The following is a 113,135-nucleotide window of genomic DNA, read 5'->3' on the forward strand; positions in this document are numbered from 1 at the left end:
GACCGGCCGCTGCGCCCGTCGTTCGTGAAGGGCCTGCGCAACGAGATCCAGATCGTCGCGACGGTCATGGCCCTGCACCCCGAGCACCTGTACGACGTGATCGCGATCAACGCCGCGAGCATGTCCACGCAGCTCGCCGGGCTGCCGTTCTCCGGCCCGATCGGCGGCGTGCGCGTCGCGCTGATCGACGGCCAGTGGGTGGCGTTCCCGACCCACACCGAGCTGGAGCGCGCCACGTTCGACATGGTCGTCGCCGGGCGCGTCCTGGCCGACGGCGACGTGGCGATCATGATGGTCGAGGCCGAGTCGACCCGCGACACGCTCAAGCTGGTCGCCGAGGGCGCGGTCGCCCCGACCGAGGAGGCCGTGGCCCAGGGCCTGGAGGCCGCCAAGCCGTTCATCAAGGTGCTCTGCGAGGCCCAGTCGAAGCTGGCCGAGGTCGCCGCGAAGCCGACCGCCGAGTATCCGATCTTCCTCGACTACCAGGACGACGCCCTGGAGGCCGTGACCGCCGCCGTCAAGAGCGAGCTCGCCTCGGCGCTGACGATCGCGGGCAAGCAGGAGCGCGAGCTGGAGATCGAGCGCGTCAAGATGCTGGCGGCGGAGAAGTTGCTGCCCGACTTCGAGGGCCGCGAGAAGGAGATCGGCGCCGCGTTCCGGGCGCTCACCAAGAAGCTGATGCGCGAGCGCGTCATCGGCGAGGGCGTCCGCATCGACGGCCGTGGCCCGAAGGACATCCGGCAGCTCAACGCCGAGGTCCACGTGGTGCCGCGGGTGCACGGGTCGGCCCTGTTCGAGCGGGGTGAGACGCAGATCCTCGGCATCACGACGCTGAACATGCTGCGCATGGAGCAGATGATCGACACGCTCAATCCCGAGCGGACCAAGCGCTACATGCACAACTACAACTTCCCGCCGTACTCCACGGGCGAGACGGGCCGCGTCGGCTCGCCGAAGCGCCGCGAGATCGGCCACGGCGCGCTGGCCGAGCGGGCGCTGATCCCCGTGCTGCCGACGCGCGAGGAGTTCCCGTACGCCATCCGCCAGGTGTCGGAGGCGCTCGGGTCGAACGGCTCGACCTCCATGGGGTCGGTCTGCGCCTCCACGATGGCCCTGCTCGACGCGGGCGTCCCTCTCAAGGAGATGGTCGCCGGCATCGCGATGGGCCTCATCGGCGAGGGTGACACCTACGTCACGCTGACCGACATCCTCGGCGCCGAGGACGCCATGGGCGACATGGACTTCAAGGTCGCCGGTACCAAGGACCTGATCACCGCGCTCCAGCTCGACACCAAGCTGGACGGCATCCCGGCCCACGTGCTGGCCGCGGCGCTGAAGCAGGCGAGGGGCGCCCGGCTGGCGATCCTCGACGTGATGCAGGAGGCCATCGACGCCCCGGCGGAGATGAACCCGACCGCGCCGCGCATCATCACGATCAAGGTCCCGGTCGACAAGATCGGCGAGGTCATCGGCCCCAAGGGCAAGATGATCAACCAGATCCAGGACGACACGGGCGCCGAGATCACCATCGAGGACGACGGCACGATCTACATCGGCGCCACCGACGGCCCGTCCGCCGAGGCCGCCCGTACGCTGATCAACGGCATCGCGAACCCGCACATGCCGGAGGTCGGCGAGCGCTACCTGGGCACGGTCGTCAAGATCGCCGCCTTCGGCGCGTTCGTCTCGCTGCTGCCGGGCAAGGACGGCCTGCTGCACGTCTCGCAGATCCGCAAGCTGCACGGCGGCCGCCGGATCGAGAACGTCGAGGACGTCATGAACGTCGGCGAGAAGATCCAGGTGGAGATCGCCGAGATCGACTCGCGTGGCAAGCTCTCGCTGGTCCCGGTCGAGGTGGTCGAGAAGGAGGCCGCCGAGAAGGCCGCCGAGGGCGAGAACGGCGAGGCCGCGCCCGCTCCGGCGGAGGCCGCCGCCGCGCCGGCTGAGGAGGAGGCGCCGCGAACGCCGCGTCGCAGCCGCAGCCGCACCCGTGGCGGACGGGACGAGCGCAACTCGTGACGACCGAGACACTGTTCCCGGGCAAGGACGGCGCGGGGGTCATCCGCCGCACCGTCCTCCCCGGCGGCCTTCGGGTCGTGACCGAGACGATGCCGACCGTGCGCAGCGTGGCGGTCGGCCTGTGGGTGGGCATCGGGTCGCGCGACGAGGCCCCCGAGCACATGGGGGCCACCCACTTCCTGGAGCACCTGCTCTTCAAGGGCACGCCCACGCGCGACGCGATGGAGATCTCGGCGTCCATCGAGGGCATCGGCGGTGAGATCAACGCGTTCACCGCCAAGGAGTACACCTGCTACTACGCCCGGGTGCTCGACGAGGACCTGCCGCTGGCGATCGACGTGCTCGCCGACGTGGTGACCTCCTCGCTGATCACCGAGGAGGACGTGGAGTCGGAGCGCGGCGTGATCCTGGAGGAGATCGCCATGCACGACGACGACCCCTCCGACGTGGTACACGAGCAGTTCTCCGCCGAGCTGTACGGCGACACGCCGATCGGCCGCCCGATCCTCGGCAACGAGGAGTCGATCAACGCGCTCACTCGTGACCGCATCCGCGAGTACTACCAGCGGTTCTACGTCCCGCCCCGCACGGTCGTGTCGGTGGCGGGCAACATCGACCACGAGCGGGTGGTCGCGCTGGTCGCGGCGGCGTACGAGCGGGCGGGCGCGCTGGGCGGCTCCGCCGCGCCCGCGCCCCCGCGCATCGGCGGCCCCGGCGTGGACGTCAGGACCGGCGTCCGGGTGCTCGACCGGCCCACCGAGCAGGCCAACCTGGTCCTCGGCATGACCGCGTTCGACCGCAACGACGACCGGCGCTTCGCCCTCGGCGTCCTGAACGCCGCGCTCGGCGGCGGCATGTCGTCGCGCCTGTTCCAGGAGATCCGGGAGAAGCGCGGCCTGGCCTACAGCGCCTACAGCTACACCTCGCAGTATGCCGACACCGGCCAGTTCGGCATCTACGTGGGCTGCCTGCCCTCGAAGGTGGACGACGTGCTGAAGATCTGCCGTGACGAGGTGGCCAGGGTCGTGGCCGAGGGGATCACCGCCGAGGAGATCGCCCGCGGCAAGGGCCAGATGCGCGGCGGGCTGGTGCTCGGCCTGGAGGACACCGGCTCGCGCATGTCCAGGATCGGCAAGAGCGAGCTCGTGTACGAGCGGCTCATGACGGTCGACGAGGTGCTCGGGCGGATCGAGGCGGTCACCCCCGAGGAGATCGCCGCGGTGGCCGAGGACATCCTCAACCGGCCGCTGACGCTCGCGGTGATCGGTCCCTACACCGACAAGGACTTCGGCTCCGCCATCGTCTGACCGTGCCGTTGGAGGCCGCGCCGGTGCTCTTCCGCGCCGGCGCGGCCTCGTCGTTCATCCCCTACGGCTCTCGCCCGAGGCGGCGCCTCCCGCCGCCCGGGACTCGGGCGCGTCGGCCCGCTCCTCGCCGTCCCGCCTCCCACCGTCACGTATAGCCTTGGGCGCGTGATTAAGGTCGGTGTTCTGGGCGCCCGCGGGCGCGTGGGTGTGGAAGTGTGCAAGGCCGTCACAGCGGCCGATGACCTGGAGCTCGTGGCGGAGGTCGACCAGGGCGACCCGCTCGACGCGCTGACCGGCGCCGAGGTGGTGGTGGACTTCACCCACCCCGACGTCGTCATGGGCAACCTCGAGTGGTGTGTCTCCCACGGCATCCACACGGTCGTGGGCACGACCGGTTTCGACGCCGGACGGCTGGAGACCGTGCGGGGCTGGCTGGCCGCCAACCCCGGCACGAACTCGCTCATCGCCCCCAACTTCGGCATCGCGGCCGTGCTGATGATGCACTTCGCCGCGCAGGCGGCCAAGCACTTCGAGTCGGTCGAGATCGTCGAACTCCACCACCCGCACAAGGCCGACGCCCCCTCAGGCACCGCCCGCCGTACGGCGGAACTGGTGGCGCGGGCGCGGCGCGAGGCGGGTCTCGGCCCCTCTCCCGACGCGACCACCACCGCGCTCGACGGCGCCAGGGGCGCGGACGTGGACGGCGTCCACGTGCACGCCGTACGGCTCGCCGGGCTGATCGCCCACCAGGAGGTCATCCTGGGCGGTGAGGGGGAGACCCTCACGATCCGGCACGACACGATGAACCGGGCGTCGTTCACGCCGGGCGTCCTGCTGGGCGTACGCCGCGTGCAGGGGCTCGACGGCCTCACCGTGGGCCTGGAGCGCCTTCTCGACCTGCAGTAGTCGCGCCCCGCCGCCCGGCCTGTCGTCGCGCCGGTGTGACTGCCGTGTCAGGCGGAACACGCGGTGCCGGACAGGCGCGGGCGGCCCCTTGCCCCCCGGGCGGCCGGCTCAGGACCTGCTCAGGGTGATGAACGGGCCGCCGCCCTCGGGTGGGTAGTAGCGGTCCACCTCTGTGAAGCCGTGGGACTCGGCGAAGCGCAGGCCGTCGGTGTTGGACGCCAGCACCACGGTCTCGAACACGCTCGCGCCCAGTGCGCGCGCGTGAGCCAGAGACCGCGCGTACATCTCCTCGCCGTACCCCCGCCGGCGGTGAGCGGGAAGCACGCGCACGATCACGGTCGCGACGGGCGAGCCGTCCCTGGGCGGACGCACAGTCGAGCAGCCGATCAGCTCACCGTCGGCGTAGGCCACCTCCAGATGGTTGCGCCCGGCGCGCTCACGTACCTCGTCCAGGGCCAGCGGGTCATCGGGGATGATCACATTGTGGGCGCGCCGCCAGTCCTCGATGGTGGCGTCGGTCACCGGTGCGATCCGCAGGCGTGGCATGGGAGACATGCAAACGGTACCGGCGTCGTGCGGCAAACGATTTTCGCACCGCGGGGCCGGCGGTGATGTGATCTCCGTATCGGACCGCGCGGGGAGCTCGCCACCGGTGAGCCGGCGGTGAGGGAGCGGTGAGCGGTCGTCGCCAGTGTTTACTCGACGCCGGATCCACCGGGGACCGGCCGCAGAGAGGGAACACGACGATGGGCGAGCTGAGCGGCAAGACGGCGCTGGTGACGGGCGGATCGCGGGGGATCGGGCGTGCGGTCGCGTCGCGGCTGGCCGATGAGGGGGCTCTGGTCTGCATCCACTACGGCGGTGACGAGGACGCGGCCAAGGAGACCGTGGCGCGGATCCGGGACGCGGGCGGCCGGGCGTTCGCCGTGCGGGCCCGGTTCGGCGAGGACGGCGCGGTGGACAGGCTGTTCGAGGGGCTGACCGCCGGGCTGACGGACCACGGCGCGCACGGCCTGGACATCCTGGTCAACAACGCGGGCATCGCTTCCACCAGCCCTATCGCGCAGGTCACCGAGGAAGAGCTCGGCAGGCTCCTGGCGATCAATGTGAGCACGCCGTTCTTTGTGGTTCAGCGGGCGCTGCCGCTGCTGAACGACGGCGGCCGGATCATCAACATGGGCTCGACGGCCAGCAGGTTCGCGGTCACCACACAGATCGGTTACACCATCAGCAAGGCGGCGCTGGAGTCGATGGCCCCCTCGCTGGCCAACGAGCTCGGCAGGCGCGGCATCACCGTGAACACGGTCGCGCCCGGCGCGGTCCGGACCGACATGACCGCCGGCTACACCTCGATTCCCGAGGTGGTGGCGGGGCTGGAGGCGATGGTCGCGCTGGGGCGGCTCGGCGAGCCGGAGGACGTCGCGGACGTGGTCGGGTTCCTGGCGGGTCCACGCGGCCGGTGGGTGACCGGGCAGACCGTCGACGTGTCGGGCGGGACCTACCTGGGACCCATCGTGCCCGCGTGAGCTCTGCTGTGATCGTTTCTGCGATCCCCGTTGGACCGCCGGGGGGATAATCGCGGGCATGCGGTTCGGAATCCTCGGCGATACCCGGGTGTGGCGCGACGACGGAACCGAGGTCCCCCTGGGCGGACCGGCGCGGCGCGCGCTGCTGGCGCTGCTGCTGATCCGCCCCGGTCGGGTCGTGCCGTCCGACCGGCTGATCGAGGAGATCGATCCCGGCGGCCTGCTGTCGGCGCACGCGCTGCAGTCGCAGGTGTCCCGGCTGCGCACCGCGCTGGGGCCGGCGGCCGCGATCGAGCGGAGCGGCGCGGGATACCGCATCGTGGTCACGGACGACGACGTGGACGCCTGCCGGTTCGAGCGGCTGGCCGGGGAGGGCCGGACGGCGTTGCGCGACGGCGAGGCGGAACGAGCGGTGACGCTGCTGCGCGAGGCGCTGGACCTGTGGCGCGGACCCGCGCTGGCCGAGCTCACCGAGAGCGAGACGGCACAGGCCGCCGCGACGCGGCTGGAGGAGCTGCGGCTGGCGGCCCTGGAAGACCGGATCGAGGGCGAGCTGCGGCTCGGCGAGCATCGTGCCGCCGTCGCGGAGCTGCGCGAGCTGGTCGGCCGCCACCCGCTCAGGGAACGGCTGGCCGGGTTGCTGATGCGCGCGCTGGCCGCCGAGGGCCGGCAGGCCGAGGCGCTGGTCGTGTTCGAGGAGACCAGGCGCCACCTGGCGGAGGAGCTGGGCGCCGACCCTTCGGCCGAGCTGGTCGCGCTGCACCGGGAGCTGCTGAGCGTCGATCCTTCGCCGTCGCCGGCCGCGCCGCCCGCCCAGCTGACCTCCTTCGTCGGCCGCGACGAGGAGGTGGCCGAGGTCGCCGGCCTGCTTCGGGTGGCCCGGCTGGTCACGTTGCTCGGCCCCGGCGGCGTCGGCAAGACCCGGCTGTCGGTCGAGGTGGCCGGGGCGGAGGCCGACGAGGTGTGCTTCGTGGAGCTGGCCGCGCTGGGCGGCGGAGCGGGGCCGGCGCGGGCGGTGCTCGGCGCACTCGGCCTGCGCGAGCGCGGGCTGCAGGTGGGGGACGGCCCGCAGACGCCGCTCGACCGCCTGATCGCGGCGCTGTCCCACCGGGTGCTCCTGCTCGTGCTGGACAACTGCGAGCACGTGGTCGAGGAAGCGGCCGCGCTGGCGGCACGGCTGCTGGCGGCCTGTCCGCGGCTGCGGGTCCTGGCCACCAGCCGCGAACCGCTGGGTGTCATCGGCGAACACCTCCACCAGGTGCGTCCGCTCGACGGCGACGCCGCGGTGCGGCTGTTCACCGATCGGGCCCGCGCCGTGCGGCGCGGTTTCGCCGCCGACCCTCAGCGCGTACGGCGGATCTGCGCGGCCCTGGACGACCTGCCGCTGGCCGTCGAACTCGCCGCGGCCCGGCTGCGCGCGCTGGACCTCGACGAACTCGAGGGACGGCTGAACGACCGGCTCACGATCACGGCCCGGGGCAGCCGTCCGGCCGACGGCCGGCACCGGACGCTGCGTTCGGTGGTGGCGTGGAGCTGGGACATGCTCACAGAGCCCGAGCAACGAGCCGCACGGCGGTTCACCGTCTTCGCCGCGGGCGCGACGGCGGAGTCGGCGCGGCAGGTGTGCGGCACGGACGCCGAGACGCTGGAATCGCTGGTCGACAAGTCGCTCCTGGAGGTCTCCCGCGGCCGTTACCGGATGCTGGAGACGATCCGCGCCTACGGCGCCGAACGGCTCGGCGAAGCGGGCGACCGCGAACTCGCGCTGCGCGCCCACGCCCGGCACGTCCTGGAGCTGATGCGGGCCGCCGATCCCCATCTGCGGCGAGCCGGGCAACTGGAATGGCTGCCGATCCTCGTCGCGGAGCACGAGAACCTGCTGGCGGCGGTGCGCTGGGCGGTCGAGGCTCCGGACGTCGCGACGGCCCTGGAACTGCTCGCCTCGGCCTCGACCTACCTGTGGATCCGTGGCGTGTCCGCCGCGGTCGCGCCGTACGCGATCGGGCTGCTCGGCACGCTCGGTGACACGCCCCCGGACGGCCTCGGCGAGGAGTACGCGACGTGCGTGCTGCTGGCCGCGTCCGACCGCGAGACCTGGCGACGCCACCGCGTGACGGCGGAGAAGGCACTGGCCGCCGCCTGGCCAGGCGGCCGGGCGGGCCGCTACCCGGCGGCCCTGCTGCTGTGGATGCTCCGGAACGCCGGCGAAAGCGACGCGCAGGGCGCGTTCACGCTCCTGACGGCCCAGCACGACAGCCCCGAGCCGTGGGCGCGAGCGGTCGCCCGATACGTGTCGGGCTTCGGCGCCCTGGGGGAGAGGGACGTCGCGGCGGCGGTGCGGGACTTCGGCACGGCCGCCGAGGAGTTCCGCGTCCTCGGCGACCGATGGGGCACGGCACTGGCTCTGGACATGCTGGCCGGGCTGGCGGGCGGGCGCGGCGACCACGCGCGGGCGATCGCGCTGACCGACGAGGCCCTCACCCTGACCGGCCGGCTCGGCGCCCAGGAGGACGCCGCCGACCTGCTGGTCAACCGGGCCGACTACCTCGCCGGCGACGACGCGGAGGCGGCCCGCGCCGACTATGCGAAAGCCGCCGATCTGGCCCGCCGCGCCGGCAGCACCACCTGCCTGGGAGCGGCCCTGCGCGGGCTCGGTGACATCGCCCTGCGGAAGGGCGACCTGGACGAGGCGGAACGGCTGTACGCCGAGGCGGCGGAACGGCTCGACCCACACTGGATCAGAAGCCTCGGCAACCGGGTGCGCACGCTCGCCGGGCTGGGCCGCGTCGCCGAAGCGCGCGGCGACAACGCCACGGCCCGGGCGCGCTACCGGGAGGCGGCCGAGGCCGCGGCGGCAGGCGGCTCGACCCCCGACGCGCTGCGCCTGCTGGGGCTTCCCGAGGCACTCGTGGAGGCGGTGAGCCGGTGGTGAGCCTCCGGTGAGCCCTCATCGGCAGGCTCTCCGTCATGGACAACGCAACGAGCAACGCCACGAACAACGCCATGGACAACGGCACGCGCAACCGGACCGTGCTGATCTCCGGTGCCTCCGTCGCCGGCCCCGTCCTCGCCTACTGGCTGCACCGCCACGGCTTCACCCCCACCATCGTGGAGCGCGCCCCCGCGCTGCGCGACGGCGGCTACGCCGTCGACTTCCGGGGTGAGGCGCACCTGTCGATCCTGCGCCGGATGGGCATCCTGGGCGATATCGAACGCGCCCGCACCGGCATGGGCTCCATGTCGTACGTCAACAGCGCCGGCAAGCCGCTGGCCAGGATGCCCGCCGACCTGTTCGCCGGAGACGTCGAGATCCTCCGCGGCGACCTGGCCCGCATCCTCTACGACGCCACCAAGGAGCACACCGAGTATGTCTTCGGCGACTCGATCACCTCGCTCACCGAGGACGTCCACGGGGTGACCGTCACCTTCGAACGTGGCGCGCCGCGCCGGTTCGACCTGGTCGTCGGCGCCGACGGCCTGCATTCCGTCACCCGCCGCCTGGCCTTCGGACCCGAGGAGGACTACGTCAGGCACCTGGGCCTCTACTGTGCGATCTTCACCACCGCCAACCATCTCGGCCTCGACCACACCGGCCACGCCTACCGCACCGCCAACAGGCTGGTGGCGATGTACAGCGCGCGTCACAACACCGAGGCCAAGGCGGTCTTCTACTTCGGCTCGCCGATCCTCGACCTGGACCGCCGCGACGTGGCCCGGCAGCAGGCCGTCCTCGCCGAGCACTTCGCCGGCAACGGCTGGCAGAGCGATCGGCTGCTGCGGGAGATGCGCGTCGCGCCGGACTTCTACTTCGACTCGGTCGGCCAGGTCCGCATGGACTCCTGGACCCGGGGCCGGGTGGCCCTGGTCGGCGACGCCGCCTACTGCCCGTCCTCCCTGTCCGGCATGGGCACCGGCCTCGCCCTGGTCGGCGCGTACGTCCTGGCGGGCGAACTGGCCGCGGCGCGCGGCGACCACCGCGTCGCGTTCGCCGCCTACGAGCGGGAGATGCGCGAGTACGCGGAGGGCTGCCAGAAGATGGGCGACGGCGTGGCCAAGCTCATGGTCCCCGGCAGCCGTTTCCTGGCCTCGGTCCTCAACCGCTACTACAAGGTCATGCCCTACCTGCCGGGAAAGAACATGGCCACCAAGATCGCCAGGAAGACCGCCGAGAACATCACCCTCCGCGACTACGCCACAGTCAGCGCGGCTCGACGGTGACGTCCGCCTCGGCGAACATGCCGAGCAGATAGTTCAGGGCGGCAGCCGACGAGGGTCACCGGCTGCTCCACCGGGTATGGGCGGTCGTGGAAGGCCCCGATCGTGCCGCGGCAGATGCCCAGCGGTTCGGCTTTCCGGCCGTGGAGAAGGAAGCCCTGCGCGCCCGGCGGGCGCGCGGGCGGCCAGTGCATCTCCGGCAGGATCCGCAGGCGCCTCCGCAACTCGACGTCCACGAGGCCGTGCCCCTCGGAAGAGGGACGGTGGCCGAGCACCTCCACGTCGGATTCCCCGATCCGGGCGCCGGTTAGAACAGGGCCAGGCCGAGGGTGAAAAGGGCGCCGAAGACGAGTTGCAGGCGGCCGGTCTGCTGGAGCGTCGCGATGAGCGCGGGACCGGTGGCCCCCGAGCGGACCGTCCTGACGGGGGCCACCACGAGGGGGATCGCCAGCACGGTCAGCGCGGCGAAGGGCCGCACCGGCACCAGGGCGAGCGCGAACACGAAGGGCAGCACCAGGGTCGCCGAGTAGGCCAGGCGTGTCCGGCTGTCACCCAGCACCACGGCCAGCGTGCGCTTGCCGGAGGGGCCGTCGGTCACGATGTCGCGCAGGTTGTTGACCATGAGGAGCGCGCAGGCGAGCAGCCCCACGGGCACGGCCGCGGCCAGCGAGAGCCAGGTCAGCCGCTCCACCTGGACGTACGTCGTCCCGGCGACGGCCACGATGCCGAAGAACACGAAGACCGAGATCTCCCCGAGCGCGCGGTAGCCGTACGGGCGGGAGCCTCCGGTGTAGAACCAGGCCGCCAGGATGGAGGCGAGGCCGACGAGCAGCAGCCACCACGCGCGGGTGGCGACCACCAGGACGAGCCCGGCGACCGCGGCGGCGAGGAAGCAGCCGAGGGCGGCGGCGAGCACCTGCTTCGGGGCCGCGACGCCCGAGCCGACGAGCCGCAGGGGCCCCACGCGGTCCTTGTCGGTGCCCTTCACGCCGTCGCTGTAGTCGTTGGCGTAGTTGACCCCGACCTGCAGCGCCAGCGCGACGAACAGTGCGAGCAGGGCTCGCCACCATACGGCGCCGTCCTCCGCGACGGCGGCTCCGGTGCCGACGGCGACCGGGACGACGGCGGCGGGCAGCGTACGGGGGCGTGCGCCCGCTAACCATTGAGCTGGGGTGGCCACGTGACTCCCTTTTCCTACCTGTGCGTAGCCGGTGAAGGCGTACCTAGTTTGGCCAATCCCCCGTCATGTCGTGACAGCGGGGTTGGCGGAGGCGACGCCGCCGGGGGCGGAAGCCGTACGAACGGGCGGAAAGGGAGGTCACTCAGCTGATGTCGGTGGTGAGGCGGATCATCCTGATCGGGCGGCCCATGTCGAGGACGCGCTCGGCCTCGTCCTCGCCCCAGCCGGCCGACTCGAGGAAGCCGATCATCGGGTGGTTGTCGGCGAAGACCCAGGTGACGACCGTGTTGTAGCCGTCCTCGCGCAGGTGGTCGACGGTGGCGTTGAGCAGCCTGCTGCCGTGTCCGCGCCTGATGTGGTTGGGATCGACGAGCAACGTCATCAACTCGGCCGTCGTGGCCGGGTGGAGGTCGGGGTCCTCGGCGGGTCCGTGCGACGCCAGCCCCACGACCCGGTCGGAGGCACGCTGCGCCGCGGTCGCCAGGATGCCGCCGGGGCCGAGCGCGGTGAACGCGTCGGTGTCGGGCACCACCCGCTCGACGGCGACGAGCAGACGGTGACGGGGCGTGGGCGGCGAGAGGATCGCCTCCTCCCACTGGCGGCGCCACATCTTCTCCGCCGCCGGCCCCGTCATCTGCTCCAACGGGATCGGTGGCAGGAAGTCGCGATAAACCGCCTTCCACGCCCGGATCTGGGTGCTGGTCACCGCGTCGACGTCCTCGAGGCGGGCAGCTCTAACACCCATTCGGCGGGCTCCTTTCTTAGCCTGTAACACCGTACTGGTCAGGAGGGCCTCGGCGTACCTTCCGCCTGGCGTCGTGCCCGATATGCCCGGGTTTTTGTGCGGTTTCCGCAGACGCGCATGGAGCACCAGGAGCGAGACCGGTTTTTCGAGGAGTCGATGAACGCCCATTGACAGGTGCTCTCGGCGCAGACCTTCAGCCGTGGCCAGGTGCCGTCGGCGTGGGCGGCCGGGATCAGCGCCGCGAGCCGCGTGAGCCCGCCCGCCACTCCGGACCTCACGGGCTCGAGCGCCGGCGTCCCCGCCGAGAGCGTCACGCGAACCGGCAGTGCCGCCAGCGCCGCGTCCAGCCCCTCCGGAACCTCGTACGGACCCCCGTCGTGGTTGCCGCGCAACGCGGCCCGCAGTCCTTCGCGCAGCTGGGTCGCCACCGCGAGGTCCTCGTCGGCGGCGCGGTCGTCGTCGCCGATCAGCTCGCGTTCGCGCAGCCAGACGGACAGCTCGGCCGGCGAGGCCAGCTCGTCGGCGTCTCCCTCGACGTCGTAGGTGTTAACGAAGTCGCGGAGCAGCTCCGCCGGGCCCGTCATGATCGATCACCCCTCGTGACCACTGTACGACAGTCGGAGGTCGTGAAATACCAACACCACCGCAAGCGTTTCACTGGTGTCGGCTATTCCGAGGAGGATGTCATGCGTGTCAGCTACCTGGCCTATCTGGCATTGCGAAACAAGGAGCGCCGCGAGCGCCTGTCGGAGGAGCGGCGGCGGGAGGACGCGCCGATGACCCGGGGATCTAGAGCCCGAGCCGCCGAACCGCGGTCCGCCAGTTCTTGGCGATAGCCTGCTGTGCCTTGGCGAGCGGCACCTCGCCGTGGCACACGGCCCTCCACAGGGTGAGCTCGACCGCGTCCTTGTCGGCCGGCGTCTTGCCCTTGCCCGCCAGAACCGGCTGAGGCCACAGGTTCTTCGCGCTCTTGGGCGACCCGCCGAGGGACAGCGGGATGAGGTGGTCCTCCTTGTAGTGCGAGGGCTTCCTGTCCCCGTAGCCGTACTGGGCGATCTGCGTGACGCGCAGCGCGTTGGCGTAGCTCGCCGGAGGCGCGACCCTCCTGCTGTAGCCGGGGGTGCAGATCGTGGACTTGATCGTCTCCTGGGTGACGGCGGGGTTACGCGTCCCCGGCTGGCACTTCGGGTCCGGCAGCGGCAGGTACTTCTGGGAGCACTTCGCCCCCGCCGGCTTCGCGGTCGGCGTGGGCTTAGGGGTCGGCTTGGCCGTCGGCTTCGGGGTCGGCTTCGGTGTCGCGCCGCCGGAGGAGCCGGCCGGCTTCCAACGCCAGTAGGCGCCGTCCTGCACGCATCGGTAGGAGTCGCCGTCCTGCGAGGTTCCGTTCCTGCCGTGCGCCGCCGCCGGGCAGAAGGCGCCGGGCGTGACGCATTCCCAGTGGTCCCCGACCTGGCGGTAGCAGCCCGCCGAGGCGGAGGAAGTCCCGGTGGGGGCGGCCTCGGCGGCGAACGGGACGACGAGCAGGCCGGCTGACGCGAGCACGGCGCATAACGCGATCAACAGAGAGCGGGCGCGCACGGTGTCTCCTCTGTGAGGGGGTTGAAGGGCGACAGAGAAGAGACGACTCAGGCGGGGCGAAGGTTCACCAGTGGGACTGATGTGACCCAAGGGACAGCGCCGGAGCGAGGCGGCGGATGCCCTCTTCCAGCTCCGGCAGGCCGGTCGCGGCCGTGTGGGTCAGCCGCAGCCGTGGTCCCGGGGGCTCGGCGGGGTAGTAGATGCGCCCCGGGCTCACCAGCACGCCCCGTGCCTGCGCCGCCTCGACCACCTCCGCCTCGTCGGTGCCGGGCGGCAGCCGCACCCAGACGTGCAGGCCACCGGGAGGCGCCAGGTGCACCTCGGCGGCGGGCGCGTGGCGGGCGAGGCCCGCCAGCAGCGTGGCCTGCCGTACGCCGATCTCCTGCCGGACGGCGCCGAGGTGACGCCGCCAGGCGGTGGAGCCCACGAACTCCACCGCCGTCTCCTGCAGGGGCCGGGCGACGAAGAACGACTCCACCACCTGACAGGCCCGCAGCCGGTGCGCGGCCGGGCCCCGCGCCGTCAGGCCCGCCACCCGCAGACTGGGCGAGGTGATCTTGCTCAGCGACAGGATGTGGACCACCGTGCCGTGGGCGTCCATGGTCACCATGGGCGGCGGGACCGGGCCTGTGGCCAGATATCGCGCGTAGTCGTCCTCGATCACGAACGCCCCCGCCGCCCGGGCCACGGCGAGCACCTGCTCCCTGCGCTCGCGGGTCAGCGTCGCCCCCGTGGGGTTGTGCAGCGTCGGCTGGCAGTAGAACACCCGCGCCCCCGTCATCGCGAACGCCTCCGCCAGGAGGTCGGGCCGCACGCCGTCCTTGTCGAGCGGCACCGCGCTCGCGCGCAGCCCGGCCGCCTTGGCCGCCGCGAGCGCGCCCGGGTAGGTGGGGGTCTCGACGAGGATCGGCGAGCCGGGGGCCGCCAGCGCGCGGAACGAGAGAGTGAGCGCCGACTGCCCGCCGCTCACCACGAGCACGTCGTTCTGCGTCACCGCGCCTCCGGCCTCCGTGGCGAACCACCGGCGCAGCTCCGGCAGGCCGTTCAGCGGAGGCATGCTCCACGCCTCCGGCCGGCGTACGGCTCGCGCGGCCGCCGCGGCCAGTGCCTTGACCGGGCGCAGGTCGGGGTTGAGATAGCCGCCCGTGAGCGGCACGACGCCGTCGGGGGGCTGGGCCAGCAGGCTCGCCGTCGCCGAGTCGTCCACCACCCGGTCGCCCAGGGCCACGGTCTGCCACGACAGGTCGGGCGCCTCCGCGACCGGCCGCCGGGCCGGGGCCACGAACACGCCCGCGCCGGGACGGGTGACGACCCGGCCCTCCGCCGCGAGCTGCGCGATCGCCCGCGAGACCGTCACCGGGCCCACGCCGTGGCGGCGCATGATCTCCCTGCTGGACGGCAGCCGTTCGCCCGGCCGTGACCGCTCCGTCTCCTCCCGGAGTATCGCGGCGAGACGGACGATACTGCTATCGTCATTCATGAAAGCCGACGATAGCGCTATTGACGTCCTTCCGATAGCGGACGCCCCCGCCGCGAACGCCCCTCGCCGCCTGGCCTGGCGGGGCAGCCTCCTGGCGGGCGCGGGCGTCCTGTCGTTCTCGGGGTCGTTTCCCGCGACCGTGTTCGCGATGCGGGGGTTCGACCCGTACCTCGTCGCGATCGGGCGCGCCGCGCTCGCGGCGCTCGCCGCGGTGATCTGCCTGAAGGCCGCCGGGGCGCCACTCCTGCCGCCCCGCGCCCACCTGCGGTCGTACGCGATGATCGCGCTGGGCGTGGTCCTCGGCTTCCCGCTGTTCAGCGGCCTGGCCCTGGACGGCGGCGCGAGCACGGCCCACTCGGCCGTCGTCATCGGCCTGCTCCCTGCCGCCACCGCCGCGTTCGCCGTGCTGCGGGCGGGGGAGCGGCCGAGACCCCTGTTCTGGGCGGCCTGCGCGGCGGGCGCGCTGTCGATCACCGTGTTCACGCTGACCCGGGGGACCGGCCGCTTCGCCGGGGCCGACGTGCTGCTCGTGCTCGCCCTGCTGTCGGCCGCCGTCGGCTACACCGAGGGCGGGCGCCTCGCGCGGGAGACCCCCGGCTGGCGCGTCATCTCGTACGCCCTGGTGCTCGCGGCCCCGCTCACCGTGCCCGTGACGGCGGTGCTGGCGATCACCACGCCCATGGAGCCGTCGGCCGAGTCGCTGGCCGGGTTCGCGTACGTCGGGCTGGTGTCGATGTTCCTCGGGTTCATCCCGTGGTACGCCGGGCTCGCGATGGGCGGGATCGCCCGTGCCGGGCAGATCCAGCTCGCCCAGCCACTTATCACGCTGGTGTGGGCCTGGCTGCTGCTGCACGAGGAGATCAGTGTCGCGACGATCGCGGCGGCGCTGGCCGTGCTCGTGTGCGTGGCGGTCACACAAGCCAGCCGCGGGCGGCGCGGTGTGGGCACTTGATTGGTGTGACGGCACGGCGCAGGATGAGGCTGACGGTGTTACAAGGTGAGGCGGGTCACACGCACGCGGGATGGTGAGGCGATGTCGGACGTCGTGGTTCCTGAGGGTGGTTTCTGGCCGGCGCCCGAGATCCCGCAGCCCAACATCTACCCGATGGAATGGCGGGTGGAGACCGAGAAGCTCGCGGCGATCTACGAGAAGTCCAAGCGGATGGTCTGGAACCCCGCCGACCTGCCGTGGAACCTGCTCGACCCCGGGGAGTTCACGGCCGAGCAGCGGCTGGGGATCATGTACTGGTTCTCCGTGCTGGCCAACTTCGACGCCTCGGGCCCGGCCGTCTTCGCCCGCGCCACCATCCAGGCGTTCGAGAAGCACGAGGAGGATCCCGTACGCAAGTGCTTCTTCTCGATCACCCGTGACGAGATGAACCACGAGGAGTGCTGCCAGCGCACGATCGCCCGGCTGTGGCCCGGCGGCCCGCTCGACTGGCAGCCCTCCACCGACCTGGAGCGGGCGGCCCACAACAACATCGGCTGGCTCTACCACAACGGCGGGCGCTACTGGAACGGCTACAACGCGGCCGTGGGCAAGTACTCCCTCGCCGTGCTGTTCACGAGCTTCATGATGGGGGAGATGGCGGCCTCGACCCTGTTCAGGGGGATGGCCTCCGGCACCGAGCACCCCCTGTTCTCGGACATGTTCCACAAGATCGGCCGGGACGAGTCGCGGCACCTCCAGATCTGCATGACGATCCTGGAGAACGAGTGGCCCGGGCTCACCGACGACGTACGCGGCCTGATCACCCGGCAGCTGCGCGCCGGGTTCGTGTTCCTGTCGATGATCCTGTGGGAGCCGCCCGAGGGCTTCTGGGAGCTCCCGCCGTACTTCCTGCACAACCACCGCGTGCTGATGGACCACGCGCGGGAGGGCGGCCTCGGCGTGCTGTCGTACGAGGAGCAGGCCGACAACTGGCGGCTGGCGATGGCCCGCGTACGCGCGATCGTCGAGCGGTGGGGGATCGAGTTCCCCGCGATTCCGGAACTCGACATCGACGGTGTGGACGTCGACGTCATCGACCCGGAGGACATCATCCCGGTGTTCTGAAGCCTGATGTCGCGGCGCGCAGGGCCGCGATCAGGGCGACGACGGCGGGGTGACCGCCGGCGCCCCGGCGGAAGGCGACGCGGGTGCGGCGGCGCATCGACAGCGCGGTCAGCGTGACGCCTTCGGGCGGGTCGGCGGCTCCCAGCTCCGGCACGAGCGCCACGCCCTGCCCGACGGCGACCATGGCCAGGACCGTGGCGAAGTCGTCGATGTGGTGGCGTACGCGAGGGGAGAAACCGGCCGCCTGGCAGGCGCGCACGGTCATCGCGTGGCAGAGCGTGCCGGGAGTGGAGGCGATCCACGGCGCGTCCCGGCAGGTGAGGAGCGTGGCCGCGTCCCCCTCTCCGCCGGCGGGGCGGATGGTGGCCAGGTACATGGGTTCGTCGAGGAGGGAGACGCCGTCCAGGGCGAGGTCGGGCTCGGCCGGGACGAAGTCGTACTCGTGGACCAGGGCCACGTCGAGCTCCCCGGCGCGCAGGCGCGGCGCGACCTCGGCCGGGTCGACCTCGTCCACCATCGGATCCAGGCCCGGGTGGCTGCGGGCGAGCGCCGCCAGGGCCGAGGGGAGGATGGCGCGGGTCGCCGTGGGAAAGGCGCCGATCCGCACGGTCCCGGCCAGGTTGGTTCCGGACAGGTCGGTCCTGGCCGCGGCGAGTTCCGCCGCCGCCTGCTCCAGCCGTTCGAGCACGGCCTCCGCGTGCCGCACCAGCGCCACTCCGGCGGGGGTGAGCACGACCCGGCGTCCGGTGCGCTCGAGCAGGGCGACCCCCGCTTCGCGTTCCAGCGCGGCGAGCTGCTGGGAGACGGCCGAGGGGGTGAACGTCAGCGCCTCGGCCACCGCCGCGATCGTGCCCCGGTAGGCGAGTTCACGGAGCAGGCGGAGCCTGCGGACGTCAAGCATCGGCGCAAGAGGGTCTGCGGACATCCAGCATCAGTTCAGCTTAACGGTTTCGACAGAAAGGCGAACTGGACCTACACGGTTGCTCGTAGGAAGGATCGCGGTATGACTCTTTCCGGCATCCATGTCCCGCTGATCACCCCGTTCGCCGAGGACGGCGAGATCGCGTTCGAAGCGCTCGAAGCGCTGGCGTACGGCGTGCTCGACGAGGGCGCGTCCGGGCTCGTCGCGCTCGGCACCACCGCGGAGGTCACCACGCTCGCCGAGGAGGAACGGCGCGCGGTGATCGAGATCTGCGGCCGGGTCTGCCGCGAACGCGGTGCCACGCTCACCGTCGGCGCGGGGTCGGCCGACACGCGGAGCACGGCCGAGGCGCTGCGCGCACTCAAGGGGGAGGCGGACGCGGCGCTGGTGACGGTCCCGGCGTTCGTCCGCCCGTCCGAGGCCGGCGTGCTCGCCCACTTCACCGCGCTGGCCGAGCAGACCCCTGTGCCGCTGGTCGTCTACAACATCCCGTATCGAACCGGGCAGTCGGTGGGCGCGGCCACGCTGCGCCGGCTGGGCGAGCTGCCGATGGTGGCCGGAGTCAAGCACGCGGTCGGCGGCGTCGACCTCGACACGGTCGCCCTGCTCGCCGACCCGCCGGAGGGTTTCGCGGTGCTCGCCGGGGACGACCCGTTCCTGTCCGCGCTGCTCGCCCTGGGCGCCTCCGGCGGCATCCTCGCCTCCGCCCACCTGCGCACCGGCGAATTCGTGAAGCTCTTCGAGGCGTGGCGGGCCGGAGAGGCCGAGCACGCCCGCGCCCTCGGTCACCGGCTGTCGCTCATGTCGGCGGCCATGTTCGCCGAGCCCAACCCGACCGTCCTGAAGGGAGTCCTGCACGCGCAGGGCCGGATTCCCACCGCCGCCGTACGGCTTCCGCTCGTCCCGGCGGGCCGGGCGTCGATCGAGGCGGCCCTGCGGACGCTGTGACCTCTGGAGACGGCTCGCAAGGACTCTTGGAGATAATCCGCAAACGGACGAATTGATAGCCTGGACGTATGACCGCCATGGCGCCCTCGCGTAACGAGCCCGACCTGTCCTTCCTGCTCGATCACACCAGTCACGTGCTGCGAACGCAGATGGCGGCGGCCCTCGCCGAGATCGGCCTGACGGCGCGCATGCACTGCGTGCTCGTCCACGCCCTGGAGGAGGAGCGTACGCAGATCCAGCTCGCCGAGCTCGGCGACATGGACAAGACCACGATGGTGGTCACTCTCGACGCTCTGGAGAAGGCCGGCCTCGCCGAGCGCCGCCCGTCCAGCATCGACCGGCGCGCCCGGATCGTCGCGGTCACGGAGAAGGGCGCGCAGGTGGCGAAGCGCAGCCAGGAGATCGTCGACGGGGTCCACCGGGCCGCCCTCGGGTCGCTGCCGGAGGAGGAGGCGGAGGTGCTCGTGCGCGCGCTCAACCGGCTGGTCACGGGGCATCTGGCCACCTCTGTGGAGGCGCCGCAGCCGGTCCGGCGGGCGCGTCACCGCGGATGATGAGTCCGTAAGGGATCGTCTACAACAAAACTATCTGCTACGGTTTTTCCTGTTCCTCATGAACAGGAGGCGACCCCATGTCGCGTATATCCCGATCCCGCTGGCTCGTGCTGGGCGTGCTGTCCGCAACGATGCTGATGACGGTGCTCGACGGCAGCATCGTGACCGTCGCGATGCCCGCCATCCAGCGGGATCTCGGCTTCGCGCCCGCCGAGCTGAGCTGGACCGTGAACGCCTACCTCATCGCGTACGGCGGACTCCTCCTGCTGGCGGGCCGGCTGGGCGACCTGATCGGCCGCCGGGCCGTGTTCCTGGCGGGCAACGTCGTCTTCGCCGCCGCGTCCCTGCTGGCCGGCGCGGCCACCGGGCCGGGGATGCTGATCGGCGCCCGGTTCCTCCAGGGCGTCGGTAGCGCCATGGCCTCGGCGGTCGTGCTCGGCATCCTGGTGACGACCTTCACGGACGCGGGGGAGCGGGCGAAGGCCATCGGCGTCTTCAGCTTCACCGGCGCCGCCGGGGCGTCGCTGGGCGCGGTGCTGGGCGGAGTCCTCACCGACGCGCTGGGCTGGAACTACATCTTCCTCATCAACGTGCCGATCGGCGTGGTCACGATCGCGCTGGCGGTCCGGGCGCTGCCCGCCGACCGGGGGCTCGGGTTGTCGGCGGGCGCGGACGGCTTGGGCGCCCTGCTGGTCACGGCCGGTCTCATGCTGGGCATCTACGCCGTGGTCCAGATCGAGCGCTACGGCCTGCGCTCCCTGTGGTTCGGCGCGGTGTCGCTCGTGCTGCTGGCCGCGTTCCTCGTCCGCCAGGCGACCGCCCGCACCCCGCTCATGCCGCTGCGGATCCTCCGCTCGCGCGCCGTCGCCGGGGCCAACCTGGTGCAGGTCCTGACGCTGGGCGCGATGTTCGCCTTCCAGATCATGGTGGCGCTGTTCATGCAGCGGGTGCTCCGGTATGGCGCGCTCGACACCGGCCTGGCCATGCTCCCGGCGGCGCTGGCCATCGCGGGGGTGTCGCTGTTCGTGTCCCCGCGGCTGAGCACCCGCTTCGGCGCCCGTGCCGTGCTGCTGGGCGGTCTGGTGCTCCTGATCGGCGCGATGGCCTGGCTCACCCGCGTCCCTGTCGACGCCCGCTACGTGACCGACCTGCTCCCCGTGATGGTGCTCATCATGGGCGGGGGCCTGGTGCTTCCGGCGCTGACCACGCTCGGCATGTCCGGCGCCCGTTCCGACGACGCCGGCCTGGTCTCGGGGTTCTTCAACACGACCCAGCAGGTCGGGATGGCCGTCGGCGTCGCGCTGCTGTCCACGCTGGCCGCCTCCCGTACGGAGGGGCTGCTGGCGGGCGGGGCGAGCGAGGCGGTCGCGCTGACCGGCGGCTACCGGCTGGCCTTCACGGTCTCCCTCGTCCTGCTGGTCAGCGCCCTCGTGGCCGCGTACGTCGTCCTGCGACGGCCCCGGGCGGGCGTGGAGCAGGCGGCGGAGCTCCAGCCCGAGCGAGTCTGAGAGCCGCCGCGCCCCAGGGCCCTGTGACTCCAACGAAACGGCCCCCGGCTGTCACCGGCCGGGGGCCGTGCGGCGTCCTCTCCCGTGCGACCAGTGTTCACGGAGGCAGTCGATGCGCGTCCCCTCGCAGGTCATGTGCACCCCTCTGGTGCGGGTGACCCGCGAGGGGACGCCTCCGCGCTGTCTCGCCCGGCCGGTGAGTGACGGTGACCGCGCCCCCGCGCGACCGGCTTCCGTACGGCGGCGCGTGCGTCGCCGGTCCGTCCCCCGACTACGGAGCCGTAGTGGATTCCCAGACCTTTCTCGTCCTCGCCGGAGCGTTCTTCGTCATCTGGCTCGTCTCCGACTACGTACGCAACTACCTGTCCAAATGCCCCAAGTGCAAAGGGAGCGGCACGCTCAAGGCCACCTGGTGGTCCGGGCGATACCGGCCCTGCCCGCGCTGCGGCCGCAAGGGAGAGGTCCCGCACGCCTTCGGTCCCAAGAGCTGAGCCGTAAGTCGAAGGCGCGGGAAAGACCGCTTTCCTGATGATCTATTGTCAGGCTGCTCCTGACGGGACTAGTCTTGCGTCGAGCGTCAGGAAAGGCCTGACAGGACATCCCCTTGGAGGCGACATGCCGGCTCCTTCACTGGCGGAACAGGACATCCGCTGCTCGTTCTGCTCGAAGTCCAAGACCGAGGTGGCCAAGGTGATCGCCGGCCCCGGCGTCTACATCTGCAACCAGTGTGTCGGGCTCTGCGCCGAGATCCTGGCGGCGGAGTCCGTCGGGACTCCGGAGATCTCCTACACCGAGAGCATGACCGTCGAGCAGATCCTGGAGCTCCTTCCGCGCGTCGCCAAGGTGGGCGCGCAGGTCGAGGACAGCCTGCAGGTCTGGGTGCAGCGGGCGCGCGACCGGGGCGCCACCTGGGCCAGGATCGGCGCCGCGCTCGGCATGACCCGGCAGTCCGCCTGGGAGAGGTTCTCCGGCGAGGAGTGACGCTCGCTCAGGCGGATTGCCTTTTTCCCGGACGGGCCCGACGAGCACCGGGCGGCTGAAGTGTCGGTGGCGCGAACTAGGGTTCGGCCATGACCACGGACGAGACTCCCTTCTCCGCGATCGGCCGCATGGTGGTGCTCGTCGACGATCCCGACGAGGCGCTCGCCTTCTACCGCGACGTCCTCGGCTTCGCCGTCCTGCACGACTACGTGGCGGGCGGCTATCGCTTCCTGCACATCGGGCTGCCCGGCCAGGAGGGGGTGGGCCTGTGGCTGATGCCGATCACCTCCGAGGAGCAGCGCGAGCTCATCGGCCGGCAGACCGGAGGGCAGCCGCTGCTCGTCCTCTACACCGCCGACCTCGACGTGGTCGCCAAGCGGCTACGCGAGCACGGCGTACGGGTCTGGGACGAGCGCGAGGACCCCGGCAGCCGCTCCCTGCACGTCGCCGACCTGTACGGCAACGTCATCGTCGTGGCCCAGCTGCTGGGCACCTGAGGCCGTATGACGGCCGGCCCACATCAGGAGCCCGGCGGCGGTTCGAGGCGGATGCCTAGCTGGGAGTAGAGCTCCAGCTGGTCGTAGTAGTCCCGATCCGTAATGATCTTCCCATTCTCGACCGCGCAGGCGCAACTGCCCCGGACCGTTATACGACGGCCCGTTGGGGCTGCCACTCGGCCGTCCGGCAGCAGGAGCGGGCCCATATGGGTGCCGGTCATCGTGTACTCGGTGAAGGCGGGGTCCTCGCAGGGGGCCTTGTACCAGGCGGTGAAGCAGATGTCGGGGAATGCCTTGCAGAGGTCCTCGTAGGTCCAGGCGATCTGCCGGCGGCCCTCCGCGATGCCCGTGGGGCTGACGTACACGGCGTCGGGCGCGTAGCAGTCCAGCACGTCGTAGAGGTCGTGACGGTTGATCGCGGTGAAGAGTCTGTCTTTGAGTTCTCGAGCGCTCGGCATCGTCCTGGACACCTCCTTGGCGCTCCGGCAGCCGGCGGCGCCGCAGAGACCTGGTTCAAATCTAACAAGCGCTTCGTCGCCGGGTGTTCGGCCGGGCTGATGCTCGCTCTGATGGCGTAATGTGCAATATCTGTGGCGTTGACGCCATCGAGCCCTGCTCGGAAGCATTGAGGGCATGCAGCGACGCGTGGTCATCGTGATCTTCGATGGCTTCCAGATGTTCGACCTCGCCGGACCGGCCGACGTCTTCACCGCGGCGAACCTGCTCGTGCCTGAGCCCGGCTACCGCGTCGAGGTGACGGCCGTGGGCGCCGGGGCCGTATCGGCCCAGAACGGGATCGCGACCCTCGCGGAGACGGCGCTGGGCGAGGTCGCGGGACCGATCGACACGCTGCTGGTCGTGGGCGGGCTGTCGGTGCCGGAACACCTGCGCGATCGGGAGCTGATCGCGGGCGTCGCCCGGCTGGCGGCCGGGGCCCGGCGCGTCGCCTCCGTCTGCAACGGGAGCTTCCTCCTCGCGGAGGCCGGGTTGCTGGGCGGCAGGCGCGCGACCACCCACTGGCTGGTCGCGGGAGAGATGGCCGACCGCTACCCGGACGTCGAGGTGGACGCCGATCCCATCTACATCCGCGACGGGAACGTCTGGACCTCGGCCGGGGTCAGCTCGGGAGTGGATCTCGCCCTGGCGCTCGTGGCCGACGACCACGGCCACACGCTCGCCAGGAACGTCGCCCGCGGACTCGTGGTGTACCTGCATCGTCCGGGCGGGCAGAGCCAGTTCAGCGCCCCCATGCGGGCCGCCGTCCCACGCGCCGAGCCGCTGCGCGAGATCCAGGCGTTCATCGACGCCAACCCGGCCGAGGACCTGAGCGTGCCCGCGCTCGCCCGGCGGGCCGGGATGAGCGAGCGGCACTTCTCCCGCGTCTTCACCGAGCAGACCGGAGTCTCACCCGGCAGGTACGTCGAACGCAGCAGGGCCGACGCCGCCCGGCGGCTGCTGGAGACCACCGGCCACCCCCTGGACAGGGTGGCCAGGGAGTCGGGACTCGGCGTCCCCGAGACCCTCTACCGGGTCTTCCGCCGGCACTGGCGCGTCTCACCCGGCGACTACCGCCGCCGGTTCCGATCGAAGGAAGGCAGCAGATCATGAACATCGCCGTCCCCCTCTATCCCCGGTTCACCGCGCTCGACGCGGTCGGGCCGTACACGGTGCTGGCCTTCGCGCCGGGCTGCACGGTCACGTTCGTCGCGGCCGAGCCAGGTCCGGTGGTCGACGACCGGGGGAGCCTGAGCCTCGCGGCCACCGCGTCGTACGGCGACCTGCCCGCGCCGGATGTCGTCGTCGTGCCGGGAGGACCCGGGACGATCGAGGCGCTGTCCGACGCGGAGCTGCTGGGCTGGATCGCGCGGGCCCACGAGCGCACCCGGTGGACCACCTCGGTGTGCAGCGGCTCGTTCCTGCTGGGCGCGGCGGGGCTGCTGAAGGGCCGCAGGGCGACGACCCACTGGGGATGGCTCGACCAGCTCGCCGGATTCGGCGCCGAGCCGGTCAGCGAGCGCGTGGTGATCGACGGCAAGGTCGTGACGGCGGCGGGCGTGTCCTCCGGCATCGACATGGCCCTGACCCTGCTGGCCGAGATGCGCGACGAGGAGACGGCGCAGGCCGTGCAGCTCGCGATCGAGTACGACCCGCGGCCGCCCTTCGACGCCGGCAGCCCGAAGACCGCCCCGGCGGGCCTGAGCGGCAAGGCGATGGCCCTTATCTGATCGGAGACCGGAGGCACCCGGAGATCGTGGCGGGCGCCCGGGGATCCCTATGCGCGACGATCTTTCGGGCGGCGTCGACGCGACCAGCCATGAGGCCGGGTCAGGGGCAGCTCGGGGCTGAGTTCGGGGTGATCCCTGAGGGCGGGCATGCCGGAGAGCTGCGATCTTGTTCCGCATGACATTTGAACCTTCTTCCACCTATCGTCCGATTGCCCCGGGCTCGCGGCGACGCAGGAGAACGCGGGCGGTGCTGTCGTTCGCGGCCGCTGCCGCCGTGGTCATCGGCGGGGTCGCGCCCGCGTCGGCCACGCCTGCCGCGCACCCGGCTGCCACAATCACGCGTGCCGACTCCTCATTGCCCAAGCTGAACCCCCAGGCGCTTCAGCAGGCGATCTCCAGCGCACCCAACCGGGTGACGGGCGTACTCGCACGGGTCAGCGGACCCGCCGGGAAGTGGACGGGGACCTACGGAGTCGCCGACATCACCACGCAGCAGCCGGTTCCGCTCGACGGCCGCTTCCGTCTCGGCAGCGTCACCAAGGCCTTCATCGCCACCGTGATGTTGCAACTGGCCGCCGAACACCGCGTCGACCTCGACAAGCCCGTGCAGCACTACCTTCCGGGCGTAATGCCCGCCAACTATCCGCCGATCCCCGTTCGCACCTTGCTGAACTTCACCAGCAGCCTGCCCGAGCTGACAGCCGACGACATGCCGTCCACGCCCGACGCCATCGTCCAGCACCGTTTCGATGACCACCCGCTGTCCGAGCTGGTCGCCAAGGCCGTCCGTCATGAGCGGCCCTTCACTGAGCCGGGCAGCATGCAGGTCTACGGAGCCACCGGCTACTACGTCGCAGGAATGCTCGTCGAGAAGCTCACCGGACACAGCTACGAGCAGGAGATCACCCGGCGCATCCTGCGCCCGCTGCACCTGCGGCACACCACCGCTCCCGAGACCGACACCACCATCCCCGGCCCCCACGCTCATGGCTACCTCGCCGTCCCCCAACCCGACGGGAAGAGCAAGCTGGTCGACGTGACCGAGCAGAACCCCGGCGCGGGCGGCATGATCTCGACCACTGCCGACCTCGACCGCTTCCTGACCGCCTTGTTCAAGGGGCGGCTCCTGGCGCCGGCCCAGATGAAGGAACTGCTCGCCGTCCCCGGCGTACCGTACCTGGGCGGATCCAACCAGGACCCGGGTCATGGCAAGGCTTACTACAGTGCGGGCTTGATGCGCGTCACGATTCCCGGCAGCGACGGCCGCCCGGGCGTGACCGTATGGGGCAAGACCGGCAGCACCTACGGCTACACCGACGGCATGTTCACCACCTCCGACCTTCGCCGCCGTCTGGCGTACTGCTTCAACCCCGTCACAGGCGGAGGCAACGACATGGCCCTGGTCAACCAGATCATCACCGCCGCCTTCACAGCGTGAGCGGGTGAGGTTCCCCTCGTACTCAGTCTCAGCAAGCTCGACGGCGACATCCTGATCCTCGGCGCCGGGGGCAAGCTGGGGCCGAGCCTGGTGCGGCCGGCGCTCAACGCCACCAGGGCGGCGGGGGGCGAGCGGCGAATCATCGCTGTCTCCCGCTTCCCGGAGCCGGGGCTCGCCGAGGCGCTCGCCGGGGAGGGCGCGACGGTGGTGCCCGCCGATCTCCGTCCGGCGGGCCGCTGCTCGGCAAACCCACCGAGTTCGAGCGCCGTGACGGGCGCTTCTGACCCGGATGCCATCGCAACCGCCCAAGGGGGACTCTCACGTGCTCAGCGCGGCTTCAGAGGTACGGACATCCGTACGCGACCTGTTCAGGCGCGCCTGATGGCGATGCGGATCAGGTTACGGCCCCGGATCGAGTACAGCGCGTTGTGGGAGGGGTCGAGGGCCAGCTTGGGTTCGCCGCCGAACCAGTCTCCCGCCAGGCCCTCGGCGAGCGCGCTGGCCCGCCAGCGGACCAGGTCGATCGCGTAGACGGTGTCCAGATCGGCCGTGTACGCCGTGCGGCCGACGAGTACGAGGTCGCCGCCCCGGGCGCTCACCTGGAGAGTACGGGTCACGGCCTTACGAACCAGGTCGTACTCGAACAGCAGCCCGCTGCGGGTGATGCCGTACAGGGCCTGGGGTGTGCTGTCGAGCCCGGTGACGCCGGACGCGCCGGGCACCGGCTCGGTCTGCCAGAGCAGTCTGCGGGAGGTCAGGTCGAAGGCGGCCAGCCGGGCCGTGGTCGTGACCGGAGGAAGCCCGAGGCCCTCCTGCGTCTGGGTGCCCAGGTACGCGATCCCGCGCCGGGTCGTCACCGCGTACACCGTCTGCCGTTCGACGATCGGCCGGTAGGTGACGTGGGTGCCGTCCGTGACGGAATAGAGGGTCAGCGCGCCGTTCTCGTGGCCGGGCTCGGGCTGCGTCGGCATGACGATCAGCTTGGTCTTCTCGTCGTAGGCGAGATCGCGCGGCCGGTCCTGCTGGTTTCCGGCGCGCAGCAGCAGGGTCGCCTCCGGATCGCCGGCCCGATGCGCGTAGAGCGCGGCCTGCGTGTAGACGCCCAGATAAGTGAGGTCCCGCACGGTGACCAGTGTCTTCGGCTCGCCGGGGATGCCGAGCCGGGTGACGGCGCCGGTCGCGAGGTCGTGGATGTCGGCGCCGCCCTTGCCGCCGACGTAGACCCGGCGGCCGTCGCTGTGCACCGACATGGGTTGCTCGGGTGCGGCGCGCAGGCCGCGCTGGACCAGGCTGCGGTACTCGATGTCCCCGGACTCCGGGTCGTACACGAAGACGGCGCTGTCCTGGACCCCGTAGATCTTGCCCTTGTGCGCGAGGATGCGATACGTGGCGGCCTCGAAGTAAGGCACGCCGAGTACGTCGAGGACGCCGGTGTCCAGGCGGTAGCGGTAGAACGTGCCGGTGGGCCGGCCCGCGAAGTAGACGGAGCCGTCGTGGATCAGCACGGCGACCGTGTACTTCTCGCCGGGGGCGGTGGCCTTGACGACGTGGTGGTCGGCCGGGTCGTCCTTGCGGAGCACGAGCAGTTCGGCGAGCGAGTTCAGCCCGCCCGCGACGTGCGTGTCCGAGATCGACATGCTCGCCACCCAGTCGCGGGAGGCGACCTCGGCCGGGAGCAGGTCGCGGCTCTCGCCGGTGGCCCGGTCGATCGCGACGAGGTGCGCGTGCGTGCCGGTCCCGCAGTAGACGTACCTGTCGTCGGCCTCGATGCTGCGCACGTAGGCCTCGCCGGGGACGGGCTGCCCGAGATCGCGGCTGGTCCCGGTCGCCGGGTCGTACTCCCAGACCCGGCCCGGCTCCGAGCAGCCCATGTAGATCTTGCCGTCGGGGGCGGCGGCCATGGTCCAGATGTAGTGGTCGGGGTACTCGCCGACCTTGGTCACCTGGCCGGTGAGCGTGTCGATCCGGTAGAGGTCCGATCGCACGTGGGTGGCGACGTAGACATCGGTGCCGGAGGCGCACATGGCCCAGATGCCGATCCCCGTGGGAATCTCGTAGTGCGCGACTATCTCGTCGGAGACCAGGTCGTACGCGCCGACCACGTTCGGCGACAGTCCACGGGAGCCGACGTACAGGACGTCGCCCACGATGACGCCGTTGCCGAGCGGGCTGGCCACGCTGGCGGGCCCGAGGTCGGTGATGTCCCCCGTGGCGGCACGCGCGGCCGTGGCGGAGGCGAGCGGAGAGACGGCGACGGCCGCCGACGTGGCGGCGGCGACCTGGAGGAACCTGCGGCGGGGGAGCATACGCGGGGAGTCCCTTCGGATACGGGCCTGACCGCAAAACCGATCAGTCCATTGACCGAGCATGCGTGAAAGGTTACGGTCTGGGCCATTATCGAGCAAGAGTGAGCATTTGGAGGTGTTGCCATGCTGCGCGCCCGTGCGGTCCTGCTGGCTCTCCTGACGGCCTTACTTCCGATGGCGGCCCAGCCCGCCTCCGCCGCCGCGGCCGCCTGCGCCGCCCCCGCGTACGAGACCTACGGCCCCGCCTCGCTGACCGGCGCGATCGTCGGTGCGGCCGTGCACGACGGCAAGGCGTACGTCGTGACGCGCGGCCTGAAGCCGCCCGTGGTCGCGGAGATCGACCTGGCCACCCGGAAGGTGGTGCGCACCGCCACCCTGCCGGACGGTCCCGCGGCGGGCGAGCCGGAGGGAGCGTGGGCGACCGTCGTCTCCGGCGGCAAGGTCTACATCGGCACCTATCCGGTCCCGGACCTGTACAGCTTCGACCCGGCCACCGGTGAGGTGGCGCACCTGCGCTCGTTCGGCGCCAACGGCGGCTTCGTCTGGAGCCTCGCCGCCGCCCCGGACGGGACGCTCTACCTCGGCACCTACCCCAACGGCCGGGTCTGGGAGTACGTCCCGTCGACGGGCGCCGTGCGCAACTTCGGCGTCCTCGCCACGGGAGAGCGGTACGTGCGCGCGGTCGCGGCGGACGACACCACCGTCTACGCCGGGCTGCTCGACAAGGGCAAGCTCATGACGATCGACCGGGCCACCGGTGCGATCAGGGAGCTGGCCCAAGGGCCCACCGGCATCGGCGCCATCGCCCTCGGCGGCGACCGCGTGTACGCGGCGAGCGGCGGCGTCCTGATCGACGCGCGCAAGGACGGCACGGACACCCGGATGATCGACATCGGCGTGAGCAGCTTCGACGCGCTCACCGTCGCGCCGGACGGCGCCGTCTACGCCACCTCCCGCCCCGACGGGGCCGTCTACGTGTACCGGAACGGCGCGGTCACCAAGATCGCCGAGCCGCCGTCGCCCGGCGACGAGACCCGGCGGCTGGTGCTCGACGGACAGACGCTGATCGGCTTCTCCGGCAGCGGCGGCATGTGGTGGCTGGACCTGTCCACGGCCAAGTCCCAGTTCACCGACCTGATCGAGGCGGGCCTGCCCGCCGGCGCGGAACGGCCGCAGAGCATGCTGCTCGTGCCGAACCGGGCGCTCTACGTCGGCGGCCACTTCTGGATGGACGTCCGCGACCTGCGCACCGGCGAGAAGCGGCGCTTCCGGGTGCCCGGTGAGCCGAAGGACCTGGTCCGGCGCGGCAACAAGATCTACGCCGCGATGTACCCCAGCGGCCAGATCATCTCGATCGACATGCGCGACGACTCGATTCACAGCCTCGGCTTCCTCGGGCACGGGCAGCAGCGGCCGTGGGACCTCGAATACGACGAGGGGACGGACACGCTCCTCGTCGCCTCGGCCCCGCTGGGCGCCGCACTGGAGGGCGCGCTCTCGGTGGTGGACCCCGACACCGGGCGGATCGACGTCTACCCGGACGTCATCCACGACGAGAGCCTGATGAGCCTCAGCGTGGACTCCCGGGCGGGCATCGTGTACCTGGGCGGTGACGTGCTCGGCGGCGGAGGCACGCCCCCGACCCGGACGTCGGCCGCGATCGCGGCGTTCGACCTGCGCAGCCGTACGGTGCTGTGGGAGGTGGAACCGCTCGCGGGCAACCGCACGCTCCAGGACATCAAGGTCCACGACGGGCTGCTGTACGCGCTGTACAAGCGCAACTCGGGCACCTGGATCGCGCTCGACCTCGCCGACCGCACGATCAGGCACCAGGGCACGCTGTCCGGATACGGGGAGCTGACCGTCCACCGGGGGCGGGTCTTCGCGCAGACCTTCTTCGGCGGGGGGAACGCCTACGAACTCGGGAGCACGGCCACGCTCCTGGCCACCGGGCTGGGCGACGACTGGTACACCAACCCGCAGCTCCACTTCGCCCCCGGCTCCTGGGACGCCTGGACGCTCATCGGGCGGAACGTGGCGAAGGTGACGCTCGACCCGCGCTGCCCGCCCGTGACGGTCGGTGGCACCTCCGCCTAGCTTCCGGCCGCCACCGGAATCGATGATCGACGCCCGCCGGCTCGCTGGGGCGGTCGGGCGTCGATCGCGCCCCGAGCGGCACCGGTTCGACCCAATGGGAAGATCGACGAATGGAGGTGCGGCCGTGCCGCGCTCGCGTCCGACCGGGATCGCCACGACAGCACTGCTGATCCTGGCCTTCCTCACCGTATCCCCGGCATCCCCGGCCCGCGCCGCCGACCTGATCATCGCGAACGGGGGCTTCGACGACGGCCTCACCGGCTGGAGCGGGTCGCACAGCCCCGGCGGGGTGACCGCGGTGACCTGGCAGGGCCGCACCAGCGCACAGATCGCCGACACCGACGCCACCAAGGCGTACGGGCGGGAGAGCATGCCGTCCCTCCCGGCCGCGGCGGGCACCCGTTACGCGGTGTTCGCCAAGGTCTGGGCGGAGAGCGGCTCCGCCGACCTCTACCTGCGCTTCCGGGACGACACGGGAGCCCTGCTGTCCAGCGCGTACACCCACGTCACCGCCACGGGACAGTGGACGGACGTGCGGGCCGCCGCGACCGCCCCTGCCGGGGCCACCCGGGTCTCCGCGCTCATCTACTCCGGCGTCGCCAACGTCGGCACGGCGTACTGGGACGACATCCGCGTCAGCGCGGCGGTCACCAACCTCGGCGTGCAGTTGGAGAGCGACGTCCCCAACGGGACCGCGTTCGACGCGGCCGGCGGCACCGTCTACGCCGTCTACACGGGCACCGAGGCGCGCAACCCGCGCCTCGCGGTGATCGACGTGGCAGGCGAGACGGTGACCCGGAAGATCGAGCTTCCGGACAGTGCGGCCAGCCCCACGGTCGGCGGCTGGGCGGCGACGGTCGCCACGGACGGCTCGGTCTACCTCGGCACCTATCCGAACTCCAAGCTCTACCGGTACGTCCCCGGCCAGACGACGGTGAGCGACCTCGGCCGGGCCGAGGGCGGATACTCCTTCATCTGGGACATCGAACCGGGCTCGGGCGGCGAGATCTACGGCGGCACCTACAACGACGCCCGGTACTTCAGGTACCAGAACGGGGCCTTCACCACGATGGGCGCCGTTCCGATCCGGCCGGGAAAGGAGAACGTCCGCAGCATCGCCCACGACCCGGTCGCCAACGCCACCTACCTCGGCCTCGGGACCAACGCCGGACTCGTCAGGTACGACAACGCCACCGGCCGCACCGACGACCTGCTGCCCGCCGCGTACGCGAACGAGTCCATGGTGGGCGACCTCACCTGGACCGGGGACCGGCTGTTCGCCTGGCTGAACCGCACGCTGCTCGTGCTTCACGTGGTGCGCAACGCCGACGGCTCCTACCGGGGCGACGTCGACGCGGTGATCGGTGACGCCGAGCTGCACGTCTCCCCGGCGCGCGACGGCAAGGTCTGGTTCGTCAAGGACGAGGTCCTGCAGTCGTACGACATCGCCGGCAGAACCGTCAGCGCGACGAGCGCCCGCCCGGGCATGGACGTCACCGGCTACGGCTGGGCGGGGAACACCCTGGTCGCGCTCGGCGGCGCCCCGACGGGCACCAAGGTCTTCAAGTACACCCCGGCGACAGGGCAGTGGACGAGCCGCGGGGTGAGCTCCGTCCCGATCCTGCCCGCGGCCATCAACGCGCTCGGCACCGGCCCGGACGGGAAGATCTACACCGGCGGCTACCTGACCGGCGGCACCGGCGTGTACGACCCGCTCCACGGCGACGCCGACGACAACACTCCCGACACGCCCACCTTGACCGGCCTGCACCAGACCGACAGCCTGCTGGCCGCCGGCAGCAAGCTGTACATCGGCGTCTACCCCTCCGCGAAGCTCTACGAGTACGACCCCACCCGTGCCTGGAACCCCGGGACGAATCCGGTGCTGCGTTACACGGGCGGCGCGGCGGGCGACATCGCCGACGACTGCGGCGCCGGTCAGGGCCCGCCGCCGCAGGACCGGCCGTACGCGCTGGCCGCCGCCCCCGACGGCACGGTCTACATGGGATCGGTCCCCAAATACGGCAAGCGCAGCGGCGCGCTGAGCATCTGGAAGGCGGGCACCCAGGGCCGCACCCTCTGCGTGGTACCCGGCCAGGCCGTCGTCTCGCTGGCCTACCAAGGCGGCAAGGTCTACGGCGGCACGTCGGCCCGGGGCGCCCTCGGCGTGAACCCGGTGTTCCCGCCCGGCGCGCAGTCGACGCTGTTCGCCTACGACCCCGCGACCGGCGGCGTGACCACGTATCCGCTCCCGGCGGCCGTCACGAACCGGCTGGCGATCACCGACGTCACCGCCGTGGACGGCGACATCTGGGGCTTCGCCGAGGGCTGGCTCTTCGTGTTCGACCCCGGCACCGGGAGGTACACGACGGCGACCCAGCTCTTCCCCGGCATCGACTACAAAGCGGACCCCACGCACGCGTGGCGGGACGCCAACCTGACGACCGTGCCGTGGGACACCGGCCACGTCTACGGCTCGATCGGCGACCAGATCTTCAGGATCGACAAGTCGACGAAGGCGCTGACCGTCCTCCACACCGAGAAGGGCATGGACGGCCTCGCCGCCGACGCCGACGGCAACCTCTACTACAAGATCGGCGAGACACTCCGCCGTTACGTCCCGTGAAAGCCCGCTGCTCGTCGCCCTGGCCGGTCTGGCCACCAGCCATCCGTACGCCGACGCCCGCAGCCTCGGGCGCCACGACGTGGGCCTGTGGGCCACGGGCTACAACGGCAGGACACTCCCGGTGAGGGCGGCGGGACGCTGGTGACCATGGGCCTGCACGGGGTGGAACTGCTCGTCGCGCTGCTCGGCCCGGACGTCCGGCTCGTGGGCGCCGCCGGGTCGATCCGCGCGTACGAGGGGCTGAGATCGGAGGACACGGGCGTGCTCGCGATGCGCTGGGCGAACGGTATCCCGGGAACGGTCGAGGTCCTCGGCGCGTCGGAGGGGGAGTCGTACGAGGTCGTGCTCCACCGGCGCGACGCGGACGGCCTCCAGAGGTCATGCGTCCCGCAGACGGGCTTCGGGCAGGCGCCGGCGCCGCCTGATGACGCTCTCGACCACGGCGAGGTTGACGACCCAGCCCAGCGTCTGGCCGATCGGGATCATCGAGGTCGCGAGTTCTCCCATCGACCCCGCTCCGCGGAAGGGGAGCTGGAGCAGCAGGAGCAGGGGAACGAGGATGCGCGCGGTCACCGCGAGGAACGTCAACGCGTAGTTGCGCATCATCCAGTTCCGGTGACTGTCGAAGTCGCGCCGGCGGGCGGCCCGGTACGCGAGGCCGCCGGTGATCAGCCACAGGACGGCCGCGGTCGTGAGACCGACCTGCGTCATGAGGCGGCCCGACCACAGCGCTACCGGGATCGTGGCCACCGCGGACGGCAGAACCCCGGCGAGGAGGTAGACCCGGCCGAGCGTCCGGTGGATCCACCTGCGCGCCCGCACCGTGGGCATGAACTGCAGGGAGCCGAGCACGAGCGCGACCGCGGCGGTCCCGATGTGACCGACCAGAACGTAGTAGTGCAGGCCGTCGCGCACGTCGAGGCGGCTGTCGTCGACGTCGAGACCCAGGTACGGATAGACCAGCACCGAAGTCGCGATGACCGCGACGATGAAGACCACCCATGCCGTTCGCCTGTGCATAGCCCGGAGCCTCGCAGGCACAGGCTGCTCCGGCATCCGCCCCCGGATGGCCGTGCGCATACGCAAATCGGCGTACAGACCCCCTTGCCTGAGCGTCCCGCCGGCCTTCGACGGCGGCAGCCGGCCGTACTACGCGGAAGGGCCTGCCATGCCTGACCCTCCGGACGGCGCGGGCAGGTCGAGGTGCTCGCGCAACGTCGTCCCGGTGTACTCGGTACGGTAGGCGCCCCTGTCCTGCAACTCCGGAACCAGCTTGTTCACGATGTCCTCCAGGGAGGAGGGGAGCAGGTGCGGGCCGATGTTGAACCCGTCCACCGCGCGCGTGCGCACATACCGCACCCATTCGTCGGCGACTTGCGACGCGGTGCCGACGAAGGCACGATCGCGCGGCGTGACCCGGCGCACGAGCTGCAGGATCGACAGGTTCTCCGCCGCGGCCTGCTCCCGCCACCGCGCGACGGTGGCGAGCTTGCCGGTGCGCCGCTCGATGGAGAGCGTGCCGCGAGAGGGGTCCAGCTCGGCCTCGCTCGGCTCGATGTCGGGCAGCGGGCCGTGCGGGTCGTAGTCCGACAGGTCGGTGTCCCAGTACTGCTCCAGGAACGCGATCGCCCGGGGTGGCGAGAGCTGCTCCGCGTGCACCCACTCGGCGCGCTCCCTGGCCTCCTCTGGAGTATCGCCGAGGATCACCGAGGCGCCGGGCAGGATGCGCAGCGAGTCCGGCGAGCGGCCGTGACGGGCCAGCCGGACACGCAGATCGGCGGCGTAGGCGACGGCCTTGTCGTAGTCGGTGTTGGCCGAGAACACCACGTCGGCGTGGCGGGCCGCCAGTTCACGGCCGCCGTCGGAGTCGCCCGCCTGGAACAGCACCGGCCGCCCCTGGGGGCTGGCCGGAACGGTGGCGCGGGCGCGCAGCCGTACCAGGTCGGTGTCGCGTTCCACCTCGCGGATCGTTCCGGGCCGTGCCCAGGACCTCTCCTCTCCTGATTCGGCGATCGCGTCCGGCGCCCAGGACGCCCACAGCTCCTTGGCCGCCTCCACGAACTGCGTGGCCCGCTCGTAGCGCCGCTCATGGGGGAGCCAGCCGCCGTGACGGAAGTTCGCGCCGGTCCAGGCGTTGTCGGTGGTGACGATGTTCCAGCCGGCCCGCCCGCCGGAAAGGAGGTCCAGGCTCGCCAGGCGGCGGGCCAGGTCCGCGGGGAAGTTGTAGGTGGTGTTCTGCGTGGCGACCAGGCCGATCCGCTCGGTCACCGCGGCGAGGGCGGAGAGCTGGGTGATCGCGTCGGGGCGGCCGGCGACGTCCAGATCGTGCACGCGTCCGCGGTTCTCCCGTACGCGCAGCCCTTCGCCGAGGAAGAAGGCGTCGAAGAGCCCGCGCTCCAGGAGCTGCGCGACGTGGACGAAGGTCTCGATCGCGGTGTGGGACGCGGCGTGCGGGTCCGTCCAGATGAGCTGTGGGCCGACCCCGGGATAGAACACGCCGAGGTGCACCTGGGCGTGCGGGTCGTAGGGGGCGCCGGTCGGGCTGGAGGAGGTCATGGCGTCGTCCCTTCAGGCGGTCGCGCTCGCGACGGCGGCGAAGCGGTTGGCGGGATGGGGCAGGCCCAGCGTCGTGCGGAGCGTGGCCCCGGGCACGGGTGGTGTGTGCAGGCCCGCCGCGGCGAGCGCGGGCAGCACTTCCCCGGCGAGCACCGGCAGGTCGGCGGCGAGGACGGCGGGGTGCAGGCGAACCCCGTCGACGGCCGGGGGGAGCGAACGCAGCAGCTCCACGAGCCCGCCGGCCGGTCCGGCGTAACGCAGACGTCCCGAGTCCGGCCACGGCGTCGCCGCGTCCAGGGCGCCGAGCCGCCGCACCGCCGGCTCGGCGGTGTCGAGCACGACCTCGATCTCGGCGAACGCGAGCGCCGCGCCCGCGTCCCTGGCCTGCTGCGCCCGGCGGGCGAGCGCGTCGGCGTCGGTCTCGCTCACGAGCACCACGTCGGTCGAGGCGTCGAGATCCAGGGCGGCCGGGGCGAGCACGACGACCTGGCCCTGCGGCGGGCGCGGCGTGATGAGAGGCCCCGAGATGGTGAAGTTCGTCCCGACGTAGTTGACGTGATGGACGCGGTCGGAGTCGAGGTAGCGGCCGGTGGCCACATCCTTGATCACCGCGTGGTCCTCCCAGGAGTCCCACAGCAGGCGCGCCACCTCGACGACGTCGGCCGCCTCACGCCGCGCGTCCTCTCCCGTGAGCGCCTGTGCCCCGATGGTGGCGAGAGCGTCGTCGCCATCGGCCGCGCCGACCACCCAGGCCGCCCGGCCCCGGCTGGCGTGATCCAGGCTCGCCAGCTGCGTGGCCAGGTGGAACGGCTCCGTCGTGGTCGTGTGCAACGTGGGGGCGAGCCCGATCCCGCTGGTCAGGAGGGCGGCGAAAGCGGCCCGGGCGCCCGCCTCCAGCCGCCCGGCGTCGTCCGGCGCAGGGCCGGCCGGGAGCGGGGAGTCGGCGAAGGTGGCGAGCGCGAAGCCCGCCGCCTCCGCCTCGGTGACAACCCGCCGCAGCCCGGCGGCCGTCAGCGCGTTCGCGGGCGGGTGGCCGCTGCGGCGCCAGGCGGCCGGATGGGCGCCGTCTCCGTCCAGATCGATGGCGAGCAACAGGCGACGGTCGGTCATGGTCGGCTCATCCTCTTCTCTCCGTGCGGTGTTCCTCCGCGGCCCTTCCGTCCGGCGATTATCCGGTTAGTTGGTAGGAATACTCTGGAAGCCGGATCTGTTCCCGCACGCGCGATCTTCTTCTGAAGATCCGATTCACTCGACTGCCGGGGGAGCGTCACCGCCTGACCCTGTCGCGGGCCGCCAGCCGAGTTCGGGCCCCAGCCTCGTGGCGATGTCGGTGAGGATCTGCACGTAGTCCTCGTGGTCGAAGGTGAACGGCAGCGCGAACGCGACCTCGTCGATCTCCCGGAAAGCTGCGTGCGCGTATAGTTGCTCGGCGATTTCGGCGGAGCTGCCGACGAGGTCGGGCGCGAACATCATGCGGGCCGGTCCCTGCGGTGCGGCGGTGCGGGGCGCGCGCTTGTCGGCGTACTCCTTGTACTTGACCCGCTGCTCCGGCGTGGCCGTGTCCGTGGGGATGACGACCAGACCCTGGGAGACGCGGGCCCTCTGGCCGTCGGGGTGGTGGGCGCGGAACTCCCGTACGTGGGAGAGCTGGATCTCGGGGAAGTTCTCCGACTCCTCCGCCTTGACGACGCTGCTGGTCAGGAAGTTCATGCCGTGTTCGCCCGCCCACCGGGCCGAGCGGAGGCTGCCGCCGCCGTACCACATGCGGGCGCCCAGGCCGGGGGAGTGAGGCTGGATCCGCTCGGAGAAGACCTCGAACCCCTCGGCGCCGCTGAAGCCGGTGACCGGCTCGCCGCGTACGAAGGACAGCAGCCGGCGCACCCGCTCGTAACCGAAGTCCTCCAGGTCGGCGGTGCCGGGGTGGAGCGCGTCCTTGATCTGGTCGTAATGAAGCGGCGGCCCGACGCTGACGCCCGGGTTGAGCCGGCCCCCGGACAGGACGTCCACCGTGGCCAGGTCCTCGGCGAGCCGCAGCGGGTTCTCCCAGCCGAGGGGAATGACCGCCGTCCCCAGTTCGATGCGGGTGGTGCGCTGGGAGGCCGCTGCGAGGACGGCGACGGGGGAGGAGATGCCGTACTGCAGATGGCGGTGCCGCACCCATGCGCTGTCGAAGCCGAGCCGCTCGCCCAGCTCGATGATCCGCAGCGTCGACTCGTGTCCCGGGCGCGGGTCGTCCCCGTCGAACAGCCCGATGGTCAGAAACCCCAACCTGCGCAGTCGTTGTGTGGGCAGTGGCACGGTAGTTCCTCCTCTTTACCCAAAGCCAACCAGGAATGAGGGGAAATAATTGCCGGGGCTCGGCGGCTCCGCAACACCAGTCCGCCGATCCCGGGCAGTACCGCGTCCGCGTCCGCGGCCTTCTTCTGCTGGCCGCGGTGGTCCGGCCGCCGTCACAGTAGGAGGTCGGCCAACTCCTCCAGCAACTCGGTCGCCCGCCGGGCCTGAGCGGGGTCGGCGATGGTGTGGCCGATCACCTGGTCGATGTCGCGGGCCGCACGGCGGGTGATCGCCTGGAGTGCTTCGTCGGCGATGAGGACCCGGGTGCGCCGGCCGTCGTTCGGATCGGTCGTGACTCTCACCAGCCCGCGCGCTTTGAGACGCGACACCGAGGCGGACACGTGACTTTGTACGAACCCTGTCCGCTGGTGGATCTCGCTGATCGAGCCGGCGGGGTGCTTGATCACATCTTCCAGGACGGCGGCCTCTCCCGGGGTGAGTGCCAGGTCGCCGACCTCGCCGGTGACCCCCGAGGACAGTTCGATGAGGCGCTTGCCCAGCCGATGCAGTCGTCCGCCGTCCATACGCCGCAGGTTACATCGTCACCGAAGTATCGCTAACGATGTATCTTTGGCGATAGATATGGGGAACGAGGAGGCGGGAATGCGGCCACAAAATGCGTTGAAGGGCGTGGCGAAGACGGCTCTGGGAATGGCCATGGTGAGGGCCCATGAGAGTCTCAGGGACGACCGCCTGTTCAGCGACCCGTATGCCCAGAGATTCCTGGACGCCGCCCCGGGGGCGTTCCCCGAGCAACCCGCCTCGGCAGAAGACCTCGCCGCGCTGGGGCCCCTGGCCTCCCTGGGGGCGGTGTTCGCCTTCCACGGCGTGCTGCGCACGCGGTTCTTCGATGACTACCTGATCGCCGCGACGGCCGCCGGTTGCCCGCAGGTGGTCCTGCTCGCCGCGGGGCTCGACACCCGTGCCTTCCGGCTGCCATGGCCGGGCGGAGTGAGAGTTTTCGAGCTCGACCTCCCCGAGGTGCTCGCGTTCAAGGAGGCGGTGCTGGACAGAGCGGACGCGCTGCCCGCGTGTGAGCGCAAGGCTGTTCCGGCCGACCTGCGCGCACGCTGGGCGGGTGAGCTGGTCGCGGCCGGGTTCGACCATGCCGTACCGACCGCGTGGCTCGCCGAAGGACTGCTGCTCTACCTGACCGCCGACGAGGCCACGCGCCTGCTGACCGAGGTCGGCGAACTCTCCAGGCCGGGCAGTCGACTCGCCTTCGAGCACGGCGGAATCGCCGATCCCGCGCTCCTCGCCCAGGCTCGCGGCATGCCGGCGATGGACGAGTACGCCTCCCTGTGGAGGGAAGGACCGGGTGAAGACGCCCCCGGCTGGCTCAGCCGGCACGGCTGGCAGTCGCAGGTCCACGATCGCGCCGAAGTCGCCGCCTCGTACGGCCGTCCCGTCCCCGGGCCGTCGAGCGGTGGGTTCCTCACCGCCATCCGCGCAGGTCGCTGACCGTTCCCGAGACTCGGCCGCTGCGCCTGGTGCCCGCCGCACTCACGGTGCCACTGTGCTGGTAGATCGTCAGTTCTGCGGCCAGGCGTCGGGTGCCGTCACATAGGTGCCGCGATGGGGGACGGTGTAGACCCAGCCTTCCTCTCGAAGTACAGCCATGGCTCGTCGCACAGTTTCGCGGGCCACGCCATAGTGCTGCACCAGGCTCGTCTCGCTCGGTACTGAACGGCGGGGTGCCAAATCCCCTTGTCTTATTCGCTCTGCGATTTCCTGGGCGATCTGCCGGTAAAAAGGGATCGAGCCAGCTGCTGTGGCTTTTGTGCCGGAGTCGCCGACGAACGTTCCCTGGCCGTGGACCGTGTAGACGAGACCTTCATCCCGAAGTAGCCGCAGGGCTCGGCGCGCGGTGGTTCGCGCCACGCCGAACTCGTGCTGAATGGCCGCCTCGCTGGGGACCGGCGAGCCGGGTGAAAGGTCTCCAATCCGCCGGCGCAGGATCTCGGTGACCTGAAGGTAGAGATGCGTGTCGCCGTCGTGGTCCAGCACGAGCTCACGGTAGACATCTCGGCGGTTCCGCGATCGCCTCGGCGAGCGTGCTGTGGATAAGTCAGCTCTCCGGCCAGTCCTCTGGCGGGGACACATAGGTTCCGCGATGCGGGACGGTGAACACCCATCCCTGCTTGCGAAGGAAATCCACGGCGTTGCGAGCGGTGGCCTTGGCGACGCCGTACTGCTTCATCGGTGCCTTTTCCGGCGGGATGCGCCGATTGGGTACGAGGTCGCCGCTGCGGATCTGCTTCAGTATCTCGGCCGCTATGCGCTGGTAGACCGGCGTCCGTTCGGCTGACCGTGGAGTGCCCGGCTGTCCGACGAAGGTTCCTTCGCCTTGAACGGTGTAGACGAGCCCCTGCTCGCGAAGCTCTCGGGTGACGCGTCGTGCCGTGAGGCGAGCGATGCCGTATTCGGCTTCCAGTTCCGTCTCGCTCGGAACGGCGTCACCCGGCTCCAACTCGCCGTGATCGATCTGCTCACGGATGATCTCGGCGATCTGCTTGTAGATCGGCACCGGACCCTCGCGATCAATCATGAGGGAATGATAGACGAAACCGGACGTCTATCTACAAAGCAGACAACCTCTGCCGCAATGTATAGGAGCAGTAGACCGCTATAGCTAATATGGTCTACAGGTCGTCAAGCTGACCGTCGGACGCGATCCGGCGCCAGGCGGTGTCGGTGACGATCACGTGGTCGAGGAAGCGGAGGCCGACGGTGTCGGCGGCCTCGTGGAGGCGGGCCGTGACCTCGACGTCGGCGGGGCTGGGGTCGAGCGATCCGCTCGGGTGGTTGTGGGCGAGGCCGAAGGCGGCCCCGCCGGAGAGGAGGACGGTCGTGACGATGTCGCGGACGGGCGCGGGGGTGTGGTCGCTGCCGCCCTCGGTGACCACGGTCCGGCGCAGCACGGCGCCGCGGCCGTCGCAGACGACCACGACCAGCCGCTCGCGCGGCTGTCCGTGCAGCAGGGGAGCGGCAGCCGAAGCGATGTCGGCCGAGCAGGTGATCCGGCTTCGCTCCGGCTCCGCCTGGGCCCGCCGTACGAGGTGGAACGCGGCCGCCACGCGGGCGGCCTTGGCGGGGCCCACGCCGGGGACGGCGAGCAGTCGATGGGCCTCGGAGCGGGCCAGCTCACCGAGGTCGCCGCAGTGGGCGATGAGCTGGGAGGCGAGTTCGACGGCGCTCACGCCCCTGCTGCCCGAGCCGAGCAGCAGGGCGAGCAACTCCCTGTCGGCGAGCGCGGCGGCTCCCGACGCCAGCAGCCGCTCACGCGGCTGGTCGGCCAGGGGCATGTCCTTGACGCGCATCGGCACCTCCGGATGGGGGATCCGGATCGGTTGTACCAGTGGGCACCGACAGTCAGAGGGGGCTGGGAATGCCGTAGACCAGGCGGAATCTGTCGCCGGGCACCACGGCGTCGCTGGTCTCCACCGGACGCTCCCCGGCCCAGTACGTGCGCTCGATCTGGAGCACCTGGACGCCGGCGGGCAGCTCGAGCAGGTCGCTCTCGGTCGGCTGAGGGACACGGATGAGCACGGTCTCGCTGATCTCGGTGAGCGGCAGGCCGCTCGCCGCGAGCCGGAAGGCCGCGCTCCTGCGTTCGTACGTGCCCTCCTCGGGCGCCTGGCTCTGGCCTGGCTCGACCGGTTCGTACGAGGTGAGCAACTGCACCGGGCGGCCGTCCCCGCGGAAGACGTAGCGGGTTCTGATCACCGGGCTGCACTCGCCGACGCGCAACCGGTGGGCGATGTCGGGAGGGGCGTCGGCGAGCTCGCTGCGCCAGCTCCAGCTGGGTTGTCGCCCGCCCGCCTGCATGTCGTTGGCGAAGGCGGCGTGCGGTTCGGGGAGGCGGCTGCGGTGGAGCGGGAGCAGGACCGGTTTCTCCCGCACCCGGTGCCCGGAGCCCACGCGGCCGATGATGAGACCCTCCTGGGCGAGCACGCGCAGCGCGTGGCGGGCGGCCGTCTCACCGACGCTGTACTTCCGGGTGATCTGGTGCCGCGAGGGGATCGGTGCGCCCGGGGGGAGCGTGCCGTCGACGATCTGGCGGCGAATGTCCTCGACTACGCGCAGGTAGACCGGATCAGAGTTTGCCATCAATCCATCCCTGAGGGGGTGACGGGTCCTCCAAATCTTGGCGTATTCGCCGGGCGACCGAGAGTGACGGAGATGGCCTGTGACTCCAACTTTGCCTGGTGAAAGGGCTGCTAATGGGTGATTGTGCCGCTAAGCGGCCAGGTGCTGATATTCCCCTCCCGCCGCCCTATCACGGCATCCATGCCAGCCCTCCCAGGGACGGGCACAAGCGGATCAACTGGATGAAGCCCACCAATCGCAGCGATCGCGTACGGGTGCGCCGCCACACGTGTGAGTGCAAGGCGACGATCTACGAGCTGTGCGCGGCGGGCGGACTGTTGTTCATCCGGCGGACGACACGGGGCAAGAAGGTGGAGATCCGTGAGACCGAGCGGCTCGTCGCCACCCGGATGGAGGAGCTGTGGGTGAGGCTCCTCTCGGGTGAGGTCCACTGATCCGCCGGGTGTTCCCCGCCGAGGCCCTGCGTCGGCCCCCGAAGGCACCCCCAGGGGTGCAGAAGCCACTGTTCGCGTCCTTCGGGAAAAATTTCGCCAGCGGTGTGTAACGTCCGCGTAAGGAGCGGCGATTCCCGGTTAGAGGTCGCTGATGTGTGTACCCCCGAGCACATATCGGCGGCCTCTTCCGCTGTCGGCGGCGCCCGCGGGGCGCTACTGGACATAACGGGGTGGCGAGGTCCATCACTCCTGCGGATCCGGGTACCGTTCGGTCTATGGCATCGCCTACTGGAACCTCCGACGCCCCCTTCGGCCGCACGCTGACCGCGATGGTCACACCGTTCACCTCAGACGGCGCCGTCGACTACGAGGGCGTCCAGCGGCTCGCGGCCTATCTGGTGGACGAGCAGCGCAACGACGGCCTGGTGGTCGGCGGCACCACGGGGGAGTCCCCCACCACCTCCGACGAGGAGAAGGACCGCATCCTCCGTGCGGTCGTCGAGGCCGTGGGCGACCGGGCCACCGTCGTGGCCGGCGCCGGGACGAACGACACGCGGCACAGCGTCGAGCTGGCCGAGGCCGCGGAGCGCGCGGGTGCGCACGGTCTCCTGGTGGTGACGCCGTACTACAACAAGCCGCCGCAGGAGGGCCTGCTCCGGCACTTCACGGCCGTCGCGGACGCGACCGGCCTTCCGGTGATGCTGTACGACATCCCCGGCCGCGCCGGGGTGCCCATCACGATCGAGACCCTGTTCCGGCTGGCCGAGCACCCGCGCATCGCCGCCGTCAAGGACGCCAAGGGCGACCTGTTCGCGGGCTCGCAGGTGATGGCCTCGACCGACCTCGTCTTCTACTCCGGCGACGACCTGCTGAACCTCCCGTGGCTCTCGGTCGGCGCGGCGGGGTACGTGAGCGTGGTGGGTCACGTGGTGGGCGCCGAGCTGGCCTCGATGGCCGACTCCTACCGGTCCGGTGACGTCGAGAACGCACTGGCCGTCCACCGTCGGCTCCTTCCGGTGGTCTCGGCGATCATGACACGCACCCAGGGGGCGATCATGGTCAAGGCGGCGCTGAAGCTGGTGGGCCAGGACGCCGGGTACGTCCGGCCGCCGCTCGTGGACGCCACGGAGGAGCAGATCACAGCGCTTCGGGAGGACCTCATCACGGGGGGCCTCAAGCTTGTGGATTAGATCAACAGATGGAGCCGAATGAGCGACTTGACCAGAAGAAGTGAAAACGGGGAACCGCGCGTGAGCGCGTACGGCGCGGGGCGCGGGGCGGAGGGCGCGGAATGAGTCATCCGCATCCCGAACTCGGGCCGCCTCCGCCGCTGCCGGAAAACGGCCTGCGCATCGTCGCGCTGGGCGGTCTCGGCGAGATCGGCCGCAACATGGCGGTCTTCGAGTACGACGGCCGTCTGCTCGTGGTGGACTGCGGCGTGCTGTTCCCCGAGCCCGACCAGCCGGGCGTGGATCTCATCCTGCCCGACTTCGACTACATACGGGGGCGGCTCGACGACATCGAGGCGCTCGTGCTCACGCACGCCCACGAGGACCACATCGGCGCGGTGCCGTACCTTCTGCGGGAGCGGCGCGACATCCCGATCGTCGGCTCGCGGCTGACGCTCGGGCTCATCGAGAGCAAGCTGAGCGAGCACCGGATACAGCCGGTCAAGGTCGAGGTGATCGAGGGCGAGCGGCGCTCGTTCGGGCCGTTCGAGTGCGAGTTCGTCTCGGTCAACCACTCGATCCCCGACGCGCTGGCCGTGGCGATCCGCACCCCGGCGGGCCTCGTCCTGCACACCGGCGACTTCAAGATGGACCAGCTTCCGCTGGACGGGCGGCTGACCGACCTCGGGGCGTTCGCCCGGCTCGGGGGCGAGGGCGTCGACCTGCTGATGTCCGACTCCACCAACTCGGAGGTGCCGGGCTTCGTCACCAGCGAGCGGGAGATCGCGCCGGTCATCGACGACGTGTTCCGCAGCGCGTCCAAGCGGATCATCGTGGCGAGCTTCGCCTCGCACATCCACCGCGTCCAGCAGATCATGGACGCGGCCGAGAAGCACGGCCGCAAGGTCGCGCTCATCGGCAGGTCGATGGTCCGCAACATGGGCGTGGCGCGCGAACTCGGCTACCTGAAGGTGCCCGGGGGCCTGCTCGTGGACTCCCGGGAGATCGAGGAGTGGCCGCCGGAGGACGTGGTGCTGATCTGCACCGGCTCCCAGGGCGAGCCGATGGCGGCGCTGTCGCGCATGGCCAACCGCGACCACCCGATCAGGATCGCCGAGGGCGACACCGTCCTGCTCGCCTCGTCGCTCGTGCCGGGCAACGAGACGGCGGTCAGCAAGGTCATCAACGGCCTCAACCGCTGGGGCGCGCGGGTGGTCCACAAGGGCAACGCGCGGGTGCACGTCTCCGGACACGCCGCCGCGGGCGAGCTGCTGTACGTGCTCAACCTCACCAAGCCGTCCAACTTCATGCCGGTGCACGGGGAGTGGCGGCACCTGCGGGCGCACGCCCGGCTGGCCGAGCTGACCGGCGTGCCCACGGAGAACATCGTGATCGCCGAGGACGGCGTGGTCGTGGACCTCGTCGACGGCCAGGCGAGGATCACCGGCGCGGTCCCGTGCGGGTACGTCTTCGTGGACGGCACCTCGGTGGGCGACATCACCGACGTGGCGCTCAAGGACCGGCGCATCCTGGGCGACGAGGGGTTCATCTCCATCGTCGTCGTCGTGGACTCCACCACCGGGAAGCTCACCGGCGGGCCGGAGATCACCGCGCGCGGCTCGGGCATCGACCCCGACGCGTTCGACGCGGTCGTCCCGCAGATCGAGGCCGCGCTGCAGGAGGTCGCCGCGTCCGGCGTGGCCGACGAGATGCAGATCCGCCGGACCATCCGGCGTACGGTGGGCCGCTGGGTGAGCGACACCTACCGCCGCCGCCCGATGATCATCCCGGTGGTCGTCGAGGTCTAGCCGGTAATCCCGTTGAACTCGGAGACGGGCGTGGCGTAGCGTCCCGCCCGTGTCCGAGGTGAGGATCATCTATCGCAAGTACGGCGGATCGCTCCATTGGCACCACCACGCGCGGGTGCTGGGCGAGGACGAGCACGGCGTCTGGGTCGGCTGTCCCTCCGGGATGATCGCCCAGCGGGGGCACGAGCCCTCGACGGTCTTCGAGTTCGCGTCCGTCATCCTGTTTCCCCGTGACGCGTGGTGGACGGCGGCGTTCAACGCGCCGCCGCACAAGGCGGAGATCTACTGCGACATCACGACGGTCCCCGTGCGCGGCGACGCCCGGATCACGATGGTCGACCTCGATCTCGACGTGCTCCGGATGCGCGACGGGCGGCTGATCCTGGACGACGAGGACGAGTTCGCCGAGCACCGGGTGCGGTACGCCTACCCGGAGGAGATCGTCCGCCAGGCGGAGCGGTCGGCCGCCTGGCTGATGGAGGCCGTGGGCGGCCGGACCGGTCCCTTCGGCGGCGCCCACGACCGCTGGCTGTCCCAAGTCACTTGACCGGGACCGGCTCGTCCACGGTCTCCGGGATCACCTTGGGCACGCCGCGCAGCGCGAACGGCACGGCGACCGCGAGCACGAGCAGGATGGCCGCGCCGGTCAGCACGGTGACGTGGATGCCCTCGACGAACGCCTGGCGGGCGGCCCGGGTGACGGCCCCCGCGGCGTCACCCGGGAGCGTGGCGGCGGCCTTCAGCGCGCCCGCGAGCGTGTCGCGGGCCTCGGCCGCCGCGCCGCCGGGCAGGCCGGGCGGAAGCACCAGGCCGTCGCGGTAGGCGCTGGTCAGCACGGTGCCGAGCACGGCGATGCCGAGCGCGCCGCCCATCTCGTGCGCGGTCTCCGAGATCGCGCTCGCCGCGCCGGCCCGCTCCTTGGGCACCGAGGCGAGCAGCGTGTCGCCGGTCACCGCGAACGTGAAGCCCATGCCGACGCCCTGGATGAGCATGGCGACCAGCATGTAGAGGTAGGGCGTCCCGGTATCGATCCGGCTGAACAGGATGAACCCGATCGCGGTCAGCACCAGCCCGAGGCTGACGACCGGTCCACGGCCCATGCGGTGCACGAGCACTCCGGACAACGCGCCCCCGAGGCCCCCGGCGAGGCCGCCCGGCATGCCGGCGAGCCCGGCGATCAGCGGCGACCAGCCCATGACGAGCTGGAAGTACTGCGCGAAGACCACCGACATGGCGAGCATCGCGAAGACCGCGACCAGTTCGGCGCCGACCGTGGCCGCGAACGCGCGCCGCCGGAACAGCGCGATGTCGATCAGCGGCTCGGCCAGCCGGGTCTGCCTGCGGACGAACACGACCAGCGCGGCGACCGCGATCACCGCCGCGACGATCACGGAGACCTGCGCGACACCGCCGGTCGTGGCCTCCTTCATCGCGTAGATCAGGCCCAGCACGCCCACGGCGGACAGCGGGACGCTGACGAGGTCGAGCCGTCCGGGACGGGGGTTGCGCGACTCGGGCAGCACGACGAACCCGGCGGCCAGGACGGCCACGACGACGGGCACGTTGATCAGGAAGACCGAGCCCCACCAGAAGTGGCCGAGCAGCAGGCCGCCGACGATCGGCCCGAGGGCGAAGCCGACCGCACCCACGCTGCTCCAGACGCCGACCGCGGTGGTCCGCTCCTTCGGGTCGGGGAACACGTTGCGGATCAGCGACAGCGTCGAGGGCATGATCGTCGCGCCGGCCACGCCGAGCAGCGCGCGGGCGGCGATCAGCAGCGGCGCGTTCGGCGCGTACGCCGTCAGCGCCGAGGTCGCGCCGAAGGCGGCCAATCCGACGAGCAGCAGCCGCCTGCGCCCGATCCGGTCACCGAGGTTGCCCATGGTGACGAGCAGCGCGGCCAGGGCGAAGCCGTAGATGTCGGCGATCCACAGCAGCTGGGTGGCCGACGGCGCGAGGTCCTCGCCGAGCTTCGGCAGGGCGAGGTGCAGCACGGTGAGGTCGACGGACAGCAGGAGCATGGCCAGGCAGGCGATGACCAGCGTGCCCCACTTGCGGGAGGTGTCGTTCATGGCCGTCAGCGTGCGCGCGGACGCTGACGGCTCACCCACCGAGCGCTGACAGGTGCCCTTCGACGATGGTCAGCGCCGCCGCATCCGTGTCCGCGGTGACCGCCATCCGCTCGCGCGCGTACGCCCTGCCCTGGCCGTACGCCCGGTCGAACGCGTCGCCGCCGAGGGCGGCCCGGGAACGCGCCTCGACCCGGGCGACGTCCGGGTCGCCCGCGGCCGGAGCCCCGCGCAGGGCGGCGCCCACGCCCAGCAGCCACGCGGACCGGCCGGGCTCCCCCTCCAGCAGTGCGACGCCTGCGACTCCCTCCGCGACCGCGGCGGTCATTCCGAAGCTGCGGCGGGTGCCGGGCATGGTGGTGAGGGCGCGGCGGTGCCACGCCAGCGCCTCGCCGGCCGACTCGGAGTTCTGCGCGGCCCAGCCGAGCGCGAGGTAGACGCGCGAGCGCGTCTCCTCGACGTTGAACCACGCGGTCGTGCACTCCGCCAGGGCCGCCTCGTACCGGCGCCGGGCCCCGGCCATGTCGCCGTCCAGCCTGGCGAGCTCGCCGAGCCCGAGAAGCGCCGCGGCGAGCACCTCAGGGGCGCCCGTGCGGCGGGACAGCGCGGCGGCGCGGTCGTAGTCGTCCTTCGCGGCGTCCACGCGTCCGGAGCGCATCCGTGCCCAGGCGCGCCGGCAGAGGGTCTCCGCGACGTCCGACGTCGCGCCGAGCCGCTCGGCCAGCTCGAGCGCCTCGTTGACCAGCGCCTCGACCTGTTCGTGGTCTCCCCGCCGGTCGGCGACGTCCGCCACCGCGGACAGGATGATCACCAGGACCCACAGGTCGCCGATGGAACGGGCCTCTCGGAGCGCTTCGGCGAGCTCCTGTTCCGCCTCCGCGAGCCGGCCGTCGAACATCTTCAGGTACGAGAGGCTGAAGCGGCTGAGCGTCCGCGTCCACGGGTCGTGGTTGAGCGCGTCGAACAGGCCCGCCATGTCGTGGAACTCCTCCCGCGGGGGCGGGCCGTTGATCAAGGCGTGCAGGACGAGGAGGAACGGCTGCCGGGGCGGCATGGGCAGGGTGTAGGTCCGCCGGACGGCCTCGGCCACGCGGGTGTCCAGGCCGGGGCCGCTCATTCCGCCCCAGCCCACGAGGCAGGCGCAGACGATGTACTCCTCTTCCAGCCCCTCGGGCGGCGCGGAGCCGATCCTGCCGAGCAGTTCGGCGGCCGGCCGGGCCGCCTCCCCACGCAGGCCGCGCAGGATCCAGTAGCCGGCCGTGGCGGACATCAGCCGCAGCCCGCCCTCCGCGTCACCCGCGCGGGCGGCCCGGCGCAGCGCGGCGGTGAGGTTCTCGTGCTCGCCGTCGAGCCGCCGCAGCCACTCGATCTGGCGGGGGCCGCGCAGGTGGGGGTCGGCCGCGGCGGCCAGGTCCAGGAAGTACGCGAGGTGGGCCTTGCGCATGGACTCGCCCTCGCCCGCCTCGACCAGCCGTTCGGCGCAGAACGCCCGGATCGTCTCCAGCATCCGGTAGCGGTCGTCCACCACCTCGACGAGGGACTTGTCCACCAGCGAGGCGAGCACGCCGTCGGTGTCGGGCACGCCGCACACCCGCTCGGCCGCCTCCAGCGTCGCGCCGCCCGCGAACACCGTCAGGCGCCGGGCGAGCGCGCGTTCCGGCTCGTCGAGCAGGTCCCAGCTCCACTCGACGACCGCGCGCAGCGTCCGGTGGCGCGGCTGCGCCGTACGGCTGCCTCGCGACAGCAACGCGAAGCGCGGCGCGTCGCCCTCCGACTCGGAATCGCCGGTCCCGAGACGGGCGGCGATCTGGGCCAGGGGCAGCGAGCGCAGCCGCGCCGCGGCCAGCTCGACGGCCAGCGGCAGCCCGTCCAGCGCCCGGCAGATCCGCAGCACGTGCGCGACGTCGCCGGGCGCGAAGGCGAGGCCGGGCCGCACGGCGGCCGCCCGCTCGGCGAACAGCCGTACGGCCGGGTAGGCGAGCGCGTCCTCGACGGTGAGCTCGGCCGTGGGCTCGCCAGAGGGTGGCGGAACCCGCAGCGGGGGAATCGGGCACAGGCGCTCGCCGGTGATGCCGAGCGCCTCCCTGCCGGTGGCAAGCACGCGCAGGGTGGGGCACGCCGCGAGCAGCCGGTCGGCGAGCCAGGCCGCCTCCTCCACGACGTGCTCGCAGTTGTCGAGCACGAGCAGCACCGGCCGCAGAGTGAGTGCCGCCACCAGGCGGGCGACGGGATCGGCGGTGCCCTGCCGGGTCCCGGGAGTGGGGATGACCACGGCCGTCTCGCGCAGCCCGAGCGCGCCGAGTACGGCCTGCGGCACGTCGGCGCCGTCGGTGAGCGGGGCCAGTTCCACGAAGCAGACCTCGCCGGGCCACCGGGTGGCCGCCTCGAGCGCCAGCCGGGTCTTCCCGGTGCCGCCCGGACCGGTCAGCGTCACCAGCCGCGCCTCGGTGAGCAGCGCCTCGATGCGCTCCAGCTCGGCGGCGCGGCCCACGAGAGAGGTGAGCGGCACCGGCCTCCCGCCGGGCACGGCGGAGGCGGGGGTGAGGGCCGGATCGGAGCGCAGCACCGCGAGGTGGATCGCGGACAGCTCGGCCGACGGGTCGGCGCCCAGCTCGTCGGCGAGGATCCGCCGGGCGTCGTCGTAGGCGGCCAGCGCCTCCGCCGGGCGGCCCGCGGCGTACAGCGCGCGCATGAGCTGCCCGCGCGAGCGCTCCCGCAGCGGGTGGGCGGCGACCCGTTCCTGCAGTTCGGGGAGCAGGTCGCGGTGTCTTCCGAGGGCGAGGCCCGCCTCGGCGAGGTCCTCGGCGGCCGACAGGCGCAGTTCCTCAAGCCGGACCGCCTGGGCGGGCGCGAACGGCGCGTCGGGCACGTCCGCGAGCGCCGGGCCGCGCCACAGCGCGAGGGCCTGGCCGAGCAGGCCGGCGGCCCGGGCGGGGTCGCCCGCGTCGAGCGCCCGCCGCCCCTCGGCCGCCAGCCGTTCGAAGCGCGAGGCGTCCACGTCGTCCGGGTCCACCGCCAGCCGGTAGCCCGCGGGTTCCCGCACGACCAGGTCGCCCAGGTCGCCCAGGCTGCCGAGGTGCCGGCGCAGCCGCGACACCTGGGCCTGCAGCGCGTTGTCCGCTCCGGACGGAGGCTCGGCGCCGTACAGGCCGTCGATCAGTCGGTCGGTGGTGACCACCCGCCCCGCGTTGAGGAGCAGCAGGCCGAGCAGCGCCCGCAGCCCCGGCCCGCCGACCGGCACCGGGCGGTCGCCGTCGGGCCGCGCCTCCGTCGGGCCGAGGATGCCGAACCGCATGCCCATGATTGTCCCGCATCGTGCGGTCCTGTGCGGCGCGGCGCGGCTCAGCGGCCGACGGCCTCCGCGATCGCCTTCAGCCGGGCCGCGGAGGCGAGGCCGCCGTGATACCAGTGGATCTCGGCGGCGCCGGCCGCGGTGTAGGCGTCGGCCAGGAACGACAGCGCCGCGCCGTCCGCCGGGCGCGGGGGCAGGGCCAGCACGTACGCGCCCACGCGGGGGCCGAGCCGGCCCAGGGCGCGCAGCCCGGCCTCGTCCACCTCGGGCGCGTTCCAGCAGTTGCCGACGAGCAGGTCGACGTCCACCCCCTCGGGCACGGTCGTGAACGGGCCGGTCGCCCACGGATCGGCGCTGGCGTGCAGGGCGATCTTCAGATCAGGACGCACGGCCCTGGCCTCGGCCAGCAGCAGGTCGCGCAGTTCGCCGGCGAGCCCGGTGCGCAGGTCGCGCATCGCGCCGGCCAGGTCGCCGAGCGCGTCCTCGACCGAGCCCGGCGCGCCGTCCACGCCCGCCCGCACCCGCGCGCGGACCTCGGCGACGTCCAGCCCGGCCGCCTCGTAGCGGCGTACGCAGGCCGCGCAGAAGCACAGCGACAGCAGCGCGATCTGCGCGGGCGACCAGTCCGCGCCGTCGGTCTTCTCGTGGTGGCCGCCGTGGCGGAAGCCGAGCGCGCCGCACGCCTCCAGGATCAGCGCGTCGGGGTCGCCTGCCTCGACGACCTCGTGGACCAGCGTGCGGCAGTAGTCGCGCACGTCGGCCGCCGCCGGGCACAGCGCGTACGGGTAGATCTCGCCGAAGGCGTTGGTGACCACCAGGTCGGGGTTGGCCGAGCCGAGCAGCGTGTTGTGGGTCAGCACGGTCCACGCCTGGACCGGCAGGCCGGCGGCGCGCAGGGCGTCCCTGGCCTCCCCGAACGGGTCGGGGGAGTCGACCCACGACGGCGTGCCGGGCACGAGCCGGTTGCCCTTCCACGCCTCCTCGCGTACGGGGACGTAGCAGGCCGCGTGCCGCGCCTCGACCAGCCGGTGGGCCGGATGGGCGGGGGTCGCCGCGCGGGTGGTGTGGTAGGAGGCGGCGAGCGCCACCGCGTCGACGCCGAGCGCCTTGAGGCGTTCGGCGGCGGCGGGGTCGCCGACGATGTCCCAGGGGTAGGCGTAGATGACGTTCACCAGCGTGGCCTCCGTGCCGAGAAGGACGGGTCGACGGACCTCATGTACGTCGTGTCGTCGCGGGAGCGGACCCCGCACTTCTCATACTGCTCGTTCATGATTGCGAGGGCGTCGCGGTCCAGTTCCACCCCGAGCCCCGGGCCGTCCGGCACCGGGACCGCGCCGTCCACGAACCGCAGCGCGCCGGGGGCGACCACGTCCTGGCCGTCCTGCCAGGGGGTGTGGGTGTCGCAGGCGTGGGTGACCGCCGGGGTGGCGGCGGCCAGGTGGGTCATCGCGGCGAGGCTGATGCCGAGGTGGGAGTTGGAGTGCATGGACAGCTCGATGCCGAAGGTCTCGCACAGCGTGGCGATGTGCGCCGAGCGCACCAGACCGCCCCAGTAGTGGTGGTCGGTCAGCAGCACGCCGATCGCTCCCTGGCGTACGGCAGGCGGGATGTGCTCGGGGGTGACGACGCACATGTTCGTGGCGAGCGGCATCGGCACCTCGGCGGCGACCCGCGCCATGCCCTCGATGCCCTCGGTGGGGTCCTCCAGGTATTCGAGCACGCCGTCGAGCTCGCGGCCCACCCGGATCGAGGTCTCCACGCTCCAGACGGCGTTGGGATCGAGGCGCAGCGGATGCTCGGGGAACGCCTCACGCAGCGCACGGATCGCCTCGACCTCCTGCTCGGGCGGGAACACGCCGCCCTTGAGCTTGATCGAGCGGAAGCCGTACCGGCCGATCAGCAGGCGGGCCTGCTCGACCACACCCTCCGGGTCGAGTGCGGCGCCGAAGCCGTCCTCCGGCGCGCCCGGATGCCCCGCCCATTTGTAGAACAGGTAGGCGCTGTACGGCACGGCGTCGCGCACCCTGCCGCCGAGCAAGTCCACGATCGGCCGGTCCGCCGCCTTGCCGCGGATGTCCAGGCAGGCGACCTCGAAGGGGGAGAAGATCCGGTCGACGGTCTTGGCCCGTGAGGAGGTGCCGGTCAGGCCGTGCAGGTCGGTGACGACGTCGGCCCCGACGAGGCCGGCCACGGTGGCGTACATCGCGTTGTGCCCGTAGACGTCGTGGCCGATCAGCGCCTCGGCGGCGGCCCGCACCCGCACGAGGTGGTCGAGGTCGCCGTAGGTCTCCCCGAGGCCGGTCAGGCCCTCGTCGGTGACGACCTCGACGACCGTGCGCAGCGCCCACGGCTCGTGCACACCTGCGGCGTTGAGCAGCGGCGGGTCGCGGAAGGCGACCGGCGTGACGTTGATCTCGCGAATCCTCATCCGGCTCCTCATCCGACGATGTCCAGTCCGGTCGCGATCAGCTTCTCCAGCCGGGCGACGTGCTCGGGGGCCGCGTCGACCAGCGGCGGCCGCACCCGGCCCACGTCGAGGCCGCGCAGGGCGACGCCCGCCTTGACGAGCGAGACGGCGTAGCCGGGCACGAGGTCGCGCAGCTCGACCAGTGGGCGGTAGAAACCGGCGAGCAGGCGCCGGACGAGGTCGTCGTCCCCGGCGGTCACGGCCTTGTGGAAGGCCAGCGCCACCTCGGGGACGAAGCAGAACACGGCGGAGGAGTACAGGCTCACGCCGATCCCCCGGTAGGCGGGCACGGTCATCTCGGCCGTCGGCAGCCCGTTGAAGAAGGTGAAGTCGCGGTCGGTCGCCTCCCTGACGGCGAGGACGATCCGCTGCATCGCGTCGATGTCGCCGAGGCCGTCCTTGAACCCGACGACGTTGGGGATCTCGGTCAGCGTCGCCGCGGCGGCGGCCGTGAAGCGGGCGTTGGCCCGCTGGTAGACGATGATCGGCAGGTCGGTGGCCGCCGCGACCTCGCGGACGTAGCGCACCAGTCCCTCGGCGGGCGCGCTGACCAGGTAGGGCGGCAGCAGCAGCAGACCGTCCGCGCCCGCGTCGGCGGCCCTGCGCGCGCACTCGCGGGCGAACGGGAGCGAGCCGCCGGCGCCGGACAGGACGGGAACCCGCCCGCCCGCCGACTCGACGGCGATCCGCACCACCCGCGCGTACTCGTCGATGCCCAGCGCGTTGAACTCGCCAGTGCCGCAGGCGGCGAACACCCCGCCCGCGCCCTCGGTCACCCCTCGGGTCACGTGCTTGGCCAGCACGTCCTCGGCCAGCTCACCGTCCGGGCCGAACGGTGTGACCGGAAAGAAGAGAACGCCGTCGAGCTGCATCCGCCCACTCCCTTGATGTCCACATATATGGACAAAGTTCTTCAATATGTCCACGAAGCTAGCCGGGTGATCCGACGAAAGTCAACCTGGTCACCTTTTGCCCGCGCCGCTGGTCAGCCCGCGCATGAACTGCCGCTGGAAGGCCGGGAACGCGATGATCGAGGGCAGCGCCGGCAGGGACGCCGCGAGCGTGAAGCCGGTCGGGTCGAGCGTCCGGCCGAGCGCGCTCTGCGGACCCGGACCCGCAGGCCGCCGGCGGCATGGCGAGCGCCGGGGCGACCGCGGTCGTACGTAACCGACCGAGTAGATGACGGTGACCGGGTAGATGACGCGGCATACGCCCGCCTCCAGTTCACGCGGACTGTTCACGTTTCTGAATCGGTTCCGCAATTGTGTTCACTTGCTAGCAAGACCGTAGAAATTGACAACAGTTGCGTCAAGAAGAGATCTTTGGTCAGATATGTGAATTATGCCCGTACTTGTGAACAGTTGGAGGTTGCTGCGAGACTGGCGCCGTTCGGCATTGACACGGTCCGTACGTCGCGCGGACGACACGGAGCGCCGCGCTCTGTTGCCGGGCCGATCCGACAGGAGGCACATGCGAATTCTCATGACCGGCGCGGCGGGCGGCGTCGGCACCCTGCTGCGACCCCGGCTGGCCAGGGAGGGGCGCGTGCTGCGCCTGCTCGACGTCGTCCCGCTGGAGGCGGGGCCGGGCGAGGAGGCGGTGACCGCCGACATCACCGACCCCGAGGCGATGGACGCGGCGATGGACGGCGTGGACGCGGTGCTGCACCTGGGCGGCCACAGCCTCGAACAGCCGTGGGCGGACATCCTGCAGGTCAACATCCACGGCACCTATGTGGTGTTGGAGGCCGCGCGGCGGGCCGGAGTGCGCCACGTCGTGCTGGCCAGCAGCAACCACGCGGTCGGGTTCTTCCCGCGCAGCGCGGGCGAGGCCCCCGACTACCTGTTCCCGCGCCCCGACACCTTCTACGGCGTGAGCAAGGTGACCAAGGAGGCGCTCGGCTCGCTCTACCACGACCGTTACGGCATGCAGGTGACGTGCCTGCGCATCGGCTCGTGCTTCGAGCAGCCCAGGGACGTGCGCATGCTGTCGACCTGGCTGTCCCCCGACGACTGCGCCCGGCTGGCCGAGGCGTCGCTGGCGGCCGACGGCTTCCACGTGGTGTGGGGCGTGTCGGCCAACACGCGCCGCTGGTGGTCGCTGGAGGAGGGCCGGGCCATCGGCTACGAGCCCAAGGACGACTCGGAGGCCTACGCCGAGAAGCTGATCGCCGAGCACGGCGAGCCCGATCTCGGCGAGCTGCCGCACTCGCTGGTCGGCGGGGCGTTCTGCGGCCCCCGCTACGATGTCGAGAACCTTACGGCGGGGGGATGAGGTGACCGGCCAGGTGAACGACGACGTCCAGGCGGCGGTCGAGCGGGCGGCCGCGGCGGGCGAGGCGTGGCGGGCGACGCCCCCGGCCGAGCGCGCCACCGTGCTCGAAGGCGTCTCCGACGCCCTGCTCAAGCACGCCGAGGAGCTGTGGCCGGCCGCCGCGGAGGAGACCCGGCTGCCGGAGGCGCGGCTGCGCGGCGAGATCGCCCGTACGGCCGCGCAGTTCCGGCTGTTCGCCGACGTCCTGCGCGACGGCGGCTGGATCGAGGCGGTGATCGACCACCCCGACCCCGGCGCCACTCCGCCGTGTCCCGACGTGCGCCGGATGAACCACCCGCTCGGCGTCGTGGCCGTCTTCGCGGCCAGCAACTTCCCCTTCGCGTTCTCGGTGGCGGGCGGCGACACGGTGTCGGCGCTCGCGGCCGGCTGCCCGGTCGTGGTCAAGGCCCACGAGGGGCATCCCCGCACCTCCGACCTGACCGCCTCCGTCGTACGGCAGGCCCTGCCCGACCCCGACCTGCTCGGGCTCGTGCACGGGTTCGAGGCGGGGGCCCCGCTGGTGAAGCATCCGCTCGTCACGGCGGTCGGCTTCACCGGCTCGCTCGCGGGCGGGAAGGCCATCCAGAAGCTGATCGACGAGCGGCCCGACCCCATCCCGTTCTACGGCGAGCTGGGCAGCGTCAACCCGGTCGTCGTGCTGCCCTCGGCCGGCCCCGCCGAGGTGGCCTCCGGGTTCGCGGCCTCGCTGACGCTGGGCGTGGGGCAGTTCTGCACCAACCCCGGCCTGGTGTTCGTCCCGGCGGAGGGAGGGTTCGAGCAGGCCGTCGCCGAGGCGGTCGCCGCCACCACCGGCGGGCCCATGCTGACCGCCAAGATCCGCGAGGGCTACCTGCGGGCGTCCGGCCGGCTGGCCGAGCGGCTCACCGTGCTGGCGAGCGGGGACGCGGTGGACGGCATCACCCCGCAGGTCTTCGCCGCCGACCTGGAGGCGTTCGCGGACGGGCTGCCCGAGCTGGGGGAGGAGTGCTTCGGCCCGTCGGCGATCGTCGTCCGCTACCGCGACCCCGCCGACCTGCCCGCCGTGCTGCGCCGGCTGCCCGGGTCGCTGACCGCGACCGTCCACGCGGCCGGCCCGGAGGAGGCCCGCGACCTCGTGCCGGTCCTGCGCCGGCTGGCCGGGCGGCTCATCTGGAACGGCTGGCCCACCGGTGTCGCCGTCTGCTGGGCGATGCACCACGGCGGCCCCTGGCCCGCCTCCACGGCCCCGGCGCACACCTCCGTCGGCGCGGCCTCGATCAGGCGCTGGACGACCCCCGTGGCCTACCAGGACTGGCCGGCGGATCTGCTGCCGCCGGAGCTGCGCGACGACAACCCCCTCGGTGTGCCGCAACGCGTGGACGGCCGCCTGCGCGCCTGACGCCGCCACGTGTTCTCCCGCGCCGCTCTCCCCTCGGGGGAGCGGCGCCCGCGTGCCCGGACCCGGACGAGAAGGACGAAAACCGCGTCTCGATAGCCTGGACTTCCGGACGCGGGAATCGGGGGTCTCGCCGTGGCCGACGTGGTGGACCGATACTTCAGTGCGTACAACGCCCACGATCTGGACGCGGTCATGGGGTGCTACTGCTCCAAGCCCGTCGCGGTGGGGCCGGGCGGCCCGGTGGAGGGCCGTTCCGAGGTGGCGTCCTACCACACCGTGATCTGGCAGGCGTTCCCCGACGTGCACGTCACGGTGTTGCGGAAGGTCGTGGACCGCGAGGCGACGGCGATCACCGCGGTGGGGACCGGCAGGCACACCGGGCCGTTCCCGATCACCACGGGCGAGGTGCTCCAGGGCACCGGGCGGTACGTCAGCGTGCGGTGCTGCTGGTTCTTCGCCGCGGAGGGCGGCCTGATCGTCGACCAGCAGGTCTTCTTCGACCAGCTGGAGCTGTATCTCCAGCTCGGGCTGCCGCTGTCCCGCCTCGGCCTGCCGCCGTAAGGGCGCGCGCGGCCCCCGGCACTCACAGGGGCCGCGCGCCGCCGGCCGTCAGTGGATCTCGCCGGCCCCGGCGTGCCGGGAGACCTCCCTGCGCACGGTCTCGGCGGGGTCGATCCCCGTGTGCAGGGTCGGCGTCCAGCCCGCGTCGGCGCCGAGGTCGGGGTCGTTCTTCGCGTTGTAGGCGGCGATCAGGTCGACGGGCTGCTCCTTGCCGCCGACCCGCAGCAGGTTGCCCTTGGCCGTGAGCGTCGTGCCGCCCCAGTTGTAGAGCAGGTCGGCCGGGTCCACGCTCCGGCTCAGCCGGAAGTAGTTGTTCTCGGCGTAGATCTGCGACTCCACGCCCACGCCCAGCGCGTACTCGAAGGGCTCGGCGTCGGGCACCTGGTAGTAGTTGTTGTAGACGTGCACCTTGCCGAACCGCACGCGGGGCAGCCGCTGCAGGTTGCCGGAGAACTCGTTGTGGTGCACGGTGACGCTGAGCTTGCCCCGGTCGTTGGCGGGGTTGTTGGTCGAGCCGATCAGCATCGTCTTGTCGTGGTCGGAGAACCTGTTCCACGACACGGTCACGAAATCGGACGCGCTGGTGATGTCCGCCTGCCCGTCGTGCACCTGGTAGGGCCGGCCGAAGTAGACCGGCTGGTTCGAGTCGGGGTTGTCCCCGTCGGTGAACGAGTTGTGGTCGATCCAGACGTGGGTCGAGCTGGTGACCGAGATGTTGTCGTAGAGGGAGTTCCAGTTGCCCTCGGCGCCGTCGGTGGGGTCCCACTGGGGGAAGCAGTCGGCCGCGTCCTCGAACCGGATGTTCCGGATGATGACGTTGTCCGCCTTGTCCACGTGCAGGTTGATGTGCCGGATGGTCGCCCCCGGCAGGCCCACGATCGTGGTGTCGGACGGCACCTTGAGCTTGATGTACTTCGTCTGCGCCGCGGCGGAGGCCGCCCGCGCGTCCTCCATCGGCCCGGACGGCTCGGTGTCGCGCCCCCACACCGCCGGGTCGTACGCCGCGAGGTAGCCGGCCAGCGTGTAGCCGCCGGTGGCGAAGTCCGCGCAGGTCCTGTCGACGTCGATGACGCCCTTGACGTAGATGATGCGGGGGCCGGGGGAGGCGAGCGCCGCGGCCAGGCCCGCGCGGTCGGTGACCACGTGGATGTTCGACGCGGGGGCCGCCGCGCCGCCGGTGGTGCCGGTGCCGGCCGAGGCCCAGCCGTCGCCCGCGGGCAGCGTCTGCCGCCCGAGATCGGCCGGCTTCCCGGCCGGCGGGGTGGCCGCCCCGGCGGGGCCCGCTCCCAGCACGGGGACGGCGGCCGTGATCGCGAGGGCGGCCGACGGGAGTAAGGATCTTCCGGGCATGACTGTCTCCGTTCCGCGGTCGCTCCCCCGAGACGAGTCCGTACGCGTCGCCGGCGCTCAGGCCGGGTTGGGCGACCGCTCCAGTTCTTCGAGAAGGGCGAGACCGCGGTCGATCAGCGCGGCGAGCCTGTCGAGGTGCTCGGGGCCGGGATCGGACAGCGGCCGGCGGACGGGTCCCACGTCCAGACCACGCAGGCGCACACCCGCCTTGATGAGCGAGACGGCGTACCCCGGGCCCTCGCCGCGGAGGTCGACCAGGGGACGGTAGAAGCCCTCGATCAGACGGTTCGCGACGTCGTCGCGGCCGTCCCGCAGCGCCCGGTAGCAGGCGAGCGCGAGGTCGGGGAGGAAACAGAAGACGGCGGAGGAGTAGCGGACCACCCCGAGGTCCCGGTAACCGAGCTGGGACAGCTCCGCCGTCGGCATGCCGTTGAAGTAGAGCATTCCGGGCGGGGCGGCCTCGATGATCCGGCGCATGAGGCCGAGGTCGCCGTAGCCGTCCTTGAGCCCGATGACGTTCGGGTGCTCCGCGAGCGCCGCGACCGTCTCCGGCTCGAAGACGGCGTTGTCCCGCTGGTAGAGGATGATCGGCAGCCGGGTGCCGTCCGCGATCGCCTCGTAGTGGCGGCGCAGGCCGTCCTGGCCCGCCTGCACGAGGTAGGGCGGCAGCGCCAGCAGGGCCGAGGCCCCGCCGTCCGCCGCCGCCCTGGCGAACTCCAGGGCCATCGCGGTGCCGTAGCCGGTCCCGGCGACCACCGGGACGCGCCCGGCCGCCTCCTCGACCGCCGCGGCCACGCAGGCGGTGTAGTCGCGCAGGCTGAGCGAGGGGAACTCACCGGTGCCGCAGCAGGCGAACACCGCGCCGCACCCCGCCTCGACGCCCTGCCGCACGTGCCGGCGGAACACCTCGAGGTCGAGCCGCTCCTCCTCGTCGCAGGGCGTGACCGGGAAGAACAGCAGGCCGTCGAATGTCACCGGCTTCCTCCGTCATCCTTCTGAACCTGATTCATATTCATGAACTTCATGAACACCGGGACCGTACGGCGAGGGGCGGCGTGTGGTCAAGACGCGCACGCCGAGAGGGCAATGTCTCGAATACGACACGGGTTCTTGACAGGACCGAGGCGTGAACATCACCGTTGATCCGTCCATGTTTGTGAACTACGTTCAGGAATATGTCTTGAACATGGTTCGGGAAAGTCGCAGAGGAGATGCGCCGGTGACGACGATGCGCCGCAGGGCCGTGCCGTACCTGCTGATCTCACCGACGGTCGCGCTCATCGCCGCGTTTCTCGTCTACCCGATCGCCAGCGTCGCGTACTACAGCCTGCAGCACCGCAACCTCACCCGGCCATGGGCGGACGGCTTCGCCGGTCTCGACAACTTCCGGCGGATGCTGTTCGAGGACGAGGTCTTCTGGCACAGCCTGGGCTTCACCGCCAAATGGGTGATCGTCGAGATCGGCCTCCAGCTGATCCTCGGGCTGGCCCTGGCCCTGATCGTCAATGAAAGTTTCATCGGCAGGGGGCTCGCCCGGTCGCTCGTCTTCTCGCCCTGGGCCGTCTCCGGGGTGCTGACGACGGGCATCTGGATCCTGCTCTACACGCCGAGCACCGGGGTGCTGCGCTTCCTCGGGCAGCCCGAGGCGGCGGTCCTCGGCAACCCCGACACGGTCTTCCCTGCCGTGGTGGTGACCGAGCTGTGGCGCGGCGTGCCGTTCTTCGCGATCCTCCTGCTCGCCGGCCTGCAGGGCATCCCGGGCGAGCTCTACGAGGCGGCGGCGGTGGACGGCGCCGGGCGGACCAGGCGCTTCCTCCACGTCACGCTGCCGCACCTGCGGGACGCGATCGTGCTGGCCACGCTGCTGCGCGGGGTCTGGGAGTTCAACAACGTCGACCTGCTCTACACGCTCACCGGCGGCGGCCCGGCCCAGGTCACGACCACGCTGCCGCTGTACGTCGCGCAGCGGGCCGTCGACTCCAAGGACTTCGGGTACGGCTCGGCGCTGACGATGGCGGGCTTCGTGATCCTGCTGTTCTGCTCCATCCTCTACCTCCGGATCAGCCGGTTCGGCGAGGAACGATGAAGAGGCGAGGGGTTTCGCAATGAGCGCCGACGTGATGACCCGCCCGCGCACCCGAGCGGTGCCCGCGGGGGCCCGCCGACGGAAGAGGCGCGATCCCGGCCGCGTGCTGCGGCTCTACGTCCCCCTGGGGATGTACCTGGTCTTCACCCTCGTGCCGTTCTACTGGATGCTCGTGTTCGCCCTGCGGCCGGCCGGATCGACCGACCCGGTGCCCTGGCCGATCACGTTCGAGCACTTCGAGACCGTCTGGAACGACATCGGCTACGCGGTGTTCTTCAAGAACAGCGTGATCGTCGGGGTCTGGTCGCTGCTGGTCACCACGGTCATCGCGGTCATGGGAGGGTACGCGCTGTCGCGCTACCGGTTCCGCGGCCGGGGCCTGTTCATGGTCGTGCTGCTGTGCACCCAGTTCATCCCCGGCGCGATGATGCTGATCCCGCTGTTTTCGATCTTCAAGTCGCTCGGCCTGATCAACAACCTGGCCAGCCTCATCGTCGCCGACACCGTCTTCAACCTGCCCCTGTCGATCATCCTGATGAGCGGGTTCATCTCGGCCGTGCCGTTCACGGTCGAGGAGGCCGCGATGGTCGACGGCTGCACCCGGTTCCGCGGCTTCCTCGCGATCGTGCTGCCGCAGCTGCGGCCCGGCCTGATCGCCGTGGGGTCGTTCGCCTTCATCCACACGTGGAACAACTTCCTGTTCGCGCTGATGTTCGTCAGCAGGCAGGACAGCTTCACGATCCCCGTCGGGCTCAGCTACACGATCGGGGAGTACAGCGCCGACTTCGGGGCCCTGGCGGCAGGGGGCGTCGTCGCCGCCCTGCCGGTGGTCTGCGTGTTCGCAGTGGTCCAGCGCTATCTCGTGCACGGCATCAGCGCCGGCGCGGTCAAGGGATAGCAACCCCCCAGCCTGTCTCAAGCAGGAGGAACCATGAAGATGAAAGTGGCCTGGGCGGCGCTCGCCGTTCTCGCGGTCACCGCTACCGGATGTGGGTCGGACTCGGGTTCCGGCGAGGGCTCCGGCAAGACGACCATCACGTTCTGGGACAACAACGGGGGCGCCCGCACCCCGATCTACCAGGAGCTGATCAAGCGGTTCGAGGCGGCCAACCCCTCGATCCACGTCGAGTACGTCGGCGTCCCCATCGCCTCCGTCCAGCAGAAGTACGACACCGCCGTCGCGGGCGGGGACACCCCCGACGTCGGCGGCGTCACCACGTCGTACCTGGCCAACCTGACCGGCCAGCAGGCGCTGGAGCCGGCGGACGAGTGGCTGGCCAAGAGTTCGGTGAACGGCAAGCTGGCCACGCCGATGCTCGACTCGGTCCGCAAGACCGTGCCCGACGGCAAGCTCTACCTGGTGCCGGGCACCTCCAACATGGACGTGGTGTGGTACCTGAAGGACAAGCTCCAGCAGGCGCCGGGCACCTGGGACGAGTTCTTCAAGGACGCCGACGACCTGACCAAGAAGCCCGACGAGTACGGCTACACCATCCGCGGCGGCGCCGGCTCGATCTTCCAGATCCTGGCCGAGATGTACTCCTACTCGGGCGTGAACGCGTTCTTCGACGCCTCCGGCAAGAGCACGGTCAACGACCCGAAGAACGTCGAGTTCCTCACCAAGATGGCCGGGCTGTACAAGAAGGACACCCCCGAGGCCGACGTCACCAACGACTTCCCGAAGATGGTCGCCGCGTTCGGCACCGGGAAGATCGCGATGATGCACCACAACCTGGGCTCCTACAACGACCACGTCAAGGCCCACGGCAAGGACAAGATCGGCGCCTTCGCGCTGCCGACCGGCCCCGGCGGCAAGCGGACCGTCGTCGCCAACCCCGTGGACGGCTTCGCGGTCTTCAAGAACAGCGAGCACAAGGACGCCGCCTGGAAGTTCGTGGAGTTCCTGGTCTCCCACGACAGCAACAGCTACTGGAACCAGCAGACGGGCCAGATCCCGGCCAACACCGAGGCGCAGGGCGACTCCTGGGTGCAGGGCCTGGAGCACCTGAAGACGGCCGTCGACACGCTGAACGACCCGAACACCCAGGTCGTGTCGCCGCCCTACTACCTGCCGCAGTTCTCCTCCATCACCAAGGCCGACACCGAGCCCCTCTTCCAGAAGGTGCTGCTCGGCCAGATGAAGCCCCAGGAGTTCCTCGACACCCTGGCGCAGAAGCTGACCGACGCCCAGGCCGAATGGAAGAAGGCGACCGGCGGCTGACGACCGCCGCCGCGTCCCGGGACCGGGCCGGTGCGTCCCTGACCGCGCACCGGCCCTCCGGGCCCGATGGACACCGCCCCTCCGGGCCCGATTGACACGGCCCCTCCGGGCCCCCTCCAGCACCGAAAGAGAAGGGAAGAGTCCATGGCGGTCGTCGAACGCGTCATCGTCACGGTCTTCACCACGGTCACCAAGTCCGTGGTGGACGGGCACGGCCACCGGCATCCCGGCCCGCCACGGGAGGTGCGGGAGGCGCTGCTGGCCGTCACCGACAGCGACGGCGCGACCGGATACTGCCTGGCGGCGCCGGACACCGTCAGAGAGGCGATGATCACGGGCCACATCGGGCCGGCGCTGATCGGCCAGGACAGCCTCGACCGGGAGCGGCTGTGGCACCGCGTCGCCCGCCGGCAGCGGGGCGCCCAGGGCAACCTGTCCGACCGGGCGCTCAGCGCGGCCGACCAGGCCCTGTGGGACCTCGCCGGGCGCAAGCTCGGCCTGCCGGTCTGGAAGCTCCTCGGCGGCGCCCGCTCCGAGGTGCCCGCCTACGCGAGCACGATGTGCGGCGACGACATCCCCGGCGGCCTGGCCACCCCCGAGGACTACGCCGCCTTCGCCAAGGAACTCGTCTCCCGCGGCTACCGCGGGATCAAGCTGCACACCTGGATGCCGCCCATGCCGTACGGCGTGGACCGCGACATCGAGGCGTGCGCCGCGGTCCGGGACGCGGTCGGCCCGGACGTCGCGCTCATGCTCGACAGCAACCACTGGTACTCCCGCTCCGAGGCCCTGGCCCTCGGCAGGGCCCTCGACGAGCTGAACTTCGCGTGGTACGAGGAGCCCATGGAGGAGGCCTCGGTGCAGTCGTACCGATGGCTCGCCGACCAGCTCAGGACGCCGATCCTCGGGCCGGAGACCTCATGGGGCAAGCACATGGCGCGGGCGGAGTGGGTGGCCGCGGGGGCCTGTGACATCCTCAGGGTCGGCGTGGTCGGCTCCGGCGGGATCATCCCGGCGATCAAGGCGGTCCACCTGGCCGAGTCGTTCGGCATGGACTGCGAGATCCACGGCAACGGCTCCGGCGCCCTCGCCGTGATCGGCGCCACGCTGTGCGGGCAGTGGTACGAGCGAGGGCTGCTGCACCCGCACTCGGACTACGACACGCCCGCCCCGCACCTGCGGTCGATCGTCGACCCGCTCGCCGACGGGAAGGTGCGGATGCCGGACACTCCCGGACTGGGGGATGATCTGGATATGGACTACATCGCCTCCCGGACGGTCGCCTCCTGGGGAACCGGCTCACAATAGGAGGCGGACAGGCGGGTCAGGGAGGTTACACATGGCGGAACCCGTGCCGCACGTGAAGTCGGCACTCCGGACGGTCGAGCTGCTCGACTTCTTCGCGCAGTATCCCGGACTGCACAGCCTCACCGACCTACAGGGCAAGCTGGGCTACCCCAAGAGCAGCCTGCACGCCCTGCTGCGGACGCTGGTCGACCTCGGCTGGATCGAGACCGACGTCACCGGCACGCTCTACCGGATCGGCATGCGGGCTCTGCTGGTCGGGGCGACGTACATCGACGGCGACCCGGTGGTCCAGCTCGCGCACGACGCGCTGGACTGGCTGGCCGAGGTCACGGGCGAGACGGTGCACCTCGCCCGTCTCGACCATTTCGACATCGTGTACCTCGCCACGCGCGCCTCGCGGCACTACCTGCGGCCGTTCTCACGGGTGGGCCGCCGCCTGCCGGCGAGCACCACGTCGCTCGGCAAGGCGATCCTGGCGAGCAGGGACGACGACGAGGTGCGGGCGATGCTGCCCGCCGAGCTGCCCTCGCTGACGGCCCACACGATCGTGGACGCCGAGGAACTGCTGGTCGACCTGCGCCGGGTGCGCAAGCAGGGCTACGCGGTGGACCGCGAGGAGAACACCGAGGGGCTGCGCTGCTTCGGCGTCGCGCTGCACATCAGCGACCCGCCGCGCGACGCCATCAGCTGCTCGGTGCCGATCCCGCGCCTCACGCCCGAGCGGGAGAAGGAGATCGCCTCCTGCCTCCTGGAGGCGCGCGAGCGCATCGAGCGCTCCGCCATGCGGCAGCGCCGCGCCTACTGACCGGACGCGGCTCCGCCGCCGCGCCTCACGCTTTCCAGCCGGTGGCGCGCAGCCACGTCTCCAAGGTCATCAGGCCCGGGTGCTCGGATCGCAGGGCCCGCAGATCGACCTGTGCGGGCGGTTGCTCGTCGAAGAACTCGTACATCCGGGCCACCCACTCGTCGAACGCGCGCACCTGCTCGATCGGCGTCCGTTCGAAGCGGGCCGGCAGGCCGCACACCCGGCCGAACGTCGCGGCGATCTCGGCCGGGGTGAGCTCGTCGGCGCCCAGGTCGACGGTGCGGCCGAGGAACCGGCCGGGGCGCTCGAAGGCGAGGGCGGCGAACACCCCGATGTCCTCGACGGCGATCAGCTGCATCGGCGTGCCGGGCTGCGCGGGGAGCCGCACGACCAGCGTGCCGTCCTCCAGGACCGGCCGGTTGTAGGTGGCGAAGTTCTCCATGAAGGAGACCGGGCGCAGGATCGTCGCCGGGAGGCCGAGGGCGTGGATCTCGCGCTCGATCCGTGCCTTGCTCTCGAAGTGGGGGATTCCGGAAGGGGTGTCGGTGCCGGGAACCGAGCTGTACACCAGGTGTCCCGTGCCGATCTCCGCGGCCAGCCGGGCCACCGTCAGGCCCCGCCGCTCCTCGGCTGCGGCGCCCTCGACGGTGATCCTCGGGCCCTGCATCATGCTCAGCGCCAGGAAGACCCCGTCCACGCCCCGCATCGCGCGGCGCAGCGACGCCTCGTCGTCCAGGTCGCCCACGACGACCTCCGCCCCCGACTCATCCAGGTTCTTCGCGGCGGAGCCGCCCGGGTCGCGCACCAGGGCGCGTACGCTCCGGCCCCGGGCGAGCAGTTGCCGCGCGGTGGCGCCGCCCTGCCGGCCCGTGGCGCCGACCACCAGTACGGGATCGCTCATGGCGCCTACCTCCGTGGCAGACTCGCGGTGTGAAGGATCATGGACGCCACGATAACGAGACGGCGTCCGGCGGTCCTGGCACTCGTGCTGCCAGTCACGCACCCGGCCGCCGGGCCAGGGCGTCGGACCGCAGGTCCGAGCTCGGCGCGTTCCTCCGCGCCCGGCGGGCCCGCCTGCGTCCGGCCGACGTCGGCCTGCCGGAAGGCGATCCGGCCCTGCGCCGCACCCCCGGCCTGCGCCGCGAGGAGATCGCCGAGCTCTCGGGCGTCGGTGTCACCTGGTACACCTACCTGGAACAGGGGCGGGACATCTCGGCGTCGGCGCAGGTGATCGACGCGCTGGCCCGCGCGCTGCTGCTCGATCCCGACGAACACCGCCACCTGCGCGACCTGGCCGGCCTGGCCCCGCCGGACACGCCGCCCGGCGAGGGGGAGCGGCCACGGGACCGGCTGCGGCGCCTGGTGGACGCCGCCGCCCCGAACGCCGCCTCCGTGTACGACGCGCGCTTCGACTATCTGGCCTGGAACACCCCCTACGCCCTGCTCCGCCACGATCCGCTGACGCTCCCGCCGGGCAGGCGGAACCTGCTGTGGATGATGTTCACCGACGCCGGCAACCGCGCCCGGATGGTCCATTGGGAACCCGCCGCCCGCGCCGTGATCAGCCAGTTCCGCGCCGCGATGGGACGCCGGCCCGGCGACCCCGCCTTCACGGCGCTCGTGGCGGAGTTGAGCGAGGTCAGCCCGGAGTTCCGGGAATGGTGGGCGGACTACCCGGTCCGCCGCTTCAGGCCCGCGACGGTCGCGATCGACCATCCCGAGATCGGGCGGCTGGACCTGGAGATGTTCCAGCTGCGTCCGGCGGAGCACCCCGATCTCCTGCTGGTGCTGCAGGTGCCGGCGGGCGAAGACGGTCGCAGGCGGGTGACCTCGCTCCTCGACGGACGGCGGGACTCCGGCTTCCCCCCAAAGGGCAGCGCCCCAGAGGGCAGCGTCCTATAGGGCGGCCTCCCGGCGCGCCGCCCCGGTAATCGCCCGCATCCGGGGTAACTTCGGCATCATGGCCACCCGTACGTCCGGACAGGGGTCCGGCAAGCGCCCCGCGTCGCGCTCCGGATCCCGTACGGCTTCCCCGAAGCGATCCCCGGCGGGTTCCCGAGGCAGGGCGGCGCCCAAGGCCGCGCCCAAGCGGCCGGTCGCCACCGGACAGGACCCGATCAGCTGGTTCTTCCTCGTGATCGGCAAGCTCGTCATCGGCATGTGGATGCTGGTGGCGAACGGCGTGGGCATGGCGGCGCGGGCACTCGGGCAGGGAGCCCGCGACCTCGACCCCGTGCACCGCCGCGACGGGCAGGGGCTGTCGGTGCTCGCGGGCGCCATCGTGCTCGCCGCCCTGATCTGGCGGGACAACAAGACGGGATTCGCCGAGTTCGTCGACGCCGTGGTGCGCGGGACGGTGGGATCGCTCGCCTGGGCGGTGCCCGTGCTGCTCGCGCTGCTCGCCTGGCGGCTGCTGCGCCACCCCGACCAGAACGCCGAGACCGGCAGGATGGGCATCGGCTGGACCGCGCTGCTGGCCGGGATCCTCGGGATCGTGCACGTCGCCCACGGCACGCCGTACCCCTCAGGGGGGCCCAACGACGGCATGGACAACGTGTCGGCGGCGGGCGGCATGATCGGCTTCATCGTCTCGGCTCCGCCGTCGAGCATCCTGCCGGCGTTCATCACGATCCCGCTGCTGGTGATGCTGTCCGGCTTCGGCCTGCTGGTGATCACCGCGACCCCGGTCCACCGCATCCCCGAGCGCCTCGCCGAGATCCAGCACATGCTCTTCCAGCGGCCGGAGGAGACCGGGGAGCCCCGCAAGGCCCCCGCGCCGGCCAAGAAGCGCACGCGCAAGCCGCAGGGCGGCGGGCGCGGCGACACCGAGGGCGGCGACGGCGTCAAGCCGTACGACACGCCCGTGCTGTCGGAGAAGGACCACTCGCCGGAGATCGTCCCCGGCCTCGTGGACGACGTCGTGGAGTCGGCCGAGCCGACGGAGCCGGAGATACCCAAGCCGGTGCCGCAGCCTCCGCTGCCGACCCCCGCGCCGCGCAAGGTGGAGCAGCTCGTCCTGTCGAGCCAGGAGGGGCCGTACACGCTGCCGGACCTCACGATGCTGCGGCCGGGCAGCGCGCCCAAGCAGGAGACCAAGGCCAACCGGACGGTCGTGAACGCGCTGACCAGCGTGCTGGAGCAGTTCTCCATCGACGCGCAGGTCGTCGGCTTCACGCGGGGCCCGACGGTGACCAGGTACGAGATCGAGCTGGGCCCGGCCGTCAAGGTCGAGAAGGTCACCGCGCTCACCAAGAACATCGCCTACGCCGTCAAGTCCGCGGACGTCCGGATCCTGTCTCCCATCCCCGGCAAGTCGGCGATCGGCGTGGAGATCCCCAACGTCGACAAGGACCTCGTGTCGCTGGGCGACGTGCTGCGCTCGCAGGTGGCCCAGGCCGACCACCACCCTATGATCGTCGGGCTGGGCAAGGACGTCGAGGGTCGCACCATCGTGGCCAACCTGGCCAAGATGCCGCACATCCTCATCGCGGGCGCCACCGGCGCGGGCAAGTCGACCTGCATCAACGGGCTGATCTCCTCGATCCTCCTGCGGGCCACGCCCGACGAGGTCCGCATGGTGCTGGTCGACCCCAAACGGGTCGAGCTCAGCTCGTACGAGGGCATCCCGCACCTCATCACGCCCATCATCACCAACCCGAAGAAGGCCGCCGAGGCCCTCGAATGGGTGGTGGGCGAGATGGACCGGCGGTACGACGACCTGGCGGCCAGCGGCTTCCGGCACGTGGACGACTTCAACAAGGCGGTGCGCGCGGGCAAGCTGGTGCCGCCGCCGGGCAGCGAGCGCGTCTACCAGCCGTACCCGTACCTGCTGGTGATCGTGGACGAGCTGGCCGACCTGATGATGGTCGCGCCGCGCGACGTGGAGGACTCGATCGTCCGCATCACGCAGCTCGCCCGGGCCGCCGGCATCCACCTGGTCATCGCCACCCAGCGGCCGTCCGTCGACGTCGTCACCGGCCTGATCAAGGCGAACGTGCCCTCGCGGCTGGCGTTCGCCACCTCCTCGCTCGCCGACTCGCGGGTCATCCTCGACCAGCCGGGAGCCGAGAAGCTCGTCGGGCAGGGCGACGCGCTGTTCCTGCCCATGGGCGCGAGCAAGCCGATGCGGCTGCAGAACGCGTTCATCTCCGAGAAGGAGATCGCGGAGCTCGTCGACCACTGCAAGGCCCAGATGCAGGCCGAGTATCGGGAGGACGTCGCCGCGCCCGCCGCCGCGAAGCGGGAGATCGACGAGGAGATCGGCGACGACCTCGACCTGCTGATCCAGGCCGCCGAGCTGATCGTGTCGACCCAGTTCGGCTCCACGTCCATGCTCCAGCGCAAGCTGCGCGTGGGCTTCGCCAAGGCCGGGCGGCTGATGGACCTGCTGGAGAGCCGCAACGTGGTCGGCCCGAGCGAGGGGTCCAAGGCCCGGGAGGTGCTCGTCAAGCCCGACGACCTGCCCGGCCTGCTCGCCGACCTCCGCGGCGGCGAGTAGCCGCCGGGCCTCGCCGAGCGTCTGCACGGCCTGGATCGCCTGACCTCAGCGGTTTGCGACCCGGTGGGCGGCGGTGGCGAGCAGCAGGGCCGCGTGCGCGCCGGGGTCGGTCACCGGATGGCCCAGCAGCGTCTCGATGCGCTGCAGCCGCTGGTAGAACGTCTGCCGGCCGAGGTGCAGCGCGGCGGCCGCCCGGGTCGCGCTGCACCCGTGCAGCAGGAAGACCTCCAGCGTGCCGACGAGGTCGGTCCGGTGGGCCGTGTCCCAGTCCACCAGCGGGCCGATGGTCCGCCGTACGAGCTCAGCGGTGTGCCGGGCGTCGGCGTGGCGGGTGAGCTCCAGCTCGAGGGCGAGCGCGCGGGTGGTGACGAGCCGGGCGTCCCGCCGCAGCCCGAGCGCGGCCCGTGCGTCCCGCAGCGAACCGCCCAGCTCGGCCAGGCCGGTCGCGGCGTGCCCCACGGCGACTCTGAGCTGGGGGGTGTGCAGCCGCCGCAGCGCCTCCTCCAGCGCCTGGGCGGCCGCACCGGCGGCGTCCGCCACGGCCACCGGCACCGCGAGGGTGCCGAGCACCAGCCGGCCCACCCGCCCGCGCAGGGCGGTCGTGTGCAGGATGTGCGCGGCCCGGTCGAGCACGGCGAGCGCGGCCGCCGTCTCCAGGGCGTCCACGGCCACGCCCACCAGCAGGTGGGCGGGCCCGGTGGGCAGGCCCGCCATGACCGCCCGTACGCCGGGGTCGGCCTCGGCCGTGCCCTCGATGAGGTCCCGCAGCAGCGCGGACGCCTGGCGGTCGCGCTCGCTCGGCGGACTGCCCGTCCTGAGCATGGCGAGGGCGAGGGCGACGGCCGTCCGCTCCAGCGCGATCGCCAGGTCGTCGGCGGGCAGCGCCGAACCGGGGCCGGCCACCAGCCGCCCCCAGGGATGGCCGTGGAGGGTGACCGGTGACTCGCAGACCGCACGCTCAGCCGCGCGCCAGGCGTCCCGGTCGCTGCCCACGCCGTGGGCGGCGACCAGCGCGCCGCCGGCGGACAGAAGCATCAGCGGGGCCCCCACGACCTCGGCTCCGGTCGCCAGCACCCCGGCGACCCCGGCGCCGGCGATGAGCGCCTCGTTGAGGGCGCGGGTGGCCGAGTCGCCCACCCGCAGCCGCCGGCTCGCGTAGTCGACGATCAGCGTGTTGACGTGCTCCGTGATCCGGATGAACGGGACGACCGCGTGCAGGGCGATGAACGGCAGCTCCTGCCTGCGGGCCTCCTCCACCAGCTCGCGCGGCGTCTCGGGGAACGTGCGGCCGAGTTCGAGGGCGACCCCGGCCACGCCCCTGGCGGCGATCTCCCGCAGGTAGTGCCGCCGCGCCCCCGCGTCGGTGCCGGCCAGGCCGAGCCCGGTCGTCAGCAGCAGCTCGCCGCCGGTGAGCAGGGGGCCGATCTCGTATATCTCGCTGGAGTGCACCCATCGGACCACCCGGTCGAGCGCACCCTCCCCGGCGAGGACCTCCGGCCGGGCCTCCCGCAGCACCTCGAAGGACAGCAGCTCGCGCAGGGTCAGAGGCATCGGTGCACCCCTATACGGATCGTCCGTTAAGGGTCGCCATAGTACGGACGTTTCGTCCGTTCCCGAAGGCCCGGCGTGGAGGGATAGTGAGCGCATGACAAGCGACGCCGCCATGCTCAGCGTGGCCCTGGAAGAGGCCAGGAAGGGGTTCGCCGAAGGCGGCGTGCCCGTCGGCGCGGCCCTGTTCGGCCCGGACGGCCGCCTGCTGGGGCGCGGGCGAAACCGCCGGGTCCAGGACGGCGACCCCTCGGTGCACGGGGAGACCGCCGCCTTCCGCGACGCGGGCCGCCAGCCCTCCTACCGCGGGACCACCATGGTGACCACCCTGTCGCCGTGCTGGTACTGCAGCGGCCTGATCCGGCAGTTCCGCATCCCGCGCCTGGTGGTCGGAGAGTGCCGCACGTTCATGGGCGCGCACGAGTGGCTCGCCGAGGCCGGGGTGGAGGTCGTCGTGCTCGACGATCCCGAGTGCGCCGGGCTCATGACGGCCTTCATCGCGGCCAACCCGGCCGTCTGGAACGAGGACATCGGAGATGAGGCATGAATTCGGTTCCCGTCGTCGACCTGACTCCCTGGTTCTCCGGTGAGGCGGACGGCCGGGCACGGGTGGCCGCCCAGGTCGACGCCGCGCTGCGCGAGATCGGCTTCCTGCTGGTCACCGGGCACGGCGTGCCGGCCGCACTGCGCGAGGACGTGCGCGCCGCGGCCCGGCGGTTCTTCGCCCTGCCCGCCGAGGTGAAGCAACGGTACGCCGCCACGGTCGGGGAACGGGGCTGGCTGCCGCCGGGCGTCGAGGCCAACGGCTACGCCGAGGGCACGCCCACCCCGCCCGACCTCAAGGAGACCTTCGCCGTGGGCGCCGACCAGCCGATCGGCGTCCCGGAGATCGACGCCGACTGGTTCCTCGCCAACGTCTGGCCGTCCGAGGTGCCCGAACTCCAGGTGCTGCTCACCCGCTACCTGGCGGAGATGCGCTCGCTGGCCGGCGAACTCCTGGTGGTCTGCGCGGCCGCCCTGGGGATCGAGGAGGACTTCTTCGCCTCCCGGGCCGACCACCCGTCGTACACGATGAACATCAACCGCTACCCGCCGCTGTCGCAGGTGGGCGAGCCGGAGCCGGGGCAGTTCCGGATCGGGCCGCACACCGACTTCGGCACCGTGACCGTGCTCGACCGGCAGCGGGGCGTCGGCGGCCTGCAGGTCTACACGCTCGACGGCGAGTGGATCGACGCGCCGTTCGTGCCGGACTCGTTCACGATCAACATCGGCGATCTGCTGGCCCGCTGGACGGGCGACCGCTGGCGCTCCACCCGGCACCGGGTGCTCCCGCCCGACCCGTCGGCGCCGGACGAGGAGCTGATCTCGCTCATCTACTTCTACGAGTGCAATCCCCTGGCCGAGGTGGAGTCGCTCGGCCCCCCGATCGGCCGGGTCTCCTACGAGCCCGTCCGCGCGTCCGACTACCTCCTCGAGAAGCTGAGGGCGATCACCGTATGACAGTTCTGGAACCCCCCGAAGTCGCCGTACGCGAGGGCCGGTACGGGGACAAGGTCGCCGCGATCGAGCCCGGCGGCATCGAGTTCATCCCTCTCTCCGAGCGCCACGGCAGGCCCCGGCAGCTCTTCTGGACGTGGACCTCGCCGAACCTGGAGTTCGCCACGATCTTCCTCGGGGTTCTCGCCGTGGCGGCGTTCGGGCTCGGCTTCTGGCAGGCCGTGCTCGCCGTCGTCGTGGGCAGCGGCCTCGGGGCCCTCACCCACGGCGTGCTGTCGGCCAGGGGCGTGAGCGCGGGGCTGCCGCAGATGGTGCTCGGCAGGCTGCCGTTCGGCTATTGGGGCAACGTCATCCCTTCGGCGTTCAACTCCGTCGCCGCCGGAATCGGCTGGTTCGCGGTCAACAGCGTGAGCGGCGCGCTCGCGCTGAACACGCTGACCGGCCTGCCGGGCTGGGCCTGCCTGCTGATCGTCGTCGCGGTCATGGTGGCGCTCGGGTTCTTCGGCCACAACCTGGTGCAGGCCTTCGAGAAGTACGCGTTCCCGGTCCTCGCGGTGATCTTCGCGGTCACCTCCGTGATCATCCTGTCGAAGGCCCAGCCGGGCTACGCGGGCAGCGGGGGAGGGCTGGGCGGCTTCCTGCTGACCGTGGGCGCCACGTTCGGCTACGCGGCCGGCTGGAACCCGTACGCCGCCGACTACACGCGGTACCTTCCGCAGGACGCGAGCAGGCGGGCCACCGGCCTGTCGGCGGGCCTCGGCGTGTTCGTGTCGTGCGTGCTGCTGGAGGTCGTCGGCGCGGCGTCCGTGACGATCGGGGGCGGCGACGCCCTCGGGCAGCCCACCTCGGCGTTCACCGGCCACCTGCCCGCGCTCGTGGCGAACCTGACGCTGCTCGCGATCGCCCTCGGGGCCGTGTCGGCCAACGCGCTCAACGTCTACTCGGGCGCGATGTCGCTGCTCGCCCTCGGCGTACGGCTGCCGCTGACGATGCGCCGGGCCATCGTCGCGCTGGCCTGCGGCGTGATCGGCTTCGCGGTGGCGCTTTCGGGCCTGGAGGACGCCGGGCACAAGTACGAGGCGTTCCTGCTGGTCATCGCGTACTGGATCGGCCCCTGGCTGGGCGTGGTGCTGACGGACATGCTGCTGCGGCGCGGCCAGGACGTCCGCGCGCTCGAACCGCTCATGTTCGACCGGCGGCACGCCAACTGGGCCGGGCCCGTCGCGATGGTCGCAGGGGTCGTCCTGTCGGTCTGGCTGTTCTCCAACCAGGAGCAGTACGTCGGCCTGGTGCCGCGGAGCGTGCCCCAGGTGGGGGACATCGCGTTCGAGGCCGGGTTCCTCATCTCCGCCGGGCTCTATCTCGCGCTGAAGCCCCTGCGGCGCTGAACGGGCCCCGGCCGCTCCCCGCGTGCACTCTCCGTGAACATTTGGCACACCCCCGGGTACCCATCGTAGCCAGTTACTGATTGAATGTGACTAACTACGCATTGTGGGGCGAGCTGCAAGCTCGGACAGGGGGGCGTGACCAATGAGCGTTGGTGCTGTTTTGGCCGAAGCCCGTGAGCGCGCCGGGCTGACCGTGCGTCAGCTCAGCGAGCGCACGCGGATCCGCGAGACCGTCATCGAACGCTTCGAGCGCGACGACTTCTCGGTGGGAGACTTCTACGCGCGCGGGCACATCCGGACCATCGCCTCCGACCTCGGCCTGGACCCGGACGAGATCCTGCGGCAGTACGAGCAGGAGAACGCCGACATCGCGTCTCCGGTCAAGGCGTCGGCGGTGTTCAGGGGCGACGTGGGGGAGCGGGCCCGCAGGGCCCCCAGCTGGACGAAGGCCGTCGCGGTGGCCCTGGCCATCGTCGCGATCGTCGTCGTCGCGCGGATGCTCGGGGGCTCCGGCGGGAAGACGGGCCCGACGGCCGCGCAGCTCCCGGTGACCGCGCCGCACGCGCACGCGCGTCACGAGAAGGGCCACGAGAAGAAGACCGTCGAGGATGCCCTCGCACCCGGCGTCGTGGTGGTGAAGGTCACCGCGCGCAAGCCGTCCTACATCAACGTGAGGGACGCCAAGGGCAAGGAGATCTTCCAGGGGACGCTGCCCGAGGGGAAGACCACGACTTATTCGGCCAAGGACCGGATGCGGGTGACCATCGGCGACGCGGGGGCGGTGCGGCTGGAGGTCAACGGAAAGGACCTCGGCACGCCGGGCAAGGACGGTCAGATGATCCGGCGGACCTTCGACGCGGGCGGCCCGAGTCCCCGTTAATCGCCGACTGCCGATACCGTAGTTCGCATCATGTCTTCTCGCCGAACCGTATCGCTGATCACGCTGGGCTGCGCCCGCAACGAGGTCGACTCCGAGGAGCTGGCCGCGCGGCTGGAGGCCGCCGGCTGGCACACCGATGACGACGATCCCGACATCGTCGTCGTCAACACGTGCGGCTTCATCGATTCGGCGAAGAAGGACTCCATCGACACCCTGCTCGCCGCCGCCGACTCGGGCGCGAAGGTGGTGGCGGCGGGCTGCATGGCCGAACGGTACGGCGCGCAGCTCGCCGACGCCCTGCCCGAGGCGACCGTGATCTCCTTCGACGACTACGCCGAGATCGGGGAGCGTCTCGACGACGTCCTCGCGGGCAGGCCGCTGGTCCCGCACTCGCCGCGGGACCGCCGCACGCTCCTGCCGATCACGCCGGTGGAGCGCGCGGCCGCCCGGGCCCACATTCCCGGTCACGCCCAGGAGGACCCGCTGCCGGAGGGCGTCGCCCCCGCCAGCGGCCCGCGCACGCTGCGCAAGCGGCTCGGCTCGGGGCCGGTGGCCTCGCTGAAGCTGGCGTCGGGCTGCGACCGGCGCTGCACGTTCTGCGCGATCCCGGCCTTCCGCGGCTCGTACGTCTCGCGCCGCCCGGAGGACCTGCTCGCCGAGGCCGCCTGGCTGGCCGGGCAGGGCGTCAGAGAGCTCGTGCTGGTCAGCGAGAACTCCACGTCGTACGGCAAGGACCTGGGCGACCTGCGCGCGCTGGAGAAGCTGCTGCCCCCGCTGGCCGCGACCGAGGGCATCGAGCGGGTGCGGGTCAGCTACCTGCAGCCCGCCGAGCTGCGGCCCGGGCTGCTCGACGTGATCGCCTCCACCGAGGGGGTCGCGCCCTACTTCGACCTGTCCTTCCAGCACGCCAGCGGGACCGTGCTGCGGCGGATGCGCCGCTTCGGCGACCCCAAGCGGTTCCTCGACCTGCTCGCGCAGATCCGCGACCGCGCGCCCGAGGCGGGCGTCAGGTCCAACTTCATCGTGGGGTTCCCCGGGGAGACCCAGGAGGAGTTCGACGAGCTGGTGGCCTTCCTGGAGGAGGCCAGGCTGGACGTCATCGGCGTCTTCGGCTACTCCGACGAGGAGGGCACCGAGGCGTACGGCTTCGAGGGCAAGCTCGACCAGGACGTGATCGACGAGCGGGTCGCGACGCTGACCGAGCTCGCCGAGGAGCTGACCGCCCAGCGGGCCGAGGAGCGCATCGGCACCGAGCTGGAGGTCCTGATCGAGGAGGACCTCGGGGACGGCGGGTACGAGGGCCGGGCGGCGCACCAGGGCCCCGAGGTGGACGGTGCGGTCACGGTCCAGGGGATCGGCCTGGTCCCCGGCCAGATCGTCCAAGCGGTCGCCGTCGACTCCGAGGGGGTCGACCTCATCGCCCGGATCAAGGCAGGCACATGACGGAGCGCGGTGAGCCGCCGGTGGACGTGGCGGGCCCGGGAGAGGTGACACCGGAGCCCGCGGCGCCGCCGGTCGCCGCCGTGTCCGCCGCGTCGGTGGCGATACCGGCGCCCGTCCCGCAGACGGGGCCGGGCATCTCGCAGGAGCCGGACTCGGGATCCGTGGCCGACGGCCTCACGGCGCCGGAGCCGCCGCCCGCCGGCGCGACCGGAGCGGGCGCCGGAGACGGCACGACGCGCCATGTCAGCACCTGGAACATCGCGAACGCCCTGACCATCGCCCGGCTGGCGATCGTCCCCGTCTTCACCGTCTTCCTGTTCGTCGAGGGGGAGGCCTGGCGCCTGGCGGCCCTCGGCGTCTTCCTGCTCGCGTCCCTCACCGACCAGCTCGACGGCTGGCTCGCCAGGAAGTACGCGCTGATCACCGACTTCGGGAAGATCGCCGATCCGATCGCGGACAAGGCGCTGATCGGCGCCGCGCTGCTCAGCCTGTCGTACCTCGGCGAGATCCCGTGGTGGGTCACCCTGGTGATCATCGCCCGTGAGGCGGGAGTGACGCTGCTGCGCTTCCTCGTGATCCGGCACGGGGTTATCCCGGCCAGTTACGGGGGCAAGGTGAAGACCGTGTTGCAGATCGTGGCCATCGCGCTCTACATCGTGCCGGCGGTGCCGGATCCGATCAGGTGGGTGGCCATGGGCCTCGCCCTGGTGGTCACGGTGGGGACCGGCGCCGACTACGTGGTGCGGGCGGTGCGGCTGCGGCAGGTGGCGAGGAGCGCGCGAAGCCGATGATGGGCGTGGCGAGCGAGGTGCTGTCCCTGCTGGTCCGCCAGGGCGCGACGGTCGCCGTGGCGGAGTCGCTCACGGGCGGCCTGATCGGGGCGTCGATGACCGGCCCGATGGGGGCCTCGGCCGCCTTCAGGGGCGGGGTGATCGCCTACGCCACCGATCTCAAGGCGAGCGTCCTCGGCGTGCCGTCCGACCTCCTCGACAGGGAGGGAGCGGTGCACCCCGACGTGGCCGCGGCCATGGCCACGGGGGTGCGCAAGCTCACGGACTCCGACTACGGCCTGGCGGTGACCGGGGTCGCCGGCCCCGATCCCCAGGACGGCAAGCCGGTCGGCACGGTCCACATCGCGCTGGCGGGACCGGGAGAGCGGCTCTGGCACCGCGACCTGCGGTTGACCGGAGACAGGGACGGGATCAGAACTGCCACCTGTCAGGAGGCGTTGATCCTGCTGGAAGGTGTGCTTAAGGCAAATTTGGGGGAACATTCGGGGTGATTACCGCGTTACGTCCCCAGCGAACATGCTCGCCTCGGTCTGCCGCGGTGTCGCCCTCTACAGGTACGGTGGAGCTGTGAGTGAGGTCCGTGAGCCAACGGCGAGGAGCAAGACAGGCGCACGCCCGGCGAAGGGGCCGAGCGAACCCATGATGACGGCGAGGCGTATGTACGAAGGGCAGATGAAGAAGGGGCGACATGAGCCCACCGCGAGAGGCGTCGTGAAGGCGCCCCCCTTGGGGAGGGAGCGACAGATGATCCTGCTGCGTCAGCTGCTCGGTGACGTACTGCGGCGGCTGAGGGTGCGGCAGAATCGCACCCTTCGCGAGGTCTCCACTCTGGCGCGTGTCTCACTCGGCTATCTGTCCGAGGTCGAGCGCGGTCAGAAGGAAGCCTCCTCCGAGCTGCTCGCCTCGATCTGCGGCGCGCTCGGGGTCCCGCTGTCCCAGGTGTTGCGCGAGGTGTCCGACCAGTTCGCGCTGGCCGAACTGCAGGCCGCCCCCGTGCTGGCAGAGGTGCCCGAGCACGAGCGCCTGCCCATCCCCGAGACCGTCCCGTCAGGGCCGGAATTCGAGGGCTTCCCCGAGGTCAAGGACATGGTCGCCGCCTAGGCGGCGTCTCGGCGCCCCGCCGTGCCGGCGGCCGGCGTCTCCGCGACTTCGCCTGACCGTCCCCGCAGGCCTCGTAAGACATGGCCCCGCAGGCCCCATAAGACACGACTCGATAGGACACGCCCGGCAGAAGGCCAGGCGTGGCCCGCGCTCGCAGTCCGGATCGACCCGGACCCGGGTGCCCTGTCCCGATCCCAGGGGCGGGCGCCTGGCCCCCGCAGGCCCGTTCCCGTTTCGTGCGTCCGTTACGACGTGCCCGTTCGGCCGCGTTCGCGCTTGGCCGCGCTCGTCCACTCTCCGCGGTCTCGTCTCGGTCCCGTGGTCGTCCTCACGCCCCTCGGCCGCGTGGGCTCTCCATACGGCTGTCCGCTCGCGGCCCATCCCCGGCTTCCGTCCCGGGGCCGCCCTCGCCGCCGGCCGCCGTGATCACGATGCCTGGATCTCGACCACCCTGCCGTCCGGGTCGGTCACGAGGTGCCTGCCGGGCTCCAACCGCGGCTCGGCCCCGGCGCCGTCCAGATGGAGACCGAGCCGTACGGCTCCGGTCCTGCGCTCGGTGGTCGCCGGGTACAACTCGAACACGGTGCCGTCGGCCAGGACGGCGGCGTAGTGCCGCGGGCCCCGGCCGTGCCGCTCCCGGGTGAATTCGACGCCGAGTGCGCCGTAGAAGGCGCGGCACTCCTCCAGCCGGTCGGTGTACAGGACGAGCAGCATGACGCGGGCGGCGGTGGGCGGCACGGGATCCCCTTCGTGTCTACGCACCGCCCTATTGTCGGTTCTCAGTCCCGCTGGCAGGCGGGGCACCAGTAGATCAGCCGCTCGGCCGGCTGCGGTCCCATCTCCCCGCCGCTGATCGGGCTGCCGCAGCGGCGGCACGGGCGGCGTGCCCTGCCGTAGACGAGCAGCGACCGCCCGGGGCGCGGATCGCCCGTCGTCACCGGGAGCGGCGCGTCCTTGCTCGCGTCCATCAGACGGTGGGCGACCGCGACCAGCGCCTCCAGTTCGTCCTGCGGGATCGACCCCACCGGACGCCACGGGGACATCCGCGCGGCGTACAGCGTCTCGGCTCGCCAGATCGTGCCGATGCCCGCCAGATCGCGCTGGTCGAGCAGCGCCTCCCCGATCGACCGCCGCGGAGCGCGCAGCAGGTTCCGTACGGCGAGGGCGGCGTCCCAGTCCGGCCCGAGCAGGTCGGGGCCGAGATGCCCCACGACCCGCTCCTCGCGGTCGGTCGGCACGAGATCGACCATCCCCAGCCGCGTGCCGACCGCCTGCCACTGGATGTTGGCGAGGATCAGCCGGACCACGTCGCCCCTCGGCGCCGGGCGGCCCGCCGGGTCCACCCGCCAGCTTCCCTCCATGCGCAGGTGGGTGTGGACGGTGAGCCCGCCCTCCACCCGGGTCAGGAGGTGCTTGCCCCGCGAGACCGTCGTCAGCACAGTCCGGCCGCGCAGATCGGCGGTGGCGTACCGGGGCACCCGGAAGTCGCTGCGCGTCAGCCTCCGGCCGTCGAGGGCCTGCCTGAGCCGCTTGGCGGTCCGGTAGACGGCGTCACCCTCCGGCACGGCTCTCCTCCCGGGAGGATCGGGTTCAGGCGGCTCACACCGGCATGTGCGAGTCCCACGCCGCCGGGTCGGCGGCGAGTTCGGTCACCCGGGGCGGCAGCTCGCCCTTGGCGATCTGCTCCAGGGTGACCTCTTCGAGGATGGCCCGCTCACTCGCCCGCAGCGCGATCCACACCTGCTGCAGCGCCTGGGCGGCGCCCTGGTAGCCGACATGCTCGGGCCGCTCGCCCCGCACGTTGGCCAGCGGCCCGTCCACCGCGCGGATCACGTCGGCGAGCGAGATCTGACTGGCGGGCCGTGCCAGGACATAGCCCCCCTCTGGGCCCCGCTGCCCGCGCACCAGTCCGGCGCGGCGCATCTGCAGCAGGATGTTCTCCAGATATTTGGGGGGCATCTCCTGCTCCTTGGCCAGCTCGCCCACCGTGGTGGGTCCCTCACCCGCCGCGGCGAGTTCGGCGGCGGCACGGAGGGCGTAGTCGACACGGGCAGAAAGTCGCATGTAGTCGATTATCCCGCCTGGTTGGCATCGGTAGGACGCCCGCCTGCCAACTCGGCCCCTCCGGGCCTAATCCAGGCGGAGCCGTACGACGAGCGGGAGGTGGTCGGAGAACGGAACCCGGGGCGCGTCGGCCGCCACCGCGGTGAGTCCATCCGAGATCAGCACGTGGTCGATGCGCCGCACCGGGGCGTCGGCGGGCGAGGTCGGCGGGTCGCCGAGCGCCCGCAGGGGGTCGGACAGGCCCGCGGCCTCCAGCACGCGCATCTGGGGGTCGGACGGCGTCGTGTTGAGGTCTCCCGCCACGATCACCGGCCGCGGGCCGGCCACTCCGGTGCCGGGTGGGAGGGCGTTCGCGGCGAGCCGCCGGGCGATCGCCGCCACCTCGGGCGCCTGCCCGCGCGGCTCCTGCAGGTGCGTGTTCACGATCCCCACCTCGTGGTCGCCGATTTCCAGCACGATCGACTGGGCCTGGGCGCCGGTCGGGTATCCGTGCCGCCCCAGCGGGGTCGAACCGATCTCGGTGACGGGCAGGTTCGTGAGCAGCGCGTCGCCCCAGAGGCGGTCCGCGGCGGGGGCGAAGTAGTAGCGCATGCCCAGGCCGCGGGCGATCCTCGCCAGGTCGTCGTGCCCGCCGTTGAGCAGCCAGCCCCGGTCCACCTCGCTGAGCAGCACCACGTCGGGACGCCGCGTGGCGGCCCAGGCGGCGACGCGGTCGAGGTCGAGCCGCCCGCCGAGCCCGAAGCCCATCCGGATGTTGTACGCCACGAGCGTGAACTCGTTCCCCGTGATCGTTTTGTTGGCGGACGGCGACTGCCAGGTGAGGAGGCCGGTCAGCAGGGCCAGCGACACCGCGATCGACCCCCATCGGTGCGGCCCCCGCCGCACAGCCTGTCCATCGATCCCGGCGGCCCGGTGCCGCGGGCCTCTCCGTATGGCGACGGCGGCGACCAGGACGGCGACCGCCACCGGGACCAGCGCGTTGGGGAACCCCAGGTCGGCGTCGAAGGCCGCGTAGTAGAGGAACGCCCCGGCCAGGAACACGAGCATCCCGCCCAGCACCGCGACGCCCCCGCGCCCGCCCGCGCTCTGCGCGGTGGCGGCCGGGTTCTGCGCGGTGGCGGCCGTGTGCCGCCCGGCGGCGCCCGCGCAGGCCCCGAGGGCGACCGTCGTCACGAGGGCCGGCAGGCCCTGCACGCCGGCCTCCGCCGCCGCCACCCCGGCGACCAGGAAGAGCCCGGCCGTCCAGCCCCGCGACGTGGTCCAGGCGTAGACGGCGGCCACGCACAGCGCCGCGACCTGGAGCGCGATCGCCAGGGCGGTGAAGGGCGCGCTGTGCCGGCCGGTGTCCTGCGCGAGTATGGCCGGGCCGCCGCAGTACATGCCGGCGAGCATGAGCATCGGGCCGAGGGCGAACCACACGGCCGCGGGGGCGGGGGCGGGCGACGCGGGCGAGAGCCGTACGGCCCACAGGAAGGCGGCGCAGAGGGCCACGACGGCGAGCCAGGGGAGCGGCCCGCCTCGCCAGACGAGGTCCACCCGGTCGAGGGCCAGATGGAGGATCGACGCGCCGGCCAGGCCGCCGATGAGCCCGGCCGGCACCCACGTGCCCGTCACCGTACGCGCGCAGCCGTACAGGAAGACCAGGCCCGCCGTGACCCCGGCGGAGGCGAGCAGAAGCTGGGGTGTGCCGCCGTCCGCGGCCTGCAGGCCGAGCCGGGCCGCGACGAGCGCCACCGCGCCCGCCATCGTGACAACCCGGGGCGAGGTGAGCCGCGCCACGGGGACGGCGGCGAACGGCAGGACGAACCACAGCGCGGCGTACATCCCCATGCTCGCGGGGTCGGTCTCGCCCGCTCTGCCGTAGAGGGTGATGAGGGACGGCAGGAACACCCGCACCACGTCGAACAGGAGCACGACGCCCGTCACGAGCATGACCGGTGGCCACGGGGGAGCGGGACGTCCGCGGGTCGGTGTGGTGTGCGGTTGCCCGGCCGTCTCGGTCATGGCGCTCCCTTCGGGCTCATATGAGCCATCCTCATGAAACGTGGGAGCGTTACCAATAACGTCGACCTGGGGCGATCCCCCGCGCTTGTCCGCTCGCTAAGCTTGCTTTAAACCTTGTTATTCATTCACGGGCGTGCATGACCGAAGCGCCACCGGGGGCCGAGCGAACCGGAGGAGCGTGGGTGGGCGCACCGACGGCGAGCCGGAGACTCAGACGATGGGAAGCAGGAGCATGGAGCGACGTCCTGGCGTGCCCCGGCTGCTCCGGGAGATCAACGACCGGGCCGCCCTGGAACTGCTGCTCGCCTCGGGTCCCCTGACGCGCGGCCAGATCGGGGAGCTCACCGGCCTTTCCAAGGTCACCGCGTCCCAGACGCTGGCGCGTCTGGAGGAGCGCGGCCTGGTGGAGGTCGTGGGGGAGCAGGCGGGCAACCGGGGCCCCAACGCCGCGTTGTACGGCGTGATCGCCTCCTGCGCGTACGTCGCGGGGCTCGAGGTGGGGCCCGACCGGGTGTCGGCGGCGATCGCCGACATCAACGGCGACGTGGTGGCCGAGGTGACGGCCTCCCCCGAGGGGCAGGACGACCCGGTGTCGCTGGTGCACGCGGCCGTGGTGAAGGCATGCAGAAGCGCGAAGGTGGCGCTGTCGCGGCTGCGCGGCGTGGTCATCGGCACGCCCGGCGTCGTCGACCCCCGCACCGGCGATGTGCGGTTCTCCTTCGACCTGCCGCAGTGGCACGAGGGCATCCACGAGGCGCTGGCACGCGACCTGCGCCGGGACGTCACGATCGAGAACGACGTCAACCTCGCCGCGATCGCCGAACGGGCGAAGGGCTCCGCCCAGGAGGTGGACGACTTCGTGCTCGTGTGGGTGGGCCGGGGCATCGGCCTGGCCGTCGTGCTGGGCGGACGGCTGCACCGCGGCCGTTCGGGCAGCGCGGGGGAGATCGGCTACCTCCCGGTGCCCGGAGTGCCGCTCGCCGACGACGTGAGGGCGGTGCCCGGACGTCTGCCGTCGCTCGGGGGCGGCCTGCAGTCGCTGGTCAGCTCCGAGGCCGTCACCGAACTGGCCCGCGGGCACGGCTTCGCTGGGGACACCGCCGCCGACTGCGTGACCGCGGCCGTCGCGGCCGGGGCCGCGGGCGAGCCCCTGCTCGACGAGGTCGCCTCGCGGCTCGCCCTCGGCGTGGCGTCGGTGTGCGTGGTGCTCGACCCCGGCCTCGTGGTGCTGGCCGGAGAGGTCTGCCGGGCCGGCGGGGCGGCGCTGACCACCCGCGTGGAGGAGGCGGTCGCGCGCATCTGCCCGGTCCCGCCGCAGGTCGTCACGAGCCAGGTGGAGGGCAATCCGGTGCTGCGCGGCGCCGTCCTCGCCGCGCTGGACCAGGCCCGTGAGGAGATCTTCACGGCGTAGGGAGTGCGTCCAGCCGAAGCCCCTACCTGTTCGGCCCTATGACGGCGTCGCCGTTACGAGCCGTCCATGGAGTGGCCCGGCACGTTCCCGTTCACGTCGTTATGGTTCCCTTCGCGCAGGAAAGAAGGGATTTCGAAACCGGGTCAGCCGCAGCTGGTCGCGTTGTAGCCGGTCTCGTAGGACGTGGTGACCTTCTTGCCGTTGATGGACGAGGTGCCCGTGACGGTGACCTTGCCCGCGCCGATCTGCGTGGCCCGCGCGTTGAAGGACTGGTACGCCTGCTTGCCCGGGGCCACGTCGGCCACGGTTCTGGAGCCGTACGGGGTGGTCAGCGTCACGGTCGTCGGCACGTCGCCGTCGTTGACGGCCGTGACCGCGACGTACGCCGACGTGCCCACGCAACGGGACGAGGCGGTAACGGTCAGCGGCACTTTCTCGCTCGCGGTGCCGGTCACCGTGAACATCCCGGCCATTCCCATGTCGGAGTGGCTCTGTACGTGGCAGTGGTACATCCACATTCCGGGGCCGACGCGTTCACCGGCGATGACCTGGAAGCCGAACGACTCGGCGGGTCCTGTGGTCTTGGTGTCGATGATCCGGCTCTGGTCCTGTGGGTCTTTCAGCATGCCGGTGCGGTTGTCGGCCCAGCGGTGTCCGTGGATGTGGAAGGTGTGGAAGAGGTTTCCGTGGGCGATGACGATGAACTCGACGCGTTCGCCGAGTTCGGCGGTGAAGTCGGGTGCCTGGGTGAGGTTGTTGGTCTTCATGTCGTTGAAGACGACGGTGAAGGTCTTGTCCGGGAGTATGTCGCCCGTGCGGCGTACCACCAGTGGCCCGTAGAGTCCGCGCAGGATGCCGCCCGTGCCGTGGTCGGTTCCCACGACGTGGTCGTGGTAGTGCCAGTAGCCCGCGCTGCCGGGCTCGATGGTGCCGTCCGGGCGGGTGGCCGGGGTGTGGGTGCGCCAGGTGTAGAGGTACCGGCCTCCCGGTTCCACCACGCTGTTGTTCATCCGCGTGCCGTCGCTGGTCGTTTCGTAGTCGACTCCGTGCGCGTGCAGGCTGACGGTCACGTCCGTGTTGTTGACCAGCTCGATTTCTAGGGTCTCACCCTCGATCATCTCGATGAGGGGGCCGGGGATCGTGGGCTTGCCGGACTCCAGGCCGTAGCCCATCTGACCGTCCGGCAGGGTGTCGGCGTAAAGGGTGATGCGGCGGACGTCGCCCGGCTCGCCGGCGGTCTTGCCTGCGGTGTTCTCGGGTGATTGCGCGGTGGCCTGACTCGCCACGGCGAAAGGCGCGATCGCGGCGGCTGTCGCCGCGGTGGTGGTGAAGGCGCGCCGGGAGAGCAGGCGTCGCGTCACATCGGTGCTTTTCTCGGTCATGGTTCCCAATCGGTGACGGCGCTCGCCCGCGCGGCGAGCTGGGGGTGGTCCGTGATGCCGGCGGCGAGCCGGCGGATACGACGTGGGGGTCGAGATCCCAAGGCCGGCCCGCGGAGCGCCGGGCATGCCGATCCGGAGGAATTCGCGCAGGTGTAGGGGCACTTCCATCGATGCGTAACGAGTCTTTAGCTGATTTCTGCGGTAAGTATGGTAACGAAGTAGTGAACTTAGTAATGGATGTGGACTAAATGCGGCCAGACTGTTACGTTTCCAGCCGAAGCGCCTGAGGAGCGGCCACCAGCCTCTGAAGGGATGGAGGACGTCACGGCACCGACGCCGTCGCCGGGAATGATCGATCGGCGCAGGGACGAGGAGCTCGACAGGGTCGGCGCCACGTCCGACGTCGGCGAGCCCGGTGACCACTGCGGCTGATCAGGTAGTTCTTCCGAAGGTTGCTGTGCCCCCCACAACCGAAGGAGCGGACGATGGGCCGAAGAGACCTCTTCGCACACCCCGGCCACCCGCCCGGCGCCGCGCCGTGATCATAAGGGAAACGTCGCCCTGACTCCGGGCGTGGCGACGCCGCCCGTCATGGCCGCCCGACCTGCCACCGCTCCGAGGCCGACCCCGCCCGGCCGAGTTCCGCGACGCCCGTGTGCGCGAGCTCGCCCGCCCGGCACGCCCTCCGAGTGACGTCGGCCGAAGCGCGATGTCCGCCGGCCGACGCATCAGATCATGAGAGGTACACGGTATATGCGCATCAGATCTTTCTCGGGCTTCCTCAGTGATTTGCGGAGGGCGCTCAGAGCCCCTGCCACGCTCGGACGCATGGCCCTGGTGATTGCGGCAGTGGCACTGCCGACGGTGTGGCTGTCGGGAGTCGGAGCCGCGGCACAGGACCAGAGTCAGCAGGTCGGCCAGGTGGCGGAGCAGACGCTCGTCTGGACCGCCGACAACAGTTACACCGAGTACAAGTCCGCGCCGACCACGGCGACGGCCGGCCCTGCGACGATCATCTTCGAGACCAACGCGTCGACCGGCAACACCTCCGGGATGACGCACACGCTGACGTTCGACGTCTCCAGCCCCGGCTACAACCACGACGTCAACGTCAACATCGTCTCCAGCCCCTTCGACACGAACGGGGGCAGGCACGAGGTTCAGGTGAACCTCACCCCTGGGACGTACCGCTACTACTGCGCGATCCCCGGTCACTCGGGAATGGTCGGCGAGATCGTGGTCACCAGCGCCGGTCCCACCGACACGACGCCGCCGCAGGTGTCGGCGTCGGTGTCGGGCGAGAAGAACGCCGATGGCGACTACGTGGGTTCCGCCGCGGTGACCATCTCCGCGACCGACACCGAGTCCGGTGTGGACACGGTGGAGTACGCCCTGGACGGTGGCGCGTTCCAGGCCTACACGGCTCCGGTGCCGGTGAACCAGGTCGGCGAGCACACTGTGCGGTACCGGGCCGCCGACAAGGCCGGTAACACCTCTGAGGTGCAGTCGGTGACGTTCACGGTGGTGGCCCCGCAGCCGAAGGACACCACCCCGCCGACGGTGTCGGCGGCCGTGTCCGGCACGAAGGACGCCGATGGCGACTACGTGGATTCCGCCACGGTGACCATCTCCGCGACCGACACCGAGTCCGGTGTGGACACGGTGGAGTACTCGGTCGACGGTCAGCCGTTCGCGTCGTACACGAAGGCGCTTGTGATCGACCAGCCGGGGGCGCACACCGTGAGCTATCGGGCGACCGACAAGGCCGGCAACACCTCCGACGTCGCCACGGCCGACTTCACGGTCGTCGTGGCGCCGCCGCCCGCCGAGACGCCGCTGACCGTTACCGCCTCGTCCCGTTGCGTGGGCACGTCGGCGTACGTCGCGGTCACGGCGGTCAACGACGGCGACGTGCCGGCGACCGTGACGCTGACCACCTCGTACGGCTCCAGAACCGTGGCCGACGTGGCCTCGGGCAAGCAGGCGTACCAGTCCTTCAACGCGCGGGCCACGCAGATCGGCGCGGGCAAGGTCACCGTCACGGGCACCTCGTCCATCGACGGAAAGAAGGTCACCACGTCCTACGAGACCGGCTACAGCGCGACCAGCTGCGGCTGACCGGGCCGGCGTGGCGATCACGGTGTACGTGCCGGGGACGCCGCCGTAGTGAACAGGGGCCGACCGGCCGATGGGCCGGTCGGCCCCGCCCTCTAAAGCCCCGCCCTCTAAAGCCCCGCCCTCTACAGCCCCGCCACCGAGGGACCATCGCTCAGCAGCTCCACCGCGGCCTGGGCGTTGGCGCGGGCCGCGCCGTACGTCGCGATGTAGGCCCCCGCGCCGGGCCGCCAGATCGGCAGGCCCATCTCCATCACGACGGCGTCCGGGCGGGCGGCGAGCAGCTCCGAGATCAGCTCGCGGCTGTCCTGGTGGCGGTGGGCGTCCTTGACGACCACGATCAGCGAACGCTGCCCGGCCCGGCCGATCAGCGCCCCGGCGTCGGCCTCCGCGGGCGTGACCCGGACGATCTCGGCCTCCGGCAGCCACGGCGCGACCCCCCAGGGCACCTCGCCCACCGCGATCGTCGGCGGTGTGTCGATCTCGACGACGAACGGGTCGACCAGCGGCCCCGCCGAGCCCGTCAGCGACACGGCGCGCCGGGCGGCGGCGAGACCGATGACGTCGTCCTCCACCACCGTCGTACGCGAGGCCTCGAACCAGTCGCGCAGCCGCTCCACCCGCGCGGCGGCCTCTTCCAGCCGCTCGGCCGCGAGCCTGCCCTCGGCGACGGCGTCGACGATGTGGTCCACCATGCCCCGTACGTCGTCCGGAGTGGGCAGCGGCCCGAGGCACAGCAGGTCGGCGCCCGCGGCCAGGGCCCGCACCGCCCCTTCGGCGAGCCCGACGCTCCCGCTGATCGCGTGCATGTCGAGGGCGTCGGTGAGCACGACGCCGTCGTAGCCCAGCTCGCGGCGCAGCAGCCCGGTGAGCGCCTGCGCGCTGAGCGTCGCGGGCAGGTTCCCGGTCAGCTCGGGGACCGCCACGTGGGCCGTCATGATCGACTTTGCTCCCGCCTCGATCGCCGCGAGGAACGGGACCAGCTCGCGCTCCCTCAGCAGGTCGAGCGAGGCGTCCACCAGCGGGATCTCCAGGTGGGAGTCCTGATGGGTGGCCCCGTGGCCGGGGAAGTGCTTGACGCAGGCGGCGATCCCGGCCGACTGAAGGCCGCGTACGGCGGCGACCGTGTGCCGTGCCACCAGGTCCGGCGACGAGCCGAACGACCGGGTGCCGATGATCGGGTTGTCGTCGGCGGTGTTGACGTCGGCCACCGGGCCCATGTCGAGGTTCACCCCGCACCGCGCCAGGTCCGCGGCCATCGCGTGGTAGACCCGCTCGGTCAGGGCCACGTCGTCCACCGCCCCGAGCGCCGCGTTGCCCGGGTAGGCGCTCCCGGTGTGGTAGGCCAGCCGGGTGACGTCCCCGCCCTCCTCGTCCAGGGAGACGACCGGGCGGCCCGCCTCGTTCAGGCGGGCGCTGAGCGCGGCGACCTGCTCGCCGCCCGCGACGTTGAACCCGAAGAGGCAGACGCCGCCCAGACCGTCCTCCAGGCCGCGCAGGACCCAGTCCGGCGCGGTCGTGCCCTGGAACGAGATCAGCAGTGCGCCCGCCGCGAGCCGGTGCAGGCCCGGGTCGCCGGTACGCGTGGACAGGTCGGCGGCCCCCGCCAGGGGGTCGCGGGTGGCGGACATGGTGTCTCGGCTCCTTAGGTGACAGTGGGAGTGAGGGCGCGCGGGCAGGGCCCGTACGGCCACCGGATGCGGTGGCCGTACAGGCGGCCTTCAGGAGAGCGGGGTGCCGGTGGCGGCGGGGTTATCCCTTGACCGCGCCCGCGACGAGGCCGGAGACCATCCGCCGCTGGACCAGCAGGAAGAAGACGAGGACCGGGATGGTCATCAGGGTGGAGGCGGCCATGATGCCGCCCCAGTCGGTCGAGCGCTGGCCGACGAAGAACTGCAGCGCGACCGGCATCGTGTACTTGCCCTGGTCGCCGATGAGGGTCAGGGCGTAGACGAACTCGTTCCAGGTGGTGATGAACGCGAAGATGCTGGTCGCGACGAGACCGGGCGCGACGAGCGGGAACAGCACCCGCCAGAACGTGGTGAACCGGCCCGCGCCGTCGATCCAGGAGGCCTCCTCCAGCTCCTTGGGCACGGCCGCGACGAACGTGCGCAGCATCCAGACCGAGAACGGCAGCGTCAGGCCGACGTTGATGATGATCAGGCCGAGCAGCTGGTCGTACAGGCCGAGCCGCTTGACCATGGTGAACAGCGGGATCAGCAGCGCCTCGGCCGGCACCATCTGCACGATCAGCAGCAGGATCAGGAACGAGGTGCGGAACCGGAAGCGGAACCTGGCCACCGCGGTCGCCGCGAGCAGCGCGAACACCGCGCCGAGCACGACGGCGCTGAGCGCCACGAGCGTGCTGTTGAACAGGTACTGCCAGATGGAGTGCCCGGCGACGCCCTTGGTGAAGACCCGCGAGATGTGGTCCATCGAGGGCGGGCTGGGGAACGGGATGAAGCTCGTGGTGAAGATCTGGTCGTTCGGCTTGAAGGCCGTGGTGACCATCCAGTAGACGGGGAAGACCGCGAAGAGGAACACCACGACCCCGGCCGCGTTCAGCGCGGCCCGTCCGAGCCTCCTGCGGGCGAGCGGGCTCATCGGATGTCGTCCTCCGTCTTCACGATCTGACGCACGTACACGAAGGTGATCAGCAGCAGGATCACGGTCAGCACGACCGCGATGGCGGCGCCCAGGCCCATCTTCGGCGGGCTGCTGAACGCCTCGGCGTAGCTCCACAGCGACAGGTTGAACGCGTCGCGGTTCACCGTGCCGCCGGCCAGCAGGTAGAGCTGCGTGAAGACCTTGAAGTCCCAGATGATCGACAGCACGACCAGCACCGAGAACACCGGCTTGAGCAGCGGAAGTGTGATCCTCCTGAACGTGAGGACCGCGCCCGAGCCGTCCATCTTCGCCGCCTCGTACAGCTCGGAGGGGATGCTCTTGAGCCCCGCGAGTACCGACACCGCGATGAACGGGAACGACGCCCACACCACGGCCACGATCAGCACGAAGTAGAGCGTGAGCGTGTCGTTGAACCACGGGTGCCCGCTCCAGTCGGCGCGGCCGAACACCAGGTTCGACAGCCAGTCGGGCAGGAGGTTCAGCGTCCAGTTGACGATGCCCGAGTCCGAGTCGAACAGCCACTTCCACACGATCGCCTGAGCGGTGGGCGGGGTGGCCCAGGCGGCCATGATGCCGACGATCACGAAGGTCGACATCTTCGGGCCGAGCTTGTTGAGCAGCAGGCCGACGAGGGTCCCGAGGACGAGCGTCAGCGCGACGGTGACGATGGCGAACAGCACCGTGTTGCGCAGCGACGACCAGAACAGGTCCGAGTCGAGGATCTGCGAGTAGTTGTCCCAGCCGACGAACTCGGCGGGCGCGGGGTTGACGGCCTTGATCTGCCGGAGCCCGACCTTGTGGAAGGACATCTCGACCATCTGGTACAGCGGGTAGAGCAGCAGCACCGCGATGACCAGGAAGCCGGGCAGGAGCAGAACGTACGGGACGGCCTTCGGGGAGAGCCCCGACCTGCGCGTCCGCTTGCGACTGCGCCGCGACGGGGCGGAGGTGTCGGCTCCGCCCCGGGCGAGGGTTGACGAGTGAGTCATGATCTACTGGTTGAGGATCGTCTCAAGCTCGGTGTTGGCGTCCGTCAGAGCCTGGTCCACGTTCTTCTTGCCCTCGATCACCTCGCGCGCCGCGTTCTGCAGCACCGCCTTGGTGTCGTTGGCCTCCGCCCAGTTGGGGCTGGCCGGGAAGCCCTTGGCGACCTTGAAGGTGTCCGTGAACGGCTTCTGGGCGGGGTCGTTGCCCATCTCCGCGAGCGCGTCGGGGTAGAGCGGGAGCAGGCCGCCCTCCTTGGCGTACCGGACGCCGAACTCCTTGCCCGCGGCGAGCTTGACGTACTCGAGGGCGAGCTCGGGGTTCTTGGCGTCCTTCCAGACGGCGATGTCGTTGCCGCCCTGGAAGGCCGGGGCCGGGCCGGAGCCGTCCTTGGCGGGCAGCGAGAAGAAGCCCATCTTCGACTCGTCGACCTTGCCCTTGCTCTGCTCCTTGATGGCGGCGATGTCCCAGCCGCCGGTGACGTACATGCCGACCTTGCCGGCGGCAAAGCGCTGGGCGATGTCGACGGAGTTCTGCGTCAGGCGGCCCTTGCCGGACACGCCGTCCTTGGCGACCAGGTCCGTGTAGAACTGGAAGCCCTCCTTGAAGGCCGGCTGGGTGAGCTGGCCCACCCACTTGCCGCCCTCGAACTTGGCGAAGTCACCACCGGCGGACCAGACGAACGGCGACAGCGACATGTTCGCGTCGGAGCCGCCGTTGAAGGCGAAGCCGTCGACGTCCTTGCCCTGCTTGTCCACGATCTTCTTGGCCGCGGCGACCAGGTCGTCCCAGGTCTTCGGGACCTCGATGCCGAGCTTGTCGAACCAGTCCTTGCGGTAGAGCACGGCGCGGGTGCCGCCGCCCCACGGCACGGCGTAGATCTTGCCGTCGATGGTCTCGTAGCTCCACAGGTTCTGCGGGATCTGCTGGAGCTCGGGGTCGCTCTTCGCGGCGTCGGTGATGTCGGCGAGCGCGTCCTGCGCCACCCAGGCGGCGACCTGGTCGTTGCCGAACTCGGTGACGTCCGGGCCCTCGCCGCCGGCGAGCGCGGTGGTCCACTTCTTCTGGGCGTCGGGCCAGGGGATCCACTGGACCTTCGCCTCGGCGCCCGTCTTCTCCTTGAACTTGGCGTTCAGGTCGTCCATGTATTTGGTGAAGACGTCGGTGGGGGCACCGAGTCGCCACACGGTAAGAGTCTGGCCCGCGAACTTCGGACCGTTCGCGGCGGCGGAGGCCGTCGGGGCGGTCGTGCTTCCGGAGTCGTCGCTTCCGCAAGCGGCGAGTCCCAGGGCCAGGGCAGCGGTCGCAGTGGTCGCGACCGCGATCTTCACGATCTTCACGATGGGTCTCTCCCTTCCCGGCTTCGCGTCGGGGGTGCGCCTCGTGGGGGGTGTCGGCTGGCCGCTCACCTGCTGGAAGGCGCTCTCCTTTCGGTCGGCGCTCTGGCGTCCCGAGGCTGATCGGTTGCCTCCGGGCTGGCTGGCGATAAACTAACAAGAAACTTTCTTATAAAAAAGACCGCGTTAGCGGATCGTGACGAGAGGGGAACCAGCCGGTGCCTCAACGACCGGGTACGCCTCGGCTGCTTCGGCAGATCAACGACCGCGCGGCATTGGAACTCCTCATCTCCAGAGGCCCGCTGACCAGGGCCGAGTTGGGAGAGCTTACCGGGCTGTCCAAGGTCACATCCGGCCAGCTCCTGGCCCGGCTGGAGACGCGCGGGCTGGTCACCGCCGCGGGGGAGCGCCCCGGCGGACGCGGCCCCAACGCCGCGCTGTACGGGGTCAACCCCTCCAGCGCGTACGTCGCCGGGCTGGAGGTGCTGCCGGACAGCGTCACGGCCGCCGTCGCCGACATCACCGGCACGGTCGTCGCCCAGGTGACCGTGGACCCGAGCGAGTCCCGCGATCCCGTGGGCATCGTCCACGAGGCCGTCCAGCGGGCCTGCGGGACGGCCGGGATAGAGCTCACCCGGCTGCGCTGCTTCGTCATCGGCACACGCGGAGTGGTCGATCCGCTCACCGGCGACGTGCGCTACTCGGTCGACCTGCCCACCTGGCACGTCGGCATCCTGGCCGGGCTGCGCACCCTGCTCGGCGAGTGCGTGATCATCGAGAACGACGTCAACCTGGCGGCCCTCGCCGAGCAGACCTACGGCGCCGCGCGCGGCGCCGACGACTTCGTGATCCTGTGGACCGGCGTCGGCCAGGGCCTCGGCGTCATGCTCGGCGGCCGGCTGCACCGCGGCATCACCGGCGGCGCGGGCGAGATCGGCTGGCTGCCCGTCCCCGGGGAGCCGCTGCCGAGCGCGGTCACCGCGCCGCAGACCGGCTCCTTCCAGCGCCTCGTCGGAGGGGAGGCGTTGTGGAACCTGGCCCGCTCGCACGGCCTCGCCGCCCCGGACATGCGGGACGCCGAGGTGGCCGACCTGGTCCGTACGGCCATCGACGCCGGCAACGAGGAGTTCGTCGAGGACCTGGCCGGACGGCTCGCGGTCGGGGTCGCGGCGGTCTCCGTGGTCCTCGACCCGGGACTCGTCGTGCTCGGCGGCGGTGTGGGCAGGGCCGGCGGTGTTCACCTCGCGGAGCGCGTCGAGGAGGCGGTGGCCCGGGTGTGCCCGAGCCGTCCCACGGTGGTGGCGACCGGAGTGGAGGGCAATCCAGTTCTCATGGGTGCGATCGTCGCGGCTTTGGACCGAGCGCGTGAAGAGGTCTTTTCGGACACCGTCTGACGATAGGTTGATCCTTGTGCCCGACTCTCCGCGTGATCGCTCCGCCGTGCCCGGCCTCGCCGAAGGTCCCGTGCTCATCTCCGACCCCCGCGTGACCTCGATCGGCGTGAGCGAGTGCGGGGAGAAGCTGAGCGACGTACGGGGGCGGTTGCGGGTGGACGGGCGGCTGGCCGATCCCGCCGGGGCCTACGCCCACCTGCGCGAGGGCCTGCTCACCCGTCTGGAGGAGGCACAGGAGCGCCTGCCCGCCGGGTGCAACCTGGTGGTGGTCGAGGGCTACCGCCCGCCGGCGCTGCAGACGAAGTACTTCGAGGAGTACAAGGACGAGTTGCGGGCGGCGTTCCCCCGGATGTCGGGTGCGGAGCTGCACGTCGCCGCGAGCCGGTACGTCTCGCCGATCGAGGTGGCCCCGCACACGGCGGGCGCGGCCGTCGACCTCACGCTGTGCGACGACGACGGGACGGAGCTCGACATGGGGACGGCCGTCAACGCGACCCCCGAGCAGAGCGGCGGCGCGTGCTACACCGCCGCCCCCGTGGGAGCCGAGGCCCGGCGCAACCGCGACGTGCTGCGCGCGGCCCTGGAGGCGGCCGGGCTGGTCAACTACCCGACCGAGTGGTGGCACTGGTCGTACGGCGACCGCTACTGGGCCATGACCCGCCGCGCCCCGGCCGCCATCTACGGCCCCGTCGAGCTGTAGGGATTCACCCCCCACCCGGTGCTTCGGGACGTCGCAGCGAGGCGGGCGCGCCCGTGGACACGGTGCGCCCGGGCCGGCTGTGAAACGTCCGGCCCGACAGCGCCGTGTTGTTCGTCGCGGCCAGCGTGGTGATCGGTGTCGGCGTCGGCTTCGCGATGTTCGGCGCACTGCGCACCGTCGGCGCCGCCGGGCGGCCGGGCACAGGTCATGGCCGCCTTCTACATCGTCGCCTACGGCGCGATCTCGCTGCCCGCCGTCGCCGCGGGGTTCGTCGTGCACCGGCTGGGAGCGGCGGCGACATTCCAGATCTTCGGCGCGGGCATCGTCGTCGTCTCCGTCGGCACCCTGCTGCCGGCCGTGGCGCGGCACCGCGCCCGGAAGCGGGCCGCGGACGTGACCACGCCGGCCGGCCTTCGGTCAACCGCGGATGCGCAGGCCACGGGGAGTGGGGTGGAACCCGGCGGCTTCCAGGGCTTCCGCCAGGGGTGAGTCGGTGATGGCGGTGCCGTCGGCCCGCTCGACCGTCAGCTTCCCCAGGGCTCCCCGCTTGACGGCGACCGCCAGGGCCTGCACGGCCGGCCGCAGGTCCTCCTCGGGCCCGGACGAGAGCAGGGTCTTCCCGCCGCGCTCCACGTAGAGGATCAGCGCGCCCTCCACCAGCACCACCAGCGCGCCGGCCTTGCGGCCCGGCTTGTGGGTCACGTCGTCCGCGCGGTCCGGCCAGGGCAGGGCCGCGCCGTACGGGTTGGCCGGGTCGGTCGCCGCGAGCACGACCGCACGGCGGGGCGGCGGCGGGGCGGGGATCGACCACAGGTCCTCGGCCGGAGCGGGACGCGTGGAGGACATGGCGCGCATGCGGTCGACCGCGCCCGGCAGGGCGAACTGGGCGCCGCCCAGACCTTCGACGAAGTAGCCCCGGCGGCACCGGCCGCTCTCCTCGAACGCGCGCAGCACCTGGTAGACGGAGGAGAAACCACCGGGCAGGCGCTCGGCCGAGATGCCGCCCCGCGTCAGCACGCCGTGCCGCTCCAGCAGCACTTCGGCCTGCGCGTGGGCCCGCTGGGTGGCGTCGGCCGACGGCGAGGGCAGCAGCCACCATCGGCCGCTCACGGTCGGCGGGCCGCTTCTCGTCGGCAGCACCGCGCGGCGCCGCCTGGTCGCCGACGGCCGGTGGGCGGGCCGCCCGGTGCCCAGCGTCGAGCGAAGCGGGGCGAGCGTGTCGCCGGTGACCCGGCCCGCCCAGACGAGGTCCCACAGGGCCGCCGCGAGCGTTGTGTCGTCCGGCACCGCGCTCGCACGCGCGGCACCCGCCGCCTCGTCCGTGACCCGGCCGAGGATTCTGGCCCGGCGGGCCGAGGCGGCGTCCTGGCCGGACAGGGACGGCGCCTCGTCGCCCAGTGCCGCCGCCGCGATGCGGTTGGACAACTCGCGGAAGAACAGCGCGCCGCCCCCGCTCAGGATCTCCAGGATCTGCTCGTGCAGCGGAGTCATGGTGATCTCCGGCGGCGTGGGGAGCAGCAGGGGCGCGGTGTCGGCGAAGTAGAGACCGACCCACCCGTCGCCTCCGGGCAGGGACCCCTGGCCCACCCAGACGACCTCCCCGGACGAGGTCAGCTCGTCGAGCAGCGCGGGGGAGTACCCGGGCACTCGCGCGGGGAGCACCAGCGACTCCAACGCGGAAGCAGGGATGGCCGCTCCCTGCAAGCGTTCGATCGCCGTGATCAGAGCGTCCATGGCCCGCGCCGAGCTGGGGCCCTCCTGCCGCACCGGACCCGCGTGCCACCCCTCGGGCCGCGCTGTGTTCCCCTGCCGCGCCGGGCCCTCCCGCCACGCTGTGTTCCCCTGCCGCGCCGGGCCCTCCTGCCACGCTGTGTTCCCCTGCCGCGCCGGGCCCGCGAGCCCGGTCCTGCCGCCGTTGCCGCCCGGTCCGCCGCCGGTCGGCGTGAGGCTCTGGGGGACGATGCCGTGCCAGGCGGGCAGGAACGCCGCCAGCGTCTCCGGGGGGACCGGTTCGACCTCCTTGCGGAGCCGCGCCAGCGACCGGCGCCGCAGCATCCGCAGCACCCCGGCGTCGCACCACTCCTCGCCCCGGCCCCCGGGGCGGAACTCGCCCGCGACCACCCTGCCCGCCGCCGCGAGACGGCGCAGCGCCTCGTCCACCACCGCGACGCCCACGCCGAAGCGCGCGGCGGCCGTGCCGGAGGAGAAAGGCCCACGGGTGCGGGCGTGACGCGCGACCAGGTCGCCGAGCGGATCGGGGGCGGCGGCCCGGCCCGGTCCGCCGGACCCACCGGAGAGGGGAGCTTCGAGGAACTCGTGCGGGACGCCCACCGGCAACGGCACCCCGAGCGCGTCGCGCAGGCGCCAGGCGTCCTCCACCGCGGCCCATTGCTCGTGGCCCGCCACGCGTACCCGGATGGCCCGGCGCGCCCGTTCCAGGTCGGCGAGCCAGCCGGGGTCTCCTTCGCGGATCGAGACGTCCTGGGCGAGCAGCGGGCCGTGCGAGCGCAGCAGGTCGGCGAGGTCCTCGGCGTCGCGCAACGGCCTGTCCAGCCGCGCCAGCTCCCGCTCGGTCTCGGCGACGACATCCGGGTCGAGCAGCTCCCGCAGGTCGGCCTGCCCCATGAGCTCGGCGAGGAGTGAGGTGTCGAGGGCGAGTGCCTGCGCCCGCCGCTCGGCCAGCGGCGCGTCACCCTCGTACATGAACGCGCCGATGTAGTTGAACAGCAGCGACGCCGCGAACGGGGACGCCTGGGAGGTCTCCACCTCGACCACCCGCACCCGGCGGGCGGCGACGTCCCGCATGAGATCCACCAGGCCCGGCACGTCGAAGACGTCCTGCAGGCACTCCCGCATCGTCTCCAGCACCACCGGGAACCCGGCGTACTTGCTCGCGACGCCGAGCAGGTGGGCCGCCCGCTGGCGCTGCTGCCACAGGGGGCTGCGCCTGCCGGGCGAGCGGCGGGGCAGCAGGAGGGCGCGTCCCGCGCACTCCCGGAACCGCGAGGCGAACAGGGCGGAGCCTCCCAGCTCCTCGATCACGACCTGCTCGATCTCCTCGGCGTCGAACACCGCGACGTCGGTCGGCGCGTCCTCGAAGGTGTCGGGCACGCGCAGCACGATGCCGTCGTCGGAGTGGACGGCCTGGACGTCGACGCCGTACCGCTCGCGCAGCCGCCGTCCGATGGCGAGTGCCCAAGGGGCGTGGACCCGCGCGCCGAAGGGGGAGTGGATCACCACACGCCAGTCGCCCAGCTCGTCGTGGAACCGCTCGACCACGAGCGTGCGGTCGTCGGGGACATAGCCCGTCGCCTCCCGCTGCTCGGTCAGGTAGGCGAGCAGGTTGCCGACGGCGTAGTCGTCGAGCCCCGCCGCGCGGATCCGCTCGCGCGCCGACGCCGCCTCGCCCCGGCCGCCCGCCCCCGCGGCCGACAGCTCGCGGAGGAACGCGCCGATGGCCCGGCCGAGCTCGGCGGGCCGGCCCGGCGCGTCTCCGTGCCAGAACGGCAGCTTGCCCGGCTGCCCGGGGGCGGGGGAGACCAGGACCCGGTCGGCGGTGATGTCCTCGATCCGCCACGAGGTCGCGCCCAGCACGAACACGTCGCCGATGCGGGACTCGTAGACCATCTCCTCGTCCAGCTCGCCCACGCGCGACGCCTTGTCGCCCACCAGGAAAACGCCGAACAGCCCGCGGTCGGGGATGGTGCCCCCGTTGGTCACCGCCAGGCGCTGGGCCCCGGGGCGGCCCTGGAGGGTGCCCGTCACCCGGTCCCACACGATGCGCGGCCGCAGTTCGGCGAACTCCTCGCTCGGGTAGCGCCCGGCGAGCATGTCGAGCGTCGCCTCCAGCGCGCCGCGCGGCAGCGTGGCGTACGGCGCGGCCCGGCGCACCAGCGTCTCCAGCGAGTCGACCGTCCACTCGTCGAGCGCGGTCATCGCGACGATCTGCTGGGCCAGCACGTCGAGGGGATTGCGCGGATAGCGGATCTCCTCGATCTGCCCCGTGCGCATGCGCTCGGCCACGACGGCCGTCTGAACGAGGTCGCCCCGATACTTGGGGAAGATCACGCCGCGGGACACCGCCCCGACCTGGTGCCCGGCGCGGCCGATGCGCTGCAGGCCGCTCGCCACGCTGGGCGGCGCCTCGACACAGGCCACCAGGTCGACCGACCCCATGTCGATGCCCAGCTCCAGGCTGGAGGTGGCGACCACCGCGGGCAGGCGGCCCGACTTCAGCGCCTCCTCGATCTGGGACCGCTCCTCCTTGGAGACGGAGCCGTGATGCGCCCGCACCACCTCGGGGATCGCGCCGCCCGAGGCTCCCGCCTGCGCCATCATCTCCGACGGCATGGCCGCCGGGCCGGTCCGCCGGGCATCAGGCCATGGAGACTCCGTCCGCCCGGTGTCCCCGTGCGGGCTGTCCCCAGGCGCGCCGTCCGCGCGCTGGGCGTCAGGTCCTTCGTGCCGGTCCGACCATTGCGCGTGCAACTCCTCGAAGGCATCCGACCAGTGGACCGGATCCGCCAGGTCCGGGCTCGCCCCCTCGCCCGGCGCGGGTGCGGTCCGCCGTTCCCAGGCGAGCTCGTTGAGCCGGGTGCACAGGCGCTCGGACAGACGCCGCGAGTTGGCGAAGACGATCGTGGACCGATGGGCCTCGATCAGGTCGAGGAGGTGCTCCTCGACATGCGGCCAGATGCTCCTGCGGTGCTCCGGCGACTCGCCGTCGGCGCCGGGAGGAGGCGGCGCCAGCTCGGTCATGTCCTCCACCGGCACCACGACGTCGACCTCGATGACCTTCTCGGAGGGCGGCTGCACGACCGTGGCCGGGCGGGACCCCCCGAGGAACGTCGCCACCTCCCCCACCGGCCGTACTGTCGCCGACAGCCCGATGCGCTGGGCCGGAGCGGGCAGCAGGGCGTCGAGCCGCTCCAGGGTCAGCGCGAGGTGCGCCCCGCGCTTGGTCCCCGCGACGGCGTGGACCTCGTCCACGATCACGGTCTCGACGCCGCGCAGCGCCTCGCGCGCCTGCGAGGTGAGGATCAGGAACAGGGACTCGGGCGTCGTGATCAGGACGTCGGAGGGCCGGGCGGCGAAACGGCGCCGCTCCTCGGCGGCGGTGTCTCCGGATCGGATCGCCACCGAGATGTCGGGGGCGGGCAGGCCCATCCGCAGCGCCGTCTGCCGGATGCCCGTGAGCGGGGCCCGCAGGTTCCGCTCGACGTCCACCGCGAGGGCCTTCAAGGGGGAGACGTACACGACCCGGCAGGGCCGGGGCGGCTTCCCGTCGTCCTTCCGGCCGCGTCGCGCACCGCGGCGGCCGCCGGGCCGCCCCACCTCGGCTCCCGGCGAGAGCGGGGCCGTCGTGTGCTCGACGGCGAGGCGATCGATGGCCCACAGGAAGGCCGCGAGCGTCTTGCCCGATCCGGTGGGAGCGACCACGAGCGTGTTCTCACCCCGCGCGATCGACGACCACGCGCCCTCCTGCGCGGCGGTCGGCGTCGCGAAGGCGCCGGTGAACCACTCCCTGGTCACCGGGCTGAAGCCGTCGAGCGCACCCACCTGCCCATCATGCATCGCGCCACCGACAGAAAACGCCGCGCCGCCATCCCGTCACCAGGTGACAGGCAAGTCCTGGGCAAGCCGGCCCGGGCAGGCTGAGCCCGTACGACACGACCACGATCCTTCGACGAAGGGAAACGAGATGTTCGGCAGGACGAGCCGCACCGACCGGCAGGACCTCGCCCATCAGGCCCGCCAGGCGCGCGAGTCGCGGTACGAGGCGCTGCGGGCGGAGCGCGTGGAATGGGTGAGCCGGCGAAAATGGATGCTCCCCTGACCCCGGGTGGCATGAGATGCCGCCATCAGGACAATCTTCCTCAGTATGGAAATCGACTACGCGGCCATCGAGGCGGAGCGCGCGCGGATCCGCGCGCGCTACCTGAGCGAGCGCCGTGCCGCAAGCAGCGCGAGGGGCCTGCACCACTTCGCGCTGATCTCGTCCGACGTCGAGCGGACGATCCGCTTCTACCACGAGCTCCTCGAGTTCCCGCTGACCGAGATATTCGAGAACCGCGACTACCGCGGGTCCAACCACTTCTTCTTCGACATCGGCAACGGCAACCTGCTGGCGTTCTTCGACCTCCCCGGCCTCGACCTGGAGCCGTACAAGGAGGTCCTCGGCGGGCTCCACCACATCGCGATCTCCGTGGAGCGGGCGACGTGGGAGCGCCTGCGCGGCAAGCTCGACGCCGCCGGTGTGCCCCACCAGGTGGAGAGCGGCAGCTCGATCTACTTCCAGGACCCGGACGGCGCCCGGCTGGAACTGCTCGCCGACCCGCTCGGCGAGATGTACGGCACCCGCGTCATGTGACGCCGTCTCCTGCCGTGGGGCAGTGATCGCGACGCCGCGGCCGGGACGGGACATCCGGGCCGCGGCGTCATACTGAACGCATGCGCCTCACAGACTTCTGGAACAGGATGCGCCGCCACTTCGGGGAGGCGTACGCGGAGTCGTGGGCGAAGGACTACGTGATCTCCGGGCTCGGCGGGCGCACGGTCGAGCAGGCCCTCGCGGAGGGTGTGGCGGCCAAGCAGGTCTGGCAGGCCGTCTGCCAGGAGGTCGACGTGGACCCCAAGCTGCGCTGACACTCCCTCTCCCGCCCTACCGGCAGACCGCACCGGCTGGGCTACCGCTCGGCGGCGCTCTCCGCCGGCTTCATCCCGTGACCGCGGCAGTGTGATCCCGTCACACGCCGCTCCGTGCATGACCCATATCCTCCGTCGTCCGCGACATCCACTTGAACGCCGGTTAAGTGGTTGCTACCGTGTTGAGTGGATGAACACGGAGGAAGAGCATGAGCGGAGACGACTTCACTCCCGATGAGGCTCTCCAGGAGATCGGGCGCGTGGGGCGGCGGGTCCGGAGTTCCTCGCGCGGGCCCGGACGGGCATACCTGTTCGTGGGACTGGCCACGATGGTCTACTGGCCGGTGATATTCCTCGGCGGCCATCCGCTGCCGTTGCTCGCCGGGCTCGGGTGGATCGTCCTGACGGTCGCCCTGTGCGTGTACTGGGCCCGGCTGCGGGTGCACGACCGGCTGATGAAGCGGATCAACGGGCCGGTCTCGGCCGCGTATGTGGTGACGATGACGCTGACGTTCGTCGTCGGCGTCTGGCTGCGCCCCGACCGGCCCACGGCGGGCTGGACGGCGGCGCTCGTCGCGCTGTCGGTGCTCGCCGGGCTGCCCCTGGTGTTCGGCGGGCTCCGCGTGGTGAGGAACCGGTGACGGCCCACCCGCGCCACGAGCTCGACGAGATCATCCACGCGCCGGTGCGGCTGTCGATCGTGGCGGCCCTGGCGGCGGCGGACAGGGCCGACTTCCGGTTCCTCCGCGACACCATCGAGGTCAGCGACTCGCTGCTCAGCAAGCACATCCTCACGCTCGAAGAGGCCGGATACGTCCGGGTGGAGAAGACCTTCGTCGGCAAGCGCGCACGCACCTGGCTCTCGCTGACCGACCAGGGGCGTAGGGCCTTCGAGACATACATGGACGTTCTGCGACGAATTGTGGAGGCGACCCCCCCGTGCTTGAGATCGACGGCCTGCGCAAACGCTATGGAGACAAGACCGCCCTCGACGGAGTGGGCTTCACCGTGAGGCCGGGCGAGATGTTCGGGTTCGTCGGCGCCAACGGCGCGGGCAAGACGACGACGATGCGGATCGTCATGGGCGTGCTCGACGCCGACTCCGGGGAGGTGCGCCTGGACGGGCGCCCGGTGACGTACGACGACCGCCGCACGTTCGGCTACATGCCGGAGGAGCGGGGCCTCTACCAGAAGATGAAGGTCGCCGAGCAGATCGAATACTTCGGCAGGCTCCACGGGCTCGCCCCGGCCGCCGCGCGCTCGGCCACTGCCACTCTGATCGAACGGCTCGGCCTGGTCGAGCGGCGCGACGACGCCGTGGAGGCGCTGTCGCTCGGCAACCAGCAGCGCGTGCAGCTCGCCGTCGCGCTCGTCCACGAGCCGGCGGTCCTGATCCTCGACGAGCCGTTCTCGGGCCTCGACCCGCTGGCGGTCGACGCGCTCGCGGAGGTGCTCAAGGACCGCGCCGCCGCGGGTGTGCCGGTGATCTTCTCCAGCCACCAGCTCGACCTGGTCGAACAGCTCTGCGACTCGGTCGGCATCATCTCGGCGGGCCGCATGGTGGCGTACGGACCGGTCGGCGAGCTGCGCGAGCGGGAGGGCCGCGGGGTGCTGCAGGTCGTGGTCAGGGACGCCGCGCCCGGCTGGGCCGACGGCTTGCCCGGCGAGCTCACCCGCGAGGGCGACCGCGACGTCCTGCTGTGCGAGGAGGGCGACGACCAGGACATCCTGCGTACGGCGATCGGCGCGGGCAGGGTGGAGCACTTCGGCCGCAGGCAGCCGACGCTGGCCGAGATCTTCAGGGAGGCGGTGGCATGAACGGCCTGTGGCTGGTGGCCCAGCGGGAGATCCGCACGCGCGTCAGGACGAAGTCGTACCTGATCAGTCTGGCGGTCAGCGCGGTCCTGGTGGCGGCGCTCGCGTTCCTGCCCAAGGTCCTGGGCGGCGACGACACCTACAACGTGGGCGTCGTGGGCCAGGCGCCCCCGCCCGCGGCCCAGCTCGCGTACTCCCGGTGGCCGGACGAGGCGGCCGCCCGGAAGGCCGTGGTCGACGGGGACCTCGACGCGGCCCTGATCAACGGGGACAAGGTCCTCGCGAACGGCGAACTCGACCAGCGGCTCGGGCTGGTCCTGGAGAGCGCCCACCGCGACGCCCAGATAAGCGCGGCCGGCCTCACCATCACGCCGCTGACGGTGGAGTCGGTCGGCGCGGACGCCCGCTACCAGGGCGTGCGCACCGGCATCGCCACGCTGATCGTGATGGTGCTGTTCTTCCTGCTCATCTACTCTTCGATGTTCGTCGCCATGGGCGTGGTGGAGGAGAAGGGCAGCCGCATCGTGGAGATCCTGCTCACCTCGGTGCGTCCCTGGCAGCTCCTGGGCGGCAAGATCGTCGGGCTGGGCTCGCTGGGGCTGGTCAACCTCGTCGTGGTCATCGCCGCCGGTCTGGCGGCGTCGTTCGCGACCGGCTTCACGGCCGACCTGCCGCCCGGAATGGGGGGAATCGTGGTCAGCGCGGTCGTCTGGTTCGTGCTGGGCTACGCCTTCTTCTCGGCGCTCGCCGCCGCCTTCGGCTCCCTGGTGTCGCGGCAGGAGGAGCTCAACACCGTCCTGACGCCGATGACCATGCTCATGATGTTCACCTACCTGACGGCCTACTTCGCCGCCGTCGAGCCGACGGGCACGGTCGCGCGCGTGCTGTCGTTCGTGCCGCCGTTCTCCTCGATGGTCATGCCCGTGCGTACGGCGGCCGTCGACGTGCCGCTGGGGGAGATCCTCATCGCCGGAGCGCTCATGGTCGTGGCCGTGGTGGCCGTCCTGCTGGGCGCGGCCCGCGTCTACCGGCGGGCGGTGCTCCGCACCGGCGCCCGGGTCAAGCTGGGCGAGGTCGTCCGCTGACGGCGGGGGCGCCGGCGGAGGATCAGGGGGGCCGGGAGAGCGTCTGACCGATCAGTTCGGCCGCGCGGCCGGGGTCGGCGGCGCTCTCCTGGCCGCCCGGCGCCCACAGGAACATCCAGCCCTCCTTGGCGGGCGTCGCGAAGACGATCGTCTGCCTGCCGGTGCCCGGGTGCCAGACGGACAGGACCGGATCGTCCGTGCCGAGCAGTCGCGCGGAGAGACCGTGCTCGGGGAGCCGCGCCGCGAGCGCCTCAAGGCGGGCCAGGCGCTGTCCGCTGTAGTCGCCGGTGCCCGTCACGTGGCCCCTCCAGCGGGGAGATCCAGCTTTGCTACAAGGATCGTCCCAGGTCAGCGCGCTGGCAACCACGGCAGAGTAACGCCCGGGAATGTAACGGCGCGGTTGGGACGCCGTTCCTCCCCGGACTCCCTGGCGGTTCCGGCATGTGATCGAACAGTCGTTCGGCTATATTGGACTGGTCGCCGCCGGGGTGCGCGCCGTCAGGTCGCCGGGGCGCGACGGACTCCCGGCCCGCCTTCCGGGGCGGGCTGCGGGAAGCTCCGGAAAATGTCGGTGGCACCCCGTAGCTTTTCGGTGACCGAGCAGACGACCACCCTTCAGGGGGCACCCAATGGCAATCAACGACCGCGAGAAGGCCCTTGAGACCGCCCTCGCGCAAATCGAGCGGCAGTTCGGCAAGGGCAGCGTCATGCGCCTCGGAGACGACGCGCGTGCCCCGATCGAGGTCATCCCCACCGGTTCTATCGCTCTCGACGTCGCCCTCGGCATCGGCGGCTATCCCCGCGGCAGGATCGTCGAGGTGTACGGTCCCGAGTCCTCCGGTAAGACGACGGTCGCCCTGCACGCCGTGGCCAACGCCCAGAAGGGCGGCGGCATCGCCGCGTTCATCGACGCCGAGCACGCCCTCGACCCCGAGTACGCCAAGAAGCTGGGCGTCGACGTCGACGCGTTGCTCGTCTCCCAGCCGGACACCGGTGAGCAGGCGCTGGAGATCGCGGACATGCTGATCCGCTCCGGCGCCGTCGACATCATCGTGATCGACTCGGTGGCGGCCCTCGTGCCGAAGGCCGAGATCGAGGGCGAGATGGGCGACAGCCACGTCGGCCTCCAGGCCCGCCTCATGTCGCAGGCCCTGCGCAAGATCGCCGGCGCGCTGAACCAGACCCGGACCACCGCCATCTTCATCAACCAGCTCCGCGAGAAGATCGGCGTCATGTTCGGAAGCCCCGAGACCACCACGGGCGGCAAGGCGCTGAAGTTCTACGCGTCGGTGCGGCTGGACGCGCGCAGGATCGAGACGCTCAAGGACGGCACCGAGCCGGTCGGCAACCGGACCCGGGTGAAGGTCGTCAAGAACAAGATGGCCCCGCCCTTCCGCCAGGCCGACTTCGACATCCTGTACGGCATCGGCATCTCCCGCGAGGGCGGGCTGATCGACATGGGCGTCGAGCACGGGTTCGTGCGCAAGGCCGGCGCCTGGTACACGTACGAGGGCGACCAGCTCGGGCAGGGCAAGGAGAACGCCCGCAACTTCCTGAAGAACAACCCCGACATCGCCAACGAGATCGAGAAGAAGATCAAGGAGAAGCTCGGTGTCGGGCCGCGGCTCGACACGCCGAGCGAGCCCCCCGCCGCTCCGGCGGCGCCGCCCGCCCCCACGTCCGGCCGGGGCAGCAAGGCGGCCAGCGCGCCCAAGCCGGGTGACGTCTGAGCGCAGGCATGAGGCGCGACGAGCCCCCCGGCCCGGACGACGGGATCGGGCCGGGGGACTGGAACTCGGGACCGTGGGGGCCGGCCGAAGAGCTGTCCGGGCCGGCTGAGGACGCCTCCGCGACGATCGCCGCCCTGCGCGAGGAGATCCGGCGTGCGGAGATCGGGCGTGCGGAGATCGGGCGTGCGGAGATCGGGCGTGCGGAGATCGGGCGTGCGGAGATCGGGCGTGCGGAGGCAGGGCAGGAGGCCGGCCGGGCCGGAGGCCGTCGTCAGGGACGTGGCGGCCGGCGGGGAGAACGGGCAGGCCTGAGACAACAGGCGGCGCTGGGAGAACACCAAGTTCCGGGAGACCGGGCAGCGCTGGGGGAGCAAGGGGCTCTAGGAGACTGGGCAGGCCTCGGGGAGCAGGGCGCTCCGGGGGACCGGCCAGGGCTGGGAGGACGCCGAGCGCCGAGAGGCCGGGGAAGGCGTGACAGGTCCGGCGGGTGGCTTCCCGACGGACCGCAGGAGGGCACCGCGGCGGACGAGGGACCGCCGGCCGACCCCGAGGCGGTGGCCAGAGCCATCTGCCTGCGGCTGCTGACGATGGCGCCCAAAACCCGGGCCCAGCTCGCGGACGCCCTGCGCAAGCGGGACGTGCCCGAGGAGGCGGCGAACGCCGTGCTGGAGCGGTTCTCCGAGGTCGGGCTGATCGACGACGAGGCGTTCGCCGCCGCGTGGGTGAGCTCCCGGCACACCGGTCGCGGGCTTGCCCGCCGCGCGCTCGCCCAGGAACTGCGGCAGCGCGGCGTGGCCGAGGAGACGGTCAAGGACGCCGTGGGGCGGCTCGATCCGGACGAGGAGGCCGAGACCGCACGCAGGCTGGTGGACCGGAAACTGGCCGCCACCCGCGGAGTGGAGCCGCAGGCACGCATGCGAAGATTGGTCGGCATGCTGGCCCGCAAGGGCTACTCGCCGGGACTGGCCTTCCGTGTGGTCCGAGAGGCGATCGAGGCCGAGGGCAGTCCGTCAGATGGGCTTCCGGATACCTTCGAGTGAGCCATAGCACCACGCAAAAGTCACTTGACAGGGCATCTTTGCTTGCTCGTTACCTCTCTGACGCTTAATCTCGACCGCAGTGAGGAGTTACTCCGCGCAGCGCGGATTGCCATAACGGTGTACCACGACGGACGAGAGACATTGACCGGCCTTCGGGCCATATGGGTCGCCCCTCGGGGCGCCTGGGCATTGCGACGATATTTGTCCTGGTGACGCCACCGGGCGCTGCCGTGCTGCGCGTGTGACCCCTGCCAAGAGTTGTCGTGAGGGGTGAGCGCGCATGGACACGATCGTGATCGTTCTTGCGGTTGCGGTAGTGCTGCTGGCTCTCGTAATGATCGCCGCCCTCGTCATAGTCATGCGCCGCACCGGAGCCGTCGCACCTTCCGGCCCTTCGCCCGAGCAGCTCGCCGAGGTGAAGGCCGAGGTCAACGAGGAACTCGAACGGGCCAGACGCGAGGCCGAGGAGATCCGCACGAAGGCGGAGCGTGACGCGGGGGAGATCCTCAAGAAGTCGGAGACTCTCGCCGAGAGCGCCGCGCTGATGCGCAAGGAGGTCGAGGAGGAGGCGCGGATCCTCAAGACGGAGCTCAAGGAGCTGCGCTCCGACCTCGAACGCCGCGAGAACCGGCTGGCCGAGCGTGAGCAGCGGCTCGACGAGGAGTCGCGCAGGCAGACCGAGCGGGCCCGCAAGCTGGCCGAGACCGAGACCGAGCTGGCCGACCGCCGCGAGGAGCTGGAGCGGGTGGCCGAGCGGCGGCAGGAGATCCTGGAGCGGGTCGCGGGCCTGACCGCCGAGCAGGCCAAGGCGGAGCTGGTCAAGGAGATCGAGAACCAGGCCAAGCGCGAGGCCGCGCTGATCGTCCGGGAGATCGAGGGCGAGGCCAGGAAGGAGGGCGAGAAGCGCGCCTGCAAGATCGTGACGCTGGCCGTCCAGCGGGTCGCCACCGAGCAGACGGCCGAGTCGGTGGTGAGCGTCCTCCACCTGCCGGGCGACGAGATGAAGGGCCGCATCATCGGCCGCGAGGGCCGCAACATCAGGGCCTTCGAGTCCACCACCGGGGTCAATCTGATCATCGACGACACGCCGGAGGCGGTGCTGCTGTCGTGTTTCGACCCGGTCCGGAGGGAGACGGCCAGGCTGACGCTGGAGAAGCTCGTGCTCGACGGCCGGATCCACCCCCAGCGGATCGAGGAGGCGTACGAGCGCAGCAAGGCCGAGGTGCTGGACCTGTGCGTGCGGGCGGGAGAGGACGCGCTGGTCGAGCTGGGCATCACGGAGATGCACCCCGAGCTGGTCACGCTGCTGGGCCAGCTCCGCTATCGCACCTCCTACGGCCAGAACGTGCTCAAGCACCTGATCGAGTCGGCGCACATCGCCGGGATCATGGCCTCCGAGCTGCGGCTCGACCGTGACCTCGTCAAGCGCTGCGCGCTTTTGCACGACATCGGCAAGGCGCTCACCCACGAGGTCGAGGGCAGCCACGCGATGATCGGCGCGGAGATCGCCCGGCGGTACGGCGAGCACGAGGACGTCGTCCACGCCATCGAGGCGCACCACAACGAGGTGGAGGTCAGGACCGTCGAGGCGGTCCTCACCCAGGCCGCGGACGCGATCAGCGGCAGCCGCCCCGGCGCCCGGCGCGAGTCCCTGGAGGCGTACGTCAAGCGGCTGGAGCGCCTGGAGGAGATCGCCCAGTCGTACGACGGCGTGGACAAGGTCTTCGCCATGCAGGCGGGCCGGGAGATCCGGGTGATGGTCCGGCCCGAGAACGTGGACGACATCCAGGCCCAGGTCATCGCCAGGGACGTCGCCAAGCAGGTCGAGGAGGAGCTGACCTACCCCGGCCAGATCCGGATCACCGTGGTCCGCGAGTCCCGCGCCACGGAGTTCGCCCGGTAAAGGCCTCGGCAGGCACGCCTCATGCCCCGACCGCCTGCCCTCGTGAAGGGGCCCGACTGATCCCTTCCGTGAGGGCGGCTGATCGAGTCGCCCACCCCGCCGGAGCCGACGACGGCCGCCGACCGGGTCACCTGCCCGTCAAGGCGAAGGGCCCCCGCCCGCTGGGCGGGGGCCCCGGTCGTGCGGGGAGGCTCCGGTGGGACGCCCCCTGCTCTGATCAGGCCTTGAGGCTGAGCGCGTCGGCGAGGTCGTCGAGCGCCTTCGCCGGCGTCGCCTGCGCGCCGACGGAGGTGTCGAGCTGGTGGGAGACGGCCCGAAGCTGCGCCACGGCGGCGTTCTTCTGCGGCCCGTCGGTGAACCGCTCGGCCCGGTCGACGAACTTCCGGACGCTGTCGGCCGTGGCCTTCTTCATGGTGCCGGTGCGCAGCGCCTGCGCGTAGTAGGCGCGCACCAGCGGGAAGCTCGCCGGCCACGTCACCCGAGGCTGGTGCTGGGTGTTGAACCGGTTGAAACCGGTGAAGTTGCCGACGAACGCGTACTTGCCGCTGAAGGCCATGTCCGAGTTCGCGTACGACGAGTTGCCCGGGCTCGAGGCCTGGTAGAAGCCCTCAGGCTTGTCCCACCCATGTCGACGCGGACCAGCGCATCGAGATCGACCGGATGCGCACGCTTCTCGCCCAGACGGACGGGTGACCGGCCCCGCTCACCGGAAGATCTGCAGGTAGAACGACAGCTCGGCGGCGAGGGCCGCCGCCTTGGTCTCCAGCCGCCGGAACCCGTGGGCCTCGCCCTCGAACGTCAGGTAGGTGCAGGGCACGCCGCGCGCCAGCAGGCGCTCGGCGAACGCCCGCGACTGGGCCGGCGGCACGACCGGGTCGGCGAGCCCCTGCATGAGCAGCATGGGACAGTTCACCTGGTCGGCCCGGGCCAGCGGCTCACGCTCGCCATACCGGTCCTCGGGACCGACCAGCCACTCCACGTACCGCGACTCGAAGTCGTGGGTGGCCGCGACGAGCGGCCCGAGCGCGCTGACGCCCGCCACCGAGACGCCGCCCGCGAAGACGTCCGACGCGCCGCAGGCGGCCATGACCGTCCATCCGCCCGCGCTCGCCCCGCGTACGGCGATCCGGGCGGGGTCGGCGAGGCCCTCGGCGACCAGCCACTTCGCCGCGGCGATCACGTCCTCCACGTCGGTCACGCCCCACCGGCCGCGCAGGCGTTCCCGGTAGGCCCGGCCGTACCCGCTGGATCCGCCGTAGTTGACGTCGATCACGCCGATGCCGCGGCTGGTGAAGAACGCCTTCTCCAGGCTGAGCTCGCTCGTCGCGTGCCCGGTCGGCCCACCGTGCACGAAGACGACGTAGGGCGCGCCGCCCTCGTCCGCCTGATCCGGCGGATACAGGTACGCGTGGACGCGCATGCCGGGCCCGGCCCCGATCTCCACGCCGCCGATCTCCACGGCCTCGAACTCCACGGCCAGGGGCGCGGGGAGGACGCCGGCGGGAACGTCCTCGATCTCCCGGCGCAGTTCCACGGCGCGACCGGTGCGACCGGCGTGACCGGCGCCGGCGGAGTGACCGGCGGCGCCGGCGGCGTCGATCCGGACGACCGAACGCGGCGCGCCCGCCCGGTAACCGAGGCCGGCGAGCACGTCGCCGTCCGCGTCCAGCACGGGCGCCCACCCCTCGAAGGGGACGTCGAGGTCGGTCAGCGTGCCCGTCTCCGGGTCGAGGACGCCCAGGCGCAGGTCACCGCGCCCGTGCAGCACGGCGAGCCGCCCGTCGCCCAGCACGGCGTACGGCAGGCCGCCGAGTTGCCACAGCGGCCCGGCGAACTCCTCCTCCGCCGGGTAGAGGGGCTCGCACGACGATCCGGACATGTCCGCCCGGTAGAGGTTCCACCAGCCGGACCGGTCGGAGATCGCGTACAGGCGCCGCTCGTCGCACCACACCGGCGCGAGGACCGACTCTGCGGGCCCGCCCATCACCGTCCACGTGGCGCCGTCGGACAGCCGCGTGACCCGCAGCTCGGTGCCGGTCCAGGGCATGCGCGGGTGGTTCCAGCAGATGTAGGCGAGGTGCCGGCCGTCGGGAGACGGCGTGGGCGAGGCGTAGAAGTCGCTGCCGGTGACCAGTTCGGCGACGTCGCCGGCCCCGGCCGGCTCCACGGCCACGATCGAACGGGTGACCTTGGCGTCCTGGTGGTGACGTTCCCGTACGCACCACACCCGGGGCCCGCCCGGGCCACCCGCGTCCTGGACCCGCAGGTCGGCGTAGCGCAGCACGCCCGGCTCGTCGGGCTCCGGCGTGACCGGGCGAGGCCGCTCCGCGCCCGAGCCCGGCTCGCCGCCGCCGTGGGACCGGGCGAGATAGAGCCGCTGGTCGGGGTGGTGCGCGAAGACGAGGCCGTGGCCGGGGACCACGACGTAGGACCGCCCGCCGTACTCGTGGACGCGCGTACGGGCGTCCCAGGGCGCGGGAAGCAGGTCGGTGAGGGTGCCGTCGGCGGCCCGGTGGACGACCGTGCGGCGGCCGCCCTCGGCGGGGCGGTCCTCCTCCCACCACGTCTCCCCGCCCAGCACGGTCGGGAAGCCGAGCCGCAGACCGGCGCGTGCCACGTCGGCGGTGGAGATGGGCGACGGCCGTGGCGAGAACGACCTCGGGCCGGGCGTGGGGGGCATGACCGCATCCTGCCGGACGAGCCCGCTCCCGGGGGCGCGAATGCGGCAACGCGTCAGTCGAGGGACGGGGGAGTGGTGTAGCGGGTGGCGAGCGCGCCGAGCTGGTCGATGACCGTCCGCTTCCAGGTGCCGTCCTCGAACATCCGGCGCAGCGCCTCCTCGACCTGATCGCGCAGTGCGGCCGTCCCGGTGGCGATGCCGTACCTCTCGGTGGCCAGCGACCTGCCGCTGAAGCGGAACCTGCCGGGATACTGCGCCGACAGCCCGGCGAGCACGGGGGCGTCGGCCACGATCGCGTCGGTCCTGCCGGAGGCCAGCAGCGGCGCACAGGCCGCGGGCAGGTTCGCCTCGGCGAGGAAGAACTGCCGCCACCGGGTGCCGAACCTCCGCACGAGCGGCTCGGCGGACTCCCGGGTGGCGCAGACGCGTTTGCGGGCGAGGTCGCGCGGGCGGCGGATGGACAGGTCGTGGGCCCGGACGAGGATGTCGGTGCTGGTGACGAGGTAGGGGCCGGCGACATACCGGGAGCGGTCGGTGGCGCCGACGACGAGATCGGCCCGCGCGGTGTCGAGCGTGTAGACGACCTGGTCGTCGCGGTAGCCGAGCGCCCGGGCGACGTACTGCGCGACCTCGATGTCGAAGCCGCTGTAGCGCCCGTCGGGGAGTCTGGTGACCAGGCCAGGCTGCCCGGGACGCACGGCGACCACCAGTGTGCCGTCGTTCCCGCATCCACCGGTCAGGAACGCGGCCACCAGGACGCCGACCACGGCAACGCCACGCCACACGCGCTCAATATCGGGGTCGCGTGCGTCCCCCCGCCAGCAGCGACACGGCAAAGATCCCTTGACCCGCGCGGCGTCCGGCGGGAGGGGGTCAGCTCATCAGCGCGACCTCGCCGCCCGCGGCCACCTCGGCGGCGGCCGGGTCGGCCGCGATCTTGCGGCTGCGCCTGCTGCGCCGTTCCAGCCAGGTGGCGAGGTAGCCCAGCGCCAGGTTGATCGCGATGTAGACCACCGCGATGACGATGACCGAGGGGATCAGGTTGGCGTAGTTGGCCGGCACCACGCGGGCGCCCGCGTTCAGCAGGTCGGCGTACGCCACGACGAACCCGAGCGCGGTGTCCTTGAGCAGCACCACGAGCTGGCTGACGATCGCGGGCATCATCGCGGTCACCGCCTGCGGCAGCAGGATCAGCCGCATCACCTGGTTCTTGCGCAGGCCGATCGCGGATCCCGCCTCGGCCTGGCCGCGCGGCACGGCGAGGATGCCCGCGCGCACGATCTCCGCCAGAACCGACCCGTTGTAGACCGTGAGACCGAAGACCACGGCCGCGAACTCGGTCACGACCAGCCCGGCCAGGCTCCCGCCGTACTGGGCGAAGAAGATCAGCATGAGCACCGGGACCGCGCGGAAGGCCTCGACGATCACCGCGGCGGGGATCCGCACCCAGCGGTGGTCCGACAGGCGGGCGATGCCGAACACGGCCCCGAACAGCAGCGCGAGCACCGCGGCGACCGCGGCGGCTGCCAGCGTGTTGAGCAGCCCGGGCAGGATCAGCTCGGTCCAGGTGTCGGCCCGCAGGAACGGCTGCCACAGCTTGCCGTCCCACTGGCCCTTCTCGTCGAACTTCGTCCAGACGAAATACGCGACCAGCAGCAGGACGACGCCGAACGCGAGGGTCAGCGTGTTGTTGC

The 113,135-nt window shown here is 71.7% G+C and carries 100 protein-coding genes and 1 pseudogene (2 of these 101 only partly in view); 58 read left to right on the top strand and 43 right to left on the bottom strand.

From position 1 onward, the window contains the following. The 3 genes from FLW16_RS05715 to dapB form a co-directional block, all read left to right on the top strand. Positions 1 to 2,019, top strand: the 3' portion of a protein-coding gene (locus FLW16_RS05715) for a polyribonucleotide nucleotidyltransferase (RefSeq protein ID WP_142558366.1). Its footprint begins 303 nt before the window's first position; the window shows 2,019 of its 2,322 coding nt (coding positions 304-2,322); its start codon lies beyond the left edge, outside the window; it ends in the stop codon at positions 2,017 to 2,019. Next, a complete protein-coding gene (locus FLW16_RS05720; protein WP_142558368.1) occupies positions 2,016 to 3,326 on the top strand; it encodes a pitrilysin family protein in 1,311 nt (436 codons plus the stop codon). Before FLW16_RS05715 ends, FLW16_RS05720 begins: the two co-directional genes overlap by 4 nt. Before the next feature lie 165 nt (positions 3,327 to 3,491). Beyond that, positions 3,492 to 4,232 carry a 4-hydroxy-tetrahydrodipicolinate reductase gene (dapB, locus tag FLW16_RS05725; RefSeq protein WP_142558370.1) on the top strand — a complete coding sequence of 247 codons (741 nt, stop codon included), beginning with the start codon at positions 3,492 to 3,494 and terminating at the stop codon, positions 4,230 to 4,232. Between the two features lie 108 nt (positions 4,233 to 4,340). Here dapB and FLW16_RS05730 read toward each other — a convergent pair whose 3' ends face one another. Beyond that, positions 4,341 to 4,787 carry a GNAT family N-acetyltransferase gene (locus FLW16_RS05730; RefSeq protein ID WP_142558372.1) on the bottom strand — a complete coding sequence of 149 codons (447 nt, stop codon included), beginning with the start codon at positions 4,785 to 4,787 and terminating at the stop codon, positions 4,341 to 4,343. A gap of 191 nt (positions 4,788 to 4,978) precedes the next feature. On the opposite strand from FLW16_RS05730, the gene FLW16_RS05735 reads away from it, so the two are divergent. From FLW16_RS05735 to FLW16_RS05745, 3 genes are read left to right on the top strand one after another with little or no spacing between them, the layout of a single operon-like run. After that, positions 4,979 to 5,758, top strand: coding sequence for an SDR family NAD(P)-dependent oxidoreductase (locus FLW16_RS05735; RefSeq protein ID WP_142558374.1), 780 nt, complete (start codon positions 4,979 to 4,981; stop codon positions 5,756 to 5,758). A gap of 58 nt (positions 5,759 to 5,816) precedes the next feature. Continuing rightward, positions 5,817 to 8,690, top strand: coding sequence for a BTAD domain-containing putative transcriptional regulator (locus FLW16_RS05740; RefSeq protein WP_142558376.1), 2,874 nt, complete (start codon positions 5,817 to 5,819; stop codon positions 8,688 to 8,690). Between the two features lie 35 nt (positions 8,691 to 8,725). Further along, entirely contained in the window at positions 8,726 to 9,976 is a 1,251-nt protein-coding gene (locus FLW16_RS05745) for an FAD-dependent monooxygenase (protein WP_260614936.1), read from the top strand. Positions 9,977 to 10,280: 304 nt separating this feature from the next. On the opposite strand, the gene FLW16_RS05750 is transcribed toward FLW16_RS05745, so the two are convergent. The 5 genes from FLW16_RS05750 to FLW16_RS05770 all read right to left on the bottom strand — a co-directional run bounded on the left by FLW16_RS05750 (position 10,281) and on the right by FLW16_RS05770 (position 14,956). Further along, positions 10,281 to 11,153 carry a 1,4-dihydroxy-2-naphthoate polyprenyltransferase gene (locus FLW16_RS05750; RefSeq protein WP_142558378.1) on the bottom strand — a complete coding sequence of 291 codons (873 nt, stop codon included), beginning with the start codon at positions 11,151 to 11,153 and terminating at the stop codon, positions 10,281 to 10,283. Positions 11,154 to 11,295: 142 nt separating this feature from the next. Next, positions 11,296 to 11,898 (bottom strand): GNAT family N-acetyltransferase, encoded by a 603-nt coding sequence (locus tag FLW16_RS05755; protein WP_030510708.1) that lies wholly within the window; start codon positions 11,896 to 11,898, stop codon positions 11,296 to 11,298. A gap of 38 nt (positions 11,899 to 11,936) precedes the next feature. Beyond that, positions 11,937 to 12,482 (bottom strand): CGNR zinc finger domain-containing protein, encoded by a 546-nt coding sequence (locus tag FLW16_RS05760; protein ID WP_142558380.1) that lies wholly within the window; start codon positions 12,480 to 12,482, stop codon positions 11,937 to 11,939. Positions 12,483 to 12,687: 205 nt separating this feature from the next. After that, entirely contained in the window at positions 12,688 to 13,440 is a 753-nt protein-coding gene (locus tag FLW16_RS05765; RefSeq protein ID WP_142558382.1) for a hypothetical protein, read from the bottom strand. A gap of 100 nt (positions 13,441 to 13,540) precedes the next feature. Further along, positions 13,541 to 14,956, bottom strand: coding sequence for a PLP-dependent aminotransferase family protein (locus FLW16_RS05770; protein WP_142558384.1), 1,416 nt, complete (start codon positions 14,954 to 14,956; stop codon positions 13,541 to 13,543). On the opposite strand from FLW16_RS05770, the gene FLW16_RS05775 reads away from it, so the two are divergent. Together FLW16_RS05775 and FLW16_RS05780 are read left to right on the top strand one after the other, a co-directional pair. Then, entirely contained in the window at positions 14,955 to 15,908 is a 954-nt protein-coding gene (locus tag FLW16_RS05775; protein ID WP_142558386.1) for a DMT family transporter, read from the top strand. The two genes, FLW16_RS05770 and FLW16_RS05775, sit on opposite strands and share 2 nt — an antisense overlap. An 81-nt stretch (positions 15,909 to 15,989) precedes the next feature. Beyond that, positions 15,990 to 17,012 (top strand): hypothetical protein, encoded by a 1,023-nt coding sequence (locus FLW16_RS05780; protein ID WP_142558388.1) that lies wholly within the window; start codon positions 15,990 to 15,992, stop codon positions 17,010 to 17,012. Here the strand turns inward: FLW16_RS05780 and FLW16_RS05785 are convergent. Next, positions 16,996 to 17,913 (bottom strand): LysR family transcriptional regulator, encoded by a 918-nt coding sequence (locus tag FLW16_RS05785; RefSeq protein ID WP_142558390.1) that lies wholly within the window; start codon positions 17,911 to 17,913, stop codon positions 16,996 to 16,998. The genes FLW16_RS05780 and FLW16_RS05785 overlap by 17 nt on opposite strands. A gap of 102 nt (positions 17,914 to 18,015) precedes the next feature. Here FLW16_RS05785 and FLW16_RS05790 point away from each other — a divergent pair, with 102 nt between their 5' ends. From FLW16_RS05790 to FLW16_RS05815, 6 genes are all read left to right on the top strand, one after another. Continuing rightward, on the top strand, positions 18,016 to 18,882 hold the full coding sequence (locus tag FLW16_RS05790) for a 4-hydroxy-tetrahydrodipicolinate synthase (protein WP_142558392.1): 867 nt from the start codon (positions 18,016 to 18,018) through the stop codon (positions 18,880 to 18,882). Positions 18,883 to 18,950: 68 nt separating this feature from the next. Then, the gene (locus FLW16_RS05795) at positions 18,951 to 19,436 is read left to right on the top strand and encodes a MarR family winged helix-turn-helix transcriptional regulator (RefSeq protein ID WP_142558394.1); all 486 of its coding nucleotides are present in this window, start codon (positions 18,951 to 18,953) and stop codon (positions 19,434 to 19,436) included. Between the two features lie 77 nt (positions 19,437 to 19,513). After that, positions 19,514 to 20,944 carry an MFS transporter gene (locus FLW16_RS05800; protein WP_142558396.1) on the top strand — a complete coding sequence of 477 codons (1,431 nt, stop codon included), beginning with the start codon at positions 19,514 to 19,516 and terminating at the stop codon, positions 20,942 to 20,944. A gap of 206 nt (positions 20,945 to 21,150) precedes the next feature. After that, the gene (locus FLW16_RS05805) at positions 21,151 to 21,435 is read left to right on the top strand and encodes a hypothetical protein (protein WP_142558398.1); all 285 of its coding nucleotides are present in this window, start codon (positions 21,151 to 21,153) and stop codon (positions 21,433 to 21,435) included. 124 nt (positions 21,436 to 21,559) lie between these two features. Further along, positions 21,560 to 21,925 (top strand): ClpX C4-type zinc finger protein, encoded by a 366-nt coding sequence (locus tag FLW16_RS46130; protein WP_142558400.1) that lies wholly within the window; start codon positions 21,560 to 21,562, stop codon positions 21,923 to 21,925. Positions 21,926 to 22,014: 89 nt separating this feature from the next. Further along, positions 22,015 to 22,422 carry a VOC family protein gene (locus FLW16_RS05815; RefSeq protein ID WP_142558402.1) on the top strand — a complete coding sequence of 136 codons (408 nt, stop codon included), beginning with the start codon at positions 22,015 to 22,017 and terminating at the stop codon, positions 22,420 to 22,422. A 23-nt stretch (positions 22,423 to 22,445) separates the two neighbouring features. Here the strand turns inward: FLW16_RS05815 and FLW16_RS05820 are convergent, their stop codons facing one another. Beyond that, complete coding sequence (locus FLW16_RS05820; protein WP_142558403.1) at positions 22,446 to 22,880, bottom strand: ester cyclase; 435 nt, start codon at positions 22,878 to 22,880, stop codon at positions 22,446 to 22,448. 175 nt (positions 22,881 to 23,055) lie between these two features. Here FLW16_RS05820 and FLW16_RS05825 point away from each other — a divergent pair, with 175 nt between their 5' ends. The 3 genes from FLW16_RS05825 (at position 23,056) to FLW16_RS05835 (ending at position 26,085) form a co-directional block, all read left to right on the top strand. After that, complete coding sequence (locus FLW16_RS05825) at positions 23,056 to 24,030, top strand: GlxA family transcriptional regulator (protein WP_142558405.1); 975 nt, start codon at positions 23,056 to 23,058, stop codon at positions 24,028 to 24,030. Next, complete coding sequence (locus FLW16_RS05830; RefSeq protein ID WP_142558407.1) at positions 24,027 to 24,647, top strand: DJ-1/PfpI family protein; 621 nt, start codon at positions 24,027 to 24,029, stop codon at positions 24,645 to 24,647. Before FLW16_RS05825 ends, FLW16_RS05830 begins: the two co-directional genes overlap by 4 nt. A 247-nt stretch (positions 24,648 to 24,894) precedes the next feature. After that, entirely contained in the window at positions 24,895 to 26,085 is a 1,191-nt protein-coding gene (locus tag FLW16_RS05835; RefSeq protein WP_221890921.1) for a serine hydrolase, read from the top strand. Between the two features lie 368 nt (positions 26,086 to 26,453). On the opposite strand, the gene FLW16_RS05845 is transcribed toward FLW16_RS05835, so the two are convergent. Then, positions 26,454 to 28,391, bottom strand: a complete 1,938-nt coding sequence (locus FLW16_RS05845) for a hypothetical protein (RefSeq protein WP_142558411.1) — start codon at positions 28,389 to 28,391, stop codon at positions 26,454 to 26,456. Between the two features lie 123 nt (positions 28,392 to 28,514). Between FLW16_RS05845 and FLW16_RS05850 the strand changes: the two genes are divergently transcribed. From FLW16_RS05850 to FLW16_RS46135, 3 genes and pseudogenes are all read left to right on the top strand, one after another. Continuing rightward, on the top strand, positions 28,515 to 30,488 hold the full coding sequence (locus FLW16_RS05850; RefSeq protein WP_142558413.1) for a PQQ-binding-like beta-propeller repeat protein: 1,974 nt from the start codon (positions 28,515 to 28,517) through the stop codon (positions 30,486 to 30,488). A 124-nt stretch (positions 30,489 to 30,612) separates the two neighbouring features. Next, on the top strand, positions 30,613 to 33,114 hold the full coding sequence (locus FLW16_RS05855) for a carbohydrate binding domain-containing protein (RefSeq protein ID WP_185949270.1): 2,502 nt from the start codon (positions 30,613 to 30,615) through the stop codon (positions 33,112 to 33,114). 87 nt (positions 33,115 to 33,201) lie between these two features. Continuing rightward, positions 33,202 to 33,432 (top strand): annotated as a pseudogene (locus tag FLW16_RS46135) (Gfo/Idh/MocA family oxidoreductase); the annotation flags it as partial. A gap of 60 nt (positions 33,433 to 33,492) precedes the next feature. Here FLW16_RS46135 and FLW16_RS05860 read toward each other — a convergent pair. The 5 genes from FLW16_RS05860 to FLW16_RS05880 form a co-directional block, all read right to left on the bottom strand. After that, positions 33,493 to 34,134 (bottom strand): DUF2306 domain-containing protein, encoded by a 642-nt coding sequence (locus FLW16_RS05860; RefSeq protein ID WP_142558417.1) that lies wholly within the window; start codon positions 34,132 to 34,134, stop codon positions 33,493 to 33,495. Positions 34,135 to 34,263: 129 nt separating this feature from the next. After that, positions 34,264 to 35,670, bottom strand: a complete 1,407-nt coding sequence (locus tag FLW16_RS05865; protein WP_142558419.1) for an NtaA/DmoA family FMN-dependent monooxygenase — start codon at positions 35,668 to 35,670, stop codon at positions 34,264 to 34,266. A 12-nt stretch (positions 35,671 to 35,682) separates the two neighbouring features. Next, positions 35,683 to 36,780: an LLM class flavin-dependent oxidoreductase gene (locus tag FLW16_RS05870; protein WP_142558421.1), complete on the bottom strand. Its 1,098-nt coding sequence runs from the start codon at positions 36,778 to 36,780 to the stop codon at positions 35,683 to 35,685. A 135-nt stretch (positions 36,781 to 36,915) separates the two neighbouring features. Beyond that, positions 36,916 to 37,968, bottom strand: a complete 1,053-nt coding sequence (locus FLW16_RS05875; RefSeq protein WP_142558423.1) for an LLM class flavin-dependent oxidoreductase — start codon at positions 37,966 to 37,968, stop codon at positions 36,916 to 36,918. A gap of 152 nt (positions 37,969 to 38,120) precedes the next feature. Then, entirely contained in the window at positions 38,121 to 38,531 is a 411-nt protein-coding gene (locus FLW16_RS05880; RefSeq protein WP_142558425.1) for a MarR family transcriptional regulator, read from the bottom strand. A 79-nt stretch (positions 38,532 to 38,610) separates the two neighbouring features. Here FLW16_RS05880 and FLW16_RS05885 point away from each other — a divergent pair, with 79 nt between their 5' ends. Next, entirely contained in the window at positions 38,611 to 39,468 is an 858-nt protein-coding gene (locus tag FLW16_RS05885; protein ID WP_142558427.1) for an SAM-dependent methyltransferase, read from the top strand. 69 nt (positions 39,469 to 39,537) lie between these two features. On the opposite strand, the gene FLW16_RS05890 is transcribed toward FLW16_RS05885, so the two are convergent. The 4 genes from FLW16_RS05890 to FLW16_RS05905 form a co-directional block, all read right to left on the bottom strand. Then, positions 39,538 to 40,014, bottom strand: coding sequence for a GntR family transcriptional regulator (locus FLW16_RS05890; protein WP_260614939.1), 477 nt, complete (start codon positions 40,012 to 40,014; stop codon positions 39,538 to 39,540). A 61-nt stretch (positions 40,015 to 40,075) separates the two neighbouring features. Beyond that, complete coding sequence (locus FLW16_RS05895) at positions 40,076 to 40,555, bottom strand: GntR family transcriptional regulator (RefSeq protein ID WP_142558431.1); 480 nt, start codon at positions 40,553 to 40,555, stop codon at positions 40,076 to 40,078. A gap of 94 nt (positions 40,556 to 40,649) precedes the next feature. Beyond that, the gene (locus FLW16_RS05900; RefSeq protein ID WP_142558433.1) at positions 40,650 to 41,327 is read right to left on the bottom strand and encodes a RadC family protein; all 678 of its coding nucleotides are present in this window, start codon (positions 41,325 to 41,327) and stop codon (positions 40,650 to 40,652) included. A gap of 52 nt (positions 41,328 to 41,379) precedes the next feature. Further along, positions 41,380 to 42,117 (bottom strand): GntR family transcriptional regulator, encoded by a 738-nt coding sequence (locus FLW16_RS05905; RefSeq protein WP_142558435.1) that lies wholly within the window; start codon positions 42,115 to 42,117, stop codon positions 41,380 to 41,382. Between the two features lie 221 nt (positions 42,118 to 42,338). On the opposite strand from FLW16_RS05905, the gene FLW16_RS05910 reads away from it, so the two are divergent. From FLW16_RS05910 to FLW16_RS05925, 4 genes are all read left to right on the top strand, one after another. After that, positions 42,339 to 42,551 carry a hypothetical protein gene (locus FLW16_RS05910; RefSeq protein ID WP_225898376.1) on the top strand — a complete coding sequence of 71 codons (213 nt, stop codon included), beginning with the start codon at positions 42,339 to 42,341 and terminating at the stop codon, positions 42,549 to 42,551. A gap of 275 nt (positions 42,552 to 42,826) precedes the next feature. Continuing rightward, on the top strand, positions 42,827 to 43,741 hold the full coding sequence (dapA, locus tag FLW16_RS05915) for a 4-hydroxy-tetrahydrodipicolinate synthase (RefSeq protein ID WP_142558439.1): 915 nt from the start codon (positions 42,827 to 42,829) through the stop codon (positions 43,739 to 43,741). A 101-nt stretch (positions 43,742 to 43,842) separates the two neighbouring features. Continuing rightward, positions 43,843 to 45,528, top strand: coding sequence for a ribonuclease J (locus tag FLW16_RS05920; protein ID WP_142558441.1), 1,686 nt, complete (start codon positions 43,843 to 43,845; stop codon positions 45,526 to 45,528). A gap of 49 nt (positions 45,529 to 45,577) precedes the next feature. Beyond that, positions 45,578 to 46,075 carry a DUF402 domain-containing protein gene (locus FLW16_RS05925; RefSeq protein WP_185949271.1) on the top strand — a complete coding sequence of 166 codons (498 nt, stop codon included), beginning with the start codon at positions 45,578 to 45,580 and terminating at the stop codon, positions 46,073 to 46,075. On the opposite strand, the gene FLW16_RS05930 is transcribed toward FLW16_RS05925, so the two are convergent. The 6 genes from FLW16_RS05930 to FLW16_RS44375 form a co-directional block, all read right to left on the bottom strand. After that, on the bottom strand, positions 46,068 to 47,600 hold the full coding sequence (locus FLW16_RS05930) for a DHA2 family efflux MFS transporter permease subunit (RefSeq protein ID WP_142558443.1): 1,533 nt from the start codon (positions 47,598 to 47,600) through the stop codon (positions 46,068 to 46,070). The genes FLW16_RS05925 and FLW16_RS05930 overlap by 8 nt on opposite strands. A gap of 31 nt (positions 47,601 to 47,631) precedes the next feature. Then, a complete protein-coding gene (locus FLW16_RS05935) occupies positions 47,632 to 50,892 on the bottom strand; it encodes a BTAD domain-containing putative transcriptional regulator (protein WP_142558445.1) in 3,261 nt (1,086 codons plus the stop codon). Positions 50,893 to 50,939: 47 nt separating this feature from the next. Then, positions 50,940 to 52,061 carry a hypothetical protein gene (locus FLW16_RS05940; RefSeq protein ID WP_142558447.1) on the bottom strand — a complete coding sequence of 374 codons (1,122 nt, stop codon included), beginning with the start codon at positions 52,059 to 52,061 and terminating at the stop codon, positions 50,940 to 50,942. Next, positions 52,058 to 53,317 (bottom strand): glucarate dehydratase family protein, encoded by a 1,260-nt coding sequence (locus tag FLW16_RS05945; protein ID WP_142558449.1) that lies wholly within the window; start codon positions 53,315 to 53,317, stop codon positions 52,058 to 52,060. Before FLW16_RS05945 ends, FLW16_RS05940 begins: the two co-directional genes overlap by 4 nt. A gap of 8 nt (positions 53,318 to 53,325) precedes the next feature. Further along, positions 53,326 to 54,228, bottom strand: a complete 903-nt coding sequence (locus FLW16_RS05950) for a 5-dehydro-4-deoxyglucarate dehydratase (RefSeq protein WP_142558451.1) — start codon at positions 54,226 to 54,228, stop codon at positions 53,326 to 53,328. Between the two features lie 90 nt (positions 54,229 to 54,318). Beyond that, positions 54,319 to 54,597 carry a hypothetical protein gene (locus FLW16_RS44375; protein ID WP_221890923.1) on the bottom strand — a complete coding sequence of 93 codons (279 nt, stop codon included), beginning with the start codon at positions 54,595 to 54,597 and terminating at the stop codon, positions 54,319 to 54,321. Between the two features lie 229 nt (positions 54,598 to 54,826). On the opposite strand from FLW16_RS44375, the gene FLW16_RS05960 reads away from it, so the two are divergent. From FLW16_RS05960 to FLW16_RS05970, 3 genes are all read left to right on the top strand, one after another. Then, positions 54,827 to 55,630 carry an NAD(P)-dependent oxidoreductase gene (locus tag FLW16_RS05960; RefSeq protein WP_142558453.1) on the top strand — a complete coding sequence of 268 codons (804 nt, stop codon included), beginning with the start codon at positions 54,827 to 54,829 and terminating at the stop codon, positions 55,628 to 55,630. Then, positions 55,602 to 57,047 carry an aldehyde dehydrogenase (NADP(+)) gene (locus tag FLW16_RS05965; protein WP_142558455.1) on the top strand — a complete coding sequence of 482 codons (1,446 nt, stop codon included), beginning with the start codon at positions 55,602 to 55,604 and terminating at the stop codon, positions 57,045 to 57,047. The genes FLW16_RS05960 and FLW16_RS05965 overlap by 29 nt, the downstream gene beginning before the upstream one ends. Before the next feature lie 132 nt (positions 57,048 to 57,179). Continuing rightward, on the top strand, positions 57,180 to 57,608 hold the full coding sequence (locus tag FLW16_RS05970) for an ester cyclase (protein WP_185949272.1): 429 nt from the start codon (positions 57,180 to 57,182) through the stop codon (positions 57,606 to 57,608). A 48-nt stretch (positions 57,609 to 57,656) separates the two neighbouring features. Here FLW16_RS05970 and FLW16_RS05975 read toward each other — a convergent pair whose 3' ends face one another. Together FLW16_RS05975 and FLW16_RS05980 are read right to left on the bottom strand one after the other, a co-directional pair. Continuing rightward, positions 57,657 to 58,958: a polysaccharide lyase family 1 protein gene (locus FLW16_RS05975; RefSeq protein WP_142558458.1), complete on the bottom strand. Its 1,302-nt coding sequence runs from the start codon at positions 58,956 to 58,958 to the stop codon at positions 57,657 to 57,659. Between the two features lie 57 nt (positions 58,959 to 59,015). Then, the gene (locus FLW16_RS05980; RefSeq protein WP_142558460.1) at positions 59,016 to 59,933 is read right to left on the bottom strand and encodes a 5-dehydro-4-deoxyglucarate dehydratase; all 918 of its coding nucleotides are present in this window, start codon (positions 59,931 to 59,933) and stop codon (positions 59,016 to 59,018) included. A gap of 253 nt (positions 59,934 to 60,186) precedes the next feature. On the opposite strand from FLW16_RS05980, the gene FLW16_RS05985 reads away from it, so the two are divergent. The 5 genes from FLW16_RS05985 to FLW16_RS06005 all read left to right on the top strand — a co-directional run bounded on the left by FLW16_RS05985 (position 60,187) and on the right by FLW16_RS06005 (position 65,378). Next, positions 60,187 to 61,044 carry a carbohydrate ABC transporter permease gene (locus FLW16_RS05985; protein WP_185949306.1) on the top strand — a complete coding sequence of 286 codons (858 nt, stop codon included), beginning with the start codon at positions 60,187 to 60,189 and terminating at the stop codon, positions 61,042 to 61,044. A gap of 19 nt (positions 61,045 to 61,063) precedes the next feature. After that, positions 61,064 to 61,942 (top strand): carbohydrate ABC transporter permease, encoded by an 879-nt coding sequence (locus tag FLW16_RS05990; protein ID WP_142558464.1) that lies wholly within the window; start codon positions 61,064 to 61,066, stop codon positions 61,940 to 61,942. 33 nt (positions 61,943 to 61,975) lie between these two features. Then, positions 61,976 to 63,265 carry a sugar ABC transporter substrate-binding protein gene (locus FLW16_RS05995; RefSeq protein ID WP_142558466.1) on the top strand — a complete coding sequence of 430 codons (1,290 nt, stop codon included), beginning with the start codon at positions 61,976 to 61,978 and terminating at the stop codon, positions 63,263 to 63,265. Between the two features lie 144 nt (positions 63,266 to 63,409). Then, positions 63,410 to 64,573 (top strand): enolase C-terminal domain-like protein, encoded by a 1,164-nt coding sequence (locus FLW16_RS06000; protein ID WP_142558468.1) that lies wholly within the window; start codon positions 63,410 to 63,412, stop codon positions 64,571 to 64,573. A gap of 31 nt (positions 64,574 to 64,604) precedes the next feature. Next, entirely contained in the window at positions 64,605 to 65,378 is a 774-nt protein-coding gene (locus tag FLW16_RS06005; protein ID WP_079315726.1) for an IclR family transcriptional regulator, read from the top strand. Positions 65,379 to 65,403: 25 nt separating this feature from the next. On the opposite strand, the gene FLW16_RS06010 is transcribed toward FLW16_RS06005, so the two are convergent. Continuing rightward, positions 65,404 to 66,279, bottom strand: a complete 876-nt coding sequence (locus FLW16_RS06010; protein WP_142558470.1) for an NmrA/HSCARG family protein — start codon at positions 66,277 to 66,279, stop codon at positions 65,404 to 65,406. 29 nt (positions 66,280 to 66,308) lie between these two features. Here FLW16_RS06010 and FLW16_RS06015 point away from each other — a divergent pair, with 29 nt between their 5' ends. Continuing rightward, on the top strand, positions 66,309 to 67,280 hold the full coding sequence (locus tag FLW16_RS06015) for a helix-turn-helix transcriptional regulator (protein WP_142558472.1): 972 nt from the start codon (positions 66,309 to 66,311) through the stop codon (positions 67,278 to 67,280). A 58-nt stretch (positions 67,281 to 67,338) separates the two neighbouring features. Continuing rightward, entirely contained in the window at positions 67,339 to 69,876 is a 2,538-nt protein-coding gene (locus tag FLW16_RS06020) for a DNA translocase FtsK (protein ID WP_142558474.1), read from the top strand. A gap of 45 nt (positions 69,877 to 69,921) precedes the next feature. On the opposite strand, the gene FLW16_RS06025 is transcribed toward FLW16_RS06020, so the two are convergent. Further along, positions 69,922 to 71,427, bottom strand: coding sequence for a PucR family transcriptional regulator (locus FLW16_RS06025; protein WP_185949273.1), 1,506 nt, complete (start codon positions 71,425 to 71,427; stop codon positions 69,922 to 69,924). Between the two features lie 94 nt (positions 71,428 to 71,521). On the opposite strand from FLW16_RS06025, the gene FLW16_RS06030 reads away from it, so the two are divergent. The 8 genes from FLW16_RS06030 (at position 71,522) to FLW16_RS06065 (ending at position 78,524) form a co-directional block, all read left to right on the top strand. Beyond that, on the top strand, positions 71,522 to 71,971 hold the full coding sequence (locus tag FLW16_RS06030; RefSeq protein WP_030510660.1) for a nucleoside deaminase: 450 nt from the start codon (positions 71,522 to 71,524) through the stop codon (positions 71,969 to 71,971). Beyond that, complete coding sequence (locus FLW16_RS06035; protein ID WP_142558478.1) at positions 71,968 to 72,924, top strand: isopenicillin N synthase family oxygenase; 957 nt, start codon at positions 71,968 to 71,970, stop codon at positions 72,922 to 72,924. The genes FLW16_RS06030 and FLW16_RS06035 overlap by 4 nt, the downstream gene beginning before the upstream one ends. Next, positions 72,921 to 74,309, top strand: coding sequence for a cytosine permease (locus FLW16_RS06040; RefSeq protein WP_142558480.1), 1,389 nt, complete (start codon positions 72,921 to 72,923; stop codon positions 74,307 to 74,309). Before FLW16_RS06035 ends, FLW16_RS06040 begins: the two co-directional genes overlap by 4 nt. A 160-nt stretch (positions 74,310 to 74,469) precedes the next feature. Continuing rightward, positions 74,470 to 75,189, top strand: coding sequence for a helix-turn-helix domain-containing protein (locus FLW16_RS06045; RefSeq protein WP_185949274.1), 720 nt, complete (start codon positions 74,470 to 74,472; stop codon positions 75,187 to 75,189). A 30-nt stretch (positions 75,190 to 75,219) separates the two neighbouring features. Beyond that, positions 75,220 to 76,632, top strand: coding sequence for a 30S ribosomal protein S12 methylthiotransferase RimO (gene rimO, locus FLW16_RS06050; protein WP_142558484.1), 1,413 nt, complete (start codon positions 75,220 to 75,222; stop codon positions 76,630 to 76,632). Further along, positions 76,629 to 77,423: a CDP-diacylglycerol--glycerol-3-phosphate 3-phosphatidyltransferase gene (gene pgsA / locus FLW16_RS06055; protein WP_142558486.1), complete on the top strand. Its 795-nt coding sequence runs from the start codon at positions 76,629 to 76,631 to the stop codon at positions 77,421 to 77,423. Before rimO ends, pgsA begins: the two co-directional genes overlap by 4 nt. Further along, a complete protein-coding gene (locus FLW16_RS06060) occupies positions 77,420 to 77,914 on the top strand; it encodes a CinA family protein (protein ID WP_142558488.1) in 495 nt (164 codons plus the stop codon). Before pgsA ends, FLW16_RS06060 begins: the two co-directional genes overlap by 4 nt. Positions 77,915 to 78,167: 253 nt before the next feature. Further along, positions 78,168 to 78,524 (top strand): helix-turn-helix domain-containing protein, encoded by a 357-nt coding sequence (locus tag FLW16_RS06065; RefSeq protein WP_142558490.1) that lies wholly within the window; start codon positions 78,168 to 78,170, stop codon positions 78,522 to 78,524. Positions 78,525 to 78,950: 426 nt separating this feature from the next. Here the strand turns inward: FLW16_RS06065 and FLW16_RS06070 are convergent, their stop codons facing one another. The 4 genes from FLW16_RS06070 to FLW16_RS06085 form a co-directional block, all read right to left on the bottom strand. Continuing rightward, positions 78,951 to 79,238: a glyoxalase/bleomycin resistance/dioxygenase family protein gene (locus FLW16_RS06070; protein ID WP_185949307.1), complete on the bottom strand. Its 288-nt coding sequence runs from the start codon at positions 79,236 to 79,238 to the stop codon at positions 78,951 to 78,953. A gap of 65 nt (positions 79,239 to 79,303) precedes the next feature. Beyond that, complete coding sequence (locus tag FLW16_RS06075; RefSeq protein ID WP_142558494.1) at positions 79,304 to 80,089, bottom strand: DNA-formamidopyrimidine glycosylase family protein; 786 nt, start codon at positions 80,087 to 80,089, stop codon at positions 79,304 to 79,306. A 34-nt stretch (positions 80,090 to 80,123) separates the two neighbouring features. Then, positions 80,124 to 80,588 (bottom strand): Rrf2 family transcriptional regulator, encoded by a 465-nt coding sequence (locus tag FLW16_RS06080; protein WP_079311982.1) that lies wholly within the window; start codon positions 80,586 to 80,588, stop codon positions 80,124 to 80,126. 66 nt (positions 80,589 to 80,654) lie between these two features. Then, on the bottom strand, positions 80,655 to 82,592 hold the full coding sequence (locus tag FLW16_RS06085) for an endonuclease/exonuclease/phosphatase family protein (RefSeq protein ID WP_142558495.1): 1,938 nt from the start codon (positions 82,590 to 82,592) through the stop codon (positions 80,655 to 80,657). Between the two features lie 232 nt (positions 82,593 to 82,824). Here FLW16_RS06085 and FLW16_RS06090 point away from each other — a divergent pair, with 232 nt between their 5' ends. Then, a complete protein-coding gene (locus FLW16_RS06090) occupies positions 82,825 to 84,003 on the top strand; it encodes an ROK family transcriptional regulator (protein ID WP_142558497.1) in 1,179 nt (392 codons plus the stop codon). Positions 84,004 to 84,146: 143 nt separating this feature from the next. On the opposite strand, the gene FLW16_RS06095 is transcribed toward FLW16_RS06090, so the two are convergent. Further along, positions 84,147 to 85,385: a multicopper oxidase domain-containing protein gene (locus FLW16_RS06095; RefSeq protein WP_142558499.1), complete on the bottom strand. Its 1,239-nt coding sequence runs from the start codon at positions 85,383 to 85,385 to the stop codon at positions 84,147 to 84,149. An 828-nt stretch (positions 85,386 to 86,213) separates the two neighbouring features. On the opposite strand from FLW16_RS06095, the gene FLW16_RS06100 reads away from it, so the two are divergent. Next, on the top strand, positions 86,214 to 87,503 hold the full coding sequence (locus FLW16_RS06100) for an OmpL47-type beta-barrel domain-containing protein (protein ID WP_142558501.1): 1,290 nt from the start codon (positions 86,214 to 86,216) through the stop codon (positions 87,501 to 87,503). Between the two features lie 122 nt (positions 87,504 to 87,625). On the opposite strand, the gene FLW16_RS06105 is transcribed toward FLW16_RS06100, so the two are convergent. The 4 genes from FLW16_RS06105 to FLW16_RS06120 all read right to left on the bottom strand — a co-directional run bounded on the left by FLW16_RS06105 (position 87,626) and on the right by FLW16_RS06120 (position 92,452). Next, on the bottom strand, positions 87,626 to 89,131 hold the full coding sequence (locus tag FLW16_RS06105) for a glycoside hydrolase family 3 protein (protein ID WP_142558503.1): 1,506 nt from the start codon (positions 89,129 to 89,131) through the stop codon (positions 87,626 to 87,628). A 121-nt stretch (positions 89,132 to 89,252) separates the two neighbouring features. After that, on the bottom strand, positions 89,253 to 90,104 hold the full coding sequence (locus FLW16_RS06110) for a carbohydrate ABC transporter permease (RefSeq protein ID WP_139576133.1): 852 nt from the start codon (positions 90,102 to 90,104) through the stop codon (positions 89,253 to 89,255). Continuing rightward, positions 90,101 to 91,117, bottom strand: coding sequence for a carbohydrate ABC transporter permease (locus FLW16_RS06115; RefSeq protein WP_142558505.1), 1,017 nt, complete (start codon positions 91,115 to 91,117; stop codon positions 90,101 to 90,103). The genes FLW16_RS06110 and FLW16_RS06115 overlap by 4 nt, the downstream gene beginning before the upstream one ends. 3 nt (positions 91,118 to 91,120) lie before the next feature. After that, positions 91,121 to 92,452 carry a sugar ABC transporter substrate-binding protein gene (locus tag FLW16_RS06120; RefSeq protein ID WP_142558507.1) on the bottom strand — a complete coding sequence of 444 codons (1,332 nt, stop codon included), beginning with the start codon at positions 92,450 to 92,452 and terminating at the stop codon, positions 91,121 to 91,123. A gap of 215 nt (positions 92,453 to 92,667) precedes the next feature. On the opposite strand from FLW16_RS06120, the gene FLW16_RS06125 reads away from it, so the two are divergent. The 3 genes from FLW16_RS06125 (at position 92,668) to FLW16_RS06135 (ending at position 95,032) form a co-directional block, all read left to right on the top strand. After that, on the top strand, positions 92,668 to 93,843 hold the full coding sequence (locus FLW16_RS06125) for an ROK family transcriptional regulator (RefSeq protein WP_142558509.1): 1,176 nt from the start codon (positions 92,668 to 92,670) through the stop codon (positions 93,841 to 93,843). 16 nt (positions 93,844 to 93,859) lie between these two features. Continuing rightward, positions 93,860 to 94,543 carry a M15 family metallopeptidase gene (locus FLW16_RS45900; protein ID WP_312847122.1) on the top strand — a complete coding sequence of 228 codons (684 nt, stop codon included), beginning with the start codon at positions 93,860 to 93,862 and terminating at the stop codon, positions 94,541 to 94,543. A gap of 207 nt (positions 94,544 to 94,750) precedes the next feature. After that, positions 94,751 to 95,032, top strand: coding sequence for a hypothetical protein (locus FLW16_RS06135; RefSeq protein ID WP_142558511.1), 282 nt, complete (start codon positions 94,751 to 94,753; stop codon positions 95,030 to 95,032). Here the strand turns inward: FLW16_RS06135 and FLW16_RS06145 are convergent. Next, positions 94,961 to 100,117 carry a DEAD/DEAH box helicase gene (locus FLW16_RS06145; RefSeq protein ID WP_396685309.1) on the bottom strand — a complete coding sequence of 1,719 codons (5,157 nt, stop codon included), beginning with the start codon at positions 100,115 to 100,117 and terminating at the stop codon, positions 94,961 to 94,963. The two genes, FLW16_RS06135 and FLW16_RS06145, sit on opposite strands and share 72 nt — an antisense overlap. Before the next feature lie 127 nt (positions 100,118 to 100,244). Here FLW16_RS06145 and FLW16_RS44990 point away from each other — a divergent pair, with 127 nt between their 5' ends. The 7 genes from FLW16_RS44990 to FLW16_RS06175 all read left to right on the top strand — a co-directional run bounded on the left by FLW16_RS44990 (position 100,245) and on the right by FLW16_RS06175 (position 104,088). Continuing rightward, positions 100,245 to 100,379, top strand: a complete 135-nt coding sequence (locus FLW16_RS44990) for a hypothetical protein (protein WP_260614946.1) — start codon at positions 100,245 to 100,247, stop codon at positions 100,377 to 100,379. A 45-nt stretch (positions 100,380 to 100,424) separates the two neighbouring features. After that, positions 100,425 to 100,913: a VOC family protein gene (locus tag FLW16_RS06150; protein WP_142558513.1), complete on the top strand. Its 489-nt coding sequence runs from the start codon at positions 100,425 to 100,427 to the stop codon at positions 100,911 to 100,913. A gap of 80 nt (positions 100,914 to 100,993) precedes the next feature. Further along, entirely contained in the window at positions 100,994 to 101,188 is a 195-nt protein-coding gene (locus tag FLW16_RS06155; RefSeq protein ID WP_142558515.1) for a DUF3046 domain-containing protein, read from the top strand. Positions 101,189 to 101,397: 209 nt separating this feature from the next. Next, positions 101,398 to 101,829 (top strand): cytochrome d ubiquinol oxidase subunit II, encoded by a 432-nt coding sequence (locus FLW16_RS06160; RefSeq protein WP_142558517.1) that lies wholly within the window; start codon positions 101,398 to 101,400, stop codon positions 101,827 to 101,829. Then, on the top strand, positions 101,826 to 102,200 hold the full coding sequence (locus FLW16_RS06165) for a transcriptional regulator (RefSeq protein WP_142558519.1): 375 nt from the start codon (positions 101,826 to 101,828) through the stop codon (positions 102,198 to 102,200). Before FLW16_RS06160 ends, FLW16_RS06165 begins: the two co-directional genes overlap by 4 nt. Further along, a complete protein-coding gene (locus FLW16_RS06170; RefSeq protein ID WP_142558521.1) occupies positions 102,128 to 103,006 on the top strand; it encodes an ABC transporter ATP-binding protein in 879 nt (292 codons plus the stop codon). Before FLW16_RS06165 ends, FLW16_RS06170 begins: the two co-directional genes overlap by 73 nt. Continuing rightward, complete coding sequence (locus FLW16_RS06175) at positions 103,003 to 104,088, top strand: ABC transporter permease (RefSeq protein ID WP_142558523.1); 1,086 nt, start codon at positions 103,003 to 103,005, stop codon at positions 104,086 to 104,088. Before FLW16_RS06170 ends, FLW16_RS06175 begins: the two co-directional genes overlap by 4 nt. A gap of 22 nt (positions 104,089 to 104,110) precedes the next feature. Here the strand turns inward: FLW16_RS06175 and FLW16_RS06180 are convergent, their stop codons facing one another. Then, a complete protein-coding gene (locus FLW16_RS06180; protein ID WP_260614947.1) occupies positions 104,111 to 104,386 on the bottom strand; it encodes a hypothetical protein in 276 nt (91 codons plus the stop codon). A gap of 331 nt (positions 104,387 to 104,717) precedes the next feature. Here FLW16_RS06180 and recA point away from each other — a divergent pair, with 331 nt between their 5' ends. The 3 genes from recA to rny all read left to right on the top strand — a co-directional run bounded on the left by recA (position 104,718) and on the right by rny (position 108,761). After that, complete coding sequence (recA, locus tag FLW16_RS06185; RefSeq protein WP_142558526.1) at positions 104,718 to 105,818, top strand: recombinase RecA; 1,101 nt, start codon at positions 104,718 to 104,720, stop codon at positions 105,816 to 105,818. 8 nt (positions 105,819 to 105,826) lie between these two features. Further along, entirely contained in the window at positions 105,827 to 106,858 is a 1,032-nt protein-coding gene (locus FLW16_RS44380) for a regulatory protein RecX (protein WP_221890925.1), read from the top strand. A gap of 280 nt (positions 106,859 to 107,138) precedes the next feature. Next, positions 107,139 to 108,761, top strand: a complete 1,623-nt coding sequence (rny, locus tag FLW16_RS06195) for a ribonuclease Y (protein ID WP_142558528.1) — start codon at positions 107,139 to 107,141, stop codon at positions 108,759 to 108,761. A 217-nt stretch (positions 108,762 to 108,978) separates the two neighbouring features. Here the strand turns inward: rny and FLW16_RS06200 are convergent, their stop codons facing one another. The 4 genes from FLW16_RS06200 to FLW16_RS06215 form a co-directional block, all read right to left on the bottom strand. Then, complete coding sequence (locus FLW16_RS06200) at positions 108,979 to 109,317, bottom strand: hypothetical protein (RefSeq protein WP_142558530.1); 339 nt, start codon at positions 109,315 to 109,317, stop codon at positions 108,979 to 108,981. 147 nt (positions 109,318 to 109,464) lie between these two features. Then, a complete protein-coding gene (locus FLW16_RS06205) occupies positions 109,465 to 111,441 on the bottom strand; it encodes a prolyl oligopeptidase family serine peptidase (protein WP_142558532.1) in 1,977 nt (658 codons plus the stop codon). A gap of 53 nt (positions 111,442 to 111,494) precedes the next feature. Further along, positions 111,495 to 112,193: a transporter substrate-binding domain-containing protein gene (locus FLW16_RS06210; RefSeq protein ID WP_396685501.1), complete on the bottom strand. Its 699-nt coding sequence runs from the start codon at positions 112,191 to 112,193 to the stop codon at positions 111,495 to 111,497. Between the two features lie 121 nt (positions 112,194 to 112,314). Beyond that, positions 112,315 to 113,135, bottom strand: the 3' portion of a protein-coding gene (locus FLW16_RS06215) for an amino acid ABC transporter permease (protein ID WP_142558536.1). Its footprint extends 58 nt past the window's final position; only the last 821 of its 879 coding nucleotides appear in the window; the start codon falls outside the window, past its right edge — the gene reads right to left on this strand; the stop codon is at positions 112,315 to 112,317.

Origin of the sequence: Microbispora sp. KK1-11, assembly GCF_006874435.1 — a bacterium.
Lineage (GTDB): Bacteria > Actinomycetota > Actinomycetes > Streptosporangiales > Streptosporangiaceae > Microbispora > Microbispora catharanthi.

What these genes read in the sequence shown, in the direction of transcription:
- FLW16_RS05730 (WP_142558372.1), bottom strand. Translation starts at nt 4,787, where the DNA reads ATGTCTCCCATGCCACGCCTGCGGATCGCACCGGTGACCGACGCCACC.
- FLW16_RS05735 (WP_142558374.1), top strand. Translation starts at nt 4,979, where the DNA reads ATGGGCGAGCTGAGCGGCAAGACGGCGCTGGTGACGGGCGGATCGCGG.
- FLW16_RS05740 (WP_142558376.1), top strand. Translation starts at nt 5,817, where the DNA reads ATGCGGTTCGGAATCCTCGGCGATACCCGGGTGTGGCGCGACGACGGA.
- FLW16_RS05745 (WP_260614936.1), top strand. Translation starts at nt 8,726, where the DNA reads ATGGACAACGCAACGAGCAACGCCACGAACAACGCCATGGACAACGGC.
- FLW16_RS05755 (WP_030510708.1), bottom strand. Translation starts at nt 11,898, where the DNA reads ATGGGTGTTAGAGCTGCCCGCCTCGAGGACGTCGACGCGGTGACCAGC.
- FLW16_RS05760 (WP_142558380.1), bottom strand. Translation starts at nt 12,482, where the DNA reads ATGACGGGCCCGGCGGAGCTGCTCCGCGACTTCGTTAACACCTACGAC.
- FLW16_RS05775 (WP_142558386.1), top strand. Translation starts at nt 14,955, where the DNA reads ATGAAAGCCGACGATAGCGCTATTGACGTCCTTCCGATAGCGGACGCC.
- FLW16_RS05770 (WP_142558384.1), bottom strand. Translation starts at nt 14,956, where the DNA reads ATGAATGACGATAGCAGTATCGTCCGTCTCGCCGCGATACTCCGGGAG.
- FLW16_RS05780 (WP_142558388.1), top strand. Translation starts at nt 15,990, where the DNA reads ATGTCGGACGTCGTGGTTCCTGAGGGTGGTTTCTGGCCGGCGCCCGAG.
- FLW16_RS05785 (WP_142558390.1), bottom strand. Translation starts at nt 17,913, where the DNA reads ATGCTTGACGTCCGCAGGCTCCGCCTGCTCCGTGAACTCGCCTACCGG.
- FLW16_RS05790 (WP_142558392.1), top strand. Translation starts at nt 18,016, where the DNA reads ATGACTCTTTCCGGCATCCATGTCCCGCTGATCACCCCGTTCGCCGAG.
- FLW16_RS05795 (WP_142558394.1), top strand. Translation starts at nt 18,951, where the DNA reads ATGACCGCCATGGCGCCCTCGCGTAACGAGCCCGACCTGTCCTTCCTG.
- FLW16_RS05800 (WP_142558396.1), top strand. Translation starts at nt 19,514, where the DNA reads ATGTCGCGTATATCCCGATCCCGCTGGCTCGTGCTGGGCGTGCTGTCC.
- FLW16_RS46130 (WP_142558400.1), top strand. Translation starts at nt 21,560, where the DNA reads ATGCCGGCTCCTTCACTGGCGGAACAGGACATCCGCTGCTCGTTCTGC.
- FLW16_RS05815 (WP_142558402.1), top strand. Translation starts at nt 22,015, where the DNA reads ATGACCACGGACGAGACTCCCTTCTCCGCGATCGGCCGCATGGTGGTG.
- FLW16_RS05820 (WP_142558403.1), bottom strand. Translation starts at nt 22,880, where the DNA reads ATGCCGAGCGCTCGAGAACTCAAAGACAGACTCTTCACCGCGATCAAC.
- FLW16_RS05825 (WP_142558405.1), top strand. Translation starts at nt 23,056, where the DNA reads ATGCAGCGACGCGTGGTCATCGTGATCTTCGATGGCTTCCAGATGTTC.
- FLW16_RS05830 (WP_142558407.1), top strand. Translation starts at nt 24,027, where the DNA reads ATGAACATCGCCGTCCCCCTCTATCCCCGGTTCACCGCGCTCGACGCG.
- FLW16_RS05845 (WP_142558411.1), bottom strand. Translation starts at nt 28,391, where the DNA reads ATGCTCCCCCGCCGCAGGTTCCTCCAGGTCGCCGCCGCCACGTCGGCG.
- FLW16_RS05850 (WP_142558413.1), top strand. Translation starts at nt 28,515, where the DNA reads ATGCTGCGCGCCCGTGCGGTCCTGCTGGCTCTCCTGACGGCCTTACTT.
- FLW16_RS05860 (WP_142558417.1), bottom strand. Translation starts at nt 34,134, where the DNA reads ATGCACAGGCGAACGGCATGGGTGGTCTTCATCGTCGCGGTCATCGCG.
- FLW16_RS05865 (WP_142558419.1), bottom strand. Translation starts at nt 35,670, where the DNA reads ATGACCTCCTCCAGCCCGACCGGCGCCCCCTACGACCCGCACGCCCAG.
- FLW16_RS05870 (WP_142558421.1), bottom strand. Translation starts at nt 36,780, where the DNA reads ATGACCGACCGTCGCCTGTTGCTCGCCATCGATCTGGACGGAGACGGC.
- FLW16_RS05880 (WP_142558425.1), bottom strand. Translation starts at nt 38,531, where the DNA reads ATGGACGGCGGACGACTGCATCGGCTGGGCAAGCGCCTCATCGAACTG.
- FLW16_RS05885 (WP_142558427.1), top strand. Translation starts at nt 38,611, where the DNA reads ATGCGGCCACAAAATGCGTTGAAGGGCGTGGCGAAGACGGCTCTGGGA.
- FLW16_RS05895 (WP_142558431.1), bottom strand. Translation starts at nt 40,555, where the DNA reads ATGATTGATCGCGAGGGTCCGGTGCCGATCTACAAGCAGATCGCCGAG.
- FLW16_RS05900 (WP_142558433.1), bottom strand. Translation starts at nt 41,327, where the DNA reads ATGCGCGTCAAGGACATGCCCCTGGCCGACCAGCCGCGTGAGCGGCTG.
- FLW16_RS05905 (WP_142558435.1), bottom strand. Translation starts at nt 42,117, where the DNA reads ATGGCAAACTCTGATCCGGTCTACCTGCGCGTAGTCGAGGACATTCGC.
- FLW16_RS05910 (WP_225898376.1), top strand. Translation starts at nt 42,339, where the DNA reads ATGAAGCCCACCAATCGCAGCGATCGCGTACGGGTGCGCCGCCACACG.
- dapA (WP_142558439.1), top strand. Translation starts at nt 42,827, where the DNA reads ATGGCATCGCCTACTGGAACCTCCGACGCCCCCTTCGGCCGCACGCTG.
- FLW16_RS05920 (WP_142558441.1), top strand. Translation starts at nt 43,843, where the DNA reads ATGAGTCATCCGCATCCCGAACTCGGGCCGCCTCCGCCGCTGCCGGAA.
- FLW16_RS05930 (WP_142558443.1), bottom strand. Translation starts at nt 47,600, where the DNA reads ATGAACGACACCTCCCGCAAGTGGGGCACGCTGGTCATCGCCTGCCTG.
- FLW16_RS05935 (WP_142558445.1), bottom strand. Translation starts at nt 50,892, where the DNA reads ATGCGGTTCGGCATCCTCGGCCCGACGGAGGCGCGGCCCGACGGCGAC.
- FLW16_RS05945 (WP_142558449.1), bottom strand. Translation starts at nt 53,317, where the DNA reads ATGAGGATTCGCGAGATCAACGTCACGCCGGTCGCCTTCCGCGACCCG.
- FLW16_RS05950 (WP_142558451.1), bottom strand. Translation starts at nt 54,228, where the DNA reads ATGCAGCTCGACGGCGTTCTCTTCTTTCCGGTCACACCGTTCGGCCCG.
- FLW16_RS05960 (WP_142558453.1), top strand. Translation starts at nt 54,827, where the DNA reads ATGCGAATTCTCATGACCGGCGCGGCGGGCGGCGTCGGCACCCTGCTG.
- FLW16_RS05965 (WP_142558455.1), top strand. Translation starts at nt 55,602, where the DNA reads ATGTCGAGAACCTTACGGCGGGGGGATGAGGTGACCGGCCAGGTGAAC.
- FLW16_RS05975 (WP_142558458.1), bottom strand. Translation starts at nt 58,958, where the DNA reads ATGCCCGGAAGATCCTTACTCCCGTCGGCCGCCCTCGCGATCACGGCC.
- FLW16_RS05985 (WP_185949306.1), top strand. Translation starts at nt 60,187, where the DNA reads ATGCGCCGCAGGGCCGTGCCGTACCTGCTGATCTCACCGACGGTCGCG.
- FLW16_RS05990 (WP_142558464.1), top strand. Translation starts at nt 61,064, where the DNA reads ATGAGCGCCGACGTGATGACCCGCCCGCGCACCCGAGCGGTGCCCGCG.
- FLW16_RS05995 (WP_142558466.1), top strand. Translation starts at nt 61,976, where the DNA reads ATGAAGATGAAAGTGGCCTGGGCGGCGCTCGCCGTTCTCGCGGTCACC.
- FLW16_RS06000 (WP_142558468.1), top strand. Translation starts at nt 63,410, where the DNA reads ATGGCGGTCGTCGAACGCGTCATCGTCACGGTCTTCACCACGGTCACC.
- FLW16_RS06005 (WP_079315726.1), top strand. Translation starts at nt 64,605, where the DNA reads ATGGCGGAACCCGTGCCGCACGTGAAGTCGGCACTCCGGACGGTCGAG.
- FLW16_RS06010 (WP_142558470.1), bottom strand. Translation starts at nt 66,279, where the DNA reads ATGAGCGATCCCGTACTGGTGGTCGGCGCCACGGGCCGGCAGGGCGGC.
- FLW16_RS06020 (WP_142558474.1), top strand. Translation starts at nt 67,339, where the DNA reads ATGGCCACCCGTACGTCCGGACAGGGGTCCGGCAAGCGCCCCGCGTCG.
- FLW16_RS06025 (WP_185949273.1), bottom strand. Translation starts at nt 71,427, where the DNA reads ATGCCTCTGACCCTGCGCGAGCTGCTGTCCTTCGAGGTGCTGCGGGAG.
- FLW16_RS06030 (WP_030510660.1), top strand. Translation starts at nt 71,522, where the DNA reads ATGACAAGCGACGCCGCCATGCTCAGCGTGGCCCTGGAAGAGGCCAGG.
- FLW16_RS06035 (WP_142558478.1), top strand. Translation starts at nt 71,968, where the DNA reads ATGAATTCGGTTCCCGTCGTCGACCTGACTCCCTGGTTCTCCGGTGAG.
- FLW16_RS06040 (WP_142558480.1), top strand. Translation starts at nt 72,921, where the DNA reads ATGACAGTTCTGGAACCCCCCGAAGTCGCCGTACGCGAGGGCCGGTAC.
- rimO (WP_142558484.1), top strand. Translation starts at nt 75,220, where the DNA reads ATGTCTTCTCGCCGAACCGTATCGCTGATCACGCTGGGCTGCGCCCGC.
- pgsA (WP_142558486.1), top strand. Translation starts at nt 76,629, where the DNA reads ATGACGGAGCGCGGTGAGCCGCCGGTGGACGTGGCGGGCCCGGGAGAG.
- FLW16_RS06060 (WP_142558488.1), top strand. Translation starts at nt 77,420, where the DNA reads ATGATGGGCGTGGCGAGCGAGGTGCTGTCCCTGCTGGTCCGCCAGGGC.
- FLW16_RS06065 (WP_142558490.1), top strand. Translation starts at nt 78,168, where the DNA reads ATGATCCTGCTGCGTCAGCTGCTCGGTGACGTACTGCGGCGGCTGAGG.
- FLW16_RS06070 (WP_185949307.1), bottom strand. Translation starts at nt 79,238, where the DNA reads ATGCTGCTCGTCCTGTACACCGACCGGCTGGAGGAGTGCCGCGCCTTC.
- FLW16_RS06080 (WP_079311982.1), bottom strand. Translation starts at nt 80,588, where the DNA reads ATGCGACTTTCTGCCCGTGTCGACTACGCCCTCCGTGCCGCCGCCGAA.
- FLW16_RS06085 (WP_142558495.1), bottom strand. Translation starts at nt 82,592, where the DNA reads ATGACCGAGACGGCCGGGCAACCGCACACCACACCGACCCGCGGACGT.
- FLW16_RS06090 (WP_142558497.1), top strand. Translation starts at nt 82,825, where the DNA reads ATGGAGCGACGTCCTGGCGTGCCCCGGCTGCTCCGGGAGATCAACGAC.
- FLW16_RS06095 (WP_142558499.1), bottom strand. Translation starts at nt 85,385, where the DNA reads ATGACCGAGAAAAGCACCGATGTGACGCGACGCCTGCTCTCCCGGCGC.
- FLW16_RS06100 (WP_142558501.1), top strand. Translation starts at nt 86,214, where the DNA reads ATGGCCCTGGTGATTGCGGCAGTGGCACTGCCGACGGTGTGGCTGTCG.
- FLW16_RS06105 (WP_142558503.1), bottom strand. Translation starts at nt 89,131, where the DNA reads ATGTCCGCCACCCGCGACCCCCTGGCGGGGGCCGCCGACCTGTCCACG.
- FLW16_RS06110 (WP_139576133.1), bottom strand. Translation starts at nt 90,104, where the DNA reads ATGAGCCCGCTCGCCCGCAGGAGGCTCGGACGGGCCGCGCTGAACGCG.
- FLW16_RS06115 (WP_142558505.1), bottom strand. Translation starts at nt 91,117, where the DNA reads ATGACTCACTCGTCAACCCTCGCCCGGGGCGGAGCCGACACCTCCGCC.
- FLW16_RS06135 (WP_142558511.1), top strand. Translation starts at nt 94,751, where the DNA reads ATGGCCGCCTTCTACATCGTCGCCTACGGCGCGATCTCGCTGCCCGCC.
- FLW16_RS06145 (WP_396685309.1), bottom strand. Translation starts at nt 100,117, where the DNA reads ATGCATGATGGGCAGGTGGGTGCGCTCGACGGCTTCAGCCCGGTGACC.
- FLW16_RS44990 (WP_260614946.1), top strand. Translation starts at nt 100,245, where the DNA reads ATGTTCGGCAGGACGAGCCGCACCGACCGGCAGGACCTCGCCCATCAG.
- FLW16_RS06150 (WP_142558513.1), top strand. Translation starts at nt 100,425, where the DNA reads ATGGAAATCGACTACGCGGCCATCGAGGCGGAGCGCGCGCGGATCCGC.
- FLW16_RS06155 (WP_142558515.1), top strand. Translation starts at nt 100,994, where the DNA reads ATGCGCCTCACAGACTTCTGGAACAGGATGCGCCGCCACTTCGGGGAG.
- FLW16_RS06160 (WP_142558517.1), top strand. Translation starts at nt 101,398, where the DNA reads ATGAGCGGAGACGACTTCACTCCCGATGAGGCTCTCCAGGAGATCGGG.
- FLW16_RS06175 (WP_142558523.1), top strand. Translation starts at nt 103,003, where the DNA reads ATGAACGGCCTGTGGCTGGTGGCCCAGCGGGAGATCCGCACGCGCGTC.
- recA (WP_142558526.1), top strand. Translation starts at nt 104,718, where the DNA reads ATGGCAATCAACGACCGCGAGAAGGCCCTTGAGACCGCCCTCGCGCAA.
- FLW16_RS44380 (WP_221890925.1), top strand. Translation starts at nt 105,827, where the DNA reads ATGAGGCGCGACGAGCCCCCCGGCCCGGACGACGGGATCGGGCCGGGG.
- rny (WP_142558528.1), top strand. Translation starts at nt 107,139, where the DNA reads ATGGACACGATCGTGATCGTTCTTGCGGTTGCGGTAGTGCTGCTGGCT.
- FLW16_RS06200 (WP_142558530.1), bottom strand. Translation starts at nt 109,317, where the DNA reads ATGGCCTTCAGCGGCAAGTACGCGTTCGTCGGCAACTTCACCGGTTTC.
- FLW16_RS06205 (WP_142558532.1), bottom strand. Translation starts at nt 111,441, where the DNA reads ATGCCCCCCACGCCCGGCCCGAGGTCGTTCTCGCCACGGCCGTCGCCC.